Consider the following 115343-nt stretch of genomic DNA (forward strand, 5'->3'; position numbering starts at 1 on the left):
GTGCCACTGAGTGCTCCAGGTGTCCTGAGCCGTCACGTATGCCCCGACAGGGATGGTTACCCGTGGGTTGGGTGCAGGCGCGGGCCCGGGTGCGGGGATGACCTCGGAGACACGGTGATCGTCTTCAGACGCGAGGCCGATGTGGAAATCGGCGTCCAACGGGGCAGCGAGGTGCTCGGCGAAGAACGTGCCGATTGACTGCTGGCAGATACGGCGAATCACCTCGCCGAGCAGGAATCCATGAGTGAAGCGATGGTAGCCGGATGCTGAGCCTGGTTCCCAACGGGGCGATTGGCGTGCCAGCAAGGTGGTGGATTTCTCCCAATCACACAGGTCGTCAAGTGTCATCGGCTGGTCCCAGTCGGGGAGCCCGGCAGTGTGACTGAGCAGGTGCCGAATCTCGATTCGGTTCTTTCCTGCGGCGCCGAACTCGGGCCAGTACTTCGTGACTGGTGCGCACAGATCGAGTTCGTTACGGTCGGCGAGAACGAGAGCGCACAGTGCAGTCATTGTCTTTGTGGTGGACCACACGTTAGTGAGGGTGTCGCGCTGCCATGGTTTGGTGCGCTCTCGGTCGGCGCACCCACCCCAGAGATCGACGACAGGTTCGCCGTCGAGGTAGATCGCCACGGAGGCGCCGACGTCCGATCCGCTGCGCAGAGAGTCCGCGAAGGTCTCCCGCACCGCGCTGAACTGGTCGCTGCAGTTGCCGTGTATTTCCATGTCGGACGAGGTCTCCGGTCTCAGTGTTTCTCTATCGACTGGCTCAGGTGAGCGGCGATTCGGCGGATCTGGGGTGAAGTATCCGCCTTGGCTACTTTGCGTAGGAACTCGATTTCGCCGGGCAAGTCCGCACCCCCGAGGACCGGTGCGGTCAGGTCGCCGCGCAGTGGCGGCGTGCCTCCTGCCTTGATGCTTCGGGCTATGCGTAACCAACAGGCGGTCACACGGGCGTCCTCCTCGGCGGGGGGCGCGCCTTCGCGTTCCAGGCGGACCCGGACCTCGGTCAGTACCGCATGGGGGATGTGGGCACGTAGATCGAGAATCGCGTCACGAATCTCGATCACTATCCGGTAGAGGCGCAGGTCCAGCGGGCCGGAACGCTGCAGCAATGCAAGGCCGCGTTGGCGGGTCTGCGTCAAGCTGACGGCGGGCACCGCGTTGACCAAGTCGCGCCATAGCGGCCACAGTTGCCACACAATCCGCATCCGCCTGAGCGCGACGGCCACCGCAGCCCCGAGAGGTACGAAGATCGCGCTCGCTCTTGAGAAGGCATAACAACCCAGCAGAAGCGGACTGATGGGCGGAATCCATGAGTATCGAACCCCGACGTATACGGCACTGAGTAGCCAGTAGAGGCCGGCAAAGGCTGCGCCGAGCCCGAAGAGCCGCAGTCCGACGCGTAAGGAGAGATCTCGGCTCGCACGGCTATACCGCCAGCAGGCAACCACACACACCACGTTTGTGCTGAGATTGACAGCGATGAGAACTGCCCAGTATGAGGTCGATGGCGTGGGATGGGAGGCATGGGGGATCGCATGGTGCAAGTGCGGCTCGGCGGCTGCGTCTAACCAGACAAGTGGGACCATAAAGAGCCCAGCCAAACCGTACAGTGCGTAGGTGTGACAGCCGCGAACTGCGAGGAGCACGAAGTCCAGCACAGCGGCAGAGGTGAGAACGCCGAACAGGTTCCGGGCCAACGCGGTCAGATGCGTGGGCCCAGTGGCTTGGTGCAGGAGGTCGATGAACCATGGTAGATGGAGCGTGAGTGCAGCTGCGGCGCCTAAGACCGCCAGCCATAGAGGGCGTTGCTGGCTCGACCGCATAACGGCCGGAGCTCGTAGTCCCAGCGAGACCCACATGCAGGCGACGCCTGCCGTCTCCAACTCTGTCCCGAAACTGTGGAGTTGACTGACCGTCATAGCCGACTGGGTGTCTGAGTGATTCCCAAGGCCCCGCCCAGCGCCCTTTGCTCGGAGGGGAGGCGGGGAGTGGTGCAGTCGATCCGCATGGCGTTGATCAGACTCGCCGTCATCTCGGCTTCTTGTTCCTGGATTTCGGAATATTCCGTACGCGCCAGCATGTCTCGAACAAGCGCAGGATCTAGGTCGGGGAACACCAATTGAGCGGTGGCGTCATCCAGGGAGGAGTCGCTGCGGTGGCCGCAGATGATGTGAGCTAGCTCATGCGCGATGATGTGTTCCTGGTGAGGCCGTGTGGTCTTGGCTTCGAAAATGATGAAGTCGACTGTGCTCGAGGCTATCCAAAGACCGCACGGTTGTGCGGCCCGCATGGCGATCGGGGCCAAATGGAGTGGACGGCCACGCCGCTCGCTCAGCAGAGCACATAACTCGGCAATGTCGTATGACGCGGGAAGTGCCAATGCGGCCAGACGGGCTTCACAACTGCGGCGCAGGCGTGCAAGGTTGCGATGTTGACTGCGTCTCCTCATCAGCGACACCGGACACGCCTCCTCAGGGAAGGAAGACCAGGGGCTATGGGTGGAGGCGGCATGCTCTCTACCGGCACGGAGAAATCCCGTATTCGGAAACCTCGCCTTTGGCTCCGGGGACGGACTCTGCGGTACTGGTTCAGCATTCTTCCCCCCGTTTCTCTTGTTCTGATCAAGTTGTGGCCGCACAGGCGTCTGGAGCAACAAGTTGCTGCGAGATTCGTAACGTTGCTTTCTCGTGCCTGGGTACGTGGCTTGGCTGTGCTGATGGAGCTGCCGGGCCGGTTCCGTCGGCTCGGAGGAGGCGGCGAGTCAACCCCGGTCTGTGTGCCGGCTCATGGACGACCTGGTCGGCTTCGTCCGTCCGCGCGGCACGCATGCCGCAGGGGCGTGAACCACTTGCCGTGAGCGAGGCGATGGGGATGTTCGCGTTCTCGACTGCGATCCTCGTGGAGGAGCTCGTAGCCAGGCCGTCCAGCGGACCCGTGGGAGGGCCTTTCCGCTGTGCCACCGTAGGAGCTTGAGAGCGCTCTTGCGGGGCTGCCGGTGCGGCTCTGGCATCGTCATTCCTCCACGGCGGGCAGTCCCTGCAGCTTTCTCACCTGATCGAGCATGGCCGTGATCGCCTCAAGGCTGTCCCGTTGCAGGCCCACCGCTCGTAGGGCGACTCCGCGGACGCCTGCTTGGCCCAGCATCTCCAACCCCGCGAGCTGGGCGTTGACTCGTTCCGCGTGGTCGGGGTCTACGAAGTAGGCTGGTGAGACGCCGAAGAACTCCGCGAGCGCTGACAGGAGTTCCTGTGAGGGCCGTGTGCGAGAGCCGTTTCGCAGCGCTGACAGATAGCCACCGCTGACGCGTATGTGAGGGTGCCTCTCCTTGATTGCGTCGGCAACCTCGTTGTTGGTCCACCGCCTCCCCTGGGGGCGGCTCCTGGAAAACAAGCTGTCCAGGCGTGCGGCAAGCGTCGACTGCTCTGACGCCCCAGTCATGCTGCCCTCCTGCGGCTGCTGTACGTGCCCTGCCCCATGCGCCCCCGTGCTACGGACAGTCGAAGCCTACTACGGCTTCTCGTCTGGTAGTTGACGAGCCTTTGCTGGCGTGAAAGTATGCTGCGGAATCGACCACTAGACGAACTGCAACCCAAACTTCAACTGCTGGTGGACTGCCTGGTGGGGGCTGGACGGTTCTTCGGTCACTGCGTGATCCGGACCTCATGGCTCCTTTGTGCATCAAGTGCCCTGAGCGAGGTGATTGCGCTGGTTGCGTTCCATGATCCGGTAGCGGGTGTCGGGCAGCTGTCGTTCCAGTGCCCGCCGAGCCCGTGCATGTGTTCTGCGTCCTGTGGCTTTGTGTGGGCAGCCCTCTCACCCCCGCCCGACACGGATCTGGCAGACGGCGGTGATGTGCGGCGCCGAGTTCGGTGCCTGTGCCGCCGTCCTCCCAGGAGTCGTGTCTCCCGGGCCCGACTTCGCCCTGGTGACCCGTTTCGCTATCCCGCACGGCTGGCGCATCGGCCTGCGGGCCTTCGCGGGGGTCGCTCTTGGTGTGGGGGTCGACAGCACTGCGGCGATCGCGGGTGTGGGGATCGTGGTCGTCGCGCTGTCGTGGCCCTTTCGTGCGGTCTCCTGTGTCGACTCCTGCTAACTGATCTGCCTGGGTGCGCGCGGACTGCTGGTCAGGGAAGGCACGGTCACGTCGGCTCCGGCTACCACCGGCCCCTCCCGCAGCGAGGGCGTCGGATGTGCCGTCAACGCCGCTTCTTGGCAAGGGCTGTTGGCCTTCATTCTCAATCCCGCATTCATGGTCTTCCTGATGGTCCGGGTGGGCAGTTCGACTTCCGCCTTCTGCCGCCGGTGCGGGATGACTCATCTGGTGCCCAGGTGGCTGCCTTCGGCGATCATCATCAGCTTTCCGGCGGTGGCCTTGGCACCGGATTGTTCCTGGCCTTGGGCGTCGTGGCGGTGGCTGGGCAGCGGACGGCTGAGCGTCACAGCCAGACAGGTGTCAGCGTCGGTGACCACCTGGTGGGCTGCGGGGTAGCGGTAGTTCTTGGGCTGCATGGCGATCGTGTGGTCATGCGTGGGCGAGAGAGCCGCCGATGATGGGCGCGATGTCTTTGTGGGATCGGTGGCCGCCGGAGAGTGGGACGCCGTCGGCCGCCTGGGAGACCGTGGAGGACACTCGTCGCACGGCCGTGGCCAACGCGGACGGGACCGTGGCGTCCGACTGCCGAGGCCGAACAGTTGGGTGGTGCGGGAAATCCCACAACACCAGTATCAGAAGGAAAACCTTGAGGTCAGGGAACCTTCCGATGGGTTCCTGAATGGGGCTTGTGAAGGTGTGCTCGGTTTTCCTTAGCGGAGAAAATTCTGAGACCGCATCATCGACACGATCAGGTGAATAGTGGCAACCAGTGAGTTCTGTAGTGCACCGCAACGTTGACGAAGAAGAAGAGACTCGAACGGGAGAGTTCAGGTGGATCCGACGAGCGTTGACATCGTTGCTCCCTCTGTTGTCGAAATCGAGTTGTCCCGGCTGTCTTCGGGATTCTCGCCTCGAACCTCAGGTGAGGATTCGGAGCACGTCGAAACACTGTTATCGACAGAGGGAGAGCTTCCGCCCATTCTCGTTCACCGACCAACGATGCGGGTGGTTGACGGTCTGCACCGATTGAAGGCAGCGCGGCTCAGAGGCGATACGAAAATCTTGGCAAGGTTCGTCGATGGCACCGAATCGGACGCCTTCGTCCTGGCGGTCGAGGCGAACATACGGCATGGTTTGCCGCTCTCGCTCGCTGATCGCAAGCGTGCGGCCGCGCACATCGTCGGGACGCATCCACAGTGGTCCGATCGGCGGGTGGCCTCGGCGACCGGCCTCTCTGCCGGCACGGTGGCCGACCTGCGCAGGCGCGCCGGAGACAGCGGAGTCGAGGCAAGGGTCGGTCGGGACGGGCGCATCCGTCCGGCCGACGGTTCGGGGCGGAGGAGACTCGCTGCCGAACTCATCCGCAGTGATCCATGCCTTTCGCTCCGCCAGGTCGCCAAGCAGGTCGGCATCTCCCCGGAGACGGTCCGGGATGTGCGAGGCCGGCTGGAGCGTGGTGAGAGTCCGGTCCGGGACGGGAGCATGAAGTTACGGGCCGAGTCGCAGCCACTACCTCGCACGGAAACGGACTTCGGCCGCGCTGTGGGTCGAGATCGTCTCGCGATGCTGGAGCGTCTCAAGGCCGATCCGGCATTGCGGCTGAGCGAGACCGGCCGAATCCTGTTGCGAATGCTCATCATGCACTCCATCGACGGGCGGGAGTGGGAAAGGATCTTGCATCGCATCCCGCCGCATCTGTACAGCGTGGTCGCCGAGTTCGCCAGAGAGCACGCCCGGGTCTGGACTGGGTTCGCCGATCGCCTGGAGAACTGGGTGACCACTGTGGCCACAGAATGATCGCGTTCGGCGGCGTTCTGCCGCAGGCCACGCCCCCCCAACATGCGGCCAGCTCACGCGTGGGTGCCCAGCCCGTACTCGCTGCAAGTCCTGACGAACACCACGTCTCCCGGCGCGGTCAGCTCGGTGGGCCACCCTGACCGCCTCGGCCATGTCCTCGACAATGTGTAGCGCGCCCTCCGCGTTGGACGCCTCCTGTGCCGTGGCCCGTGGACCCGCTTCGCCGACTGTGATCAGCACGTTGATGCCGAATTCGCCCACCAGTCGGCTGAGTTGCTCGTGCCGGTCCCACGACGTGGGCCTGCTGCCCGTCCCGTGAGGGTGCGGTGGGAACTGGCCGGAGCTCTGCACGCGTGCAGCTCAGCGCGCATGGATTCGGGGTTTGCGTTGCAGGCGTTGGTGGTGACGAGCCGGCCCTGCTTGCCCAGGGAGGCCTCCTCGGCCCCACTGGTGTCCGGTGACCGGCAGTACAGCGCGGTCCGGGCCCTGGTGCGCTCCGCCATGCCTATGACGTACGGGTCGTCGGCGTTGAGTAGTGCACAGCGTTGAGCGCCAGAGCCTCCGCCAGTTCCCCTGGTCGACTACGCGACTGTCGCAGACCTCATCTTCGCCGGCCGGTGGGCCGGGCAGGCAAGCTGCTCGCCGGCGCGGGCGTCAGCCTGGGGCCATGCGGGCCATGAGGGCCGAACTGCTTATCGCCGACGCCGCGGGCGGCGAGGTCAGCGCTAGGGGTGTGCGTAAGGTCGGCCACCACCTGGTGATCTTCGAGGAGTCGATACGCGGGGTGCTGCAGCCGATCCTGGCCGACTGAGCACTCAGTCCGCCCCGCGGAGTTCGCGGCGCCAGAGGTCGTCGGAGATGCGTTCGACACCGGCGTTCAGGTGACGGCGGTAGGTACTCAAGGACAGGCCGAGGTGCTCGGCGGCGGCTTCCTGGGTGGGGGCGCCACGCAGGAAGGTGACGTCGAGGGCGCGGTGCGGTTTGCCCGCCCACGGATCCCGACCCAGGTTGCGGATGTTGTCTTCGAGCAGCTCGCGCAGCGCCCGGGCAGGGGTGGGCTGGCCGGCGAGCAGCCTGGTGCGGGTGAGGGGGTTGGCGGCCAGCTCCCCGTGCGTCGGCAGGTGACGCAGAGCCTGGCGGATGGCGTCTCTGAACTCCTCTTGTGACAGCACCACCAGCTCCGGCTCGTGCGGGGCCGGGGCCTCCTGCGCGCCGGTCGCCAACAGCCGGTCGAGCCAGACTTGCGCCGGCACGGCCCGCCAGTCGTGCGCGGCCAGGACATACTCAGCGTCCTTCTCCTGCGCGTGATGTCCGAGATCGTGCATGTCGTAGTACTCGTAGCAACCGCTCGAACGGTCGTCACTGCGCATGGCGATGAACGACCAGGCCAAGTGTGGCGAGCGCAGGAACCAGGCCACGGCCCGCCACTGGATCAGATTCATCATTGGCGGGAAGCCCCGGTGGCACTCGCGCACCCAGCTTCGGTAGACGGCCACGTGCTCGCCGGGCCGCAGTGGAGCGTTGGCCCGGGCAGTGGCCCAGGCCGTGGCCGCGACCGGGTCCGCCTGCGCCTGTTCCTCCGCCTCCAGGCGGAGCCAGGCGCTGGCGCCTGCCAGCTCGCCGTCCGCAGCGCACCGGTAGAGACGGAACGCCTGCGGCTGCCGGGACATCCAATGGGAGACAGCGGCGACGGTACCTGCGTCCTGCTCGGCGGCCAGGCGCAGCAGGTCCTCGGCGTCCTCGGGACGGAAGACGTCCTCGTACACCTCGCCTGCGCCGCGCCACACATGTGGCTCTGCTCTTTGGCCTTCGCCGCGGTGCAGGTAGAACAGCGAGCCGACGGCCCCGAGCGCGTCCGGGTCCTCGGCGGCACGGATCCGCTCAGTGAGGCAGGCCTTGATACACCGGTGCATGTCGGCGTAGCCCTGCGGGTCGCGCCAGCGCAGGTCGGCTTCGAGGATTTCACGGACGACGTCGTGAGGGTACAACCCGTACGGGCCCGGCTCGACGAAGGGCAGCCGCCGCAGCCAGGAGAACAGCGCCGCCGCGTCCTCGCCGGGCAGCGCCGCGCGCAACACGTCCTGCGTGGACATGTACGTGTGCGCGCAGACCTCCAGGGCATGCAGGTGCGCCGGACTGGGCACTTCACCGACGATCTGGTCGAGCAGGGTGGCCACCACATCATGGGGAGGCCTCCAGCGCGAGTCGGCGGCGCTGCCATGGACCGCCACCGCGGCGCTGATGGCGGCACCTTCCCCAGCAGTCGCCGCGGCACCGAGAGACAGGGCAAGCGGGTGCCCGCCGGCGAAGGTGATCAGCGGTTCGTGCAACTCACCTGCCACACCGCGGGAGTCCAGCAGCGCCGCGGCATCCACGCGTCCCAGCCCACCCAGCTCGACGATCCGCACCATGTCGGCCCAGCCGGGCTCTGCCTGCCACATCATGTCCGGGGGTATGCGACCAGCTATCACCACCACCGCACCGGTCGGCAGCAAGGGCAGGAACTGCTCGCGCAGCCAGCTCTCCAGGCCCTGCATCCGCTCGAAGGCGTCGATCAGCAGCACCGCGCGCTCGTCGGCGAGCACCACACCGGCCCCGGCCATGAAGGCTGCGGGAGACTCCTCGAGAATCCGCCCGTCCAGTATCAGTACGTGGCGATCCGCTTCTGCGGCCCGCTGGGCGAAGCGTCCCAGCAGCGCCGACTTGCCGACACCGCCGGGGCCATGAACGAACAGCACCCGGGCCCCGGTGCACAGCGCCTCCTCGAAGACGGCGAGCTCTTCCTTTCGTCCGACGAAGGTACGTTGCCTCGCGGCCTGGAGGCGCTCTTCCAGGCGCCCGGCATGCTGCCCCTCGTCAACGAGCTTGCAGAGCATTGCGGATCTCCTGGGTCGTTGGTGACAAGTCGGCGGCCGGTCGGTACTCGAAGTGCCACCACTCGTTGTCGTAGATGCGGTAGAGGTCGTAGCGGGCACCGTGTTCCTCGAGCCAGCGAGCACCTTCGAACGGGCGCACATCCAGCGCGGTGCCCTTGACGTGCCTGGATTCCGCCGGTGGCAGCACAAGTGTCCGGGCTGCGGCCGGCGAGCCGACGCGGCGTACCTCGTCGTCGAACAACCGCTGCTGGACGAGGGGATCGCGGTACCCCGAGGTGAGGCCGATGAGCTGCCCGTGACGCCAGAGCGCCTCAGCGCGTGCGGCGGAGAACGCCGCCCTGGCACCGTCGGCGAGCCCGGTGAGATCCTCGGCGGGAAAGCGGATCCCCAACGCCCAGCCACAGGCCAGTTCACGGGCGCGGCCGGGATCGCGGACGAACGCCACGGGGAGCAGGAGTACGGCGAGCACCACCGCAAGTACGGCGAACAGTCGGTCACGGGGCCGAGGTGGGATAACGTGTTGCTCGTTCATGTCTTCAGTCAAGAGGGCGTGATGTTGCCAGCCCGTATCTGGTTTTCCATATACCGACGATATGCACCGGCTCGTAGCATCAGACTATGCGTGTATTAGTCGTCGAAGACGAGCCCTACATGGCACAGGCCATCCGCGATGGGCTGCGCCTGGAAGCGATCGCGGCTGACATCGCCGGGGACGGTGATACCGCTCTGGAGATGCTGAGCACCAACGCTTACGACATCGCCGTCCTGGACCGGGACATCCCCGGACCCACCGGTGACGAAATCGCCAAACACATCGTCGCCTCCGGTAGCGGCATGCCGATCCTCATGCTGACCGCTGCCGACCGGCTCGACGACAAGGCCACTGGCTTCGAAATCGGCGCCGACGACTACCTCACCAAGCCCTTCGAACTTCGCGAACTCGTGCTCAGGCTCAGAGCACTCAACCGCAGGCGAGCCCACAACAGACCACCGGTGCGGGAGATCGCGGGCTTGCGTGTGGATCCGTTCCGCCGCGAGGTCTACCGCGAGGGCCGCTACATCGCGCTGACCAGGAAGCAGTTCGCTGTACTTGAGGTCCTCGTCGCTGCGGAAGGCGGTGCAGTCAGCGCGGAGGAGTTGCTGGAGCGAGCGTGGGACGAGAACGCCAATCCGTTCACCAACGCCGTGCGCATCACGGTCTCGGCCCTGCGCAAACGCCTCGGCGAGCCCTGGCTGATCACCACCGTGCCCGGGGTCGGTTACCGCATCGACGCAGGACCGGACGCCGATGACCGAGGAGCGGTGCGTGGATAGGCGTCAAGGGTTGAGCGTCCGCCTCAAGTTCACCCTCAGCTACGCCGGGTTCCTCGTGATCGCGGGCGCCTTGCTGCTCACCGCCGCCTGGGTATTCCTTCTGCGGGGCAGGTCGAACAGCCTGGACGTCCCCGATCGGTCCGACTTCCTACGCGTCTTCGACCCGAGCAATTTCGGCCCAGTCGTCTTCGTCCCGGCGGGAATCCTGGCGCTGGCGTTCCTGCTGGTGTTCGGTCTCGTGGGCGGGTGGATTCTGGCCGGCCGGATGCTCGCCCCGCTGATACGCATCACCGAGGCCACACGCAGGGTGGCGAACGGACCGCTCTCCTACCGGATTCGCCTGGCAGGCCGCCGAGACGAGTTCCGCGAACTCGCCGACTCCTTCGACACCATGCTCGCGCAGCTTGAAGCCCACGTCGCCGAACAGCAGCGATTCGCGGCCAATGCCTCTCACGAACTGCGCACCCCGCTGGCGGTCACGCAGGCGCTTCTCGACGTGGCCCACAACGATCCGAACTACGACACCTGCGAGCTTGTCGAACGCCTCCGCGTGGTCAACACCCGAGCCATCGACCTCACTGAGGCATTGCTCCTGCTCAGCCGCGCCAACCAGCAGTCCTTCACCAGGGAACCCGTCGACCTGTCCCTCCTGGCGGAAGAAGCCACTGAAACGCTCCTCCCCTTGGCGGAAAAGCAGGGCGTCACCATCGAAACCTCCGGCGACATGGGCACCACCATCGGCTCATCTGCGCTCCTGCTGCAGATGACCACGAACCTTCTGCACAACGCGATCGGCCACAACCTGCCCGAAAAGGGCGTCGTATGGGTGAATACCAGCAACCGCCCCCACACGGTTGTGCTCACTGTCGAGAACACCGGCGAGAAGCTCACCTCACAGCTGGTCTCGACCCTTACCGAGCCGTTCCAGCGCGGCACCGAACGCATACACAGCAGCCACGCGGGTGTCGGTCTCGGCCTGGCAATCGTCAAGACCATCACCCAGGCACACGGCGGAACCCTCACCCTCACCCCCCGCCCCGCTGGCGGCCTCCGCGTCACGGTGCAACTGCCCGCCGCGTCAGCGCACACACGGAGGGATGGCGATCGGGCCTGACGAACCTCCCTCTCGACCGTGGTGGAGGCGCCGTAGCTGTACCAGGCGTGTCCTCCGACCCGGCCCAGACGGTGGCGGCAACGAGATCCCCTCCACTCACTGTTCACCGACGCCCAGGCTGGATCGCAGGGAACTACCGCGGGTGGGGCCCGGACATGAGCGCGGCGGCGACCTCGTCGAGTCGCGCCCCGCGAGAGGCCTTGAGGAGCACCACATCGCCGGCGGTGATCCGGCCGCGCAGCCACTCGACGGCCGCGGCGTTGTCGGCCAGCGCCACCGCCCGCTCCCCGGCACCGTCGGCGAGCGGCCGGGCGCCGACCGCGAGCACCACGTCGGCACGGAAGGCGGCGTACTCCCCGATGGCGTGGTGCTGGGCCTCGCTGTCGTCGCCGAGTTCGAGCATCTCGCCGAGGACGGCGATGCGGCGCTTGCCCTCGATCGCCGCCAGCGTGTCCAGGGCGGCACGGGTCGAGTCGGGATCGGCGTTGAAGGAGTCGTCGAGCAGGGTTGCGCCGCCGGCGAGATCGCGTAGCTCCAAGCGCCACTTCGACAGCGCGACCGTGGGCAGCGCCGCCGCGGCCACATCGAGGGAGACGTCGGCCGCCAGCCCCGCCGCCGCGGCAGCCGACGCGTTGAGCGCCTGGTGAGTGCCCACGAGCGGCAGCGTGACCGGCGCCCAGGCGTCGGCGGTCCGCAGGGTGAAGGACGGCCGGGCGAGCCGGTCAAGGACCACGTCGAGTACGCGAACGTCGGCGCGTTCCGTCTGGCCGAACGTCAGCACCGGGCGGTCGGTGAGCGAGCGCATCGCGGCCACCCGCGGATCGTCGGCGTTCAGGACCGCGGTGCCGCCGGGCGCCAGACCCTGCACCAGCTCACCCTTGGCCTGGGCGATCGCCTCGCGCGACCCGAGATGGCTGAGGTGGGCCTGGCCGACGTTGAGGACGACACCGACGTCGGGCGCTACCAGGCCGGTGAGTTTGGAGATGTCGCCGATGCGGCGGACGCCCATCTCAAGGACGAGGAACCGGGTGGCCTCGTTGGAACGCAGCATGGTGAGCGGCATGCCGAGTTCGTTGTTGAGCGAGCCGATGGTGGCGATCGTCGGCGCGGAGCTCGACAGGACGGCCGTCAGCAGGTCCTTGGTGCTGGTCTTGCCGCGGGAGCCGGTCACTCCGACGACGGTCAGCCGGTCGCGCAGCTGTGCCACGACGTGGGCGGCGAGCGCCTGCAACGCGGCCTTGGTGTCCTCGACCACGACGGTCGGCAGCGCCGTGGGCCGGGAGCCGAGCACGGCCACCGCGCCGGCCCGGCCGGCCTGGACGGCGTAGTCGTGGCCGTCGACGTGTTCTCCGGCGAAGGCGACGAAGAGGCCGCCCGGTTCGGCTTGCCGGCCGTCGAGCACGGCCGGTGCGGTCACCGTCACGGCGCCGTCGCCCTCGACCGTCCCACCGACAACTGTGGCGATCTCACCGAGGCTGAGCGGGATCATGCCTGGACCGCGCAAGGATCGGTGAGGTGAGTCAACAACCGTCGGGTCACTGTGACGGCGATCGGGGGCGGGCTGGCGAGGTAATGGATGCAAGAGGCTGGTTCGCTGGAATTCATGCCTTCCAGCCAAGGGAGCGTGGTGTTGTCAGCGCGTATGCAGTTTTCGATACGCGGACGATATGTTGCCGACCAACACCCCGCGAGAGCACGGCCGCGGCTGGGCGGCCGTGCCGACTCGCCCGCGGGATCGACCGGACCCCCGACAGTGTGAGCACCAGGTCCGACAACAGCGCTGCTGGCCTGCGCATTCGCCTCGTCGGCATCCGCTACGTGCTGGGGACTCGCCCTTGCAGATCGAGTCGAGCATCGACCTGAGCTTGCAGTGGTCGGCAACATATCGTCGGCATATCAAAAAACGCATACGCGCTGGCAACACCAGGTCCTCTTGACTGTTAGGCATGAGTTCCAGCGGACCGACACGAGCGACGACGTGCCGCACCCGAGCGCCGGTGGCGACCTCACGGACTGTCTCGACAACGGGAATCACAGTCTATGGGTGCGATCAGGATGAGGCCCTTCTCTTCCGAGAAATAGCGCCTCGCTTCGGCGTGGTGCCAACCATCACGAAGGCAGCGGTATCTGAGGCCAATATCGACCTGGCAGTCGGGAACCGATGCATCAGCATCGGCCACAAGACGCGAGTCACGCGTGCCACGCTCAGCGCACTGAGCCGCGCCGGTGTGGAGTATCTCTCCACACGAAGCGTCGGATACAACCACATCGACGTGCGCCATGCGGAAAGCGTGGGTATCTCCGTCGGGAACGTGGCTTATTCTCCCGACAGTGTTGCCGACTACACGCTCATGCTGATGCTCATGGCCGTGCGTCACGCGAAGGCCACCATCCGTCGCACCGATGCTCATGACTACCGACTGAGTGAGATACGTGGCAAAGAGCTGCGCGACTTGACTGTCGGAGTGGTCGGCACAGGGCGTATCGGCACAGCGGTCATCGACCGGCTGCGCGGCTTCGGCTGCCACGTGTTGGCCTACGACAATCGCCCCAAGGCCTCCGCCGATTACGTGCCGATCGACGAGCTGCTTCGGCACAGCGACATCGTCACGCTCCACACCCCGCTCACCGCGGATACCCGCCATCTCATCGATCGCCGACGTATCGGGAAGATGAAACTCGGCGCGTTCATCGTCAACACGGGACGCGGGCCACTCATCGATACCGAAGCTCTTCTTTGGGCATTGGAGGGCGGCAGGCTCGGCGGCGCGGCGTTGGACGTCCTCGACGGTGAGGAAGGAATCTTCTACACCGACTGCCGGAACAAGTCCATCGGGAATCGCTCGCTGTTGCGCCTGCAGGAGCTGCCGAACGTGCTGATCAGCCCGCACACGGCGTATTACACCGACCACGCACTGAGCGACACCATCAGGAACAGTCTCATCAACTGCCTCGACTTTGAAAGCAGGAAAGCATGAACAAGCTGAGGATCGGAATCATCTTCGGGGGCTCTTCCGAAGAACACCCCGTCTCCGTCAAGTCCGCCCAAGAGGTCGCAAAGAACCTCGACGCCGACAAATACGAACCGTACTGGATCGGCATAACGGAGACCGGTGCCTGGCAGCTCTGTGACTCCCCTGGCGCAGACTGGGAGAACGCAGACGCTCGTCCGGTCATGCTGTCCCCCGACCCGAGCGTCCACGGATTGCTCGTCCTGGAACAGGAACGTTTCGAAGTGATCCGCCTGGACCTCGTGCTGCCCGTTCTGCACGGCACACTCGGCGAAGACGGTGCGATCCAGGGCCTGTTGGAACTCTCTGGCGTTCCCTATGTCGGCTGCGATATCCAGAGCTCTGCCATCTGCATGGACAAATCCCTGACCTACACCGTCGCCAAGAGCGCAGGCATCGCCACGCCGAACTTCTGGGTGGTCACGGAGAACGAGAAGGTCGACGCCGACCAGCTTCCTTACCCCGTCTTCGTGAAGCCGGCCCGTTCGGGCTCGTCTTTCGGCGTCAGCAAGGTTGCCGGCGCGGAGGACCTGCCAGGCGCGCTGGACGCCGCACGACAGTACGACTCGAAGGTCCTGATCGAAGAGGCTGTGACCGGCAGCGAGATCGGCTGCGCGATCCTGGGGGACCCCTCCGCCCTGATCGCGGGCGAGGTGGACCGTGTAGCTCTCTCGCACGGATTCTTCAGGATCCACCAGGAGGCCTCACCCGAGACCGGTTCGGACAACTCGACGTTCATCGTTCCCGCCGACATCTCCGAAGAAGCGCGTCAACTCGTCCAAGAGAGCGCCAAGAACATCTACCGCACACTCGGCTGCCAAGGGCTTGCCCGCGTGGACATGTTCCTCCAGGACGACGGCCAGGTGGTACTCAACGAAGTCAACACCTTTCCCGGCATGACCTCCTACAGCCGCTACCCCCGGATGATGGCTGCCGCGGGGATGCCGCTCTCCGACGTCCTCGATCGACTCGTGTCACTGACACTGGACCGGAAAAGGCGATGAACGGTGACTTCGTGTACCTGGACGAGCTGGTGCCCGGCATCCGCTGGGACGCCAAGTACGCCACCCGGGACAACTTCACCGGGCAGCCGGTAGACGGATACCTGGTGAATCGGATAGTCGGCACCAAAGCCTTGTGCGCAGCCCTGGGGCGAGCGCAGGAAAAAGCCGCGTCCCGTGGCTTCGGCTTGCTTGTCTGGGACGGATACCGTCCGCAACGCGCCGTCGACTGCTTCCGGCGCTGGTCAGAACAGCCGGAGGACGGTCGGACAAAGCAGCGCCACTACCCCAACATTGAGAGGTCCGAGCTTTTCGACAAGGGATATGTGGCCGCCAAGTCGGGCCACAGCCGCGGCAGTTCCGTCGACTTGACGCTCTACAACCTTGCCACCGGAGAACATGCCTGCATGGGCGGTGGACACGACCTCATGGACTCGATCTCGCATCATGGAGCAGAGGACATAGAGCCCATCGAAGCGGAAAACCGCGAGTACCTCTGCTCCATCATGGAGGACTGCGGATTTGCTCGCTACGACAGCGAGTGGTGGCACTACACGCTGGAAAGCGAGCCGTATGCAGATGTCTATTTCGACTTTCCCATCACATGACAGAAGCCTCCCTTACGTATCTCAGTGGGGAAGCCTGGACCGGAACGACGAGGTCGTCATCCAGCGTGCCGCGCCATCGGGTGTCGACGTCTTTTTGAGGCGCACCGATCCGTCGCAACTGCACGACTGGGCCTCCGACGGATACCACTCGCGCGAGGAGTACCTGTTCTGGTCCCGCAAAATCTGTGGCTTGGCCTGCCTGCAGTCCTTGCTCCATGGCTGGACGGATGTCCGACTGCCGATGCGCGAACTCCTCGCGCAGGCCCTCGACCGGGGTTGCTACGTGGTGGAACCCCAGGGCAAGGTCCAAGGGCTGATATACCGACCATTTATGACCTGGGTCAGCTCACAATTCGGCTTCACATGCCAACTGGTCGAGCGGACACCGCTTCAAGCGTCCGCCCGAACGGTGCACCCCGGGCAGGTCCTGATCGCTTCGGTGTCTCCTGAGATTCGCGACCCGAGAACCCACGAACCGCGCCGGGGAGGGCACCTCGTGCTGATTCATGCGGTCCGCGGCGGGATCGTACGGTTCCATAACCCGTCGGGCTACTCGCACAACGCGGAATCCGCGTCGCTGCCCATGCGCGTCTTCGAGCGGTTCTACGCAGGACGAGGAATCCTGGTCAGCGCGGGAGCGTGAGGCCAGGCGAACCGGCCCCGCGCGCGTCGCCACCGGCGGCCACTCGGCGGGGTGCACACAGCCCACGATGAACCTTCCCGACGCGTTGCGTCGGGAAGGAATCCTCGACGGAGACCACCGCCTTCGACGCGGTCCGCGGCCTGGACCACATGCTCAGTCCAGCCCGCGGCTTCGGCGTGAACCCATCCCGTTACCGCGTCACGGCCGTCGCCGAGGCGTGCGATCACGATCACCGAGCGGCGGGCAGTCGCCGCGTACCGCGGCAGGCAGTCGCCGCACGACGTAGAGCCCGCTCACAGGCCCCCGGGCTGCGGGCGAGAGCTCCGTCGTGTGCCCGGTGACGCTCTTGACGATCGCTCGGCCAAGGCCCACCCTCACCTGGGCGGGTCGTAGACGCGCGGCGCCCGGCTGAAACGGCTCGGCGAGCCGACGGCCAGTGCCCGCGGGCCCTTCCATCCGGATGCGGACCTTCCGGCCCGGATTCCGGTGTACCTCGCGCCGCCCGCGGCCCCAGAGACGATCGAGCAAGAATCCCGGGGCTGCTCCTTGCCCTCTGCGCCATGCGGCGGCAAGCCGACGAGGCCCAGCTCGGGAGGGTGACCGTGGCGGTCAGCCGTGCCGCGGCAGCCGCGCGGCGCAGACGCCGGCAGATGCGTCCAAGTGACAGAAGTGTTCAGTTGGACTCACTCGTGGACATCGATGCGATTCAGCACGATTGGGCTCCGCTGGCTTCGTGAGTCGTGTGAGAGGGGCACCTGCGTGGAAATGGTGTTGCGCTACCAGGGGGTGAGGAAGAGCGATGACGATCCCGATCCCTGGCAGACCACGGTCCACCCGGGGGCGGTGCGCCGCGTGCTCGCCTACTTCCGCCCGCACATCCGCACAGTGGCGCTCTTCGGTGTAGTCGCCACGATGGAGGCGCTTACCGTCGCCGCGACTCCCTTGCTGCTGAGGGAGCTGGTCGACAACGGCATCGTCAAGAACGACCGCGGGGTCGTGATCTTGATGGCATGCCTGGCCGCCGGCCTCGCCGTCCTTGGCGCGGGGTTGTCGCTGGTGTCCGCCTACATCTCCGGGCGGATCGGACAGGTGATCACCTACGACCTCCGGGTCCAGGCGCTCGACCACGTCCGGCGGCTGCCGCTCGCGTTCTTCACGCGCACCCAGACGGGGGTGCTGGTCGGTCGGCTGCACACCGAACTGATCATGGCTCAGCAGCAGTTCAGCGGCCTGCTGATGGCAGCCACCAGTGCGGTCGTGGTCGTGGTGGTGCTGGCCGAGCTGTTCTACCTGTCGTGGCTCGTCGGGCTCATCACGCTGGCGCTGGTTCCGATGTTCATCGTGCCCTGGGTCCACGTGGGGCGAGTGATACAGCGGCGCACCGGACAGCAGATGGACGAGAACACCGGCCTCGGCGGACGGCTTCAGGAGCGGTTCAACGTGCAGGGGGCGATGCTCTCCAAGCTCTTCGGCCGTCCGGACGAGGAGATGGCCGAACTCACGGATCGTGCCGACAGGATCCGCAAGATCGGTGTGAACCTGTCCGTCTGGGGCCGGATGGCCTTCGTGATGATGACGCTGATGGCCTCGCTCGCCACGGCGATCGTCTACGGGATCGGTGGCGGACTCGTACTCGACGAGGCCTTCCAGCTCGGCACGCTGATCGCCATCGCCACCCTGCTTCAGCGGCTGTTCGGGCCGATCACCCAGCTGTCCGGGATGCAGCAGGTCGCGCAGACCGTCGTGGTGAGCTTCTCCCGGGTCTTCGAACTGCTCGATCTGAAGCCGCTGATCCAGGAACGCCCCGACGCGGTCGCGCTCACGAAGAACGTGACGCCGGACGTCCAGTTCGAGAACGTGTCGTTCCGCTATCCCACCGCGGACGAGGTCTCACTGGCCTCTCTGGAGCATCTGCGGTCCGATCACGAGCGCGGGAAGGTGACGCCGGACGTCCTGCGCGACGTGAGCTTTCACGTGCGGGCCGGCACCCTCACCGCGCTCGTCGGCCCGTCCGGCGCGGGGAAGAGCACCATCACCCACCTGGTGTCCCGGCTGTACGACTCGAACTCAGGGACGGTCCGCGTCGGCGGACACGACCTGCGGGACCTCACCTTCGACTCGCTCCGCGAAACGGTAGGGGTGGTCAGCCAGGACACCTACCTCTTCCACGACACGATCCGGGAGAACCTTCTCTACGCTCGCCCGGACGCCACCGAGGACGAGCTGATCGAGGCGTGCAAAGGGGCCCAGATCTGGGATCTGATCGAGTCCCTCCCCAGTGGGCTCGACACCGTCTCGGGCGACCGCGGCTACCGCATGTCGGGCGGGGAGAAGCAACGACTGGCCATCGCCCGGCTGCTGTTGAAGGCGCCCTCGGTCGTCGTCCTTGACGAAGCCACCGCGCATCTGGACTCCGAGTCGGAGGCCGCCGTCCAGCGGGCACTCAAGACCGCCCTGCGCAGCCGTACCTCGCTGGTGATCGCCCACCGGCTGTCCACGATCCGCGAGGCCGACCAGATTCTCGTGATCGACGGCGGACGGGTCCGCGAGCGCGGGACGCACGAGGAGTTGCTGGCCGAGGGCGGCCTCTACGCCGAGCTCTATCACACGCAGTTCGTCAAGCCGGGAGACAACGGCACCGAGCCCGCCGACATCGGCACCGGGCTCGGGCCGGACATGGCACTCCGGTCGGTGCATCAGGTGGTCCGTGAAGGAGAACGATGAATTCCACAGCGCAAGCCACACCGACGGTGTTGGAGCTGTTCGCCTCGCATGTCGACCGGACGCCCGACGCGGTGGCCGTCGTAGCCGGTGACCAGGTTCTGACGTATCGGCAACTCGATGAGCGAGCGGGTCGGCTGGCCGGGCGCCTGATCACTTGGGGCGTCCGCCGCGGCGACCGCGTCGCGGTCATGATGGACCGCTCGCCCGACCTGCTCGTGGCGACGCTCGCCCTATGGAAGGCGGGGGCCGTGTACGTCCCGGTGGACGCCGCCTACCCAGCGAGGCGGGTGGCGTTCATGGTGGCGGATGCCAAGGTGTCCTTGATGGTGTGTTCGGCCGCGGCGCGCGGCGGCGTACCGGACGGGGTCGAGTCGATCGAGGTGGACGCCGCCACGGACGAAGGCGCGTGCGACGCGGCGGCGATCACGGTGCACCCGGGCGACCTGGCCTACGTGATGTACACCTCCGGCTCGACGGGCGCCCCGAAGGGGGTGGCCGTCCCGCACCGGAGCCTGGTGGAGCTGGTGGAGAGCCCCGGCTGGGCGATGGAGCCCGCCGACGCGGTCCTCATGCACGCGCCGTACGCGTTCGACGCGTCCATGTTCGAGATCTGGGTGCCGCTGGCGTGGGGCGCCCGTGTGGTGATCGCGGGGCCGGGGCCGGTGGACGCCCAGCGCCTGCGGGAGTTGGTCGCGGCCGGGTTGACGCGGGCGTATCTGACCGCCGGGAACTTCCGCGCAGTGGCGGAGGAGTCGCCGGAGTCCTTCGCGGGGCTCCGTGAGGTGCAGACCGGTGGTGACCTGGTGCCCGCGCACGCGGTGCACAGGGTGCGGGAGGCCTGCCCCCGAGCGCGGATCCGGCACCTGTACGGCCCGACCGAAGCGACTGTGTGGGCGACGTGGCACGTGCTCGAGCCAGGTGACGAGATGGGCCCGACGCTGCCGATCGGGCGGTCCCTGCCGGGCCGCAGGGCTCACGTGCTCGACGAGTCGCTGCGGCCCGTGGGCCCGGGTGTGGTCGGTGAGCTGTACCTCTCCGGTGCCGGTCTGGCGGACGGCTATCTGAACCGGCCGGGTCTGACGGCGGAGCGGTTCGTGGCGGATCCGTACGCGCCCGACAGCGCCTCCGAGGACGGTGGCGGTCGGGTGACGGGCGGACGGATGTACCGGACCGGGGACCTCGCCCAGTGGACCGCGGACGGTGAGCTGCTGTTCGCGGGCCGGGTCGACCACCAGGTGAAGATCCGCGGGTACCGGATCGAGCCCGGTGAGATCGAGGCCGCGCTGACGGCTCAGCCGGGCGTCGACGACGCCGTGCTGGTGGCGATCGACGGGCGCCCGATCGGCTATGTGGTGGCGGACAGGGACGCGGATCCCGATCTCATCCGCGAGCGTCTCGGGGCCGAACTGCCGGAGTACATGATTCCGGCCGCTGTCATCGTGCTGGACGCACTCCCCCTGACCGCCAACGGCAAGGTGGACCGAGCGGCTTTGCCCGCGCCCGAGTTCGCGGCGAACGCAACGGGCCGCGAACCGGTGACCGAGCCAGAGCGTGTTCTGTGCGATCTCTTCGCCGAGCTGCTCGGCCTGGAACGAGTCGGGGTCGACGACGGCTTGATCCAGTTGGGCGGAGACTCGATCGTCGCGATGCGCATGGCGGCACGCGCGGTCAAAGCGGGCCTGCTGCTGACACCCGCCCAGATCCTGGAGGAGCAGACGCCCGCACGCCTGGCGGCCGTCGCGCGTGCCGTATCCGCTGATCGCCCCGCCGACCAGCCGCTGATCGCCCTGACCGCGGAAGACGAGGCGGACCTGGCGACCACCCATGCGGAGGCGGAGGAGGTCTGGCCGCTGGCACCGCTTCAGGAGGGGTTGCTCTTCCAGTCGACCCTCGACGATCAGGGCCCCGGTGACCAGGGTCGCGACATCTACCAGGTGCACTGGCTCGTGGAGCTGAGCGGACCGCTGGACGTACCCCGGCTGCGGGCCACGTGGGAAGCGATTTTCGCCCGGCACCCCCAGCTTCGGCCCAGCTTCCATCGGCTCCCGTCGGGCAAGGCGGTGCAGGTCGTCCACCGGCACGTCACCTTGCCGTGGCAGGAGGTGGATCTGACGGGTGCCAGCGATGTCGACGCGGCCGTCGACGCCCTGGTCGTACGGGAACAGAAGAATCGGTTCGATCTCGCCGAGGCCCCCCTGGCCCGGCTGGTGCTGATGCGCATCGAGGAGGACCGGCACCGCCTGCTGGTCGTCATCCACCACACGCTGATCGACGGCTGGTCGGTGGCGGTCATCCTCAACGAGGCGGCCGAGGCGTACGCGGCCGGCGGGCAGCTCCCGGAACGGGCGGGCCCGGCCTCCTACCGGGACTACCTGGCCTGGCTTGACCGGCAGGACAAGGACGCGGCACGCGCGGCCTGGCGGGCGGAGCTGTCCGGTCTGGGCGAGCCGGCGCTGGTCGCGACAGCGGCCCCCGTGGCGGACTACGACCACCACGTCGTCCACCTGCCCACGGATCTCCACACCCGGCTGACGCGGCTGGCCCGCGACCACGGCCTGACGCTGAACACGGTGGTACAGGGTGCCTGGGCGATGGTTCTGGCGCGGCTTCTGCGCCGGACCGACGTGGTCTTCGGCGCCACGGTCGCCTGCCGTCCCGCGCAGCTCCCGGGTGTGGAGTCGATGCCGGGCCTCATGATGAACACGGTGCCGGTCCGGGTGCCTCTTGACGGCGGGCAATCAGCCATCGACATGCTCACCGAGGTGCAGCGCCGACAGGCGGCCCTGATCCCGCACCAGCACCTGGGGCTGCCGGAGATCCAGAAGTCGGCCGGCGCCGGCGCGACCTTCGACACGTTGCTGGTGTTCGAGAACTATCCGCGCGATTTCGCGGGCCAATTCACGTATCTGGGCACGGTCGAGGGGACCCACTATCCGCTGACTCTCGGCATCATCCCGGGAGATCACTTCCGGATCCAGCTCAGCTACTGGCGCGGGCAGATCCGGGAGAGCGTCGCGGAGTCGGCTCTCCAGTGGTTCGTCGACGCGCTCGCCGCGCTGGTCGCTGACCCGTCCGGATTGGTGGGGCGGATCAGCATGGCCGAGGGCCAGGCGCATGAACCGGCCCCGGCGTTGGTGGCGGGGGAGTCCTTGCCGGCCTTGGTCAGGCGGGTGGTGAGGGAACGGCCGAATGACGTGGCGGTGGTGGACGCCGAAGGTGAGCTGTCGTTCGAGCAGTTGTGGGACCGGGCGGTGGGATTGGCCGCGGTGCTGCGGAACCGTGGGGTCGGGCCGGAGCACCGGGTGGGCGTGGTGGTGGACCGGTCATCGTGGTGGCTGGTCGGGATACTGGGCGTGTCCTTGGCGGGCGGCGCGTTCGTTCCGGTGGACCCGGCCTATCCGGCCGAACGCGTGAAGTGGATTCTGGACGATGCCGATCCGGTGTCGGTGGTGTGCGTCGGAACGACACGGCCGGCCGTGCCCGAGGAGTTCGCGGATCGACTGGTAGTGATCGGCGAGGCCGATCCGACGGAGCGCTCGGACGCGGAATTGCCGCAGGCGGGCCCGGGCGACGCGGCGTACGTGATGTACACGTCGGGGTCGACAGGCGCTCCGAAGGGGGTCGTCGTCTCCCACGCGGGGCTCGGCAACCTCGCGGCGGCGCAGATCGATCGGTTCGGCGTGGCGCCGTCCTCACGGGTCCTGCAGTTCGCGGCGCTGGGCTTCGACGCCATGGTGTCCGAGGTGCTGATGGCGTTGCTGTCGGGGGCGACGCTCGTCATGGCGCCGACGCGGGATCTGCCGCCGCAGGTGTCGTTGACCGAGGCGCTGGAACGGTGGCAGGTCACGCACGTGACGGTTCCGCCGTCGGTGCTGGGCACGGTCGACGTCTTGCCGGACGAGTTGCAGACGGTGGTGGTGGCGGGAGAGGCCTGTCCGCCGAGCCTGGTGGACCGCTGGTCGGAGGGGCTGCGGCTGATCGACGCCTACGGGCCGGCCGAGGCCACGGTGTGCGCGGCGATGAGTTCGCCGTTGGCGGCGGGCCGGGACGTGGTCCCGATCGGGACGCCGATCGCGGGGGGCCGCTGCTATGTGCTCGACGCGTTCCTGCTGCCGTTGCCGCCGGGGATCGTCGGTGAGCTGTACGTGGCCGGAATCGGGTTGGCCCGCGGCTACCTGGGTCGCGCGGGGCTGACGGCGGAACGGTTCGTGGCTGATCCGCTCGCCCCTGGCGAGCGGATGTACCGGACAGGGGATCTGGCGTACTGGACGAGCCAGGGCGAGCTGGTGTTCGCTGGACGGGCCGACGACCAGGTCAAGGTCCGGGGGTTCCGGATCGAACCCGGTGAGATCGAGTCCGCTCTGGCCGACCACCCAGGGGTCTCCCAAGCCGCGGTGACCGTCCGCGCGGACCGACTGCTGGCCTACGTTTCACCCAGCGACATCGATCCGCACGCGGTGCGCGAGGGGCTCGCTTCCCGGCTGCCTCAGCACATGGTGCCTGCGGCGGTGATAGCGCTGGACGCGCTGCCGGTGACGGCGAACGGGAAGATCGACCGGGGCGCGCTGCCTGACCCCGACTTCGCCGCCGCGACCGCGGGACGGGAGCCGGTCACGGAGGCCGAGCGGGTGGTGTGCGGCCTCTTCGCCGAGGTGCTCGGTCTCGACCGGGTCGGTGCGGACGACAGCTTCTTCGAACTGGGCGGGGACTCGATCCTCTCGATGCAGCTGGCGTCGCGGGCGCGGCATGCCGGTTTGACGTTCACCTCGCGGGATGTCTTCGAGTGCAGGACGCCGGAGCGGCTCGCGCAGCTGACGGCCCGATCGCCGCTGCCGCACAGTGACCATGCCTCCGCGGCCGACGGTGTGGGTGGCGTCGCGTGGACGCCGGTCATGCGGATGCTGGGGGACGGGGTCGTGGGCCCGGGGTTCGCCCAGTGGGCGGTGGTGGGCGCGCCGCCGGACTTGGCGGAGGACGTGCTGGCGGCCGGTCTCGCGGCGCTGGTGGATTCCCATGACATGTTGCGAGTGCGGGCGGAGCCGGGGCGGCTGGTGGTGGGTGAGCCCGGGTCGGTGGATCCGGCCGGGTTGGTCACACGCGTGGAGGCCGCCGGACGTTCGCTGGATGAGGTCGTGGAGAACGCCGCACGGGAGGCGGTGGCGCGGCTTGACCCCGCTGCGGGTGTGGTGGTGCAGGCGGTATGGGTGGACAGGGGCCCGGACCGGCTGGGCCGGGTGGTGCTGGTGGTGCATCACCTGGCCGTCGACGGGGTGTCCTGGAGGGTCCTGCTGCCGGATCTCCAGGCCGCATGCGAGGCGGTGGCCGCCGGGCGGGACCCGGTGGTGGAACCCGCAGGGGTGTCGTTCAGGCGGTGGGCAGGCCTGCTGGAGGAGTGGGCGGTCTCCGAGGGGCGGGTCGGCGAGTTGCCGGCGTGGAAGGCCATCGTCGGCCAGGAGGATCAACCGGTCGCTGCGCCCGAGCTGACCACAGGCCGGGACGCGGTCGGTGTGGTGCGCTCGCGGTCCTGGGTCGCGCCGAAGGCGGACACGTCCGTGCTGGTGGGGCGGGCACCTGGGGTGTTCCACTGCGGGGTGCATGAGGTCCTGCTGGCCGGGCTGGCCGGTGCGGTCGCCCGGTGGCACGGCGTGGACGCGCTGTCGGTGGATGTGGAAAGCCATGGCCGTCATCCCGTCGGCGGGATGGATGTGTCCAGGACAGTGGGCTGGTTCACCAGCGTGCACCCGGTGCGGCTGGATGTGGCGGGGATCGACCTCGCCGATGTGCTCACCGGTGGTGCGGCGGCCGGGCGCCTGCTGAAGGCGGTCAAGGAGCAGGCGCGGGCGGTGCCCGGCGATGGGCTCGGCTACGGGTTGCTGCGCTATCTCAACGGTGAGACCGGACCGGTTCTCGCGGCGTTGCCGTCGCCTCAGATCGGGTTCAACTACCTGGGCCGGTTCGCTGTCGGGGACCAGAACGACGGGCGGGCGTGGCAGCTGGCCGGGGACATCGGCAGTTCGATGGACGCGAGCACGGACTTGCCGCACGCGGTGGACGCCAACGCGATCGTCCAGGACCTGCCGGACGGCCCGCAGCTGACGCTCACGCTGGAATGGCCGGACGATCTGCTCGACGAGGCCGAGATCGAACGACTGGGCCAGGAATGGCTGGACATGCTGTCCGGGCTGGCCCGCCAGGCGGCTGACCCTGCCGCGGGCGGACACACCGCGTCCGACTTCGCTCTCGTCGACCTGGAGCAGCACGAGATCGAGGCCCTCGATGCCGAACACTCGGGTGCCGGTGGCCTGGCCGAGGTGTTGCCGCTCTCCCCGTTGCAGCACGGCCTGGCCTTCCACGCCGGCTTCGTAGGCGAGGGCGTCGACGTCTACACCGCACAGGCGGTGCTGGACCTGACCGGCCCGCTGGACATGCCGCTGCTGCGGAAGTCGGTGCGCGGGCTGCTGGACCGGCACGCCAATCTCCGTGCCGGCTTCCGGCACAGCGCCGCCGGGGTCCCCTACCAGGTGATCGCCGGCACCGTGGAGGTGCCGCTGACCCAGGTGGACGTGACGGAATCAGCAGACCCGCAGGCCGAAGCGGCGATGGTGGTCGCGGCCGAACGGGCGAAGCCGTTCGAGCTCGCCCGGCCCCCGCTGCTGCGGTTCATGGTGATCGTGGTGGGGCCGGACCAGTACCAACTGGTGCTGACCTCTCATCACATCCTGCTCGACGGCTGGTCGATACACCTGCTGCTGGATGAATTGTTCAAGCTGTACGACAACGGAGCGGATCCGCTCGCGCTGGCGCCGGTGACACCGTACGGGCAGTACCTGGCCTGGTTGAGCAGAACCGATCGAGACGCTGCGAGCACCGCATGGCGCGAGGCCCTGGCCGGCTTGCCGGAGCCGACTCTGTTCGCGGCGGACCGGCCGGTGCCGGTCCAGATGTCCGAACAGATATGGGGCGCGCTGGACGAGGCGTCCTTCGAGGCTGTGGTGGCGAGGGCCCGCGAGTTCGGCGTCACGGTCAGCACACTGCTACAGGCGGTGTGGGGAGTGGTCCTCGCGGCGATAACCGGTCGCGACGACGTGGTGTTCGGGTCGGTGGTGTCCGGGCGTTCGGCCGAGCTTTCCGGGATCGAGACCATGGTCGGACTCTTCATCAACACCGTCCCGGTCCGGGTACGGATGGAGCCGCGGCACACCTTCACCGAGCTGGTGCGGCGACTGCAGAGCGAGCAGACGGCGCTGCTGGCTCATCACCACCTCGGGCTCGCCGACATCCAGCAGGCCGTCGGGCTTGGGCAGCTGTTCGACACCCTCTTCGTCTACGAGAACTACCCCAAGCCCGCTGCGACCGATGACGCGGTCGCCGGCGCGGAACCGGATCGGCTGCGTGTGCGGGGTGTGACGGATGCCGACTCCACCCACTATCCCCTGGCACTGACGGCCATCCCGGGCGACGGCCTGCAACTGCGCCTTGAACGCCAGCCGGAGCTGGTCACCGCCGCGCAGGCCGACGCCGTACTGGATCGGTTCACGCAGGTGCTCGAAGCCCTCGTCGCCGCTCCGCGGGTACCGCTGTCCGTGGTGCCGATCCTGACCGATGCCGAGCGGCGACAGCTGCGGGCGTGCAATGACACCGCGGTGGAGGTGCCGGCCCAGACGCTGCCGGAGATGTTCGCCGCGAGGGTCGCCGCCACCCCTGAGGCGACCGCGGCGGTCTTCGAGAACCAGACGCTGACCTACGCCCAGCTCGACGCCCGCGCCAACCAGTTCGCCCACTGGCTCATCGACCAGGGCGTCGGAACCGAGGACCGGGTCGCGATCATGTTGCCCCGCTGCCTGGAACTGGTGGTCGCCGTCCTCGGTGTCACCAAAGCCGGGGCCGCCTGGCTGCCCATCGACGCGAACTACCCCCAGGCGCGCATCGACTACATCCTCGCCGACGCGCGACCGGCGGTCGTGGTGGACGAGTCGGTGGTGGGTGCGGTCAGCGGATACCCCACCGATCCGGTGCGGTCGCGGGCAGTGCCCGAAAATGCGGCTTACCTCATCTACACCTCCGGCTCCACCGGAAAACCCAAGGGCGTTGTGGTCACCCACACCGGTTTGGCCAGTCTGGCCAGCAGCCTGGTCGAGCGGCTGGATCTGACCACCCGGAGCCGGGTCCTGGCCTTGGCGTCGCCGAGTTTCGACGTCTCGGTGCTGGAACTGCTCATGGCCGTCGGTGGCGGTGCGGCACTGGTGGTTCCGCCCGAGGGTGTGGTGGCCGGTGGAGAGCTGGCCGAGGTGCTGGCGAGCCGGGAGATCAGCCATGCGCTGATCCCGCCCCCCGTGCTGGCCACCGTTCCCGCATCACCCGACTGGGTACTGCCGTGCCTGGTACTGGGCGTGGCGGCGTGTCCTCCTGAACTCGTGCACCGGTGGTCGCCCGGGCGCCGGATGATCAACACCTATGGGCCGACCGAGGCCACGATCGCCATGACGATCGGCCGGGACATTCCGGACGGTGATGAGATTCCGCCGATCGGCTATCCGACCGCGAACACCCGGGCGCTCGTCCTGGATGCGTGGATGCGGTTGGTGCCACCGGGTGCGGTGGGCGAGTTGTACATAGCCGGTGTGGGTGTGGCGCGGGGGTATCTGGGCCGAGCGGGGTTGACCGCGGCTCGATTCGTAGCCGATCCGTTCGGCTCGGGTGAGCGGATGTATCGGACCGGGGACCTGGTCTGGTGGAACCCGGAAGGGGAGTTGGTCTTCGTCGGTCGCGTCGACGACCAGGTGAAGGTGCGCGGCTTCCGCATTGAGCCGGGTGAAGTCGAGGCGGCGCTGCTGGCGCAGGAGTCGGTGGGGCAGGCGGTGGCGGTGGTCCGCGCCAGTCATGCCGGCGAACGGCTGGTGGGGTACGTGACCCCTGCCGGGGAGGCCGCGGTGGACGCCGTCGCGGTGCGCGAGGGCGTGGCGGCCCGGTTGCCGGAATACATGGTGCCGGCGGCGGTGGTGGTGCTCGACGCGCTGCCCGTGACAGCGAACGGGAAGGTCGACCGCAAGGCGCTGCCGGAGCCTGACTTCAGCGGACGCGTCTCCGACAGGGAGCCGGTCACCGAGGTCGAACGGATGCTGTGTGATCTGTTCGCCGAGGTGCTCGGGCTGCCGCGGGTCGGTGCGGACGACAGCTTCTTCGAGCTGGGCGGGGATTCGCTTCTCTCGATGCAGCTAGCCGCGCGGGCCCATCGTGACGGCATGGTCTTCGGCCCGCGGGAGGTGTTCGAGCACCGGACGCCGGCGGGCATCGCGACGATCGTGGAGCTGGGCACGGATGACCCTGGTGCGGGCGCGGAGATCCCGTCCAGCGTCGACCTCCTCGACCTGGACCAGGAGGAGATCGACGCATTCGAGGCCGAGTTCGACCACCAGTGAGACCTGCCCTACTCATCTGACGAGACGCTGTGCGCGGCTCTCATCCACGTACGGGTGAGCGGCCGCGCCCGGCGGGCGCTACCACCCCGCTTCGGCGGAGGTCCGATCTCTGCGGGGTGTCGGCCACTGTCCGGCCGTTCGCGCGTTGCCGCCCACCGTCCAGGGCCCCGATCGACGGGCGGCCGGGCCCGGACCATTGCTCATACTGATCAACCGAAGGAATGGATGTGGCCGTGATGCACTCCGCGCTGGTGATCGGCACAGGTCTGATGGGTACGTCGGTGGCGCTGGCGCTGCGGGCGCGCGGCCTGACCGTGTATCTCAGGGACGTCGACTCGGCGGCTGCCCGGACGGCCGCGTCGCTGGGCGCCGGTACGGTGCAGCCGCCCACGGAAACCGTCGACCTGGCGATCGTCGCGGTGCCGCCGCCGCTCGTCGGCAAGGTGCTGGCGGACGCACAGGGGGCGCACCTGGCGCGGCACTACACGGACGTGGCGAGCGTGAAGGCGGAGATGCAGCACGACGTCATCGCGCTCGACTGCGACACCTCGTGCTACGTGGGCGGGCACCCCATGGCGGGTGCGTCGCGCAGCGGTCCGCTGAAGGCTCGGGGCGACCTCTTCGAGGGCCGCACCTGGGCGCTGACGCCGACGGCGGACACCGATACCGAAACGCTCAACACGGCACTGGAGCTGGTGACGCTGTGCGGCGCTGTTCCCGTCCTGATGGAGGCGGCGGCACACGACCGCGCGGTGGCGCTGGTGTCCCACGCGCCCCACGTGGTGGCGAGCCTGGTCGCGATGCGCCTGGAAAGCGCCGAGGAGCGTGAGGTGAGCCTGGCGGGTCCGGGGCTGCGGGACCTGACCCGGATCGCGGAAGCCGACCCCCAACTCTGGCTGGACATACTGGGCGGCAACGCCGCGGTCGTGGCGGACCTCCTGGACGAACTGGGCGCCGACCTGGGCGAGATGGTCGCCGGGCTGCGCGCCATGGCGGCGACGGACGAGGCCAAGCGCAGCAGCGGCATGAAGACGGTCGGGACCATGCTGCGCAGGGGGGTGTCGGGCCGCAGCCGCATCTCCGGTAAGCACGGGCCGCAGCCTGAGCGGTTCGAATCGGTGACCGTGATGATCGGCGACCAGCAGGGCGAACTGGCACGTCTGCTGACGGATGCGGGCCGCGCCGACGTCAACATCGAGGACATCCGCATCGAGCACGCCACCGGCCGGCAGGCAGGCCTGGTCCATGTCAGCGTCGCTCCCGGCATGTCGGCACCGCTGCGGGAAGCCCTGCGGGCCGGCGGCTGGCACGAGCGCTGAACGCCGGCCACGGCCCGATGTGTGGCTCGCCCCGCAGGCGGCCCGTGTTCCGCCGGCGCACGATCCGCTGAGCGGGTCCGCAGGGTCTCGACGCCCTCGGCCTGGTAGCAGCGGTACAAGGCGTTGTACGCCTGCCGAATGCTCCCGAAGCACCGGCGGGACACAGCCACGGTGCCGGTGACCTCTTCGACGTGGCGTATGACGGCCAGGCGTCGCTTGGCGCGCGTGTATGGGACGACTGCGATCAATCGATTGCGTCTGGTGTGACTGGACATGTTGTCTGGGATTGCCCGTCAGGCGGATGATTCTTCCGTGCGGCACGTTCCGCATTCGACGTCGACCTCCTCGACCTGGTGCAGGGCGAGTTTGAGGAATTCACGGTTTAGTTCGACGACCAACGTCAAGCCCATAGCTGATTAAGGGAGACATTGATGGCCCAGTCGCGGATCGAAGACATTTGGCCGCTGTCGCCACTACAGGCTGGGTTGCTCTTCCACGCGGTGTACGACGGAGAAGGGCCCGACGTCTACATAGGCCATTGGATCCTGGAACTGGACGGGCCAGTGGACGCGGCCAGGCTGCGCGCGGCATGGGAGGCGCTGCTGACCCGGCACGCTCCCCTTCGGGCCTGCTTCCGGCAGCGCAAATCGGGTGAGACGGTGCAGATCATCGTCAAGGAGGTGGAACTGCCGTGGCGGGAGGTCGACCTTTCCCACCTCGATGACCCCACCGAGGCCGTGCGGGAGCTGGCCGAGGAGGATCGGACGAAACGATTCGACCTCGCACAGGCGCCGTTGCTGCGGCTGACCTTGATCCGCCTCGACGACCGTACGCACCGACTGGTGATGACCTGCCATCACACGATCATGGACGGCTGGTCGTTGCCGGTCGTGGTCAACGAGCTGTCCAAGCTGTACCCGGCGGGCGGCGACCCGCTGGCCCTCCCCGCGGTGACCTCGTATCGGGACTACCTCGCGTGGCTGAGCAGGCAGGACAGGGAGAGGGCACTGGCGGCATGGGTGGCGCGGCTGCGTGGTGCCGAGGAGCCGACGCTGGTGGCGCCCGCCGACCCGGGGCGAGCCCCCGGCGTGCCGGACAGCGTCGAGGTCGAGCTGTCCGAGACCCTCACGCGCTCGCTGGACGAGCTGTCCCGTTGCCATGGGCTGACGCTGAACACCGTGGTGCAAGGCGCGTGGGCGATGGTCCTGTCACGCCTTGCGGGCCGGACGGACGTGGTGTTCGGGGCGGCGGTGTCGGCGCGCCCGCCGGACCTGCCCGGCGTCGAGGAGATGGCGGGGCTGTTCCTCAACACCGTTCCGGTACGCGTGCAACTCCGCGGCTCGACGCCGGTCATGGAGCTGCTGGCAGAATTGCAGAGGCGGCAGTCGGCGCTCATACCTGACCAGTTCGTGGGGCTGGTGGACATACAGCAGGCGGTCGGCCCCGGCGCGGTCTTCGATACTTTGATCGTCTTCGAAAAGTTCCCCAACAAGCCCGCCGAATCGGACTCCGAGGGAAATTTTGGCATCCGAATACATCAAGGCCGGGTAGCCGCCCACTATCCGCTGACGCTGGTCTGCGTCCCCGGCGCGTCGATGCTCTTCAAACTCGACTATCTGACGGAAATCTTCGACCGGGCCACAGCATTTACCATCGTCGAGCGATTGAAGGAGGTCCTGCGTCAGCTGGCGGATGCGGGCGACCTGACGGTGGCCGAAGTCGATGTGACCAGTGCGGCCGAGCGCGATGTGGTGGTCAACCAGTGGGGTGCGACAGCCGCCATGATGCCGGGCCGACCGGCCCCGGAGCTGTTCGACCGCCAGGTGGAGCGCCGCCGCGACGAGGCAGCGCTCGTCGACGGCGATCGGGCGATGTCGTACGGGGAACTGGCCGAGCACGCGGAGCGTCTCGCCGGCTATCTGCGCAGCAGGGGAGTTCAGCGCGGGGACCGAGTGGCCGTGGTGATGGGCCGGTCACCCGAGCTGATCGCGACGTTGCTCGCGGTGTGGAAGGCAGGAGCGGCGTACGTCCCCGTGGACCCCGCCTATCCGGCGGATCGCTTGAAGTTCATGCTCGCGGATGCGGAGCCGGCGGCAGTGGTGTGCGCGGAAGCGTACCGAGGTGTCGTGCTGGACGGAGGGCTCGACCCGATCGTCCTGGACGAGGTCCGGACGCGGCGAGCGGTCGCGGAGAGCACCCGTCTGTCCGTGGGCGTAGACGCTGACGACCTCGCATACGTGATGTACACGTCGGGGTCGACGGGAACACCGAAGGGCGTCGCCGTGTCGCACGGCAACGTCGCGGCGCTGGCCGGGAACCCGGGATGGGCGATCGGCCCTGATGACGCCGTGCTGATGCACGCCTCGCACGCCTTCGACATATCCCTGTTCGAGCTGTGGGTGCCGCTGCTGTCGGGCGCCAGGGTGGTGCTGGCCGGACCGGGCGCGGTGGACGGCGAGGCTCTGGCCGGATATGTGGCCGACGGTGTCACGGTCGCCCATCTGACCGCGGGGACCTTCCGGGTGGTGGCCGAGGAGCCACCGGAGTCACTCACCGGTCTGCGCGAGGTGCTGACCGGCGGGGACGCCGTGCCGTCCGCGGCGGTGGAGCGGGTGCGGCGCAGCAGTCCTGACGTGCGGGTGCGGCATCTCTACGGCCCGACGGAGGCCACGCTCTGTGCCACGTGGTGGCTGCTCGAACCCGGCGAAGCGACGGGATCAGTGCTGCCGATCGGACGACCGCTTTCGGGCCGGCGAACCTACGTCCTCGACGCGTTCCTGCGACCGGTGCCTCCGGGCGTGGTGGGCGAGCTGTACGTCGCTGGAGCCGGTGTGGCGCAGGGCTACCTCGGTCGCGCGGCCTTGACGGCGGAGCGGTTCGTCGCTGATCCGTTCGCTCCCCGCGACGCCTCCGCGGGGGACGGTGGCCAGGTGACGGGTGAGCGCATGTACCGGACGGGGGACCTGGCGTACTGGACGGACCAGGGCGCACTCGCCTTCGCCGGACGTGCCGATGACCAGGTCAAGATCCGCGGGTATCGAGTGGAGCCCGGCGAGATCGAGGTGGTCCTCGCCGGCCTGCCCGGTGTCGCCCAGGCCGTCGTGTCCGTACGCGACGAGCAGCATCTGATCGGTTACGCGGTCGCCGAAGCGGGGCACGACATCGACCCGGTGCGGCTGCGTGAGCAGCTCGCGGAGACGCTGCCCGAATTCATGGTTCCGGCCGCGGTCCTGGTGCTGGACCAACTGCCGTTGACAGTCAACGGAAAGGTGGACCGGCAGGCCCTGCCCGAACCGGACTTCGCCGCGAAGGCGGTCAGCCGGGAGCCGGAGACGGAGGCCGAGCGCATCCTGTGCGGAGTGTTCGCCGAAGTCCTCGGCCTGGAACGGGTCGGGGTCGAGGGCAGCTTCTTCGAGCTGGGCGGGGACTCGATCTCGTCCATGCAGGTGGCCGCCCGTGCACGACGCGAGGGGGTCTTCCTCACCCCGCGGCAGATATTCGAGCACCGGACCCCCGAGCGACTCGCGGCACTGGCACAAGAGGCCCTGACGACACGGACACGGGACCGCTCCGAGGCGGTCACAGGCGTGGGAGAGATCCCCTGGACGCCGGTGATGCGTGCCCTCGGGGATGCCGCGGCGCGCCCTGACTTCGTGCAGGCGAAAGTCGTCGTCACCCCGGCGGACCTGAGTCCGGACGGCCTGGTGAGTGCCCTGCAAGCGGTGCTGGACGTGCACGATCTGCTGCGGGCACGGGTGACACCTGACGGACGGCTGTTCGTGGCCGAGCGCGGCGCGGTGGACGTGGCCGACCTGGTCACGCGAGTACCGGCCGGAACTGCGGACCTCGATGAACTCGCCGAGCACGAAGCCAGGACGGCGGCCGGCACGCTGAACCCGTCGGCGGGAATCATGGTCCGGGCCGTATGGGTCGACGCCGGAAGCGACCGGCCGGGCCGGTTGGCTCTGGTGGTCCATCATCTGTCGGTCGACGCGGTCTCGTGGGGAATCCTGCTGCCGGATCTGCGGTCGGCGTACGACGCGGTGACCTCCGGCGAGCTTCCTGCCCTCGAACCTGCGACGACTTCGTATCGGCGCTGGGCGCGGCGGCTGGCCGAGCAGGCGTCGAGCGAGAGCACGATCGCTGAAGTCGACCACTGGGTCGCCGTGCTGGATGGTGCGGACGCGTCCGCCGTGCTGGACAGCGCGGATTCGCCTCTCGAAACGCAGCCCGGACAGTCACACTCGTGGTCATCGACACTGACCGGAGTCACGGCGCGCAGTCTGGTGGCCCGGCTGCCGCAGGTTTTCCACTGCGGGATCAACGAGGTCCTGCTGGCGGGCCTCGGGGGCGCGGTGGCGCGCCGACGCGGCGCCGGCGCCGGGATTCTGGTGGACGTGGAAGGCCATGGCCGCCATGCCGCCGATGGTGAGGATCTGTTGCGGACCGTGGGCTGGTTCACCAGCGTCCACCCCGTCCGGCTCGACATCTCCGATGTCGACCTTTCCGCCGCGGCCGCGGGGAACGCTGCGGCCGGGCAGCTGCTGAAGACCGTGAAGGAACAGGTCCGCGCCGTCCCCGGCGACGGCCTCGGCTACGGGCTGTTGCGCCATCTCAACCCCGATACCGGGGCCGTGCTGGCCGCGTTGCCGTCCCCGCAGATCGGCTTCAATTACTTCGGCCGGTCCAGCCTCGCCGCCGAGGTCACCCCGTGGCAGGGGTGCGAAGAGTCGCTCGGCGGCGGTCCCGAAATGTTCGCGGCCCACCCGGTGGAGTTCTCCGCGGACGTTCAGGACACACCCGCCGGACCCCGGCTGAGGCTGGCCGTCCAGGGCAGGGACCTCGACCCCGCCACGGTGGAGCGGCTCGGCGAGGCATGGCTGGAGATGCTGACCGGCTTCGCGGCGCTGGCCGAGGACCCCGACGCCGGCGGGCACACCCCGTCCGACTTCGACCTCGTCGAGCTGACGCGGCGGGACGTGGCGGAGCTGGAGGCCGCGGCACCAGGGTTGACGGACGTCTGGCCCCTGTCACCGCTCCAGGAGGGCATGCTCTTCGAGCGGGCCGTCGACGAGGACGGTGTCGACGTCTACCAGAGCCAGCGGATCCTGGACCTCGACGGACCGGTCGACGCACAACGGCTGCGTGCGGCGTGGCAACGGCTGGTCGCCCGGCACGAGTCGCTCCGGACGAGCTTCCACCAGCTCGGATCCGGCGAGACGGTGCAGGTCGTGGAGGGCGAGGTCGATGTCCCATGGCGTGAGGCCGATCTGTCGCACCTTGAGGGGGCGGCCGCGGCGGCGGAGGTCGACCGCCTGCTCAGGCGGGATCAGGCAGAGCGGTTCGACGTGACCAAGGCACCGCTGCTCCGGCTGTCGCTGATCCGTCTTGGCCAGAGTACGCACCGGCTCGTCGTGACGTCGCATCACGTCGTCCTGGACGGCTGGTCCACACCGATCGTCCTGGGCGAGATGTCGACGGGCTACGCGGGCGGGCAGGGCTCGTCGACGCCACCGTCCTACCGGGACTACCTGGCGTGGCTCCGCCGCCAGGACGAGGAGGCGTCACGAGCGGCGTGGCAGTCCGAGCTGGCCGGGTCGGACGAACCGACCAGGATGGACGCGGACGCGGACAAGTCGATGGTCATGCCGGACGGGCATGCCGAATGGCTGCTCGAGGAGGCGACGAGGGCGCTCACCGGCTTCGCACGTGGCCATGGACTGACGTTGAGCACGATCGTGCAGGGCGCGTGGGCGCTGGTGCTGGCACGCCTTGCGGGCCGGACGGACGTGGTGTTCGGGTCCGTGGTGTCGGGACGCCCCGCGGACGTTCCGGATGTCGAGCGGATGGTGGGGATGTTCATCAACACCGTCCCGGTACGCGTGCGACTCGAAGGCAGCCGGCCGGTACTCGACGTGTTGCATGACTTGCAGAGCCGCCAAGCCGCGTTGACGGAGCACCAGTACCTGGGGCTGTCGGAAATCCAGCGCCGTGCGGGAACGGGCGCGATCTTCGACACCCTCGTGATGGTCGTGAACTACCCCGACGACGCTCCTGGCCCTGAGGGCGACGGTGGTTTCGCCATCAACTCCATCCGCACCCGGACCGGTACCAGCTATCCGCTGACGATGAGCGTCTCTCCCGGGAACCGCTTGCGGATCGACGTGGCCTACCGCCCCGATCGGATTGACCGGGAAACGGCCACTGAGGTCACCAGGCAGGTCGTACGGGTCATTGAACAGATGGTGGCGGAGCCCTCGCTTCCGGTGGGTCGCCTGGCCGTGACGGACGAATCGACGCGTGCGTCGCTGGTGGAGCGCGGAAGCTCGATCGGCGAAGCGGCCGACAGGCGGTCTGTCCTTGAGCTGTTCCGCGAGCAGGCCGAAAGGACCCCGGACGCCGTGGCGGTCCTGGACGGCGGTCGCACCCTGTCGTACGCCGACCTCGACCGGCGATCGGACGGGTTGGCAGGGCACCTGGCCGGGACGGGCGTGCGGCGCGGCGACCGTGTCGGCGTGGTGATGGAACGCGGCGCGGACCTGTTCGTCGCCCTGCTCGCGGTCTGGAAGGCGGGGGCCGCGCAGGTGCCGGTGAACGTGGACCACCCCGCGGAACGGATCGCCGGGATGCTGGCCGATGCCGGCGCGCGGGTGGCGCTCTGCGTGGGAGCGACTCGCGACGCGGTGCCGGACGGGGTCGAGCCGATGGTCATGGACGCCCCGGCGATCGCGGAAGTGCCGCACGAGGCGCCGCCCCTCACGGTCGGGGCGCACGACGTGGCCTACGTGATGTACACCTCGGGATCGACCGGGGTCCCGAAGGGCGTCGCGGTGCCGCACGGAAGCGTGGCGGCGCTCGCGAGCGACCCGGGCTGGTCGCAGGGCCCGGACGACTGCGTGCTGCTGCACGCACCCCATGCGTTCGACGCGTCCTTGGTGGAGATCTGGGTGCCCCTGGTCAGCGGGGCCCGCGTGCGTGTCGCGGAACCGGGCGCGGTCGACGCGCAGCGGCTGCGCGAGGCGATCGAACAGGGCGTCACCACCGCCCACCTGACGGCCGGAAGCTTCCGCGTGGTGGCCGAGGAAGCACCGGAGTCCTTCCGCGGGCTGCGCGAGATCCTGACGGGCGGTGACGCGGTCCCCCTCGCGTCCGTCGCGCAGGTGCGCCGGGCGTGCCCGGAGGTTCGGGTCCGGCAGCTCTACGGCCCCACCGAGGCCACCCTCTGCGCCACGCGGCACCTCCTCGAACCAGGGGACGAGACGGGCGACACCTTGCCGATCGGCCGACCGCTGGCCGGACGGCGGGCTTACGTGCTCGACGCGTTCCTCCAGCCGGTGGCGCCCCACGTGACCGGCGAGCTGTACCTCGCCGGCGCCGGCCTCGCGCACGGCTATCCGGGCGCGAGCGGGCCGACCTCGGAACGGTTCGTCGCTGATCCGTTCGCCCCCCGCCACACGGCGGCGCGAAGCGCCTCCGAGCCGACGGACGGGCGGATGTACCGCACAGGCGACCTGGCGCGCTGGACGGACCAGGGTGAGCTGCTGTTCGTCGGACGGGCCGACTCCCAGGTGAAGATCCGGGGCTACCGCGTGGAGCCCGGGGAGATCGAGGCTGCCCTGGCCGACGTTCCGCGGGTCGCGCAGGCGATCGTGGTGGTGCGGGAGGACCAGCCCGGCGAGAAGCGGCTGATCGCGTATGTGACCCCGGAGGGGGATCCGGGACCGGATTCCGACACGGTCCGCGAGTATCTCGCGGCGCGGCTGCCGGAGTTCATGGTGCCCGCGGTGGTGGTGCTGGACGGCTTCCCGCTGACCCTCAACGGAAAGATCGACCGTGCGGCCCTGCCGGCCCCGGAGTACACCGCGAGAGCGGCAGGCCGCGAGCCGCGTACCGAGGCCGAGCGCGTGTTGTGCGACCTGTTCGCCGAGATACTCGGGCTGGACCGGGTCGGCGCCGACGACGGCTTCTTCGAGCTGGGCGGCGACTCGATCCTGTCGATGCGACTGGCCGCCCGCGCACGTCGCGAGGGTTTCGTCTTCGGGGCGAAGCAGGTCTTCGAGCAGAAGACGCCCGCGGGGATCGCGGCGGTCGCCGAGCGTGGCGGACCGGCGCGGGCCGACGCCGCCGACGGCGTCGGCGAGGTCCCGTGGACGCCGGTGGTGCGGGCGCTGCTCGAACGCGATGCCCGTGCGATGACCCGACGAGTACCGGCGCAGTGGGTGACCGTGGGCGCGCCCGACGACCTGTCCGTGGACGTGCTGGCGGCCGGACTGGCCGCGGTGATCGACACCCATGACATGCTGCGCGGCCGGATCGTCGAGACCGACGGGGAGCAGCCCCGGCTGGTCGTGGCCGACCGCGTAGCGGTAGCCGCGGCGACGCTGGTCGAGCGGGTCGAGGCCGGCGCCGGTGACCTGGACGAGATCGCGGAGCGCTGCGCCGAGGAGACAGCCGCCCGCCTCGACCCCGCCGCCGGCGTGATGATCAGGGCGGTGTGGGTGGACGCGGGATCCGGCCGCCTCGGACGGCTCGTGGTGGTGGCGCATCACCTCCTGGCCGACGTCGTGTCGTGGCGCGTCCTGCTGCCGGACCTGCAGACGGCCTGCGCGGCCGTGTCCGCGGGCCGGGAACCGGCGCTCGACCCGGTCGACGTCTCGTACCGGCGTTGGGCGCGCACACTCGTCGAGCAGGCGACGACCCGGACCGCGGAGCTGGAGACGTGGACGGCGATCCTCGACGGAGCGCAGTCGCTGCCAGGCGAGTTCGATCCCACGCGCGACACCATGTCGACCGCGGGACGCAGGACTTGGAGGTTGCCGCAGGACAAGGCCGGCGTGCTCGTGGCGAAGGCGACCTCGGCCTTCCACTGTGGTGTTCACGAGGTGCTGCTGGCCACCCTGGCGGGGGCGGTGGCCCGATGGCGCGGCGACACGGCCGTCGTGGTCGACGTCGAGGGCCACGGCCGCCAGCCCCTTGGTGACCTGGACCTGTCCCGGACGGTCGGCTGGTTCACCGACATACACCCGCTGCGCCTTGACGTGGCCGGGATCGACACGGCCGAAGCCGTCTCGGGTGGCGACGCGGCAGGCCTGCTCCTGAAGAGCGTCAAGGAGAACGTGCGAGGCGTGCCCGACGGCGGGCTCGGCTACGGCATGCTGCGCTACCTCAACGCCGAGACCGGCCCGGCCCTGGCGGCGCTGCCGAAGCCGGACATCGGGTTCAACTACCTCGGCCGCTTCTCTTCCCGGCCCGACGGTGCCGCGGAGCCCTGGCAGATGGTGGGGACCATCGGCGGTACGACGGACCGGGACGCGGCATTGCGGCACGTCCTGGAGATCGACGCGGTCGTCATTGACGCCCCCGACGGGCCCGCACTGGAGCTGTCCCTGACCTGGGCCGGGCGTCTGCTCGGCGAGGCCGAGGCGGAGTCGCTCGGACAGGGCTGGCTGGACATGCTGACCGGCCTCGCCGCCCACGTCGACGCCGGCGACGCCGGGGGGCACACGCCGTCCGACTTCCCGCTCACCGTGCTGACGCAGCGGGACGTGGCGGAGATCGAGGCCGCCGTACCAGGCCTGATCGACATCTGGCCGCTGTCTCCGCTCCAGGAGGGCCTGCTGTTCCACGCCGCCGACGAGCGCGGCCCGGACGTGTACGCGAGTATGCGCACCCTCGTCATCGAGGGACCGCTGGACGTCGCCCGCTTCCGCAGGTCGTGGCAGGTGCTGCTGGACCGGCACCCCGCCCTGCGGGCGAGTTTCCATCAGCTCGGGTCCAGTGCGACGGTGCAGGCGGTCGCCGGCGAGGTGGCGCTGCCCTGGCAGGAGACCGATCTGTCCCATCTGCCCGAGGACGAGGCGCTGGCGGAAGTCGACCGTCTCGCGGCACAGCTGCATGCCGAGCGGTTCGACCTGGCCCAGGCACCGCAGCTGCGGCTGCACCTGCTGCGCCTCGGTGACCGCCGGCACCGGCTCGTCTTCACGTCGCATCACATCGCGGCGGACGGATGGTCCCTGCCGCTCATCACCGGTGAGGTGCTGGCGGCGTACTACGCCGGCGGGACGGGGCGGGCGTTGCCGACCCCGACGTCGTACCGCGACTACCTCGCCTGGGCCGTTCAGCAGGACAAGACAGCCGCCCGGGAGGCGTGGCGGACCGAACTCGCGGGGCTCGACGAGGCGACCCACGTCGTGCCACCGGAGACGATCATCACGCCCGTCGAGCCCGACCGGGTCGGGTTCGCACTCGACGACGATCTGAGCCGGCGCCTGAGGGAGTTCACCCGCCACCACGGTGTGACGGCGAACACGCTCTTCCAAGGGGTCTGGGCACTGCTGCTTGCCCGGCTGACCGGTCGTGACGACGTGGTCTTCGGCGCCGCGGTGGCCGGTCGTCCGCCCGAGATCCCCGGTGTCGAGTCCGCGGTCGGCCTGTTCATGAACATGCTGCCCGTCCGGGCCCACCTGGCCGGCGCTGAACCATTCCTCGACATGCTGGCGGACCTGCAGCAACGGCAGGTCGCGCTGATACCGCACCAGCACGTCGGGCTGACCGAGATCAATCAGCACGCCGGGCCCGGCGCGGCGTTCGACACGATCGTGGTGTTCGAGAACTACCCGCCCCCGCCGCCCGTCTCCGAAGAACCCGACGCACTCGTCATGCGTCCCGCGGGAATTCCGAACGACACCGGGCACTACCCCCTGTCCATGCGCGCGTCCGTGGCGGGCCCCGTCCACGGCGAAGTCATCTTCCGCCCGGACGCGTTCGAGAGGACCCAGGTCGAGGACCTTCTCGCGTCGCTCCTCCGGGCCCTTGAGCAGGTCGTGGCCGATCCGCGAACGCCGGTGGGACGGGTCGGCCTGATCGGACCTGAGCAGCGCCGCCTGGTGGTGGACGAGTGGAACAGGACCGACAAGCCGCTTGCGCCGGAGACACTGCCGGCGCTGTTCCGCCGGCAGGCCGAGCGGACCCCGGACGCGCCGGCGGTGCAGGACGCGGCCCGGACCCTGTCGTACAGCCAGTTGCTCGGCGAGGTCGAAGCGCTGGCGCGGCTCCTCGTGGGCCTGGGCGTACGGCGTGAGGCCCGGGTGGGAGTACTGGTCGAGCGCTCGGCTGAACTGGCGGTGACCCTCATGGGGGTGACGTTCGCCGGCGGGGCGTTCGTGCCGGTCGATCCGGACTACCCCCGTGAGCGCGTCGAGTTCATGCTGGCGCACTCGGCGCCCGAGGTGCTGGTGTGCACGAGGACGACGCGAGCGGTCGTGCCCGCGGAGTTCACGGGCACGGTGCTGGTGCTGGAAGACCTGCCCGCCGCCGATCCGGGTGTGGAGCTGCCGCGCGTGGCAGCGGACGACGCGGCGTACGTGATCTACACCTCGGGGTCGACGGGGGTGCCCAAGGGCGTCCTGGTCGCCCATTCCGGACTCGTCAACCTGGGCTACGCGCACATCGAGCGGATGGCCGTGATGTCGTCCTCACGGGTCCTCCAGTTGTCCGCGATCGGGTTCGACGCCATCGTCTCCGAGCTGTACATGACTCTGCTGGCCGGCGCGACCCTGGTCCTGCCGGACGCGACGAGCATGCCGCCCCGGGTGACACTGGGCGACGCGATCCGCAAGGCGGGCATCACTCACCTGACCGTGTCGCCGAGCGTGCTGGCGAGCGAGGACGATCTGCCGGACACCCTCCGGACAGTGCTGACGGGCGGCGAGGCACTGCCGGCCGCGCTGGTGGACCGCTGGTCGCCCGGCCGTCGGGTGATCCAGGCCTACGGGCCGACCGAGACGACCATCTGCTCGACGATGAGCGCCCCGCTGGCTCCAGGACACGACGCGGTCCCGCTCGGCGGCCCGATCCACAACGTGCGGCACTACGTGCTCGACGCCTTCCTCCAGCCGGTACCGCCGGGGGTGGTCGGCGAGCTGTACATCACGGGCGTCGGACTGGCTCGTGGATACCTCGGACGCCCCGGCCTGACCGCGGAGCGGTTCGTCGCGAGTCCGTTCGCCCCCGGTGAGCGGATGTACCGCTCCGGCGACCGGTTCCGCTGGACCCCGGAGGGGCAGCTGCTCTTCGCGGGCCGGGTCGACGCGCAGGTCAAGGTGCGCGGATACCGGGTCGAGCCGGCGGAGATCGAGGCCGTGCTCGCGGAGCATCCAGGCGTCGGCCAGGTGGCGATCGCGGTCCGCAGGGACGGCCCCGGCGACAAGCAGCTGGTGGCGTATGTCGTGCCGTCGGCCGACGCCTCCGGCGAGAACGGCACGCTGACCTCCGCGCTGCGCGAGCTGGCGGCCGAACGCCTGCCCGAGTACATGATGCCCGCGGCGTTCGTGTCGCTGGAGCACATGCCACTCACCCCGAACGGCAAACTCGACCACCGGGCGCTCCAGACCCTCGACTTCGTGGGCATGTCATCGAAGCGGGACCCGCGTACGGCGATGGAGGCGAGGCTGTGCGCACTGTTCGCGGAGGTACTCGGCCTTGAGCGGGTCGGTGCCGAGGACAGCTTCTTCGAACTCGGCGGTGACTCGATCATCTCGATGCAGCTCTCGGCCCGCGCCCGCAGGCAAGGGCTGGAACTGACCCCGTGGCAGGTGTTCGAGGAAAGGACGCCGGAACGACTGGCGTTGCTCGTCACGGAACTCCCCGCCGACGGCGATGCCACCGCGGCACCGGAGTCGTCGGAGGGCCCCCTCGTCGCTCTCTCATCCGACCAGATGGATCAACTCGAGGCCGGACTGGCCGGCGAACAAGCGCTGTAAGGAGCAAGATTGTGACCGTTGACGGCACTCGTCCAAAGCCCCGTTCCAGCGTGGAGGACGTCTGGCCCCTTTCGCCGCTGCAGGAAGGGATGCTGTATCACACCGCACTTGACCACGACGGTCCTGACACCTACACCGTGCAGACCGTGTACGGCATCGACGGCCCGCTGGACGCTGCCCGGCTGAGGGCGTCGTGGCAGGCCGTCGTGGACCGGCACGCCGCGCTGCGAGCCTGTTTCCGCTATGTCAGCGGCGCACAGATGGTGCAGGTCATCGCACGGGACGCCGAGATCCCCTGGCGCGAGACGGATCTTTCCGGGCTGCCGCACGACATCGCCGACAGCGAGGTGGACCGCCTTGCCGCCGACGAGGTGTCCCAGCGGCTGCACATCGAGACGGCGCCGCTGATGAAACTGCACCTGATCCGGCTCGGCCCGGAGCGCCACCGGCTCGTGCACACCCTTCACCACGTGCTGGTGGACGGCTGGTCGATGCCCGTCATCCACCGCGAACTGGCCGCGATCTACGCGGCGAACGGGGACGCGTCCGCACTCCCGCCCACCGTGCCCTACCGGGACTACCTCGCCTGGCTGGGCCGACAGGACAAGGAGGCGGCCAAGGCGGCCTGGCGGGAGGAGTTCGCAGGCCTCGACACGCCCACCACGGTCGCCCCGGCCGACCCCACCCGCGTGCCGGACATCGACACGGCGATGATCGAGCTGTCCCCGCAACTGACAGAAGAGCTGGCCGGGCTGGCACGCGGACACGGCCTCACCCTGAACAGCATCGTGCAAGGCGCGTGGGCCGTCGTGCTGGCGCAACTGGCCGGCCGTACCGACGTGGTGTTCGGCGCCACCGCCTCCGGGCGCCCCGGCGACCTCGCCGGTGTGGAGTCGATGGTCGGCCAGCTGCTCAACACCCTGCCGGTGCGGGTCCGGCTCGACGGCGGGCGGCGGGCCATCGAGTTGTTTGCCGAGCTGCAGCGCGACCAGTCGGCACTCATGGCCCACCACCACATCGGCCTGCAAGACGTGCAGGCCGTCGCCGGACCCGGAGCGGTCTTCGACACGCTCATCATCTACGAGAACTTCCCTCGCAAGGGACTCGGCCAGGTGCCCGACGAGGGTCTGACCCTGCGCCCGCTGAAGCGAGGGCGCAACTCCTCGCACTACCCGTTCACCCTGATCACAGGACCCGGCGAGCGGATGCCGCTCATCCTCGACTACGACCGGGGCCTGTTCGACCGCGCGGTCGCCGAATCGGTCGTGGGCGCGCTGGCCCGCGTGCTGGAACGGCTGGCCGCCGAGCCCGATGTGCTCGTCGGCCGTCTGCCACTGCTGAGCGAGACCGAGCGCGCCCTGGTGGTGGACGAATGGAACGCGACCGCGGGCCCGGTGCCCGGCGAATCCGTGGTCGAGATGTTCGCGCGGCGAGTGGCCGCGGCCCCGGACGCGGTGGCGCTCACCGACGCGGGCGGCGCGGATCTGAGCTACGCCGAGGTCGACCGGGCTTCGAACCGGCTGGCCCGCTACCTCGCCGGTCATGGCATCGGCCGCGGCGACCGGATCGGCGTGGCCATGGACAGGTCACCGGACCTGCTGATCGCGTTCCTGGCGATCTGGAAGACAGGCGCGGCGTACGTCCCGGTGGACATCGAGTACCCGGCCGAGCGGATCGCGTTCATTCTCGACGACTCCGCCGTCTCCACCGTCCTGTGCACAGAGTCGACCAGCGGAGTCGTGCCGGAAGGCGCGATCGTCCTCGACGCGCCCGGGACACGGGCAGCCGTCGACGGCTGTGCCGCCACGGCGCCGCAGACCCGGCCGAGCGCCGACGACCTGGCGTACGTGATGTACACCTCCGGATCCACCGGCCTCCCCAAGGGCGTGGGCATCCCCCACGGGGCCGTGGCCGGCCTGGCCGGAGACGAGGGCTGGCAGATCGGTCCGGACGACGGCGTGCTGATGCACGCGACGCACGTCTTCGACCCCTCGCTCTACGCGATGTGGGTGCCGCTCGCCATGGGCGGCCGCGTCCTGCTCACCGAGCCGGGAGTGCTGGACGCGGCCGGGGTACGCCGAGCCGTCGAACGCGGCGCGACCGCCGTCCACCTCACCGCCGGCAGCTTCCGCGCCCTGGCGGAGACGTCCCCGGAGTGCTTCGCGGGTCTGGTCGAAATCGGGACCGGCGGGGACGTGGTCCCCGCCCAGTCGGTGCAGAACCTGCGGCGGGCCCAGCCCGGCCTGCGGGTGCGGAACACCTACGGGCCGACCGAGACCACCCTGTGCGCGACGTGGAAGCCGATCGAGCCCGGCGAGGAACTCGGGTCGGAGCTGCCGATCGGCCGCCCCATGACCAACCGCAAGATCTACGTCCTCGATGCCTTCCTGCGCCCGGTCGCGCCGGGAGTAACCGGCGAGCTGTACATCGCCGGCACCGGGCTGGCCCGCGGATACCTCACCAGCGCGGGCCTGACCGCCGAGCGGTTCGTGGCGTGCCCCTTCCTCGCCGGGGAACCGATGTACCGCACCGGCGACCTGGCGCGCTGGAACCAGCACGGCGAGGTGGTGTTCCTCGGCCGCGCCGACGACCAGGTGAAGATCCGCGGCTACCGGGTGGAGCTGGGCGAGGTGGAGGCCGTCCTCGCGGCCCAGCCCGGGGTGGTCGAGGCCGTCGTCGTGGCGCGGGAGGACCAGCCGGGCGAGAAGCGCCTGGTGGGCTACTTCGTCTCCGACGGCAGCGATGCGGGGGCAGCACAGATCCGGCGGCACATGGCCCAGGTCCTGCCCGCGTACATGGTGCCGATGGCGGTCGTCGCCCTGCCCGGCCTGCCGGTCACCGCCCACGGCAAGGTGGACCGCCGGGCCCTGCCCGCCCCGGACCTCGCGGGACACGCCGCGGAGAAGGCGCCGGAGAGCGAGACCGAGAAGGTGCTGTGCGCCCTGTTCTCCGAGATCCTCGGCGTCGACCACGTGGGGGGCGACGACACCTTCCACGACCTCGGCGGGAGTTCGGCGCTCGCCATGCGGCTCATCGCGCGGATCCGTGAGGAACTCGGCGCGGATCTGCCCATCCGGCAGCTGTTCTCCTCGCCGACACCCGCGGGCCTGGCGAGGATGCTCGCCGCGAAGTCACGCCCCGCGCTGGAAGCCGCCCAGCGGCCGGACCGGGTGCCGCTCACCACCCGACAGCTGCGCGCCTGGCTGCTGGCCGACCCCGGGAAGGACACGGCCGGCCTGCACACGTCGGTCACACTGCGCCTGCGCGGCCGGCTGGACGTGCCCGCGCTCGCGGCGGCGCTCGGCGACGTCGCGGCCCGGCACGAGATCTTCCGTACGACCTTCCCCGGCGACGCACAGAGCGTCCACCAGCACATTCAAGACGGTCTTACGGTCGAGCTGACTCCCGTCCCGGCCACCGAAGAAGACCTTCCCGGGCTGCTCGCCGAGCGGCGCGAGTCGGCGTTCGACCTCACCAAGGACGTGCCGTGGCGATGTGAGCTGTTCGCACTCGCGGAGCGGGAACACGTGCTGCACCTGCGGGTGCACCGGATTCTCGCCGACGACGACTCGCTGGACGTGTTCTTCCGCGACCTGGCGGCCGCATACAGGGCGCGGCGCGAGGGGCGGGTCCCGGAGCGCGCGCCCCTGGCTGTGCAGTTCGCCGACTACGCGATCTGGGAGCAGCGACTGCTCGCGGACGAGAACGAGCCGGGCAGCCTGCCCCACGAGCAGGTCGCCTTCTGGCGGGACAACCTGGCCGGCATCGACGGGGAGACGGTGCTGCCGTTCGACCGCCCGCGGCCGGCCGTCGCGTCGCGCCGGGCCGGTACGGTCGAGCTGCGCCTTGACGCGAGCCCGTACGCCCGGTTGATGGACGCGGCGGAGTCGGCCGGCGCGGACGCCTTCCAGGTGGTGCACGCCGCGCTCGCCATGCTGCTGACGAAACTGGGCGCGGGCCACGACCTGGTGATCGGCACGACGCTGCCCCGTGACGAGGACCTCATCGACCTCGAGCCGATGATCGGGCCGTTCACCCGGCCGGTCGCCCTGCGCACGGAAGTCTCGGGCGACCCGACCTTCCTCGAAGTCGTCACCCGCGCGCAGGAAGCGCTCCGGGCCGCGCAGGAGCACCTGGACGTGCCCTTCGAGCGGCTCGCCGAACTCCTCGACCTGCCCGCCTCGCTCTCCCGCCACCCCGTGTTCCAGGTGGGACTCGAGGTGCTGGAAGAAGGGCTCGGCACCTGGGACGCGAGGGAACTGCCGGGCCTGCGCACCGATGTCGAACCCGGCGGGGCCGAGGCCATGGAGCTGGATCTCGCGTTCAAGCTCACCGAGCGCCTCGACGACGAGGAGTGCATCGAAGGCCTCCTCCGCTACGCCACCGACCTGTTCGAGCGGGACACGGCCGAGTCGGTGGCCCGGCGCCTTGTCCGCGTCCTGGAACAGGTGGCGGAGGATCCCCGGCGGCGGATCAGCGACCTGGACATCTGCCTGGACGACGTCGAACGCGGCCGTCCGGTCATCGCACCGGCGCGGTGGTCGGGGGCCGCGCCCCCGGCGCTCGCCGACCTGGCCGAGGACGGCCCGCTCGGCGCGCTCCTGCTCGACGACCAGCTGAGCCCGGTCGCGCCGGGGGCCGTGGGCGATCTGTACGTCACCGGGCCGACGGTGGACGCGGGCAAGGACGGTCGGTCCACCCTGCCCTGCCCGTTCGGAACTCCGGGACATCAGATGCTGCGCACGGGTCTGCTCGCCCGGAAGACCTCCTCCAAAACCCTGGTCGTCCTGGGCGAGCGGCGGCGCTCGACCCGTTCGGTGAAGACGGGTGACTACGAGGTCCTGCTGCCGCTGCAAGCCGCCGGTGACCGCCCGCCCCTGTTCTGCCTCCACGCGAGCGGCGGCCTGAGCTGGAACTATCAGCCGTTGCTGCGGCACCTTCCGGTGAATCAGCCGGTCTACGGAGTGCAGGCACGCGGCTTGGCGCGTACCGAACCCCTGCCCGACAGCGTCGAGGAGATGGCGGCCGATTACCTGACACACATCCGGGCTGTGCAGCCGACCGGGCCGTACCACCTCCTCGGCTGGTCGCTCGGCGGGCGGATCGCACAGGCGATGGCCGCGCTGCTCGAGGCGGAAGGGGAGGAGGTCGGCCTGCTGGCCCTGCTCGACGCCTATCCCGTCTACATGGGACGGAACGCGACCGGCACGGTCAGCGAAGAAGCCATGCGCGACGAGGAGGCCGTGCAAAAGCGCAAGGAGCAGGACCTGGAACTTGCGGGTGGACTGGTCCAGGGGCCCGGCGTCAGGGAGCGCCTCGAGGCGGTGATGCGCAACCTGTGGGAGGTCGGGCCGCGGCACACCGCCTCGCCCTTCGCCGGCGACATCTTGCTCTTCGTCGCCACGGAGGAGCGGCCGGCGCATCTGCCCGTAACGGAGGCCATAGCGAGCTGGAGGGACTTCACCAGCGGAAGCATCGAGCCCCACGAGATCCCGTCCAACCACTACGACTTGGTGCAACCCGCGGCGCTGGCCCAGATTGGAGCCATCGTCTCCGAGAAGCTCCGTTCTCGACACAAGAGCGAAAGGACACAACGATGAGCAACCCGTTCGACGACGACGAGGGTTCCTTCTTCGTGCTGGTCAACCACGAGGGCCAGCACTCCCTCTGGCCGACCTTCGCGGAAGTGCCTGCCGGCTGGTCCCGTGTCCACGGTGAGGCCCCCCGTCAGGAGTGCCTCGATTACGTCGAGGAGAACTGGAAGGACCTCAGGCCGAAGAGCCTCATCCAGGAAGCCGGCGCCTGAGTGAAAGGTGTCCAACCGCTCAATGCGGACGGTTGGACGGGCTTGACGCCCGTCCAGCCGGCTCGTGACAACCATTCCGCGTCCGAGGGCGGGACGAGGCGAAAGGACCTGTGCAGTGCTCGAGGAGAACAACGTTGTCCGGGGCACGTTCGAAGAGATCAACGTTGACCTGGGCTTGGACATACACCGACGGGACCGGTTCGATCCGGTGCCAGAGCTACGCGCCTTGATGGCCGAGGGCCCCATGGCCGTACTGGGCGTCGAGGACGCCCCCGAAGGGCGGACCGCGTGGCTTGCCGCCGGGTACGACGAGATCCGGCAGGTTCTCGGCTCGGAAAAATTCAGCTCCAAACTGCTCTACCACGGCACCGCGGCCGGTTTCATCTTCCCCGGCTTCCTCACTCAGTACGATCCACCGGAGCACACGCGTCTGCGCCGGATGGTGACAGGCCCCTTCGCCATCCGGCGGATACAGGGGTTCCAGCCGCAGGTCGAGAAGATCGTCGAGGCCACTCTCGACGACATCGAGTCCACCGGTGGCCCCGTGGACTTCGTCCCGCGTTTCGGGTGGCCCATCGCGACGACGGTGACCTGCGACTTCGTCGGCATTTCACGTGATGACCAGGCGGAGCTGTCCCGTGCCCTGCACGCCAGCCGGGCCGAACGGTCGGGTAAGCGGCGCCTGGCGGCGGGAAACAAGTTCTGGGCGTACATGAACCAGGTCGTGACGCGTACCCGCCGCGATCCCGGTGACGACCTGTTCGGCGTCGTGGTGCGCGAGCACGGCGACGAGATCACCGACGCGGAGCTGATCGGGGTGGCCGCGTTCGTCATGGGCGCGGGCGGGGACCAGGTGGCGCGCTTCCTCGCGGCGGCCGCGTGGCTGATGGTCGAGGAGCCCGAGCAGTTCGCCGTGCTGCGGGACAGGCCGGAGACCGTGCCGGACTGGCTGGACGAGGTGGTCCGCTACATCACCAGCGACGAGAAGACCACTCCGCGCATCGCGTTGGAGGACGTGCGCATCAGCGGTTGTCCCATCAAGGCAGGCGACACCGTCACGCCCTCGTTCCTTGCCGCGAACCGCCGGAACTTCCCAGGCCCGGACGACCGGTTCGACATCACCCGGGACAAGCCCGCGCATGTCGCGTTCGGACACGGCATCCACCACTGCCTTGGCCGGTCGCTGGCCGAGATGGTGTTCCGGGTGGCGATCCCGGCTCTGGCGCATCGCTTTCCGACGCTGCGGCTCGCCGAACCGGATCGCGAGATCAAGTTGGGGCAGCCGCCGCTCAACGTGGAAGCCCTGTGGCTCGACTGGTAGCGCCGGATCGCAGGAGGAGAACCGATGGCAGGGAAGGAGCTTCCCGTTGACTGGTGACGACGAGCGCCCCGTCCACATTCGCAGACAGGGCCTCGATCCGGCGGACGAACTGCTCGCCGCGGGACCGCTGACGAGGGTCACTGCGGGATCCGGAGCGGACGCCGAGACCCGCTGGATGGCGACCACGCACGCTGTCGTCCGACAGGTGATGGGCGATCACAAGAGGTTCAGCACACGGCGCCGCTGGGACCGGCGGGACGAGGTCGGTGGGGAGGGCATCTTCCGGCCGCGCGAGCTGGTCGGCAACCTGATGGACTACGACCCGCCGGAGCACACCCGGATGCGGCAGAAGCTGACTCCCGGCTTCACGCTGCGCAAGATGCAGCGTCTACAGCCCTCCATCGAACAGATCGTGACCGAGCGCCTCGATGCCATGGAGCAGGCGGGGTCCCCCGCGGATCTGATCGAGTTCGTCGCCGAGGAGGTGCCCGGGGCCGTGCTGTGCGAGCTCATCGGCGTGCCCAAGGACGACCGGGTGATGTTCCTGCGGCTGTGTCACGCTCATCTCGACGCCTCGCGAAGCCAGAAGAGGCGGGCGGCGGCCGGCGAGGCGTTCTCCCGCTACCTGTTGGCGATGATCGCCAGGGAACGGAAGGATCCGGGCGAGGGGTTGATCGGAGCGGTCGTCGCCGAACACGGCGACGCGGCCACGGACGAGGAGCTGAGGGGCTTCTGCGTCCAGGTGATGCTGGCAGGCGACGACAACATCTCCGGAATGATCGGCCTTGGAGTGCTGGCGCTGCTGCGCCACCCCGAGCAGATCGCAGCGTTCCGAGGCGACGAACGGTCGGCGCGACGGGCGGTCGACGAGCTGATCCGCTACCTGACGGTCACTTACTCCCCGACGCCCCGCATCGCCATGGAGGACGTCATCATCGGGGACCAGGTGATCAAGAAGGGGGAGAGCGTCATCTGCTCGCTTCCGGCGGCCAACCGTGACCCCGACCTGACACCGGATCCGGACCGTCTCGATGTCACGCGCGAGCCCGCCCCGCACGTCGCGTTCGGGCACGGCGTCCACCATTGTCTGGGAGCTGCTCTGGCCCGCCTCGAATTGCAGACGGTCTATACCGCTCTGTGGCGGCGATTTCCCGGGCTGCGGCTCGCGGATCCCGCCCAGGAGAACATGTTTCGCTTGACCACCCCCGCGTATGGACTGACGGAGCTGATGGTCGCCTGGTGACCGCCCGCGGCAGCCGCATTTGTCCACGTGAGGCGCTGGACGTCCCGCTCGATTATAGATGAAACTGAGGCGGCAGCGTGGGCGGGGTGAACTCGCCGGGAATCCCGGTCAGTGAAGGAGATCCCACTCGGCATGAGTCCAGATATCGATGAGGTCGCGCCACTCTTACGAGAGCCCGCGAACTTCAAGATGCGAACGCATTGTGATCCACATGCAGACAATTTCGATCTCAGAGCGCATGGCCCGCTTTTCCGTATTGTCGGTGAGGCGTCCGAGCAGTTGGGCAGAGAATATGTGTGGCAGGCCTTCGGGTACGACGTCGTGCGCAGGATACTGGGCGATCACGAGAATTTCACGACCCGACCCCGGTTCATCCAGGGCGAAACAGCGGAACGCATAGAGCCCCAGTTCGTCGGACAGATATCGACGTACGATCCGCCCGAGCACACGCGCCTGCGGAAGATGCTGACACCGGAGTTCACGGTCCGACGTATCCGCAAGATGGAGCCCAACATACAAGGCCTCATCGACGATCGGCTCGAGATGATGGAAGCCGCGGGACCACCCGCGGACGTCCAGCGGGACTTCGCCGATCCGATCGGCGCGGGCGTTCTGTGCGAGCTGCTCGGCATCCCGCGCGATGACCGGCACGAGTTCGTCCGGCGGCTCAGGCGGAACGTCGATCTGAGTCGCGGGCTCAAGGCGAGGGCCGCCGACAGCGCGGCGTTCAACCGGTACCTGGACAACCTGATCACCCGGCAGCGGAAGGAGCCCGGCGACGGGCTCCTCGGCATGGTCGTGCAAGCGCACGGGGACAACATCACGGACGAGGAGTTGAAGGGCCTGTGCATGGCGCTGATCCTCGGTGGTGTCGAGACCGTCGCGGGAATGATCGGATTCGGGGTCGTCGCGCTCCTGGACAATCCCGGCCAGATACCGTTGCTTTTCGCGGGCCGCGAGAAGGCCGATCGCTTGGTCACCGAACTGGTGCGTTATCTGTCGCCCGTGCAGGGGCCGAATCCCCGCCTGGCCCTCAAGGACGTGGTCATCGACGGGCAGTTGATCAAGGCCGGGGATTATGTGCTGTGTTCGGTTCTCATGGCCAATCGGGACGAGGCGCTGACGCCGAATCCCAACGCCGTCGACGCGGGCCGTGAACCGGTCTCGGACGTCGGATTCGGACACGGCATCCATTACTGCGTAGGCGCGGCGTTGGCAAGGGCGATGCTGCGAATTTCCTATCAGAGCCTCTGGCGACGGTTCCCGGAGCTGCGCCTTGCAGTGCCCATCGGGGAAGTGAAGTATCGAAACGCTTTCGTCGACTGTCCGGATCAGGTGCCCGTGACTTGGTAGCGGTCGAGGGCAGCGAGCGAGGGTGGCGATCGAGCGGCGCACGCTCATGGAACTAGCCGTAATAAATTGGCCCGCAACAGAGGGAATGGTGGCGAGATGTCGGTCGACGAATTCGATGTAGTGGTGGCTGGTGGTGGGCCGGGCGGTTCGACCGTGGCCACACTCGTGGCTATGCAGGGTCATCGGGTGCTGCTCCTCGAGAAGGAGAACTTTCCCCGGTACCAGATCGGCGAGTCGTTGTTGCCTGCCACGGTGCACGGCGTGTGCCGGCTGCTCGGCGTCACGGACGAACTGGCCGGTGCCGGGTTCCCGATGAAGCGCGGTGGCACGTTCCGCTGGGGTGCTCGCCCGGAGCCGTGGACGTTCCACTTCGGCATCTCCGCCCGGATGGCCGGCTCGACGTCATACGCCTATCAGGTCGAGCGGGCGCGATTCGACGAGATCTTGTTGAACAACGCCAAACGCAAGGGTGTCGTCGTACGGGAGGGGTGCGCGGTCACCGATGTGACGGAAGACGGCGACCGTGTCACCGGTCTGCGCTACACCGACCCCGATGGCAGTGAGCGTGCGGTGTCGGCGCGCTTCGTGGTGGACGCGTCGGGCAACAAGAGCCGGCTGTACGGCAACGTCGGCGGCACGCGGAACTATTCGGAGTTCTTCCGCAGCCTGGCGCTGTTCGGCTACTTCGAGGGCGGTAAGCGGCTGCCCGAGCCGGCCTCGGGCAACATCCTGAGCGTGGCCTTCGACAGCGGCTGGTTCTGGTACATCCCGCTGAGTGACACGCTGACCAGCGTTGGCGCGGTCGTGCGCAGGGAGGACGCCGAGAAGGTCCAAGGAGATCGGGAGAAGGCCCTCAACGCCTTGATCGCCGAGTGCCCGATGATTTCGGACTACCTGTCGGACGCGACCCGGGTAACGACCGGAAAATACGGGGAACTGCGGATCCGCAAGGACTACTCCTACCAGCAGACGAACTTCTGGCGGCCAGGGATGGTCCTGGTCGGCGACGCAGCCTGCTTCGTGGACCCGGTGTTCTCTTCCGGCGTGCATCTGGCGACCTACAGCGCGCTGCTCGCTGCCCGGTCGATCAACAGCGTCCTCGCGGGCGAGCTGGACGAGAAGACGGTACTGACCGAGTTCGAGGCGCGGTATCGCCGCGAGTACCAGGTGTTCTACGAGTTTCTCATGTCGTTCTACCAGATGAACGTGAACGAGGACTCGTACTTCTGGCAGGCCAAGAAGGTCACGAACAGCCGGAGCGCCACCGACAGTGAGTCGTTCGTGGAGCTGATCGGTGGGGTGTCGTCCGGTGAGACGGCACTGACGGCGGCGGACAGGATAGCTGAGCGCAGCGCTGAGTTCGCCGCGGCCGTGGATCAGATGGCAGGCGGCGACCAGGAAGACATGGTGCCGATGTTCAAGTCACAGGTGGTCAGGCAGGCGATGCAGGAGGCCGGCCAGGTGCAGATGAAGGCGCTGCTCGGCGAGGACGCCGAGCCCGAGCTGCCGCTCTTCCCCGGCGGCCTCGTGTCCTCACCCGATGGCATGAAATGGCAGCCCTACCAGCAGGCGTGAGGGCTCCGCACTTCCTCGATTCGCCGACGGCCGACCGCGGCGTTCGTCGATCGCGCGTTGAGCAGAGCTGATCCGATCGGTATTCGTCGTTACGTGAGAGAGTGGGTTCACGATGGGCAATTGGAAGATTCTGGCCCTTGAGTTCGATCAGCTCGGGCGGGACCTCCGGCCTGACGAAGAAATCGCGGAAGGTATTGCCCAACAATCTCCGCTCTGGCTGAGGATCTCGAACCTCTTCCAGCGCCACCTGTCGGTGCTGCGGCACCTGCCGCCTGGGCAGTTGATTCTTTGGAAGCTGGAGCACTGGGGGGACAGCACTCCGTTCGATCGGATCCCGATGTCCCCCGACGCGCACCCGGCAACTTATACCAAGGAGCTGCTGAACCTTGGGCATCTGGTGCATCCGTATACGTTCACGCAACGGAATCGGGAGCTGCTTCATCATGACATTCCATTGCTTCGCGAGCTGGATTTCAGCATCGTCCCGATAGCCCAGAAAGTACCTGTCGAAGGTGCCTCGCACGAAGCCCTGCGGGTCAGCTTGAATCTTGATGCAGGCGACACGCTGCTGGGTGCCGGAGGAATGCTGCATCCGGCGAAGGGCATCGACGAGATCGCTGTGTGGTTCCTCCGCAACATCCAGGATCCGAAAACCCATCTCCTGTGCTGTGTCATACCGGACGAGCCTGGTGTGACGGAGGAACTCGTCCGCCGCCGCTGGGAACAGGCGGCCGGCGTGGACTCGTCCCACCGGATTCATGTGCACATGGGCGCGTATCGCCAGTGGGAGTGGATGTGCTCCTTCTATCGGGCAGTCGACGTCATGCTGGTGAACTCGGTCAGCGACTCGTGGGGGCGCATGCTTTCGGAAGCCGTCGGACTCGGCGTGCCGACGCTGGCTCGACGAGCCGAGTGCGCTACGAACGACATCTTTCCTGGTCTTGTCCTCGTGTCTGACTTCGAGAGTCTCTCGCGCGAGGAATTCCGAGCCCTTGCCGACACTGCGCGCGAGCGTGCTCCAGGACTTGCCCGCTACGCCAACACGCACTACGCGGCGCCTGTGGTGGAGAAGCAGTATCTGGAAATGCTGCGCGCGTGGACGCCGGCGGATCGGCTGGCCGACTTCGACCAGCTGGCACAGCAGCCGCATTCGCGTCGCCTCGTCCGAGAAATGATCGACCGCTGAACTGTACGAAGTGATGGTTCCACTGCCGCACCGGGCTGCCCGGCCGCGGTGACCGCGACGTCGTCAACAACCCACTCGTCCCCGAGATGGATGCCTACCAGGAGGTCGGCCGTATGAGTAATCAGCTGGAGCATGGACCGGTCCGGACCACGCGCGCGGACGCTTTGCTGGCCTCTGTAGGGGAGAGAGGCGTTCTGCGCAGTTTCTACGACGAGGACCTAGGGGTCGACCTGATGCTGGAGGCGGACGGCGCCTCGGAGGTACGGGAGATGGCCGCCCACATTCCTCCTGCGTCCGGGTCGGTGCTGGAACTCGCTGCCGGAACGGGTCGGCTGACATTCCCTTTCCTGAAGCTCGGCTTCGAGGTCACCGCACTTGAGCTGTCGACCACGATGATCGCCACACTCCGGAAGGAGTTGGCAGCCGCGCCGGCGGACCTTCGGGACCGGTGCACTGTGGTGCAGGGAGACATGGGCGCCTTCACGCTGGGTAAGCGCTTTGGTGCCGTGGTCATCAGCTACGGCTCGATCAGCCTCCTGGACGACACCCAAAGGCCTGGCTTGTACGCGTCGGTTCGTGCGCACCTCGAGCCCGGAGGGAAATTCCTGGTCAGCATGGCCGATAACGGCATGTGGAAGTCGCAGGAGCGCCAGCAAGAGCTGTCGGGCCGAAGCGGCCGACGGTATGTGTTGCACGCACGGCGGTCACCGGCAGAGAAGATCCAGGACATCACGATCTACCCTGCCGATGACACGTTGGACCCCTTCGTCATCTGCACGAGCCGCTTGAGGCTCCTCGACGCGGATCAGGTGGTACAGGAACTCGAAGAGGCCGGATTCGACGTGGTGGCGCCGACTTCGTTCAGGTCCGACGAGGAGCGTGGCGGCCCTGGCGCGCTGCTACTGGAGGCGTCACTGCGGAGCGATTCCGCATGACTCGCTGAGCCTGGCTCAGGGGAGGCGCGCGGTGATGAGCGCGGCGAGCCGGGAGACGGCCTCCTCGATGAGTTCCGGCGTGAGCAGGCTGATTGAGAGCCGGAGTTGGTTGAACCCGCCCTTGCCGCCGTAGAAGTGGTGCATCGGGGTGAACAGGACGCCGTAGTCGCCGGCGGCGTGCTTCAGCAGCTCGTCGTCGACGACGAAGGGCACGGTGACCGTGACGAAGAACCCGCCCTTCGGCGAGTTCCAGCTGACCCCGGGGCAGCCGCCGAGCCTGCGGGAGAGCTGGCCCAGCGTGTGCTGGAGGTTGCGTTGGTAGATGGCGATTTCCCTGGCGTTGGCCTTGAGCAGACTGAAGTCGTTGAGCAGGAGCTTCCCGGCGATCACCGCTTGCGCGATGGGCGAGGTGTTCACCGTGAGCATGCCCTTGAGCTTCGAGAGCTGATCGGCGAGCAGACCGCCCCCGGTCACGTGCTGATCCGCCACGACGTAGCCGACCCGGGCGCCGGGCATGCCGGTCTTGGCGAAGGAGCCGATGTAGACCACGGCCCCCGACCGGTCGAGCGCCTTCAGCGTGGGCAAGCGCTCGGATCCGTAGACCCCGTACGCGTTGTCCTCCAGGAGCAGGATGCCGCTCGCCTCGGCGACCTCGAGGAGCCGGCGCCGGGCGGGCACGTCCATGCTGGTGCCCGTGGGGTTGGCGAAGTCAGGCGTCACGTAGCAGGCCCGGACTCGCTTGCCCTGCTCTTCGGCATGTTGGAGCTGGAGGACGAGGTCCTGGGGGTCGATGCCGTTCTCGGTGGACCGGACCGGCCAGACCGGGGTGTCGGTCAGCAGCGCGGCCCCGGTCAGGCCGACGTAGGTGGGGGCGGGGGCAAGCAGCACGTCCCGCTCGTCAGCCCGTAGCGCGCGGAAGACCAGGAACATGGCCTCCTGCGCGCCCACGGTGACCACCACGGACTCGGGGTCGGCGCCGATGTCCTCGTCCTCGGCGAGGTGGCGGGCGATGAGATCGGTGATGACGCCCTTCGTGGTGCCGTACTGGAAGAGCGTGCGGGTGACCTCAGCCTCGTCCAGCCCCCGGTCGTTCCGGAGGTGGTCGCAGTAGGCGTCGATGTACTCGTGGATGAGGCGGATGTCGAAGAACTCTTCGTACGGGCGGCCCGCCGCCATGGAAATGGCCACGGGATATTCGCCGATCAGCTCATTCAGCAAGTTCATCGACGAGATGGCCGGATCGGCGAGCGAGCTGTGCAGAGTTTCCATGCTCAAGCGAGTAGAAAGACCGTATGAATCCATGAATGCAAGGGTTTTCCATACCCGGTCGAGATGTCAAGCGCCGGCCGTGGACGCGAATTGATGGCGATTTTCGCTGATGTGTGCCGAGCGTGCCGGAAGTGGTGGATGTCTATGGCTGCTCTTTCAGATGCTCGATATCCGAAGGTACGGTCGCACGCATGCCACAGCATCTGGCGATGACACAACCGTTGCGGGAAACGAGAAATCCGCCGCGCAGTGGACGTGCGGCGAGCGGGGGAGGACCGGCATGTTGATGACAACGGAGAACGGGATTCGGTTGTCATACCACGACCAAGGCGACGCTTCGCCCGTCCTGTTATTGACCGGCACCGGGGCGCCGAGTTCAGTGTGGAACCTGCACCAGGTGCCCGCGTTCCGCGCTGCCGGGTTTCGCGTGATCACCATGGACAACCGCGGGATTCCGCCCAGCGACGCCGGCACGGACGGGTTCACCATCGAGGACCTCGTCGCGGACGTGGCCGCCCTGATCGAGCACCTGGGCGCGGCGCCGTGCCGCGTGGTCGGCACCTCGATGGGCTCGTACATCGCGCAGGAGCTGGCGCTTGCCCGCCCCGAGCTGCTGGACACGGTCGTGCTGATGGCGGCCTGCGGCAGGAGCAGTCTCGTCCAGCGGGTGCTGGCGGAGGCCGAGGCGGAACTGATCGAACGAGTCACCGAGCTGCCGCGGGGGTACCTCGCCGCCGTTCGAGCCCTGCTCAACCTGGGGCCCGCGACGCTCACCGACGACGACCTCACCGCCGACTGGCTCGACCTGCTCGAGGCGTCAGGCATGGAGGGACCGGGAGTCCGCGCTCAGCTGCTCCTGAGCGCGTTGCCCGACCGCCTCCAGGCCTACCGCGGGATCCAGGTCCCCTGCCACGTCGTCTCGTTCGAGCGGGACCTCGTGGCGCCGCCGGCGGCCGGACGGGAACTGGCCGCCGCGATTCCCGGCGCAACGCACCGCACGATTCCCGGGTGCGGGCACTTCGGTTACCTGGAGAACCCGGAAGCGGTGAACCGCGAGCTGATCCGGCTCCTCCGCACCGAGTCCCGCGCGCGATGGGAGAAGACCGCATGACACCCCTTGAGTCAGCCCGCGCCAGTCACCCGGGTCGTGCCAGGCACCCCGTCGACACGAGCGCGGATGCCCGTGGAGCCGCGGAGGGACAAGCATGACCGGCGTGAACCAGCTGCCGTCCACGGCGCCCGCGCTGTTCGAGGCAACCGCCGCGGCGATGCCGGACCGGCCGGCGGCTGCGATGGGTGACACCACACTGACCTACGCCGAGCTGAACGGGGAGGCCAACCGGCTCGCGCGCCGGCTCGTCGAGCACGGCGTCGGCCCGGAACGGCTGGTGGCCACGGTGATGCCGCGGTCGATCGAGTTCGTCATCGCGGTCCTGGCCGTGCTCAAGGCCGGTGCCGCGTACGTGCCCGTCAACCCCGACTATCCGGAGGAACGCAGGCGGCAGATGCTGGACGACGCGTCAGTGCATTGCGTGTTGTCCCTGCCGGGGCAGGATGTGGCCGGCGCTCCCGCGGTCTTGCGCGTGGAACGGGAGCCGTCCCGGAGCGAGCCGAACCTGGACGACCACGACCGGCTCAGCCCCTTGCTCCCCGACCACCCCGCGTACGTCATCTACACCTCGGGCTCGACCGGACGACCGAAAGGCGTGCTGGTCACGCACCGCGGGATCCCGAACCTGGCCGCCGATTACGTGCGCCGCCAGCGGCAACTGCCGGACAGCAGGTTGTTGGCGTTCGCGTCACCCAGCTTCGACGCCTCCGTCGCCGAGTTCTGGCCGATCTGGCTGGCCGGCGGCTGTCTGGTGCTGGCTCCCGCGTCGGACCTGGTCCCGGGCGAGCCGCTCGCCCGGCTCGTGCGTGACCAGGGCATCACCCACATCACCCTGCCACCGACCGCGCTGACGCCGCTGGAGGAGGCCGGCGGCTTACCCGCAGGGCTGACCCTCCTGGTCGCGGGTGAGGCGTGCCCGGCACCGGTCGCGAAACGCTGGGCCACCGACCGCGTGATGATCAACGCGTACGGCCCGACCGAGGCCACCGTCGCGGTGACCGCGAGCGAGCCGCTGACCGGTGAGGGAACGCCGCCGATCGGCAGGCCGATCACCGGCGTCCGTACGTACGTTCTGGATGACCGGATGAGGGTCGTCCCGGACGGGGACGTGGGTGAGCTGTACATGACCGGCCCCGGCCTCGCCCGCGGATACCTGCACCGACCGGCGGCGACCGCGCAGCGGTTCCTGCCGGACCCGTTCGGCGGTCCGGGCGCCCGCATGTACCGCACCGGCGACCGGGTGCGGGCGCGATCGGACGGCCAGCTCGTCTTCGTCGGCCGCGCCGACGACCAGCTGAAGGTCCGTGGTCACCGGATCGAGCCGGGCGAGGTCGAGGCTGCCCTGTTCGACGTGGACGGGGTGGCCCAGGCGGTGGTGATCGAGCACGAGAACAGGCTGGTCGCGTATGTGGTCGCCACGGCGGGCGCGCCGGTGGCCGTCGAACACCTCCTGGCCCGGCTGCGCCGGCGGTTGCCCTCCTACCTGGTACCCGACGTGGTCGTCGACCTGCCGCGGCTGCCGACGTCGCCGAACGGCAAGGTCGACCGAGCCGCCCTGCCCGAGCCCGAGAGCGCCCCACGCGCCACAGCGGGGCGAGCGCCGAACACGCCCACGGAGACCCTCCTGGCCACGTTGTTCGCCGAAGTGCTCGGCGTCAGCAGCGTCGGCGTCGAGGACAGCTTCTTCGAGGTCGGCGGCCACTCGCTGCTCGCGACTCGGCTGGTGGCCCGCATCCGCGAGAGCTTCAACGTGCGGCTGCGAGTGCAGGCCTTCTTCAACGCGCCGACCGTGGCACAACTCGCCAAGGTGCTCGACGGCGCACCGACGTGACCTGGAGACCATCCATGCGGATGACGAAAGCCGCCGAAGAGGTTGATCTCGGCAACCCCGATCTGTACACGACGCTCGACCGGCACACCCGCTGGCGCGCGCTCGCGGCGGACGACGCGATGGTGTGGAGCGAACCGGGCAGTTCGCCGGGCGGGTTCTGGTCCGTGTTCTCGCACCGGGCATGTGCCGCGGTCCTCGCGCCCACCGCGCCGTTCACCTCCGAGTACGGAATGATGATCGGGTTCGACCGTGACCATCCGGACACCTCGGGCGGCCGGATGATGGTCGTCTCCGAACAGCAGCAGCACCGCAGGCTGCGCAGGCTGGTAGGACCGCTGCTCTCCAGAGCGGCTGCGCAGGGGCTCGCGGAGCGAGTGCGGACCGAGGTGGACAGCGTGCTCGACCAGGCGCTCGACGGCGGGGTGTGCGACGTGGCCCCGGCGATCGGCTCACGCGTCCCCGCCGCGGTCGTGTGCGACATCCTCGGCGTACCGGCCGAGGACCAGGACTTGCTCATCGAGCTGACCAATCACGCGTTCGGTGGTGCGGACGAATGGTTCGACGGGATGACGCCGCGTCAGGCACACACCGAGATCCTCGTCTACTTCCACGAGTTGATCGCCGGACGCCGCGAGCGCCCCGGCGCCGACCTCGTCAGCACGCTGGTGGCAGATGACAGCCTCACCACCGACGACGCTCTGCTCAACTGCGACAACGTACTGATCGGGGGCAACGAGACCACCCGGCACGCGATCACCGGTGCGGTGCACGCGCTCGCCACGGTGCCCGGCCTGCTGACCGACCTGCGCGACGGGGGCGCGGACGTCGACACCGTCGTGGAGGAGGTGTTGCGCTGGACCTCGCCGGCGATGCACGTGCTCCGGGTGACGACCGGCGAGGTCACGGTCAACGGCCATCACCTGCTGCCCGGCACGCCGGTGGTCGCGTGGCTGCCCGCCGCGAACAGGGATCCCGCCGTGTTCGACGACCCCGACGCGTTCCGCCCCGGGCGAAGGCCCAATCGGCACATCACGTTCGGCCACGGGGTGCACCACTGCCTCGGTTCCGCACTCGCCCGGATCGAGCTGTCGGTCGTGTTGCGCGTGCTGGCCGAGCGGGTGTCACGGGTGGAACTGGTGCGGGAGCCCACCTGGTTGCGCGCGATCGCCGTGCAGGGGTACCGGGAACTCCCGGTGCGATTCACGGGGCGTTGAGCGGGGGGGGTCCGCCGGATCGTTCCGTGCGAAGCGAAGTGCGTTCCGGGACCGCGCGCCGTCGGCGCGCCGACGTCAAACGGACACCGTTGAAGCGAATGTAACTCGCAGTCATGCTGTGAATGGGCAGCTATCCGTTCCATTTCATGGAGGAAGTCTTGAGCGCTGTGCAGAATTTCGAGATCGACTACGTGGAAATGTATTGCGGGAATCTCGAGGAGGCCGCTCTCGGTTGGGTGGACAAATATGATTTCGCCGTCACCGGTACGAGCCGCTCCGCGGATCACCGGAGCGTCACGCTGTGCCAGGGGTCGATAAAGCTGGTCCTCACCGAACCGACGTCGGATCGTCATCCGGCGACGATCTACCTCCAGGCGCACGGCGACGGTGTGGCCGATATCGCGCTGCGTACTCCGGACGCGGCCGCCGCTTTCGAGGCTGCCGTGCAGGGCGGGGCCGTCGCTGTGCGAGAGCCGGCGCGGCTCAACGAAGCGGAGCCGGACGGACCGGCCGTCACGGCCGCCATCGTCGCCTATGGCGATATGGTCCACACCCTGGTCCAGAGTGATGACACCACTGCCTCGCCGCACGCGAACGGCCATCGCGGGGGAGACGTGGACCTGCTCGGAATCGATCACTTCGCGGTCTGCCTGGGCGAGGGTGACCTCGGCCCCACCGTGGAGTTCTACGAGCGGGCACTGGGGTTCCGGCAGATCTTCGAGGAACACATCGTGGTCGGTGATCAGGCGATGAACTCCATCGTCGTGCAGAGTGCGTCGGGAGCGGTCACCCTCACGTTGATCGAGCCTGATGGGAGTGCCGACCCGGGCCAGATCGACGACTTCCTCAAGGAGCACCACGGGGCTGGTGTTCAGCACATCGCATTCACCAGCGACGACGCGGTCCGCTCGGTCCGGGCGCTGTCCCAGCGCGGGGTGGAGTTCCTGAAGACGCCGGCTGCCTACTACGACATGCTCGGTGAGCGGATCGCGCTGGAGACGCACAAACTGGACGATCTGCGGGCTACGAACGTGCTCGCCGACGAGGATCACGGCGGCCAGATGTTCCAGATCTTCACTGCTTCCATTCATCCGCGGCGGACGCTCTTCTTCGAGATCATCGAGAGGCAGGGGGCGGAGACCTTTGGCAGCGCCAACATCAAGGCCCTGTACGAAGCCGTGGAACTGGGACGGACCGGCCAGAGCGAGCCTGGTGCCGTCCGCCGATGACATACGTTCGCCTCGCCGATTTCGAACGTGCCGCCCGGGATGCCCTCCCCGGCCAGGTCTGGGACTTCCTCGCCGGGGGAAGCGGCACCGAGGCCTCTCTGGTGGCCAACCGCACCGCACTCCAGCGGACCTTCGTGGTGCCCCGGGTGCTGCGTGACCTGACCGAGAGCGGCACCCGGGCCGACGTCCTCGGCAAGCGTGCCGCATTGCCGATGGGGGTCGCGCCGATCGCGTACCAGCGGCTGTTCCATCCCGATGGCGAGCTGGCGGCGGCTCGCGCGGCCCGGGACGCCGGAGTGCCGTACACCATCTGCACCATGAGCAGCGTCCCGCTGGAGGAGATCGCTGCCGTCGGTGGTCGGCCGTGGTTCCAGTTGTACTGGCTGCGGGACCAGAAAAGGTCTCTGGAGTTGGTACGCAGGGCGGAGGACTCAGGCTGTGAGGCGATCGTGTTCACCGTCGATGTGCCGTGGATGGGGCGGCGGTTGCGTGATATGCGCAACGGCTTCGCGCTGCCGGAGTGGGTGACGGCTGCCAACTTCGAAGCATCCGCGGCCGCGCACCGCCGAGCCCGAGGGGTCTCGGCCGTGGCCGACCACACCGCACGCGAGTTCGCGCCGGCCAACTGGGACTCTGTGGCGGCGGTGTGCGCGCGCACGAATCTGCCGGTGGTGCTCAAAGGGATTCTCGCTGTCGAGGACGCACGCCGTGCCGTCGAGGCGGGTGTCAGCGGCATCGTGGTGTCCAATCACGGGGGCCGTCAGTTGGACGGTGCCGTGCCCGGAGTCGAGGTACTGGGCGAGATCGCCGCCGCGATCGGCGGCGGCTGTCAGGTGCTGATGGACGGGGGAATCCGGAGTGGCGGAGACATCCTCAAGGCCATCGCCCTTGGCGCGTCGGCCGTGCTGGTCGGACGCCCCGTCATGTGGGGGCTGGCCACGGCGGGTCAGGACGGCGTTCGACAGGTGCTCGAACTGCTCGCCGCCGAACTCCGGGACGCGATGGGCCTGGCGGGCTGCGAGTCGGTGGACGCGGCCGGCCGGCTGAGCACGAGGGGGCCCCGGTATGTCTGATGCTCCGCGAGAGGTGCTGGCGTCCGGCATCTGATGCCTCGGGAATGCCCGCCCCCGCCAACACGAGGCGGCCAAGCCGCGTTCACAGTGTCCATTTGAACCTGCGAAAGGTGAGATTGATGACCGCGTCACAGATAAGGCCAGTACGCCGTAGCAAGCTCAGGACATGGGGCTGGATGTATCGATGACTATCAGTATTGCTCCGGCTGCGGATCTTTCCGCTCTCACCGGACTCACCGAGATCACCAGGCTCGCAGGGGTCGGGACCGCGGTGTCCGACACCTCGTACTCTCAATCCGAGCTGCTCGAAATCCTCGACATCGAGGATCCGAGAATCCGATCGGTCTTCCTCAACAGCGCGATTGATCGGCGCTTTCTCACGCTTCCGCCGGAGGGCCCTGGCGGAGTGCGCGTACCCGAACCCCAGGGTGATCTGCTGGACAAACACAAGAAGATCGCTGTCGAAATGGGGTGCAGTGCGCTTGAGGCTTGCCTGAAGTCGGCGGGATCGAGTCTTCAGGACCTGCGTCACCTGTGCTGCGTCACCTCGACCGGCTATCTGACTCCCGGCCTGAGCGCACTGATCATCCGTGAACTCGGTATAGACCCGCACTGCAGCCGTTCGGACATCGTGGGCATGGGATGCAACGCGGGTCTGAACGCGCTCAACGTGGTCGCGGGCTGGTCCGCGGCACACCCGGGTGAACTCGGTGTCGTCCTGTGCAGCGAGGCGTGCTCCGCCGCGTATGCCCTGGACGGCACGATGCGGACCGCGGTGGTCAACAGTCTGTTCGGCGAAGGAGCCGCCGCCCTCGCCGTCACCTCCGGTGACGCGAGGGTGCCCGGCCCACGCGTGCTGAAGTTCGCGAGCTACATCATCACCGACGCGATCGACGCGATGCGCTACGAATGGGACCGGGCACAGGACCGGTTCAGCTTCTTCCTCGACCCGCAGATTCCCTACGTGGTCGGCGCGCACGCTGAGATCGTCGTCGACCGCCTGCTGTCCGGAACGGGGCTGCGCCGCAGCGACATCAGCCAGTGGCTGGTGCACTCCGGCGGCAAGAAGGTGATCGACGCCGTCGTGGTCAACCTCGGCCTGAGTCGGCACGACGCTCGGCACACCACCGGTGTGCTTCGCGACTACGGCAATCTCTCCAGCGGCTCCTTCATCTTCTCCTACGAGCGACTCGCCGAAGAGGACGTCGCTCGGCCCGGTGACTACGGCGTGCTGATGACCATGGGGCCCGGCTCCTCGATCGAGACGGCGCTGATCCAATGGTGATGCGCGGGGAAACGGATGGCGAACTGATGCTGCGTCTGGACGGCACTCGGCCGTTGTCGGCCCAGTCCATCGAGGAGATGGGCGATCTCTGCGACCGCGCCGAGGACCATCGGGAATCCGGCCCGGTCACGATCCACGTCACGGGTGTCCCACCAGCCGGTTGGGCGACGGAGCTGACAGTCGGCGTGGTCTCCAAATGGGAACGGGTGGTGCGCCGGTTCGAACGGCTCGGCCGGCTCACGGTCGCGGTGGCGTCAGGCGACTGCGCCGGAACGGCGCTGGATGTCCTCCTCGCCGCCGACGTCCGGATCGCAGCCCCTGACACCCGGTTGCTGCCCTCCTGGGCAGGCGGTGCCACCTGGCCGGGGATGACCGTGCACCGGCTCACCCAGCAGGCCGGCTCGGCAGGCATCCGGCGGGCCGTGCTGCTCGGGGCTCCGATCGAGGCGGACCGCGCGCTCGCGCTCAACCTGGTCGACGAGGTGACCGACGATCCGGCGACGACGCTGGCTGCCCTGGCCGAGGCGGCCGGTGCCGTGGACGGCACGGAGACGGCGATTCGCAGGCAGCTGATTTTCGAAGCCGGCTCGACCACCTTCGAGGACGCGCTCGGCAGGCACCTCGCTGCCTGCGACCGCACCCTGCGCCGAACGGGACCGTCCGCATGACGATCGCGCACACCCTTCCGAGCGGTCTCGCCGCCGCCGGGGAGACGCTGCACAAGGCGGCCGGGCGGGTCGACGACCTGCTCGCCGCCCTGCCCGAGCCCACTCGACGGACCCCCGGCCAGCGGGCCGAGGCCGCCGCCGCCCAGGACGAGGTGCGCCGACTGCGCGAGCGGTTCCTGGCCGAGCACGTAGAGGAGGTCTACGCCCGGCTCACCGACGGCCGCGACTTGCGGATCGAAGCCCTGGTCACGGAGGCCGCCGAGGTCTTCCCCGGCCTGGTCCCGACAGCGGCACAGCTCGCGGACGAGCGGTCGCGGGTCCAGGCGGACAAGGAAGGCCGAGAGATCGACCAGGGCATCTTCCTGCGAGCGGTGCTCGGCTCGCCCGTCACGGGCCCGCACCTGGTCGACACGATGCTCCGACCGACCGCGCGGGCGCTCGCACTGCTCCCGGAGTTCCAGCGGACCGGCCTCCTGGAGACCGAGGCCGTCCGCCTTGAGCGGCGCGACGGCGTCGCCCACCTGACGATGTGCCGCGACGACCGCCTCAACGCCGAGGACGAGCAGCAGGTCGAGGACATGGAGACCGCGGTCGACCTGGCGCTCCTTGACGAGGGCGTCAAGGTCGGGTTCGTGCGCGGCGGCGAGATGAGCCATCCGCGCTACCGAGGCAGGCGCGTGTTCAGTGCCGGAATCAATCTCAAGTACCTGTCGTCGGGCGACATCCCGCTCGTCGGGTTCCTGCTCCGCCGCGAACTCGGCTACATCAACAAGATCGTTCGCGGGCTCCGCCTGGACGACGGCGATTGGCGGCCGCCGTACGCGGCCAAGCCGTGGGCGGCCGCCGTCGACGCGTTCGCGATCGGCGGCGGCGCCCAGCTGCTGCTCGTCTTCGACCACGTGCTGGCCGCGTCCGACGCCTTCCTCAGCCTGCCCGCGGCCAAGGAGGGCATCATCCCGGGTGTCGCGAACTTCCGCCTCACCCGGTCGCTCGGCCCGCGCGCTGCCCGGCAGGTGATCCTCGGTGGCCGACGGCTGTGGGCGAGCGAGCCGGACGCCCGCCTGATCGTCGATGAGGTCGCCGAACCTGCCGACCTGGACGCTGCCATCGAGCGGACCTTGGAACGGCTGGGCGGGGAAGCGGTGCTCGCCAACCGCCGGATGCTGAATCTGTCCGACGAGCCGCCCGAGGAGTTCCGCCGCTACATGGCAGAGTTCGCGCTCCAGCAGGCGCTGCGGCTGTACGGCGCCGATGTCATCGACAAGGTGGGCGGGTTCGCCGCGAGGCGGACATGACTGGATCCGTCATCCGGTACGTCAGGCCGGTAGCCGGTAGCCGGTAGCCGGTAGCCGGTAGCCGGTAACCGGTATGCCAAGAAGGTCCGTGTCGCCCGTGTCACCCTTGACCGGCCCGAGGCGCTGAACGCCCTCGACCGGCCCCGCACGTCGGCCTCGGCGAGATCTGGAGCAGCGCCGAGGCCAACCCGGACGTGCGGGTAGCGGTGCCGACCGGTGCGGGCGAGCGGGCCTTCTCGGTGACGTGGACATCAAGGAGCGGGCCGCCCTGAGACGGCGGAGACCCAACGGTGCTGCCTCCGCTCCCTGTTGCACGTGCGGCAGCCGCCCAGGCCGCGCACAGCGGCCCTCGACCTGATGTGGCGTGCGACCAGGGCAGACGCCGATCCCTCGCTGTTCTCTGTCCGGTCCGTCACTGACGACAGCCTTTGGCATCCGACTCAGGGGGACTCCATTCCCATGCAGGACCACATGTCCTTGGCCGTGCGCGACAGCAACCTCGAACTGGCGCTCGACGTGCTTCCCGCACTGGCGGTCATCTTGCTCGCGGCGGCCGTGATCGGCAGGCTCGCGGTCGTGCTCGGACAGCCGCGGGTGCTCGGCGAAATCGTGGCCGGCATCCTGCTGGGCCCGACCCTGTTCGGCTGGCTGGCGCCCGACCTCCAGGCGGATGTCTTCCCGGCGGAGGCACGGTCGGTGCTGTACGTCCTGAGCACCATCGGGCTGACCCTCTACATGTTCCTCGTCGGCGCCGGTCTCGACCACGGCCGGCAGGAGTCCGATCGCAAGCACCACCCGGCGGTCCTTGCCGTCTCGGGGTTCCTGCCCTCCCTCGTCCTCGGCGGTCTCGTCGGCCTGCTGATGTGGGACGACGTCTCGCGCGAGGACGTCAGCCGGTGGGAGTTCGCCCTCTTCGTAGGCGGTGCGCTGTCCCTCACAGCGCTCCCCATGCTGGCCCGCATGCTGTACGAGCGGGGTCTGCAGAACTCCCGCCTGGGGCGGCTGTCCTTGGTCGCCGCCTCGATCGACGACGCGGCGGCCTGGTGCTTCCTGGCCACGCTGACGGCTGTGCACACCGGCTCCGGGGCCGCCGACGCTCTGCCCATGATCGGCTACAGCATTCTGTTCACCGTCGTGATGCTGCTCGGGGTGTCCCGGCTGCTGCGGCCGCTGGCGCGGCACGTCGGCCGACAGGGCACGCTGAGTCCCGGCGTGATGTACGTCGTCGTCATCGTCCCGATCGTCTGCGGATACCTCACCGACCTGATCGGGATCTACTCGGTCTTCGGCGGTTTCATCGCCGGCCTGGCCATGCCCCGCGACCCGCAGTTCCGCCAAGCGCTGCACAGCCGGATGATGGACACCGTCTCCACGCTGCTGCTGCCCATCTTCTTCGCCCTGTCCGGCCTCACCACCGACCTGCGGAGCCTCTCGGCCGCCACCCTGCTGTTCGGCGTCGCCGCGCTGCTGGCGGGATTCGCGGGCAAGTACCTCGGCAGCGCCCTGGCCATGAAGAAACTCCGCTTCAGCTGGCGCGAGGCCTTCGCGGTGGGAGGGCTGATGAACGCCCGCGGCATGATGATCATCGTCTTCATCAACATCGGCTTGGCGCAGGGCCTGATCACCAAGCCGGTGTTCTCTGTTCTCGTCATGGTCGCCGTCATCACGAGCGCTGCGGTCCTGCCACTGTACCGCCGGGCGCTCCCGCGACACCTGGAGTTGCACCTCGGCAGCGAAGCGCCCCCTCCGGCGCCGGCACCACGCCCCCTGACGACAACCGACGTGCACTGATGTGCGCGTACCCGCCGGAGGCACGTGGCCGGGGCGGCTTCGGCCGGCCAATGAGGCGGCGCGGATCGACCGAATTCCGCTCCCCGCCGTGGAGCCACCGGCCGGGGGCGGCCGGAACCAGCTCCTGAGCCGCCGGGTGGTGACATATCGTCGGCATATTGAGAATCGCATACACCCCGGCAACACCCCACTACATTGACTGATGACATGTCCTTCAACCTCCCCAGCGAAGCAATGCGACCTACAGCCGTGAAACCGGTGGTCATGCCGATCACCGCCGCCGAGCACATGGCCTTCGTACGGGCCCAGAGGTCGGTCAGCTTTCTGCAGACCCCGGCATGGGGCGGCGTCAAGACCGAGTGGCGCAGCGAGTCCCTCGGCTGGTTCGAGGGGCGGCGTCTGGTCGGTGCTGGGCTCGTCCTGCACCGCCCCGTGCCGAGGCTCGACCGCTTCACGCTGGCGTATCTGCCCGAGGGCCCGGTCATCGACTGGAGCGGCGACATCGGTGCTTGGCTCGATCCACTGGCGGCCCACCTCAAGGCCCACGGCGCGTTCGCGATCCGGCTCGGCCCGCCGGTGCGCACACACACCTGGAGCGCAGCCCAGGTCAAGGAGGGCATCGCCGACCCGGGCAGCAAACGGCTCACCGAAATCTCCGGCCACTGGACCGACCCGGTCGGTGCCCGCGTGGCCAGCAGGCTCCGGGGCGCCGGCTGGCTGCCGCAGAGCCCGGAGGACGGGTTCGGGGTCGGGCACCCACAGTTCAAGTACGAGATCCCGCTGGTAGGCAGGACCGAGGACGAACTGCTCAGGGGCATGAACCAGCAGTGGCGCCGCAACATCAAGAAGTCGGCCAAGGAGGGAGTCGAGGTCACGGTCGGCGACAGGGGTCCGGAGGACCTCAAGGCATTCCACGACCTCTACGTCCACACCGCCGAGCGCGACCGCTTCACACCCCGGCCGCTGCGCTACTTCGAGACCATGTTCGCGGCGCTGAGTGCCGAGGACCCCGAGCGGATCAAGCTCTACCTGGCCCGCCACCAGGGCGACTTGGCCGCCGCCACGGTCCTGGTCCGCGTCGGCGCCCACGCTGTGTATGCCTATGGCGCCTCCTCCACCGCGAAGCGCGAGGTGCGTGCCTCCAACGCCTGCCAGTGGGCGATGATCCGCGACTCGCTCGCTGCCGGCTGCGACGTCTACGACCTGCGTGGCATCACCCCCACCCTCGACGCCGACGACCCGCACGTCGGCCTTGTCCAGTTCAAAGTCGGCACCGGCGGTCAGGCGACGCGGTACGTCGGCGAGTGGGACCTGCCGCTGCGGCCGATGGTCTACCGGGCCTTCGACCTCTATATGAGGCGGCGCGGCCGCTGAACCACACAGCCGCGGCTTCGTCGGGACGCGCCCGAGGGGAGCCTCGACCTGTCACATCGCCTGCGGCAAGGCGGCCGCGTATCCACCGGACCCGCCGCCGCCCGCTCTCCCGCGCTGTCGCCGCCGGGTTCGAGCATTTCGCCGAGGACGGTGATGCGGCGCCCGATTGCCTGGTGTACGCCCAGGAGCGGCAGCCCGAGGTGAGCCGAGATGGCGGGGGTCCGCCACACCGGCACCATCACACTCATCGGTGACGAGCCAGGGCACCGACGATCACGACTCGATCGGGCGTGGCGGTTACGACGACTCCCCGACCTGGATCGCTGCCCCAGGGCACATCATGGCCGACTCGCGTACGGCGTCGTGGAGTTCGGAGGGCGGAGTGTCATCGAGGAGTGCGACCGTGCCGTCCTCGTCCCGCTGGTCGAAGACCTCGGGGGCGAGCATCACGCACTGCCCCGAGGCAACACAGCTGGGAACGTCGACCTTAACGCGCATCGTGGTCCTTACCTGTTTCTCTGCGTGGGGTCCGTCACCACATGATGGCGGACTTCGTCGCAGGGCGTTGGAGCACAGCGGCACTACTCCGCCACAGCCGGGGCGGGTCGAGGCGCGCAGCTTCCCGGTCTCGTCGTCGTTGGAGGTCAGGTGCGCCATGGCTGCTCCTGCGCTCGGCTGCAGAGCCGGTGCTAGCGCAGCGGGCCCGCGCGGCGGCACCCGTTCGGCAGACTCCACGGGTGTGAGGGCGGGGGAGGACGCGGTGAAGGTGCCCCTCGCCTCCCGCAGCTGCGTGTGCTCGACCCGTGTGTGCTCGGTCCTTGTGCGCTCGACTCGTGTGCGCTCGCGTCCGACGGTTAGCGCGGCCTTTCGGTCCGCGCTGAATCGGCCCTCGTCGTCCCGGCCGCCGCGAGGTCTTCTCAACGAGGTCCTGGCGGGGTGACGCTGGTGCCGTCCTTGCCGCAGGGGGAAGGAGACATGCCGGTGTCCAGCCCAACGGTCATGGTCCCGGGGCTGCAGGATCCCGAGGAGATCCCGCAGCCCGCCGAACTTCAGCTGCCCTCGCCAGGCGGCCACCAGGACGACGACCAGTCGCCGCCCGCCGATCCCGGGACCGGCGACCAAGCGTGAGCACGTCCACAGCCGCCGTCGACTTCCCGGTGCTGCGCGCCGACTGTGCACAGCTCTTGGACCAGCAGGGCTACTTCGCCGGCGCCGCGTGGCTGCGCATGCTGTTCCAGGCCGTGCCGCGCGAGGCCTTCGTACCGGATGGCGTGTGGTTGGAGGAGACTGATGCGCGGCAGCGCTGGGCCTTCCTCGACCGGGGCCAGGACGCTCGGGGGTGGGCGAGCGCGGTCTACGCCCCGCACCGGCCGCTGATCACCCAGCTCGACGACGGCCGCATCCCGCCCACCGGCCCCGCGGCGGGCGACTTCACCTCCTCGGTGTCCGCGCCGTCCGTGGCCATGCGGATGCTGCGCGAACTCAACCCCCCACCCGGGCTGCGAGGTCCTGGAGATCGGCACCGGCAGCGGCTACAACACGGCCCTGCTCGCCGCCTGCTGCGGCCCCGCCCATGTCACCTCGGTGGGGATCGCCCCCCAGCTCGCCGACCGGGCCCGGGCGCGCCTGGCCCAGGCTGGATGCCACCCGGCCGTGGTGGCCGGGGACGGCGAAGGGGGCGATCCGCCCGGCGCGCCCTACGACGCGATCATCTCCACCGCCTGCGTCTACCGCATCCCGCCCGCCTGGCTCCAACAGCTGCGCCCCCAGGGCCTGCTCATCACGCCGCTTTCCACCCCCTTCGGCACCGACGCGCTGCTGAAACTGACCGCGGACGGTCGCGGGGGAGGGGCCGGGCGGCTGGTCTGCGCCCTGCGGTTCATGCGCGTGCGCGGACAGCGCCGCCCCCAGCCCTGGAGCACCTACGGCTGGCCGAGCCTGCCCGGCATCGCCGCCGACGGCGAACGGCAGACGATCGCCCTGGCCCCCAGCTGAGTACTCGCGCGCTACTTCCCGCCTGTCACGTAGCCCAGGGTGAACCCACTGCCTGACTGCGCGACCGTGATCTCTACGGAGTTGTGGATGCTCTCCGAAGGTCTGAGGGTTTTGCCCTGTGTCGGGTACTCCCGTCTCATCCACCTGCGGACCGCCGAAGACCACGAGTCGACCTCGAGCCGGTGCGGACGCTGCAGCCATGGCGAGCGCGGCGCTCGGAGTTCCTCCAGGCAATGCCCGCCGTCGAACCAATGCTTCTGGTCCCGTGCGATGCTGCCCCTTTCGAGGCTGGTGCTGACCTTTTGCTGACACTCTTTTTGCTGACCCTCTTAGGGTTGAAATGGCTCTGAACTGCGAAAATCTTCCTGTAGTTGGGTGTGTGGTGGTACTTCATCGGCCGCACCCAGGCCGACATCGAACAGGCCCGCACCGACTGGATGACGGGCACGCGCTTCGGCGAGGTGAAGGGCTACGACGGCGCACCGCTCCCGGCCCCGGAGCTGCCGCCGGTGGCGTTGAAGCCGCGAGGTCGCGTGCGCTGACCTGCGAGAATGTGGGTGCTCGGCGGCTCGGGGTGGGGGGTGAGGGCACCCGGCAGGGCGGATGCCCTCACCCCTGAGGAAGCGGCCTCCCTTCGCCCGCCGGTGGCCTCGGCGGCGTCGCGCATGACTCCAGCGTCGACGGGCGCCGGACATCGTGGCCGCCATCGCCACGCGACTGCCCGACCACGTGCAGGCGGTCGCCTTCCGCCCGGAGACCGGCCAGTTGGACCTGTGCCCTGCCTCCCCGGCCTACGCCCCCCAACTGCGGCTGATCGCCGCCTGCATCGTCGCTGCGGCCAACGAAGTGGTCGGTACTGATGCGGTGTGCGCCGTGCGGGTCCTGCGCGTCGGCGCCGCGGCCGCGCCCCGGACCGCACCGGGGGCCCGGCCCCGCCACGGGATGCCCCGCAGGTGCCGGTGAGGACCCGCGAGATGGGTTCGCCGGGTTTCCACCGGGCGCTCGCCGCGCACCAGGCCGTGGCGCCTCCGAGCAGTGTTGGCCCCTCGGTGGAGGTAGTGGTGGAACGGTCTGTGAGCGGCTGAAATCTGTGTGTCATGAAGGGAGATGGGTGGGCAGGATGCCCGTGGCGCCGAGCTGATCGGTGTCGTGAGGCTGAGGTGAGGAAGGCAGGGAAGGCCGTGGAGATCAGTGTTGCGGGCGGCGGGCGGGCTGCATCAGAAGGCGTACGGGGAGGCGGTGCCGCGCTGGGGAACGCGGCGGGGGCGTCGGCCCGGCAGAGGCGGCGGGTCCGGGGGCGGCTGCTGACCGGGCTCGCCCTGGTGGTGACTGCTGTGGTCGCGCCGGTGGCCCTGGCCGTGCCCGCCTCGGCGGCTCCGACCGAGACCTGTACCAAAGTCGGCCAACTGATTACCGACGACAGCGATCCCGCTGTCTTCTACGAGTGCGACGCCTTGCTTCAGCCCGAGCGGTTTGAGTGCCCTGAGGGTCTGGTCTTCAACATCCACACCTACCAGTGCGACTGGCCCGACAACGTCGGCTCGCGCCGCACCTGAGCGGTCCCGGGGGCTCCTGCCCCAGCGCGTCGGCTCGAATCACCGCAGGTATGGAGGAGGAAGTTCGTGTCCATGGGGAAGTCCGAGAGCGCCAAGGCGCACGTGTATGTCGGCACGATCGGTGACACCGGCCACGGGAAGACGACGCTCACGGCCGCACTTGCCGCGGTGCTGGCCAAGACGTACGGCGGGGAAGTGCGCGCCGTCGACGAGGCCGGCAGCGCCCCGCAGGAGCCCACCCGCGGGATCACCCTCAACACCAGCTACGTCGAATACAACACCCCGGTACGGCACTACTTACACATCGACTTCCCCGACCACGCCCACTACGCCCAGAACATGCTCACCGGCGTGGACCACCTGGACGCCGCGATCCTGGTCGTCTCCGCGGCCGACGGCCCGATGTCCCAGGCCCGCGAGCAGATCCGGCTCGCCCACCTCGTCGGCGTACGCGCCCTTGTGGTCTTCCTGAACAAGTGCGACCTGGCCGAGGACGAGAAGCGGCTCGAGCGGGCCGAGACGGCAGTCCGTGACCTGCTCCACGAGTTCGGCTTCCCGGCTGAGGACACCCCCGTGGTCCGCGGCTCCGCGCTCAAGGCGCTGGAGGGGGACGTGGAGGCGGAGGCGAAGGTCATCGAACTGGCGCAGGCGCTCGATACTCACATTCCCGACCCCGGGCGTGCGGTCGACGGGCCGTTCCTGCTGCCCATCGAGGACGTCTTTGCCGTGCCCGGGCGCGGCACCGTGGTCACCGGCCGGTGTGAGCGCGGCACCATCAAGGCCGGTGACGAGGTCGAGCTCGTCGGTTTCAGGGATGCCCGCAAGAGCACCTGCGCGGGCGTCGAGGCCTCCCGCAGGCACCGCGACGAGGGCCGGGCCGGTGAGAACATCGGTGTGCTCCTGCGCGCCATCACACGTGAGGAGATCGACCGCGGCCAAGTCCTCGCCACGCCCGGCACGGTCACCGCGCACACCAGGTTCGAGGCCGAGGTCTACGTCCTGAGCCAGGACGAGGGCGGGCGGACCACTCCCTTCTCCACGGACTACCGCCCCCAGTTCTACTTCCGCACCACCGACGTCACCGGCGCCATCGAACTGCCCGACGGCGTCGAGACGGTCCTGCCCGGTGAGACCGTCCAGATGACCGTCACCCTGGTCCACCCCATCGCGATGGAGGATGGCCTGCGCTTCACGATGCGCGAGGGAGGCAGGACGATCGGCTCCGGGATCGTGGCCAGGACTCTCGCCTGACGCAGGCGGGCAGCGAGAGCGGGCGGGGGCCCTGCCGGCCGGGCGCCCACCCGCCACTGCCGGTGCGAATCCGGTCCACGGCCAGGGCCGTGTGGACACCACCACTCCGACCCCGGCCGCGCGGCCGGGATGCCTGGCTGAGCAGGTCAGGGGAGGGTGATGCCGGGGGCGCCGTCGATGGTGGTGATGTCGCCGGTGAGGGTTCCGTCGTTGCCCAGACCCGCGTCGCCGCCGGGGCGTCCCGGGCCGCCGTTGCCGCCCCGGACCGTGCCTGCGGGCAGGGCGGGGCCGGTGACGAGGAGGTGGTCGTCGTTGCCGTCGCCTCCGTGGCCGCCTTCCGAGCCCTGGTGTCCGGCCCTGCCGCCGTTGCCGCCGCGGATGTCCACGGTTCCGGCGACCTCGGTGGTTCCGTCGTTGCCATGGCCTCCGTCGCCGCCTTCACCGGCGGCGGTGGCGTGCCCGCCGGGGCCGCCGGTGAGCACTGCCCGGTTGCCCGGGTGGCCGAGCAGGTGGATGTCGCTGTTGTTGCCGTCGCCGCCCGCGCCCCCGTCGGCGTCCGGGTTGTTGGGCACCGTTCCGTTGCCGCCGCGGCCGCCGGTGGCGGTCACGGTGCCCTGGGCGGTGATGGTGCCGTCGTTGCCGTGACCGCCGACGCCGCCGTCCCCCACACGGAGCCCGCCGTGGCCGCCATTGCCGCCGGTGACGGTGATGGTGTCGATGCCGCCTCCGCCGAGGATGGTCCGGTTGTTGCCGTCCCCACCGTTTCCGCCGTCGTCGCGCACGGCGCCGTCGTCGCCTCGGCCGCCGGTGACGGAGATGATGTCATTGCCGGGGCCGCCGTCGATGGTTCCGTCGTTGCCTATCTGCCCGTTGGCACCCAAAGTGCCCGAGGGAGACTCCCCCCGCACGGTGATGGTGTCATCGCCCGCGCCGGCGTCGATGGAAGTACCGAGGACGACGCCTTCCCAACAGAGGATCCTGTCGTCGCCGCTGGTACCGGAGATCACCGGCCCCGACACCTCCACGGAGTTGACGGTGCAGGTGATCGACGCAGCCGACGCCTGGCCCGGCAGAGCGATCACCATGGCACATCCCGCCACCAGAGCAGAGGCGGCCGAGAGCGTGGCTCGCCACGAAACAGAGCGGACGGACAGACGGTGCACGGACATGCGAATCCTCCCCAAGACGGCAACCCAGCAGGCAGGAGCACCAAGAGAACCCGCCCGCGCGACCGAGTTCACCCCAGTCACGCGATCATCCCTGCCCCCGCGAGCACCCGACTAAGGCCTGTCCGATAGGTCTGCTCCCTTCGATGCCGGGTGGTGAATCAACCGGGCTGCCGGGACGCGAACTGGAGCGTGGCCTCGCGGGCTTTCTCCCGGAAGGCCGGTGAAGCCTTGCGGCGGCTTCCTGACCACAAGGTCGCGTTCCTTCGGCAGCCGCTGCTCGGCTTTAGCGCTCATGGGCTCGCTCCATGCGGCTTGACCTTGGACGAGGTCACCGTACGACTCGTGCTCCCTGCCGGGACGCCTGGACCGCGAGGTAGTCCGAACATCGCCCCTGGCTCCAAGACTGGAAACCCATCGGACAGGCCCTGGTCCAGGGACGTCCCGGCCGCAGCGGCCCTGACCGCCCGTCGCCTCACGGGCCCTTGGCGGAGATGATCAATCCTCTGGAGACCACACCTTCCGGCGGCCGCGTGGTGGCCGCGGCGTCTTCGCACTCATCCCCCAGGCCGGCTACCGCCACCGCGCCGGACCGCGCCACGGCCACGCTCGAAGGACGCTCCCCACCAGCTGGCGGTTTCGCCTGGGACGCCGGGCGGCGTGAGGCCTACGCCAACGACCAGGGCTCCCCGGACACGCTGATCGCGGTGTCGGCCGCCTCCAACCGGTCCAAGGCCGACAAGGACCCGGCCGAGTGGATGCCCTCCGACGGCTCGTACCACTGCACGTACACCGCGACCTGGGTGGCCACCAAGCCGTGCTGGAGCCTGGCCGCGGGCGATCGCGAAGGCTCAGCGCGAGTTCATGGCGATGGTGGAGCCGGGCGAGCTGGACGCGGACCCGGCCCGGCGCGGCATCCGTGCTCGCCCTCGCCGCGCTCGCGGGTCCCGGCCCGGTGCCGCGCCGGTAGAAGTCGCGCGGCGAGCGCGGCGGGCTCACCCAGCTGGGCGGCCGCCGTCCGCCACGCGCGGGTCACCGTGGTCCGGGCACGCACCGTCCGTACGGCACGCTGGGCACGTACCTGCCCCTGGTGCTTCGCGCCGCCAGGTCCCAGGTCCTGAAGGCTCGTTGAGGTCGTGTTTCCTGATGGTCGCTCACCTCGTCGACGGCGTGCGGTCGTTCGGTGTCGAGCTCGGCGTGCCAGCGGTCGGGTTCGCCGCGGCCTGGTCGTAGGAGAGGCCGACGTCGTCCGCGAACATCGCCAGGGTTTCGCGGACCCCGGGCCCCTCTCCGGCGTCCGCTTGGGAACTGCCGTGCCGTGCGGCGGCGTCGGCTCTCCCTGTCGGTGGCGGGCCCCGTTTCCAGGTGGCCCGCCCTCACCGATGCTCGCGGTCCGGTCCGGGCTCGACTGTCGTCCCTCGTAGCCGTGGAGCGTCTCTCCCTGTCATAAGTCTACAGCTGTATACGTACGTGCCGGACACCTCGCAGCACCACGGAGCGGGGCCCCGCAAGCGGGCCTCTGAGAGGGAACACGAGATGAACCTCAACCTCACCGGCAAGCGCGCGCTCGTCACAGGTTCGAGCGCGGGTCTTGGCATGGAGACCGCGAAGCTGCTGGCGGCCGAAGGGGCCGCCGTCGTGGTCCACGGCCGGGACGAGGACCGGACGGAGAAGGTCGCGCGGCAGATCCAAGAGACCGGCGGGACGGCCGTCGCCGTGGTCGGTGACCTCGCTGACGACCGCGCCGCCGCCGACGTGGCCCGCGCCGCCACCGCGGACGGGCCCGTCGACGTCCTCGTCAACAACGCCGGTTTCTACCGCCACTTGTCCTGGGCCGAAGCCACCCCCGAGGAGTGGCGCGACACCTACAACGTCAACGTCGTCTCGGGCGTCCGGATGATCCAGCACCTGGTCCCCGCCATGCGTGAACGCGGCTGGGGACGTGTCGTCACCATCGGCGGCGGGCTCGCCTCACAGCCGATGAACACCCACCCCCAGTACAACGCCACCCTGGCCGCGCGGCACAACCTCGCCGTCTCCCTCGCCCGCGAACTCAAGGGCACCGGCGTCACGTCCAACGTCGTCTCTCCCGGAGCGATCCTCGTCGAGGCCACCAGGGACCTCGTCACCGGCATCGGGCCCGCCCGCGGCTGGGGCCGGACCTGGGACGAGATCCAGCCCAACGCCGTCCAGGCCCTCATCCCCAACGACCAGGAACGCTTCGGCGAACCCGAGGAGGTCGCCGCAGCCGTCGCCTACCTCTGCAGCGACTACGCCCAGTACATCAGCGGAGCCACGATCCGCGTCGACGGCGGACTCGTCCGCTCCGCCTTCTGAGCACGCACCCCGCCACTCCGCCTGCCGACGACGGACGGCTAGCCGTCGGCGCCGTCGGGGCCGGGCCCGGACACCGATGTGCCGTCCGCCTCCTGGACCACCGGTTCGAGCATGCCGGTGAGGAGGGCCGTGAGGCGGTCGTCCTCATCGGCCGTGACGAGCGCGGTGGTACCGACAACGCTGCGCAGCAGCCACGTTCCGGCGACCAGCGCCAGGGCGAGCTGTGCGCGTACCTCGGCGTCCGAGCCGTCGAGCAGCGCTGCCAGCCTGGCGCCCACGTTGTCCTCCACGCCCTGCCGGACGATGCCCGCCGCCTCCGGATCCGGCGCCGAACGCAACAACAGCAGGAACGGATCGAGTTGCTCCGCGCCGGAGGCGGTGCGCTCGGTGAGCGTGTGGGCGATCGCGCCCGCCAAGCCGGTGCGTTCGTCGCCGACGACGGTCGGAGGTGCGAAGGAACGAGCGACGGCCTGAGCGAACAGGCCCTCCTTCGAGCCGAAGTAGCGGTTGATCATCATCGCCGTCACACCCGCCCGCTCGGCGATCCGGCGCACCCCGGCCCCGGCGTACCCGTGCTCGGTGAACTCCACGACCGCGGCGGCGAGGATCGCCTCGCGCGTCGCGGCGGCGTCACGCCTACGGGCGGGAGGTGCGGTGCTCATGGTCAGGAGCATACGGGGCGCCCACGCACGGCCCGCGACGGTGGCGCTGCTCGGGCGTGCGGCGCCGCGCCGCGATGTCCAGGGCCCGCTCGACGCACTCGGCCGCGCCCTCAGCGACGGCCGCGATGCGCCGCTCCTCCCACTCCGGCAGCGCCGTGAACGGGCCCGCGGCGCGCGTGACCCGGGCGAGGAGCCACAGCGCGGCGTACGGCGCCGTCCTGCACCCGGTGTACCGCCACCGCCGCAGGTCGAGGGCGTCCGCACGCGCGAGCTGGTCGCGACGGGCCCGGTCTGCGGCCGGCCACGAGCGCGGTGCGTACGCCCTCGGCGAGCGCTGCACGACGGCTGCGGTCTGGTCGGCGCAGCCCACGAGGGCGTCCTCGACGGCGCGCATGGTGTCGAGGACGGCGAGGCGGACGGGGGCGGGGTGTTCACCGGCCTGGTCGGGGCCGCGTTCCAGGGTGCGGAGGTGGGCGGCCTGGTGGCGCGCGTACTCCAGCTCCAGCCGTTCGGGATCGAGTTGGTCGAGGCGGGCGAGGTGGCCGCGGGAGCCGACGTCGAGCGTCGCGGCGGTCGCGGGGGCGCCGACGGCTTCGTCGAGGTCGGCCCACCGCAGGGCGATGGTGCGGAGGTGGGTGACGGTCGTGGTCATCGTCGGTGCTCCTGTGGTGCGCGGGACGGTGCGGGGACTGGCCTGGTGGGCGCGGTGGCCGGGCGCTCCATCGCGGCGGTGTGCGGCGCCGGTGTGTCCGTCGGCGGTGAGACGTCCGCCGACTTCCGCGGCGGTGCTGCGGCGGCTCATGGACGGTGCCTCCTGCGCGCGGGCCCGTACGGGGATGGCCAGGCGGGTCGGTCCGGGCGGCGGCGGGCCCGGAACGCCCGGCCCGCTCGGCCCAGGGCTGAGCGGACGGCCTTCGCGGAGGCGGCCATGACCGCGGTCATGGCGTCGTGGACTGTGCGGATCCGTTCTGCCACGGCACGGGCGAGCGCTGGCTTCCCGTGGAACCCGGAGTTCGTGCTGCTGTGGAGGGGCCGCCATTGGCCGTCGTCGTCCAGGAACTCGATGCGGATGGGTTTCACGGCTGCTCCTTGGCCGGGGCAGTGGGCCGAGTGAGGGTGTCGTCGGCCTGGCGGCCCGTGTGCCCGGCGATCGGGCCGCACTGCTCGGTGCCGAGCGCGTTGGGGGTGTTGCTCCCCGCATCACACGGCGTACCGGCGAGGGCGACACGGATGCGTTGCCGCCAGCCGAGGGCGCCTGGGTTGCGGAGGGCGGCCCGAACGCGCTCGATCACGGCGCGCTGCTCGGTGTGGGACTCGATGAGGAGGGCGCGCTGCCGGACGAGTTCCGCGTTCTCGGCGAGCAGCTCGTCGACGCGGGCGAGGGCCGCTGTGTACCTGCGGGCGCTCTCCTCGTGGAGGTTCTCCAGGTGCTGCACGCGGGTGCGCGTGCTGAGGAGTCCGCCGTGCGGGAGGACGACGTCGAGGACGGCTGTGGTGAGGGCGTCGCGGACGTGCTCGTGCTCGTCGATGCGGTGGTGCTCGGGGTGCTCGTGGAAGATCGAGCCGATGGCTGCCTCGAGTTGAGGGCGGAGCCGGGGCCCAGGTTCCGGGGCTCGGAGCGTGGTCGTGAGGTCGGCGGCCAGGGCGCGGGCGAGCGGGCCGGGTGCCTCGCCCCAGACGTCGCGGAGCGTCCCCACGCGGGCGACGGCGTCCTCGGCGGCGATGAGGCGCTCGCGCAGCCTGTCGAGGGCGTCGTCGGTGAGGTCGTCGAGGCGGATGCGCTCGGTCATGCGGCCTGGTCCTTCTTCGTGCAGTGCGTGGTGTCGTGTTCGGCGCCGCGGGATTCCCATGACCGAAGGCAGCAGGCGGTGTTGAGGTCGGCCCAGCCGCGGTCGGTGTCGGTGGCATGGGCGCGGCCGGGGGCGCAGGCGACGCCGTGGTCGCTGCTGTCGGCCAGGGGCCGGAGGAGGCGGCAGGGGGTGAGCGGGGGCGGCGGCGCGGGCCGCGCGGCGAGGCGTTCGCGCTGTGCGTCGACGCGGCCTCGGCGGTCGGCGACGGCCTCGCAGCGGGCGCACCAGGCGAGGGCCAGGGCTCCGCCCGTCGTGCCCAACGCGGCGGGCCAGTACGGGCTGGTGGCGGCGGCCGCGGTCATGCCGAGGAGGGCGCAGGCGCCGGCGCGGAAGGCGAGGGCGTGATGGCGGTGGGGCATGTGGGGGGCCTCGTCAGTGTGGGGGGCGCCGGGCTGAACCAGGCGGTGGGGGGGTGTTGCCAGGCGGGCCTGGCGTGTGGCGTCGGGTGGCTCCTGGAGGCTCTGGTGAGGGTGCTTCCCACGCGTGGCCGGTCTGTTCCACGGCTCGCTCGGCGCCCCTGCCGCCGGGAGGACTGGGGGTTTCGCTCTGTGGGGGGCGTGAGCGGTGGCGAGATGTGCGGCAGCGTCGACGTGGCCCGCCTCGCGCTGCGGACACCATGGGGGGATCTGCTTGCGGTGGGGTGCGTTCGGACGGGGCTTCGCCTGGGCATGGGGCATTGCGCAGGAGGGATATCCGTGGCGGTACCTGGGTGGATTCGCGGGGGCATGAGTGACACGACGATGAAGGTTGACTCCGCGACCGGGGATCGGTTCGCAGCGATCGCTGCGGCGGGTGGGGGGAGCGTGCGTGCCTACCTGGCGCGGCTGGCCCTCGAGGGGGAGAACCAGCTCGAGCTGAACCGGGCCGCGCCGGTGCTCCGCGAGGTCACTGGGAAGCCTGGCATCACCGAGGCGTTCGATGCGGCGTTCCCCGAGGACGCGCCGACCTCCCGGGACTCCGCGGGGCGGACGCCGGGTACAGGCAGGTGGTGCTGCGCGTGCTGGACGCGGCCGCCTCCGTCACCCTGTCGGGGGCGGACCCCGACGGGTGTTTGCGCGCGGTCGACCTCCAAGACCAGCGGATGTCCAAGACCTGCAGATGCCCAGGACCAGCAGACGTCCAAGACCAGCGGACGGGCACCCGACGGCACGACGCTGTGCCCTTACGACGCACTAACCCTGGTGGGCGTGTCCGGCGGTGGGAGTGCTCACGACGATGCCGGGCTCCTCGCTGTAGCGGCACAGAAGTGCCCGGAGGAGGTGGGGAGGGTCATGTAGCGCGCGGCCCCGGCAGCGCGGCTCGGTCCCGGCGGCTTCGGGTGGAGTTCCAGACGAACACGAGGCACTCCGTCTTCCCGCCGCTCTTTCCGGCGTCGGTCCAGACCGGAGGGAGGTCCCGAACGGACGGCCGGATCGCGTACCTCCCCTCGTTGTTGAGGACGACCTTGTAGATGGGCGCGGGTCCGGTTGCGGTCGGCACAGTGGGCTCCTGTCGTGAGCGTATGGGCATCAGATGCGGGGAGGCCGAACCGGACGGCCAAGGAACCGACCATCGCGGACTCCTGGACTCCTCACCCGCGCCAGCCGCCGTGCTGCCCTGGGTGATTGTCCCTGCCGGGCGGGTTGCTGCCTCGGCCTCCGGCCGCTCCTCGCTGACGGCGGTTTGCGGTAGGGGCGCGGCTCCCTCTCAGCGGCATGCAAAACGCTTCCCCCGAGGGCCTCTTGACGGCTTGACGATTGATGCTTGAATGTTTTGATCTTTCCTAGATCCAGGCCTGAGCGGCTGCGGCCGAAAGTCCCTCCCCTGGGGACCTTGGTCCCTAATCACCGCGTACGGGTGTGTGCCCTCCGGTACGCAAGCCCTCTGCGGCGCCGTGTCGGGCATCGGGGCCCGGCCGGCCGGGAGAGGAACGGGTGTGTGCTCAGGCTGCGAGGGAGACGCTGGCCCCCGCCCCGGTCTCCCTTCGCCCGCGCGGTCGTTGGCCTGTTCCGCGAGCTCGCCACGATCGGCAAGGCGGCCGCCCTGACGCACTGCGGGGCAGCCCTCATGCTGCTGTTCCTGATTCTGCTGGAGCTGGTCGTCGCCCTCGTCGGCCCGAATGACGAGCGCTGCCCAGAACGCTCTCGTACTCGACGAAGTCCCTTCAGGCCTTGAGGAACTGACTAGCCGTCATGTGTGAGGCCAGCTCATGTACACGTTCCGCTGAATCAACGAGGGTCACCCTCCCTTACGATCTCGCCGGGTCGCACTCCGGCGTGCCGCAGGGTGCGCATCAGTGGGGAGTCGGGACGGAGGGCCCGGCAGGCGGTTGCGGCGCCGATGAAGCGGGCTGCGCGGGCGTCGTCGGGCAGCTGGAAGGCGCCGTCGGGCAGGCCCGAGCCGGTGTCGTCGCCACCCTCGGGCGGTTCGGTGACGGTGGCGGGGATGTCGGCGATCGCCCAGCGCCAGAACCCGGACCCGGTGGGGGCGTCGGGGTCGTAGACGGTCACGGCGTAGCCCCTGGCGCCTTTCCGGGGCGCCGCTCCAGGACAGTTGCCCCGCGACGCCGACACCGGGGCCGAGGCGCTGGCCCGACACCTCACCCAGACCGCGGCCGGACTGACCGGCCACCCTCACCACGAACCCGCGAAGGACCGCGAAGGACGCCTGACGCGCCTCGGGCGTAGAGCTTGTTGACGTACGGGGCCCGGGGCCGGTGGCGTCATGCTCTCCCAGGGCACGCCGCCCGCGAGAGACGTGAGGTCCATCAAGAGCCCGAGGGTGCCTCCCCGTAGGTGGCCACCCACTCGCGGGGGCCGCGCAGGATGCGTACCTGGGGGTCGGTGAGCTTCACGGCCGCGCCTTCGCGGCCTGGGCGCGGGCCTGTTCCTTGAGCGCGACGCGGGCTGCGGGGGTGCCGTACGGGGTCTGCCAGTAGGGGTGGGCTGCGATCAGGCGGGACAGCTGCAGCAGTCGGCGCCGGTGCGCGGCCGCGCCGCTCGTCGGCACGTCGGCCAGGTGCTGGTAGGTGACGTACCAGGCTTCCTGGGCCTTCAGGAGGTCAGTGGGAAAGGGGTGCCGGTCCATGGATACGATTAGATCGCATGTTCGAATGTGGATGCAAAGGCTGCGCCGGGCTCACCGACCACACCTGTGGTGGCTGTATCTGTTCAGCGAGCACGGGGGGATGTCCCGGGTGTGATCCACTCGGCCGCCCACGTGGCCGACGCGAAGGCGGCCACCGCCCGCCCCTGGACCTCGACGAACGCCACCCCCTGCGCTGCGCCGTCCTCCAGGCGCGCGCAGGATCTCGGCGGCGTCGGGGACCGGCGCGGCCGGGGACGTCAGGGCCATGGGGCGGTGATCGTCTGCCGGGCCGGCGCGGTCGGCCCGGGCGCCGGGAAGCGCGCCCTGCGTCCAGCCCGCGCGGCGGAGCCTGGACGCCTTCCCGCGAGGCGTAGACGCCGTGCCCGCGCTCAGGGAAGCGGAGGAAGGCGACGCGACCGGCGGGCGGGGTGAGGTCACGCGGGGGTGTGGAGCGGTGGGTGCTCGAGCACGCGGGGCTTGTACTCGACGAGCTGGATGCGGCCGTCGAAGGTGCGGTGCTCGGTCATCTCCAGGGCGACGTCCGGGTAGCCGTCGTAGATGCGTTCTTCGCCCGTGGCCCCGGTGATCACCGGGAACATCACGACCCGGAAGCGGTCGACGAGTCCGGCCCGCAGCAGGGACCGGCACAGGCTGAGGCTGCCGATCGTGCTGAGGAGCCCCGAGCCGCCCGACTTCATGGCGCGGACCGCCTCGACGGCGTCGCCGCGCACGAGCGTGGAGTTGGCCCACGTCAGCGGCTCCTCGATGGAGGAGGAGAACACCACCTTGGACGCTTGCGTGAGCTCGTCCACGGACGCCTCTTCCTCGGGCCTGAACTCGTCCTGGCCGCTGGGGACCTCGCCCGCGGCGAAGCCCGACATCAGGCGGTAGGTGTTCGCTCCCATCAGATAGGTGACCTCGGGCTGCTTCCCGAGCCATGCGAGGTACTCCGGGCCCTCCAGGCCCCAGAACCCGGGCCATCCCTCTCCCGATGCGTGACCGTCGAGGGAAGTGATGAAGTCGACGAGAAGCTCCGACATGGCAGTGTCCTTTCCTGAGGTGTCACGAGCTTGGACCGGCCGGAAGCCGCAAACTCATCGGCCACGCGCTGTGGAGTTCGGGAAGTCGCCGAAAACGGCAGCAGCGGGCCGAGCCGCTTGGTCCATCGCCCCGGGCCGGCCTTCGGAGGGCGTGCGGGTGCCCTTTCCGCGCGCGGAGAGGGCAAGGGCGGCTCGCCTCCGCGTACGGATGGTGCCAGGGCCGAGTCCGTACGACCCGGACGAGGCCCGTGTCGCCGGATACCCGGCGGGCTGGGCGAAGCGCCTCCTCCAGCGCGGCCTGAGCGGCGAGATCGTCTTCGACTCCTGCCGGCCGAGACCGGGCGGTTCGGCACCGGCGCTGCCTACCGCTGCCGAGGAGCTGTTCGTCGCCGACTCCGCGGCTGTCCTCGTGCAGCTGGACTTCGACAAGGGGAGCCGGGCAGCGGGCATACGCTGGCTGCTCGATCACCCCGCATGCGCGGCGATCACGGCCGCGCAGGAGCGTGATGTACGTCGCCAGACACACCGCCTCGCCGAGGGCGGGGCGCTACCCGCGCTGCCGGGCGGAGTGGATGCAGTTGCTGAGTGGGCCCGGCAGCGGCCCGTCGAAGGCATCGAAGGATACGTATTCCAGTTCTGGCCATGGCACAGGACCGCGGAGCCGGGAGCGCGAGCCATGTTTTTCCCGTTGCGCTTCCAGTCCGAGAAGTCGTCGTACGCGCAGTATGTTTCTTCTCCCCGCACGTAGGGGTGGCAGAGCGATGAACCCTGGCCAGAGGGAGCCGTCTTCGAGACCTTTCTGAAACGGTCAAGGAGGTGACGGGGCGATGAAAGGTTGACCCTCTCGCTGTATCGGAATTTCCGTGTGGACCTTGGATTGGGAATTCGCCTAGGCTCCGATGGTGACGGGACGTCTTCGATCAGGGGCCCGTCAGTTGATCCGGAAGAAGGGTTAAATCGGGTGCAGCTCAACCGGAGGATCGCAATTTCTTGTGTCGCTGCCATAGGGGCAGTCAGTATTTCGCTGAGCATGCCGTCAGCCAATGCGCAGATCCACACGCCCGATGGCGCCGTGCCAGCTACGAAGGCGAAGACTGAGCCGTGCAAGGGGAAGCAGCCCAGCAGCAAAATTGCTTACACGTTCCATCGCGGGCCCTCCAAGGTCCCGCTGCGCTGTGGAAACAGCAAGTGGGGGTTCCGGCACATAGCCGCCCACGGCAGGTGGAGCAAGTCTTTCAAGAGCAAGATAAGCAGTACGCTCTGGAACGGCTACGAGGTAGGCCCTGGCGTCGTCCTTCGATACAAGCCCGGTGTGGGTTGCACCACGAAGCCAAGGAAAAACTTCAAGGTGGTATACAATAATGGCCCCCTTGGAGGGAAGCCGGGCGGAATCACTCCGCAGGGGATCATCACGGCTTCTGTGCACTACACGGCAAGCGTCGCTAAGGGGCCATGCTAGAAGGGTTGCCTATGGCCACTTCTGAACAAGTGGAAGAAATGCTGGGCAGGGAGATCCTGGGAATTCAGCAGGAATATCCTGGCTCCGCCATCGAAGTTCTGGAACTGCGGGTGCGTGACGTATGCCCGCGCCTTTCGGTGCAACTCAAGATTCGGGCCCAAGGGGAACTGTGGGAAGTGTCCTTTGAATACAAGGGGCCTGAAGCGAGCCTGGTCAGTGGCGACCTCGACCCTGATCGCGTGGAGTACCTCGGGTTCTTGATGCGCACTCATCTTTTTGAGTGGTGGGACACGAAGGACACTGAGAAGGCGTCCGAACGAATGGGTAAGAGGCTCAACTGAGTGACGGGCGCGTTCCCTTGGGGCCCGCGCCGCCGCGCGGACCCCAAGGGTCTCGACGCCGAACACGACCATGCCCCTACGACCAGACCGGCTGCGGGGGCACGGTCGCCGCTCACTCCGGCCGCCTGTGCTGCCGCCGGTCGTACTCCGCCCAGTCCTCCGGCGGATACGTCGCCTGCGGCGCCGCCAACGCCACATCGACCTGGATCCCGAGGTCCTCCTCGAAGGCCCACCCCGTCAAGTTCGCGGAGCCTCCCGGGACACGCACGACGTCCTCGCCCGGCGGACGCGCCCGCCGACTCCGGCCGTGCAGGCTTGACACGCCCCGGAACACACAAGAAGCTAACACCGTTAGATTTTCTAACGGTGTTAGGGGTTCGTGGTGGGGAAGCGGCAAGAGGTACGTCAGCGGACGTTCGCCGAGATCCTGGAGGCGGCGGGTCGGATGGCCGAGGCCGAGGGGTGGCAGGCGGTGACCGTCCGACGGATCGCTGCCGAGATCGGCTACAGCGCGCCGGTGATCTACCAGCACTTTCCGAGCAAGGACGCCGTACTGCGCACGCTCCTTGAGCGGGTCAACGGCGAGCTGGCGCAGCGAATGCGGACCGCGGTGGCCGGTGAACCGGCGTCACGGGGCCCGCACTTGGCGGCGGCCGCCTACCTGGAGTTCGCCCGGTCGCGGCCCGGCCTGTACCAGCTCATGTCGGGCGCACCCGGCACGGACGTCGATGCCTCCACCCGCCGCACCGCCGCCGACGACGTGATCGCCTTCACCCGGCAGCTGATCGAAGCCTGGGCGGCCGAGACCGCAGCCGATCTTCCCAGCGTCGAGGACGCCTGCGACCTGCTGTGGGGCACGCTGCACGGCCTCGCGAGCATCGGGTTGATCGAGGACGTCGGCTTCGACCGCGCCCTGCGCCTGGCCGACCAGGCGGTGACGGCGCTGCTTGGCCATTGGTCGTCTTCGACCGCGCACCCCGAGGGCCGCCCGCAGACCGGCGAGGGAGAGAAATGATCTATCACCACAACCGCTTCACCTTCAAGACGACCGCCACCGCCCCACAGCGCGAGGAGGCCCTCGCCAGCCTGCGCAACCAGGGCGAGTCGATCGACGCGGTCGTACGGTACGTCGTCGGCAGGGACATCGGCGGCGAGTTCGAGTACGGCGCCGTCTTCGTCCTGGAGGGCCTCGACGGCTACTGGGAGTACCTGATGGCACCCTCACACGCCCACACCGACCGGATCGGCCTGCCGCTGCTGGAGTCCTTCGTCTCCTACGACACCACCGACAGCGACGACCCCGACATCGCCCACAAGATCGCCGACCTGCACGCGCGACGCTACGCCGGTGACCCGGCCCTCACCAAGCTGGTGGCCGACCTCCCCTCCTACACCGGCAGCAGCGCGCCGACCCCCACCAGCCGTACCAGTCCTCCCCGCCCTACCAGTGCAGACCGACCCGCCGTCGGACCGAAGGCCGTCCACGACTCCGACTGACACAGCGGACGGCCCGGGCCAGGGGCGCGACTGCCGGTGACAGTCACGGCCCATCGCGTCCCCGATGCGCGACGGCGGATGTGACCCCTCATGGTTGCGCGTCGACCACCTCGGCGTCGGCGGAGAGCCGCAGCCACCGCGAATCGACGTCAGCATGGGCCTCGTCGAACGCGTGATGCTCGCGGGTGTACAGCCGGACCGCCAGCCCGTCGGGGTCACGGAACACCAGAACCCAACCGATGATCCCTCGCAGCTCGCCGGAGTTCTCGACACCGAGAGCGTCGAGGTGTCCGACCCATGCCCGCAGGTCGGCCCGTGTCGGGACCGCGTACGTGACCGGATCGTGACCGCTGATGGCTTTCGCGGTACGGGGCGCGTATCTGAGCTCCAGAAGACCCAGCTTCGGTACGTAGAGGACGTAGGCGTAGAGCACGCCCGCGGATGACCTGTGGTCGAACTGCGCTTGCCGTTCCGCGCCGAAGACCCGTGCGTACCATCGCAGGCTCTCGCCGAGGTCGGACACGGGCACCTTGTAGTGGTGGACTCCGTCGAGCCGGGGCCGGTTCATCGCGTTCCCTTCCTGCCAGGGACCTCGCCGATACCGGGGGGGCACCGCCCTCGACGCCGGGCCGGATGTCAGCGGCGTGGCTCGATCTTCAGGTCACCACTGTTCGGCCTGCGGCCCCTGTGCCGTCACGCCCGGGTTCCGGAGTGGACGCTGTCGCCGCGCGTGGGTGCGGCCTCCGGCGAGCGGCGGCCGCACCCACGCGGGTGGATCAGTAGCGGGTCCACACCTGGGTCGCGGCACCCGTGCAGACCGTCTGGCGCACCTCGCGGCGGCTGCCGGAGGGCGCCGCGCCGTCGTCGAGGCACAGGCCGCTCGCGACGTTCTTGATGGTGACCTTGTTGTTGCCCAGTTCGATGAACTCCCAGCGCTGTCCGGAGACGTTGTCGCAGGGACGCTGGAGGACGTTGGTTCCGGGCGTGGTGCTGAACACCTGCATGCACTTGTTGGAGTGGGCGGCTCTCATCAGGGACGTGGGGTTGTCCACCTCGAAGTTCAGCGAGAACCGCTGGTGGGCCTTGCCGTTACAGCTGAACTGCTGGAGGACGGTGTTGTCCGCCGACGAACCGGCCTGCACGTCGAGGCACTTGCCGGTGCCCGCGTTCTGGAACGAGTACTGGCCGGAGACCCCGGCGTGGGCCGGGCCCGCGAGCACGGCGGTCGCCGCGAGGGCGGCGCTCGCGGCGATCCCGGCACGGACGGTGAACGAGCTGCTGAGCTTCATGCGAGGTCATCTCCCTGACATCAGGTGCGGATGCTGGCCCGGGGGCATCCGGCACCGCGCTGCGGGCCGGGGAGCTTCCCCGTTCGCGGCCGAGTCTCGCGGTGGTCCCACGCGCTCCTCAAAGCCCTTCGAGGCGCATCGAAACCAGACATCGAAACCAGACATCGAGACGGCCGCGAGCAGCCTGGGAGCGGGCCCGGAGGGTTACTTCTTCCAGCCCACCGTCTCCGGCAGCGGGCTGTAGAACATGGTCGCGCCCACGTTCGCCAGGTCCTTCTTGACGCTGTACGTCGACGGGCCGCTGAACAGCGGGAGCAGGGCGTAGTTCCGGAGGGCCTTCCGCTCGACCTTGTTCGCGGCGGCTCCCTGTTCGTCCAGGCCAGGGACGTCCGCCGTGGCGCGGATCTCCTTGTCCAGGGCCGGGGATCCGGCCCCGGTGAGGTTGGACTCGCGGTCCGAGCAGTAGAGCTCGCACAGGGAGCGAGCCCCGAACGGGTCCATGGAGCGGTTGCCCGAGACGATCAGGTCGAACTTCCGCTCGTTGACGACGCCGGCGAAGTCCGATTCGGCGGCCTTCTTGATGACGAGGCGTACGCCGACCGGCTTCAGCATCGCGGTGAGGGCGCCGGCGGTGGCCTTGCCCAGCGCCTCGTCGCCCAGGAGCGTGTAGCCGAGCTCGAGCTTCTTGCCGCCCTTCTCCCGGACCCCGTCGCTGCCGGGCTTCCAGCCCGCCGCGTCGAGTTCCTTCTTCGCCTGGTCGGGGCTGTGCTTGAGGACGGCCGAGACGTTGTCCTCGTAGCCCTTCTGGAAGCTGTAGAACAAGACCGAGCCGGGCAGCGGTTCCTTGTAGTCCAGGCCCTGGAACTGGATCTTCGCGATCTGAGCGCGGTCGACGCTCTCCTGGATCGCCTTGCGCACCGTCTTGTCCCCGAGGACCGACGACTTGGTGTTGAAGCGGAGCGAGTACACGAACGGGCTGCCGCCGCTGCGGATCTCGGTGCCCTTGAGCCCCTTCAGCTGCTTCAGGCTCTCGGCGTCGCTCGCGGAGACGTAGTCGAGCTGACCGTTCTTGAAGGCGTTGACCGCCGCGGCCGACTCCAGGTTCACGTAGGTGCGCTTGTCGAGCTTGCCCTTCTTGCCCCACCACTTCGCGTTGCGGACGAAGGTGACGTTGCCCGAGTGGGTGTCCCACTTGCCGACGGTGTACGGGCCCGCGCCCCACTCGGGGTGCGCCTTCTTCACGTACGCCTTGTTGAAGTTGTCGACCTTCGCCGCCTTCGGGTGGAGGAACGTGGAGAAGAGGGCCGGCCAGGAGGCGTAGACGCCCTTGAAGGCGATGACGGCCTGCTTGTCGTCCTTGCCGCGCGTGACCTTGGTGATCTGTTCGTAGCCCTCCGTCGTCGCGGCCGCGTAGGCCTTGTCGGAACCGTTGTTGGCCTTCCACGTGGCCTTGATGGCGGTCCAGTCGATCGGTGTGCCGTCGTTGAAGGTGGCCTTCTTGTTGATGGTGAGTGTGACCCTCTGGTCGCCGCCCTTGACGGACACCTTCACATCGCTGAAGTAGTCCGGGTTGTACTGCACGTCACCGGTCGGCGAGAACGTGATCGCGTTCGCGTTGTACCAGCTCCACACCCGGGTCGCCGCCAGCGTGGAATTGACGTTGAAGGGGTTGCCCTGGTCGTCGAACGTGCCCGCCGTCGTATAGGTCCCGCCGTCCCTGAGCTTGTCGTACGCCGTCGGGTTGTAGTCGGCGGCACCCGAGGCGGCGGAGGGGGTGTTCCTCGCGTCCGAGTCGGCGGCGCCGTCACCGGCCGAGGACTGGCACGCGGTGGCGGTGACCGAGAGGGCGGCTATCAGGGCGAGGGGCAGGGCCAGTTTGGCACGCATGGGGGTGGTTCCTTGAGGTGGAGGTGTGACGTGGAGGTGGGACGTGGAGTGAAGGTGGGGCGTCGGCCCGTCAGAGGGCCGAAGAGGGGGCGCCTTACGCGGCGTGGCAGGCGTACGCGTGGCCCGGCTGCCCCGGCACCGGCCGGGCGGCGGGCCGCTCCGTGCGGCAGCGCTCCTGGACGTCGTCGCCTGCGAGGCGGTACACGGGGCAGCGGTCGATGAACGCACAGCCGCGCGGCAGGTCCGTCGCGCTCGGCTGCTCGCCCCTCAGGACGATCCGTTCGCGGGTGCGTTCGCGCTGCGGGTCGGGAACGGGGGCCGCCGAGAGGAGCGCCCGGGTGTAGGGGTGCTTGGGGTCGGCGAAGAGGGTCTCCGTATCGCCGGTCTCGACGATGTGGCCCAGGTACATGACCGCGATGCGGTCGCAGACGTAGCGGACCACGGCGAGGTCGTGCGCGACCATGAGGTAGGCGAGTCCCAGCTCGCGCTTGAGCCGGTTCAGCAGGTTGATGACACCCGCCTGTACCGATACGTCGAGGGCGGAGAGCGGCTCGTCGAGGGCGAGCAGCTTCGGGTCCGTGGCCAGGGCGCGGGCGATGCCGACGCGCTGGCGCTGGCCTCCCGACAGCGCGGCCGGGAAGCGGTCGCCCACCGAGGTGTCGAGGCCGACGAGCGCCAGCAGTTCGTGGACGCGGGAGCGGATCGCGGCGCGGTCGCGGCCGACGGCCCGCAGGGGTTCGGCGAGCAGCTGGTAGACGGGCAGGCGCGGGTCAAGGGCGCCCAGCGGATCCTGCATGACGATCTGCACGTCGTGCCGCAGGGTGCGCCCGCGCCCGCCGGAACCGGCTGGTGTGCCGCGCCCGCCGGACTCGGCTGGTGTGCCGCGCCCGCCGGAACCGGCCGGAGGGCCGTGGGCGCCGGAATCGGCCGGAGTGCGGTGGGCGCTGGTGTCGGCCGAGGTACCGGCACGGGTGCCGTGGGCGCTGGTAGCGGCACGGGTGCCCGCCGTCGCCCCGACCTCCCTCCCCGCGATCTCGATGCGGCCGCCCTCCGGCCGTCTGAGCCGCAGGATCTCCATCAGCGTGGTCGTCTTGCCGCTGCCCGACTCCCCGACCAGGCCCAGCGTTTCGCCGGTACGCAGCTCGAAACTGACCTGGTTGACCGCGTGCAGCGTGCCCACCCGGCGTTTGACGAACGCGCCCTTGGTGACGGGAAAGGTCTTGACGAGGTCCTCGACGCGCAGCACCACGTCGCCGCTCCCGTCGCCGCTCCCTGCGGCGCGCCCGGTGTCCACCGGCTGGTCCACGGAGCCGGCACCCCCGGTGGGGTCCAGCGTGCCCCCGGCTATCTCTGCCGCGCGCAGACAGGCCACGTCCCCGTGCCCCGTGACGGGGCGCAGCTCCGGCTCCTCGGAGCCGCACGCGTCGAGCGCGACCGCGCACCGGCTCGCGAAGGGGCAGCCGTCCGGCAGGCCCGACAGGACGGGTGGCTCTCCGCCGATCGGGACCAAGGGCCGGCGGACCCCGCTGTCGACGGTCGGCACCGCGGCCAGGAGCCGTGCGGTGTAGGGCATCGTCGGCCGGCGGAACAGCGCGTGCACGTCCGTCTTCTCCACGAGGCGGCCCGCGTACATGACGGCGACGTCGTCCGCGTGACCGGCCACGACGCCGAGGTCATGGGTGATCAGGACGAGTCCGGCGCCGGTCTCCCGCTGCGCGAGGCGCAGGACGTCGAGGATCTGCGCCTGCACGGTGACGTCGAGCGCGGTGGTGGGTTCGTCGGCCACGAGCACGCTCGGCCGGTTGGCGATCGCCAGGGCGATGACCACGCGCTGGCGCATGCCGCCGGAGAACTCGTGGGGGAAGGCCGCGGCCCGCCCGCGGGGGTCGGGAATGCCGACGAGGTCGAGCAGCTCCACGGCCTGCTCCCAGGCCGCCTTCTTGGACAGGTCCTGGTGGACCCGCAGCGCGTCGGAGAGCAGCCTGCCCACGGAGAAGATGGGGGTGAGCGCGGACAGGGGGTCCTGGAAGACCATGCCGATGGAGTTGCCCCGCACCCGTGACAGCGCCCGGTCGTCGAGGCCGATCAGGTCCTGACCGCCGAGCAGGACCTGGCCGCGCAGGTCGGCGGTGGGCGGCAGCAGGCCCATGATGCCCATCGCGGTGGCCGACTTGCCCGAGCCGGACTCGCCGACGATGCCGAGGGTCCGGCCCGGCAGCAGATCGAAGCTGACGCCGCGCACCGCTTCGACGCGCCCGGCCTCGGAGGGGAAGGAGACCCGCAGGTCCCGTACGGAGAGCACGGGGGTGGCGCCGGTGGCGGAGACCCCGTCGCGCAGGGGGGTGGTGAGGGTCATCGTCGGCCTCCCGCCGCACCGGTCACGGACGTGGGGTCGAGGGCGTCGCGAAGGCCGTCGCCGATGAAGGTCATCGAGACGGTGAGCAGGACGACGAGGCCCGCGGGAAAGGCGAAGAGCCAGGGGGCGCTGGTGAGGGTGGCCGCCCCGTCGGCGAGCATCGTGCCGAGGGAGACGTCCGGGGTCTGGACGCCGAAGCCGAGGAACGACAGCGCGGTCTCGCTGAGCACGGTCGACACGACGCCGAGCGTCAGATTGACGATGAGCAGGGAGCCGAGGTTGGGGATGATGTGGCGCAGGATGACGCGCGGCGCACTCACGCCCATGAACTCCGCCGCCGTCACGTAGTCCCGTTCGCGCAGCGAGGTCGAGACGGACCAGATGACCCGGGCGGTGGACATCCAGCCGAAGACGGTGAGCACGACGATGAGGACGCGCCAGTCACCGGCCAGCCGGTGGGACACCAGGGCGAGGATGAGGAACGAGGGGACGATCAGCAGGAAGTGGATGGCGCCGAGCGTCAGCCGCTCCACCCGGCCGCCGAAGTACGCGGCGCTCGCACCGATGACCGCGGCGACGGCGATCGTCAGGACGGACACGCTCACGGCGATCACCAGTGAGCGCCGCAGTCCGTGCACCGCGCAGGCGTAGATGTCGTTGCCGCCCTGGTTGGTGCCGAACCAGTGCAGGTCGCTCGGCGGCTGGGTGAGGGCGGTGAAGTCGGCGTCCGTGTGGGCGTAGGACGTGAACAGGTCGCCGAAGGCGCTGAACAGCACGAGCAGCGCGAAGATCACGACGCCGGCGACGGCGAGGCGGTTGCGCAGGAAGCGCCGCAGATAGAGCCGGCCGCGGCCGAGGTCGCCGCGCGGCTCGGCGATGGTGGTGTCGGTTGCTGTCGCCATGTCAGTTCACCCGGACCCTGGGGTCGAGGAAGACCGTGGCGATGTCCGCGAGGATCGCGCCGACCGCGGTCAGCACCGCGGCGAACGCGGCCGTCGCGACGGTGCCGTGTACGTCGTTCTTGCTGAGGGTCTCGATGAGGTAGCGGCCCATGCCGTTCCAGCCGAAGACCGTCTCGGTGATGACGGCTCCGGTGAAGACGGCGGGCACGCTGAACGCCACGGAGGCCGCCGTCGGGATCAGCGAGGCCCGCAGCGCGTGCCTGCGGACGGCCTGGGCGCGGGTGAGGCCGGTGGCCTGGGCCGTGCGCACGAAGTCGGCGTTGATCGTGTCGAGCAGCAGCGAACGCTGCGTCAGGTGGTGGCCCACGTAGCCCATCAGCGTCAGGGTGAGCGTCGGCAGGATCAGATGCAGGAGGCGGTCACCGATCGTCGGCAGCAGTCCCTCGACGTCGGGTGAGCTCTCCCCGGCGACGTAGAGGAAGTCGAGCCCCGCGTGCTGGTTGAGCCAGATGGCGACGAAGACGACGGCGAGTGCGGCCACGGACGTCGGGACGTTGAACACCGCGATGGACAGGGCCTGCGAGATCCGGTCGGCCGCACCGTACTGGCGGGCGGCGGTGTAGACGGCCAGCGCGACGCCGATCACGACGGACAGGACGGTCGCGGTGATGACCAACTCGGCGCTGACGAGGGCGCGGTAGCCCACCTCGCCGTTGACGGATACGCCGGTGGGTGACGTGCCCCAGTCGAAGTCGAGGACCACCGAGGTGAGCCAGTTCCACCACCGCTGCACCAGCGGCGTTCCGGGGTCGAGGTTGTACGGGGCGAGGGCCCGGGAGAGCTGGCCCTCGCTGGGGGCGGGGCGGACGTCCTTGTAGTTCGATCGCGGGTCGAGGAACCAACTGGCCAGGAAGTACGTGGCGTTGGTCGCGACCACGATCATCAAGAGCCAGCCGCCCGCCTTGCGCATCACATAGCGCACGGTGCGGACCGCCCCCTCACCACACGCGTGGGACGCGCCGGGACGGCGCCGGGGAGACAGGTCGAGTACATGTGCGGTGGAGCTTTCTCTGGGCGTGCAGGTGACGTGCCACCAAAGGGGGCGGATGTCAGCTTGATGCGCCGTGGGCGGGCTCCGCCAGGTTTTGGCGGGTTTCGCCATGAGGCCGCAATGCTGCCGTACGGAATGCAATGTCGCTGTAGCAAAACGATCACGCGTAAGACGCGAGGCGCACTGAAGGAAAGCCGCAGGGATTCCGCTGCGGCCGGAGTCCGCGCTGACATGCGGCTCGGGGTGATAAAGGAATTCCCGACGGGGTGATCGGGGGACCCTCTCGCCCCTCCATCGGCTGGTGGATTGGGCGGCTTATGATGAGCGCCGGAGGTAGTTCGCCATGCGCATGGAACAGTTGGAGTACCTGGCAGCAGTCACACGGCTGGGTTCTTTACGCCGTGCCGCGGAGGAACTGCACTTGTCGCAGCCGGCGCTGAGCGAGACACTCCGCAACCTGGAGCGGGAATTGGGAGTGGAGCTCCTGGAACGCAGGCGTTCCGGGGCGAGGATCAGCGACGAAGGGCGCGAACTGCTGCCGCACATCACCGAAGTGCTCCACGCGGTCGACCGGCTGCGCCAGGCGGCCGACAGCCAGCACCAGGTCAGCCGCAGACTGCGCCTTGGCACGGTCAGCGCGGCCACGGCCACGCTCCTCGCGCCGGCCATCCGTGAGTTCGGCGCCACCCATCCCTCGACCCAGGTGGAAGTGATCGCGGATCGGCAGGACGGCATCCAGCAACACCTCACGGAGGGCAGTTTCGACCTCGGGGTGATCAGCTACCTCCGGGACGACGACCCGCCACCCGGCCTGCACACCACCGAGCTGCTGCGCGGACGCCCGGTCGTCTGCGTCCGCCGGGACAGCCCGCTGGCGGCGCTCAACGCGGTCACCGTCGCCGACCTCCTGGCCCAGCCGTTGATCGTGATGCGGTCCGGCTACGCCATGCACCGCTACGTCCACCGGCTCCTCGGGGGCAGCGCCCCCTCCCTGTCGTACGCGACCGACGGCGCCGAGATGTGCAAGCTGATGGTGGCCGAGGGACTCGGAGCCACCGTGCTGCCCGACTACAGCGTGCTTGGCGACCCGCTGGAACGCGGCGGCACGATCACGTGCCGTCCGCTGGCGGACGACTCCACCGAGCTCCGCGTCATGATCCACCGACGCCGCGCACGCTCGGTGCCCACGGCGGAACGAGACCTGCACGCCATCCTCGTCCGTCGCGCCGCGGAACAGCGCGGGAGCCGACCCGTCGGTTGAGCCGCGGGGGAATGCGCGACCGGCTCTTCGGGCGCTCGCCTCCCATCGCCGCCCCATGTCTGCCGATTCGGGACCAAGGTCCTCGGAAGGAGGGACGTACGGCGACAGTTGAGCACGCTGGATTCGGGCAGGAGCGGATTGGTTAACGTTCAAGAGCCATGGCGCCAAAGGGCTCTGGGAGCGCTATGGGGCGGCACTGGGAGGTTGTTATGCCTTTACGGGAACCCGAAGCCAGCGAGAAACAGCCGGAATTCGGGAGAGGAAACCGCCCGGAGGAGAGGACCGGGGAAACCGGAAAGACTGCCGGTGCGGGTGACGAGGCCCCGGCGAACGGCGAGTTCGTCGTGCGGAAGTACCACGAAACGATCCCGATGGACCTCCTCTTCCGGGACGCCGAACCGGCGAAGAGGCCACCGCCGAGGCCCAGGCACGCCGGGGCCCCCGCACCGGCCGACACCGCCAGGACCCGGAGGCGCGTGCCTCCTCCCCGGCTCGACAAGGACCTCTTCGAGCGGCGCGGGTTCGCTTGCTCCGGGTGGTGGGCGGTGCTCGTCGCGCTCCTCGCGGTGGCCGGGGCGGCCGTGCTGGTCTGGTCCGGCGGGCTCGTGCCCGTACGGCTGACCGAGCTGCTGCGGCTGCCCGAGCGGTCCCCGGACGGGCTCGGCGTCTGGCAGTGGGGCGCCGTCGGCGGCTGCGGAGTCGTCGCGCTGTGCGCCCTCGGCGGGCTCACCCGGGGCCGGGTCGGCTCCGCCCGGGTGCTGTCGCTGTTCGGCCGCTACCGGGGCACTGTCCGGCGCACCGGCCTGGTGTGGGTCAGCCCGCTGGTGCCGCGCCGCCGCGTGGATGTACGGCTGCGGCACTGGCGCAGCGAACCGATGGCGGCGGTCGACGCGCGGGGGGTGGAGCTGCGGGTCGTGGTGTTCGTGGTGTGGCGGGTCACGGACACCGCGCGGGCGCTGTTCGCCGTCGACGACCACGTGGCGTACCTGCGCGAGCAGGTCGAGGCGGTGACCGCGCGGGTCGTCTCGCAGCTGCCCGCCGATGCGTTCGGCGACCTCGGCGACGACACCGACGCGTGGGGCGGGCTCCACGACGCCGCCGAGACCCTGCGGGACGCCGAGGCGGTCGGTGAGTCGCTCAGCCGGATCCTGGCGGCCGAGTGCCGGGCGGTCGGCATCGAGGTGTTCTCCGCACGGCCGACGCGGATCGAGTACGCGCCCGAGATCGCGGCCGCCATGCGGCGCCGGCAGATCGCCGCGATCGACGCCCAGCACCGCGACAGCGTGATCACGTCGGTGCTCGACGCCGTCGACGACACCGTCAGCCGACTCACCCGGCGGGGCCTGGTCGCGCTCGACGACTACGAACGCAAGGCCCTGGTCAAGGACTTGACGGTGGCCTTCTACACGGCGCGCGGCAACGCCGTGGACCCTCACTGAAAGGAATCCTCCGTGCGGACACCCGAATTCACCGAGGAGACGCCCGTCGACTGCGCCTGCGCGGCCTGCGCGGCCGGCGGGGAAACGTCCTCGCTCACGCGCGCCGACCAGCGCTGCACCGTGCGCGGAGCCGTCGTGGCCGCCGTCGGCGCGGCCGTCCTGGCCGGCGCCGCCACCGGCACCGCATCGGCCGAGCCCGCCCCGAGCCACGCGGGCCGGGACGGCTCCAGGTACTGGTACAAGGACGCCACGGGCTGGTGGCGCTGGACGTCCCACTACGACACGTACGCCAAGCACGTCGCGAACTCCACCAGCCCCGGTAACACCCCTAAGACAGCGGGGAGTTCACGGTCCGGCCGGACCTCCTCCTCCTTCTCCGAGCCCACGTTCCGCGGCCGCGCGGGCTGGGACGCCGCCGACCGCGTGTACTGGTACCAGCGCGACGGCGGCTGGTGGTGGACCAGCCACAAGAGCAAGTACCAGCGGTACGCGGGCACCTCGGGCGGCGCTCCCTCCGGCGCTTCCCCCGGCTCCGGCACCCCCCGTCGGCACGGCACCGAGGCCGCCATCGGCTTCGCCGTGTCCCACCTCGGCGACCCCTACGTCTGGGGCGGCAACGGCCCGCACGGCTGGGACTGCTCCGGCCTGGTGATGGCCGCCTACCGCGCCGCCGGGATCTCCCTGCCCCGGGTGGCCGACGCCCAGTACCGCGCCACCACCCCGGTCTCGCGCGGCGACCTGCGCCGTGGCGACCTCGTGTTCTGGAGCAGCGACGGCAGCTCGACCGGCATCCACCACGTGGCCGTCTACCTGGGCGACGGCCGGTACCTGGAGGCCCCGCGCCCCGGCAAACAGGTCCGGATCTCGTCCTTCGACCGGTACCACCCGACCATGTACGGCCGGGTGCGTTAGGCCGTCTCCCGCGGATCGTCTGACCGCGGGGTGACGGGGGGAGCGGGCCGGCCCCGCCCCGGGCGGAGTTCCACACCGGGGCGAGGCCTCGGCTCTGCCAGCCGTCGCGGACCACGTAGCGGATCTTGAGGCCACGAGCAGCCCGTGGCAGGCTCATGCCGCATGATCGATGAGTTCGCGAAGGACAACCTGCACGGGAGACTGCGGCGGGACCGCGAGGCGCTGCTGTGGAAGCTCGACGGCTTGTCCGAATACGACGTCCGCCGGCCTTTGACGGCGACCGGGACCAACCTCCTCGGCCTGGTCAAACACGTGGCCAGCGTCGAGGCCCGGTACTTCGGCGAGGTCTTCGGGCGCCCTTCCCCGGAAGCGCTGGTGCCGTGGCAGGAGCACGACGGCAGCGATCAGTGGGCGGCCGAGGACGAGACCCGCGAACAGATCACCGGGTTCTACCGGCGCGCGTGGGCACACTCAGACGCGACGATCGACGCGCTTCCCCTTGACGCCCCCGGCCATGTGCCGTGGTGGTCGGAGCCCTGCCCCAACACGAACCTGTTCGCCGTCATGGTCCATGTCCTCGGCGAGACCAACCGGCACGCCGGGCACGCCGACATCCTGCGCGAGGGCCTCGACGGCCGGACCGGGATGCGCCCCGAACACGAGACGCGGATCGATGAGGAAGCCCGTGCGGCCCACTACGCGAAGGTCGAGCGGGCCGCCAGGTCGGCCGCGCCCGGCAGGGCTGCGAGGGCGCCTCATGTGACCTGATGTATCGGGGGCGTATCAAGAAACGCGTACGCCCCCGCAACAGGCCCGCGTCTTCAGTGGAGCCCTGAGGGTGGCCCCCATCAGGCAAGGCCGGACGATCCGGCCGGGGCTGTTGCGGCCGTCCGTTGGGACAGGGGCCCCACGACGAGCGCGATCGCGAAGAGGAGCAGGCATGGCTGAGGGCGGGACATGGGACCGGCGTGCGCTGTTACGGGGAGCCGCCGTCCTGACCGGTGCCGCCGCGGCCGCGCCGCTGCTGGACCGGGCGGCCACGGCGCTGGCAGGCGGCGGTGACGCCGACGCGCTGTTCAAGGCCGGGAGGTTCGAGCAGGCCGGTCGCGCGTACGAAGAGATCCTGGGAGCAGACCCGGAGAACCTGCACGCGGCCCGCCGTCGCGGCTATGTCGCGCTGCTGGCCAACCGGTTCCCCGACGCCGAGAAGTACCTCAAGGCGGCCGTCCGGTTGGCGCCCGACGACAAGGACGCCCACCTCTTCCTGGCCGACTGCTACCTCCGGCAGGACGAACTCGCCCTGTCCGCACCCCACTGGAAAGCGGGCGGCGAAGAGGCCTACGCCACGTGGTTCGCGGCGATCCGCGGCGAGCCGTATCAGGTCCACGGCGACACCGCGCGGCTGACCTGGAAGCAGATGGACCCGAACCCGCTGGTGGAGGCCTCGGTCAACGGTGGACCGCCGAAGCCCTTCGCGTTCTACACCGGTGCCTCGAATCTGAGTCTGACCTCGACGGTGGCCAAGGAGGCCGGGCTGAGCCCCCTCGCCAGCCAGAAGATCGACTTCGAGGGCCGTTCCCTCTGGGCGCACTACGGAGTACTGGATTCCTTCCGGCTGGGCGACATCGAACTGCGGAACGTCCCCGTGGGCTGGTCGGCGACGGAGTCGGGCGGTGACGTCGACCCCCACACCGACGGGGGCGCCGGCATGATCGGCACATGGGTCTTCGCCCACCTGCTGACCACCTTCGACTACGCGGGCCGCCAGCTGATCCTGCGCCGTCGCACCCCCGAAGCGGCCAGGAAGGCACGCGCCGCCGCCGCGCGAGCGGGCGCCGAGCCCCAGCCGCTGTGGCTGGCCGAGCAGTATCTGCACACCCGGGGCGGCGTCGCAGGCGCCGACGGCTCCCGCGCGGGCGTGGTGGGCGTGAACTTCGGCGGAAGCGGGGGCGAGAGCGCCGCGGTCGTGTTCGGGGACACGGCCGAGCAGTTGAAGATCCGCGCCGACTACGAGCGCCCGATCGGGACGTTCGCCCACAGCCACCCGGCCGTGACCTACCCCTGCTACCCGAGGGAGGTCCGCCTGGGCGACGCCACCGCCGAGGACATCTACTGCGAGACGCACCCCCAGGCCGCGCTCGCCCCCTATGGGTTCGACGTGCGAGCGGCTTTCTTCCACAGCTTCCACAAGCCGTACCGCATGACCCTCGACTTCACGGACATGAAGCTCTACGTCGTGCGGGGCAAGGCCACTTGACCATGGCGGCCGTACGGGTCCGGGGCGCCGTCCTCGCCATCACGCGTCGGCTGAAGTCAGTTGGAAATATGGACGGGCTGGCGTAGGTTGCCCTGGGGGACATTGACCACACGCGTGCGTCGGCTCCGGTCCACTCGGCCGGGCGGCGTCGCCTACTCAACGGGAGGCCTGATGCTCTTCATGGTGTCGACTTTGGTGGTACTCGCGGCAGCGATCGGGGCGTGCCTCGTCGTCCTCCGGCGTCGAGGGGGCTCCGGAGAACCCGGTGCGCTGGAGCGCGGGGCCCAGAGCCAGGGACTCGCGGGGGCGCTCGGCACGTCGAACGCCACGCGTCAGAACTCGGCCACTCCCTGAGTCCGACCGCCACCCGCACCGTCACACCGGCGACGGCCGAGCCCCACCACCTCGCGTAGGTCACCCGTAGGAACGTGCGCCATGGGCACACCTCTAGGTGAAGGATCACTGGGAGAGGGAGGGCCACGCATGACAGAGCAGACGACCGGCCTACGCACCGGACGGCCGGTGTACGGGTGCATGGGGCTCGGCGGTACCTGGGACGGCGTGCCGTACACCGCCGCGGACATCGCGCACGCCGAAGCCGCCGTCGAGGCCGCGCTCGACGCCGGCATGACGGTGTTCGACCACGCCGACATCTACCGGCGCGGCAAGGCCGAGGCGGTCTTCGGCGAGTTGCTCGACAGGGCGTCCGGGCTGCGGGAACGCATCGTCCTGCAGACCAAGTGCGGCATCCGGCAGGCGGACGGCCGGCACCCCGGCATGTACGACCTGCGGAGCGCGCACATCCTCCGGAGCGTCGAGGAGAGCCTCACCCGGCTGCGCACCGACGTGATCGACGTCCTGCTGCTGCACCGGCCCGATCCGCTGGCCGACCCGCAGGACATCGCGAAGGCCTTCGCCTCCCTGCACGGACAGGGCCTGGTACGTCACTTCGGCGTGTCGAACATGAGCGCCGCGCAGATCACCCACCTCCAGAGCCACCTCGATGTCCCGCTGGTCGCCAACCAGTTGGAGATGAGCCTGGGCAGCCGGGACTGGGTCGAGGCGGGCGTCCTCGTGAACACCCCGGCCGCGGCCGGGAACGGCTTCCCGCACGGGACCGTCGAGTACTGCCAGGCCCGCGAGATCCAGCTCCAGGCCTGGGGCGCCCTCGCCCAGGGCCGCTACACCGGCGGCAGTGACTCACCCACCGCGCAGCTCGTCTCCGACCTGGCCGCACGCAAACGGACGACACCGGAGACGATCCTGTTGTGGTGGCTGCAACGCCACCCGGCCCGCATCGCCCCGGTCATCGGCACCAGCCGACCCGAACGCATCCGCGCCTGCCGCGACGCCGTCAGCCGCGAGCCCGAACTCACCCACGAGGAGTGGTACGACCTGTGGGTCACCGCCCGTGGCGGCCCCTTGCCCTGAGCCTGAAGCTGGACGCTCGCCCGCCGCCCGGCCGGGGAGCGGCTTCGTGAACTGCTAATTCTTCGGGGCTTCTTCGCGGCGCCCGGGGAAGGCGGGACCGCGGCCCGCCGCGGGGAGGCGCCGCGCCACCAAGGCGATGGCCTCTTCTGCTGTGGCCGTCGGTCCCGCCTGTCCGTGTTCGGAGGGGGCCGAGGGCCTCCCTCGTCCCGGACGACAGGTTTCGGACCCATCGGGTGGCCTGCCGCACCACGTCGGCGGCACGAATCCTCAACCGGCCCGCCCCCGCCGACCGCGTCGGCCCCCTGGAACCGGCAGGACTGCCCCGGCTCCGCCCCAACTCACCAACGTGGCTTGATTTGTTCGGTCTTCTGTGTGACCACAGAAATACATGGACGCTTCATTGATTGAAAGGCGTCCCATCGGGCACAGTTGTCTAGACCACATCGCCGTCATCTGAGATGGGAATCCGCATGCCCACAAGAGACCGGCTCCACCGAATCCTGCTGCCCGCAGGGATCGCCCTCATCGTCGGCGCCACGATCGGCGCCACCCCCTCCACCGGCGCGACGGCCGGGACGAAGGCCAGCACCCCCGAGGCGTACGACCTCGTCATCCGGGGCGGCCACGTCATCGATCCGAAGAGCAACCTCGATGCCGTGCGCGACGTCGCCGTGAAGGACGGCAAGATCGCCAAGGTGGCCGCGAACATAGACGCCTCGGCCGCGAAGCAGACCGTCGACGCGGGCGGCAACTTCGTCACGCCGGGCCTGATCGACCTGCACGCCCACCTCTTCAACGGTCCGGAGGACGCGTACGCCAACGGCAAGAACGGCGTCGCCCCCGACGGGTTCACCTTCCGCTCCGGCGTCACCACCGCGGTGGACGCGGGATCCGCCGGCGCCTCCAACTTCGACCTCTTCAAGAAGAACACCATCGACCGGTCCAAGACCCGTGTGCTCGCCTTCCTGAACATCGTCGGCAAGGGCATGGCGGGCAACCCCGCCGAGCAGGACCTCAGCGACATGAAGCCCGGTCCGGCCGCCGAGAAGGCCCGCCAGTACCCGGGGACCATCGTCGGCATCAAGACGGCGCACTACGAGGGACCGGAGTGGACGCCCGTCGACAACTCCATCCAGGCGGGCAAGGACGCAGGCGTCCCGGTCCTCGTCGACTTCGGTGAGCCCCGCCCCGAGCGCCCCCTGAAGACGCTGCTCACCGAGAAGCTGCGCCCGGGCGACATCTACTCGCACGCCTACTCCGGAAACCGCGGCGAGCTGGGCCCGGACGGCAAGCTCAACCCGGCGATGCAGCAGGGCCGCGACCGCGGCGTCCTCTACGACGTCGGCCACGGCGGCGGCAGCTTCGGCTGGCGGGTCGCGGTCCCGGCGCTGAAGGAGGGGTTCACCCCCGACGCCATCTCCACCGACCTGCACATCACCAGCATGAACTCGGGCATGAAGGACATGACCAACGTGATGTCCAAGTTCCTCGCCCTCAACATGCCGCTGAAGGACGTCATCAGCGCTTCGACGTGGAAGCCCGCCCAGTCGATCAAGCGCCCCGACCTGGGGAACCTCTCGGTGGGCGCGCCCGCCGACATCGCGGTGTTCGCCCGCGAGCAGGGCAACTTCGGGTACGTGGACAGCTTCGGCTTCCGCGTGGACGGCACCCAGAAGCTGTCCACGGAGCTCACCGTCCGCGGCGGCCAGGTGGTCTGGGACCTCAACGGCAAGACCGCGAAGAAGTGGACGCCGAGCGCGAAGCCGGCGGACGGGCCGATCGGCCACTGAGCGGCTTCCGTTCCGCACCGCCGCCCGGCGCCGGACACCGCCCCGACGGGGTGTTCGGCACCGGGGGAGCGGGGGCGCCGCGCCGAGGTCCTTACCAGGGCTTCGGCGTCGGCGTCACCGCGTTTACGAGCCAACGTGTGACACCCTTCCCCGCACCTGGTGCCGCATTGACCCCACAGCGCCATCGCGCTGAGAAGCTTGTGGTCCTCCGCGCTCACGGCGGCGCTGCCCGCAGCAGCCTCGGCCGAGTCCGTGGCCGGACCGGCGCCACCGCGGCCGACCCGGTCGAGGGCCCGTCCGGGGCGGCGACCCTCGTCCAGCTCGGCGACAACGGCAGCAAGGTCGTCTACCCGGACGTACCTTCCGCTGAGAGCCCGGCCCGGCCCGGCCTCCTGCGCTCCCGCTCGGGAGGCCCGGCCGGGTGCCACGTGCTAGCGTTGAGCGTTTGCAGCGTCGCTGTGTCGGAGCTCCGCTCGGTGCCCCGTGCCGGTGGCCGCGTCCCCGCCGCGCCTTCCTCGGTACGGTCCCTTCGGAGGAAGGCTCTCAGTGAGCGCATCAGCACGTACCGACGCCCGGCAGCAGGACGAGGCACCGGAGGCCCCCGCGGCGGCCTCCTTCGCGGAGCTGGGGCTGCCCGCCGCGGTGCTGCGGGTGCTCGACGAGCACGGTGTGACGGTGCCCTTCCCCGTCCAGGCGGCCACCCTGCCGAACGCGCTCGCGGGACGGGACGTCCTGGGCCGGGGCCGCACGGGGTCCGGCAAGACGCTCGCCTTCGGCCTGGGGATGCTCGCCCGCACGGCCGGGCGGCGCGCGCAGCCCAAGGAGCCGCTGGCCCTCGTCCTGGTGCCCACCAGGGAGCTGGCGCAGCAGGTCGGTGAGGCGCTCGCCCCGTACGCCGAGGCGCTGCGGCTGCGGCTCGCGACCGTGGTGGGCGGCGTGTCCATCGGGCGGCAGGCCGCCGCGCTGCGGGACGGCGCCGAGATCGTCGTCGCCACCCCCGGTCGGCTGCACGACCTCATCGCGCGCAAGGGCTGCCGCCTCGGGCGGGTGCGCATCGCGGTCCTGGACGAGGCCGACCAGATGTGTGACATGGGGTTCCTGCCCCAGGTCACCGAGATCCTGGACCAGGTGCGTCCCGACGGGCAGCGGATGCTGTTCTCCGCCACCCTCGACCGCGACGTCGACCAGCTGGTGCAGAGCTACCTGCGCGACCCCGCCGTCCACTCCGTGGACCCCCCGTCCGGCGCGGTCCCCACGATCGAGCACCACGTCCTCGTCGTCCACGGCCCCGACCGGTACGCCGTGACCACGGAGATCGCCGCCCGGGACGGCCGCGTCCTGCTGTTCCTCGACACCAAGCACGGCGTCGACCAGCTCACCCGGCATCTGCGGGCCAACGGCGTGGCCGCCGCCGCCCTGCACAGCGGGAAGGCGCAGCCGCAGCGCACCCGGACCCTGGCCCAGTTCAAGAACGGGGAGGTCACCGCGCTGGTGGCGACGAACGTCGCCGCCCGCGGCCTGCACGTCGACGACCTCGACCTCGTGGTCAACGTCGACCCGGCCACCGACCCCAAGGACTATCTGCACCGCGCGGGCCGCACGGCCCGGGCCGGCCGCTCCGGCACCGTCGTGACGCTCGTCCTGTCGGGGCAGCGCCGCGAGACGAACCAGGTCATGACGGACGCCGACGTCACCCCCAAGGTCACCAAGGTGCGCTCCGGCGAGGCGGAGCTGAGCCGGATCACCGGCGCCCGGGCCCCCTCCGGCAAGCCCCTCGACGCCGGGTCCGCGGCCTCGCGCCCCAAGAACCACAACGCCCCCTTCCGCGGCCTGGGCAGCACCAAGGACGCGAAGGGCGGCTCGGGCTCCGGCACCAGGGCGTCCCGCAAGACCAGCGAGGCCCGCAAGCTCGCGGAGGCCCGCCAGGCGGCCCGGGTGCGGCGCGGCGGCTGAGCCCGGCTTCCCGGACCGCCCGGCGGCGCCTCCTCCCGGCCGCGCGGGGCGGGGGCGTACCGCCGGCGGAAACAGTCGAAGCGACGACCACGAGGGTTGTGCACAAGTCTGTCGGCCGTTACCCGGGGCGTGCAGAATCGGCCGCATGACGATCACCGCGGGCGCGCCGCCCACGCACCACACGCCCGCAGGACTCGCCCGGGGCTTCCTGACGGGCGGTGTGATCGGGGCGTCGCTCACCGCCTTCATCAGCGGGTGCGTCGTCGAGAAGGTGACGCTGGTCGTCACGGGACTGGCGCTGCCCGCGGTCTACGGTCTGGTCTTCTCCCTCCTCACCCTGCCGCGCCGCGCCCGTGAGGCCGCCGTCGCACCGCGCACGGCGCTCGCGATGATCGAGAGCCTGGAGGCCGTAGGGGGCGAGACCAGCGACGTACCGGTGCGGTTCGACCTGACCGTCGCACCGGACGACGCGCCTGCCTACCGCGTCGAGATCCGGCAGGACGTCAACCTCGTCGAGCTGTCCGACTACCGGCCCCGCGGCGTCGTGGTGGTCGCCTACCCGCCGGACAGGCCGTGGAAGGCGCGGATCGTGAAACGGCCCACGCCGGAGTGGGAGGAGCGGGCGGCCACGGAGCTCTTGGACTCGGCGCCCGGCCCCGCCATGAAGAGCGAGGCCCCGGAGGGACTCGCCGGCGGTCTCCTCACGCTCCTCGGCCTGCTGCTCGGCACGGCCGCCGTGCTCCTGCTGTTCCGCGCCGACCTGTTCGGCTCCGACGGGAACGGAGCGTCGCGGGGGCCGTCCGTCTCCTCCTCGTCGTCGACGACCACCGTGACGTCGGCGACCGGTACGGTCACCCTCGGCCCCGGGCAGTCGATGCTCGACCGGGGCGAACTGCGCAGGTCCGTCGAGTCGTTGACGCGGGGCGAGGGGCGGCGCCGAGCGCTCACCGTCGTCGTGCAGGACCGCATGCTGACGGTCGCGTTCTCTCCCACCGGTGTGAAGGGCGCCGGGTTCGACCCGCGTTCCCTGCCCTACGATCGTGTGCCCGCGCTGGTCGAGAAGGCCCGGGCCACCCTCGGCGCCGACTCGCCGCGGAGCTGGCAGCTGACCGCCGACGGCGTCAGCGGCTCGCTCACCCTCAGGGTCGTGGTGACCGGTGAGGGGGGCACGGGGACGCTGGAGGCGGACGGGCGGGGCAAAGTGCTGCGGCGCGGCGGCAGTTGACCGGGTCGGCGGGAGGAGGGGCGCATGGGGTGGGACGAGTTCCTGGTGCTGTGGTGTGCGGTGTGGGGCGCGGCGGCGGTGGTCGGGTACGGCATGTCCCTGGCCGGGGTGACCAAGGCGCAGCGGACGGTCCGGCTCACGGGGCGGATCGAGCGGGTGCGCGAGCCCCGTCACGGCGGGTCCCGGGTGGGCGGGATATCGGTGGTGGTCTCGTACCGCGATCCGGCCTCCGGGCAGGAGGTGACGGTGACGAACGACGGTGAGCGCGGCGAGGTGATCACCGCGGCGTGGGAGGGCCGGGAGGTCGGGGTCAGCCACCCGCGGGGCAGACCGCACGCCTACCGGTTCTCCACGGACCCCGAGCAGGCCAGTAGGGGGCTCGGCGGGCCGAATTGCGCGCTCTTCCTCGTCTACGCCGGGCTGGTGGCCCTCGCGGCGGTCGACTGGGGGTGGCCGTGGGCGTTGATCGGCTCCGGTGGGCCGTTGGCGGTCTACGCGGCCGTCCACCTGCCCGGGACGGTACGTGCCAAGCGCGACCGCATCGGCAGGCTGGCCGCGATGGAGGCCGCGCGGGGGCGGATCGTCGCGGTCCTGAAGGACGTCACCGTCGACCAGGACGACGGCCACACCTCGACCACCATCACCCCGGTCGTCTCGTTCACCACCCGCGAGGGTACGGCCGTCACCGCCCACTGCACGGCACACCTGCCTGACCCCGCCCGCGCCTACGGCCGTGACGTCACCGTCCACCACACGCCCGCCGATCCGTCCGACTTCACGCTGGACCGGGCGGCCGAGCAGCGCTCGCAGAACCTGGACGTGGTGGTCACCGCCCTGGCGATCGTGGTGCTCGCGGCGACGGCTGTGGTGGGAGCGGCACTGCTCTGAGGCCCGGCCGTCCGGGGCGCGGCCCCACGAGCAAGGTCTCGGATCCGTCGTGGCCCGGCGCCTTCCCGGGCCGTCGCGCCGGTCACAGACCGAGGATGCTGAGTGTTCCGGGCCGGTGGTCGGTGTCCTCGTCGGTCTCGGCCTCCGTGGTGGCCGCTTCCGTCGTGACGAGGCTGATGACGGTGCCGCTCTCCTCGAACAGGACCTTGCGGTCGGCCAGTTCGGCCAGCCGTGCCCGCACCTGGTCGATCGGGATGCCCAGGTCGGACGCGAGCTTGGCGGGGCGGGCGGGGGACGTGAGCCGTCGCAGCATCGCCTCGGTCCCGGGTTCGACCGGGATCCACCGGCGCGTGCCGAACCGGGTGTCGAGCACGCCGGGGTCTCCGGTGCCGTCGGCCGTGAGCACCAGGCGGGGCGGGGTGTCCCGCTGCCAGGCGGCGTGCCAGGCGTCGGTCAGCTCGCGCAGCTTCGTGATCCACTCGATGGACTGGAGCTGATACGGCGCCAGGTTCTCGTCGACGAAGAAGTAGGCGAGGTCGTGGAGCTGCTCGTCCGGCACCACGGGATAGGCGAGCCGGTAGAACTCCAGGGGTTGCAGGGCGAGTTCGTACTCGTCCCGCTTGGTGAAGTACGGGCTGTACCGGTCGAAGCGGACCAGGAAGGTCCCGTCGGGCGGCGGCAGGTGGACCAGGTTCGGCAGGTCCGTCGCGTACTTCCGGTAGACGTCCTCCTCCTCGCCGGGGAAGCCGATGAGCAGGTTCCACACCGGAGCGATGTCGTACCGCAGGCACTTCTGGAGGAACTGGAGGTTGAGGAACGACGTGGTGCCCTTGGCCATGAGCTTCAGGGTCGAGGTCGCGAGGGCCTCGATGCCGGGCTGCACCTCGCGCACCCCGGCCTGCGCCATGGTGCGGAAATCGCGGTCCGAGATGGGCACCTTGACCTCGTAGAAGAGGCGCGCTCCGGGCGGTGTCTTGAGGTGCGGGAAGACGTCACGCAGGTAGTTGCGCGGCATGATGTTGTCGGTGCCGTGAAACGCGGTGCACCAGGGGTGGTATTCGAAGAGCCAGTGGAGCTGCGCCAGCGCCTTCTCGGGGGCCATGGCGCGATATCCCATGCCCAAGCCGTTGAGCCCGCAGAACGTGCAGTGCGAGCGCTCTCCCCACCAGCAGCCGCGTGACGTCTCGAAGTAGAGCGTGGGTTCGTCCGCGCCGCCGCTCGCGCGCAGGGCTTCCTGCGAATCCTTGAACTTGTCGACGAAGCTCTGGTACTCCGGCTGTACGTAGTCGTCGATGTCGCAGTCCCGGCCGATGGCGCGACGGAATCGGTCGACGCTCACATTGTGCCTGGTCATCACTCCGGGGATGGCCTCGGCCCGTTCGGGCTCGCCGTCGAGCAGGCGCCGGACGAACTCGGGAAAGGTGTGCAGGGCGGGCCCGGAGAAAATGAAGTCGAGGGCGGGGATCCGCTCGGCGAGGACCGCGCCCATGGGGGCTTCGCAGTTGGCTCCGCCCATGATCGTGGTGACCTCGGGATTCCGCTGCTTGATCAGCTGCGCAAGGGCGATGCTGGGGATGCTCTGGGAGAACATGGAGGTGAACCCGACGATGTCGGCCGTCGCGAGGCCGTAGTCGTCGATGACGCCTTCGCAGAAGTCGCCCAGGCGGTTTCGTATGCGCAGCAGATGGGACCGGAAATCGCCCGACCGTTCATCGGCGAAGTAGCGCTGGAAGTAGTCGGACGTGTTGTCGTCGGAGTCCGGGAAGGCCAGGTTGCGAAAGAGCCACTCGCCGATTCCGGTGGTCAGGTTGCCGTATTCGTTGGCGAGCCGGTTGTATTCACCGGCGCCGAACGAGAGCGCGAAGTCGATGTTGACGTAGCAGATGTCGGTCCGCACCGAATCGCCGAACTCGCGCTCGGTGTGCGCGGCGAGCTGACTCAACGCCACCGATGGGCGGTACCAGTCGGCGAACGGCATGTTGACCAGGGCGATCCGCATGGTGCTCTCCTTCTCCGTGCTGGGTCGGAGCGTCCTGCCGGGCGCTCGGGCCGTCACGCCCGTGTCGCGGGGCGCCTCGCCGAAGACCGCTCCCTCCGGACGGAGGCGCGGCGATTCGATCGGGGGCGACGGGCGACAGGGGAAGGGCGAACGACGCGGCCGGATCATGGGACAGCAGGTGGCCATGCGAGGCTCGCAGATGCCCTATCCGGGTGCAAGGAGTGCGCAGGGATGGGCGGGGAATGCCTGGCTGACGCGTTCTCGCGGTATGCCTTCGCCCTGCCGCGCGCCGTAATCCGGTCTTTTGGCGCGGAGGGAATCGACGGGCCGGAAACTGGGGCGCGGGTCAGTGTTCGCGGGGTGCGATCACGGTGCCCGTCCGCTCGTCCCGTACGAGGATTGCCTCTACCGGACAACTCTCGCTCGCTTCGAGTACGAGATCGTTCTGCGCGACGCGGGGGTGGGTCGGCTGTGCGCGGTTGTCGACCAGCTGGAAATAGTCGGGTGCGATGCCCTCGCACATGCCGGAACCCATGCAGAGGGAGGTGTCGACTTTTACGCACCATGATTCCTTGCGCGGTGCTGTCATGTGGGCCCTCCTCCGGTTCGTGGCACCCTGTGCCGCCGGTGCCGTGGGAGCTGTTTCACCGTCATGACGGCCTTACCCGGGCATCGTCCGCATTACGTGAATGCCAGCATGACGAGCCGTCCAGCATAGAGATGTCCTGGTGCCAGGACATTAATCGGAACGTGGTGGGGAGTTCGGCCCAGGTACGGCGCTTGACCTCATAGTGCCGAGGTTGGACAGTGGGATGCCTGAGGGCCGGGCCACCGGATGAACGGCTGCCGCCCTTATCGACTCCGGAAGGCTTCGGCTGCCGGAGATTTTCTTTGCGGACGGCCCCGGACAGGGGTGCCTTTTCGGTTCGGCGAGACCGCGTTCGGCCGTGCCTCGATATGACTCATTCTCTGGTGCGTTTCCTGTGGTGGGGTGATGGACGTGCGAGAACCGGTGGGCCTGGAGCGGTCGCCGAGCAGGGCCGTCGAGCCGACCGCACCCGACCTGGACGTGACGGCCCCGGCCCTGGTCGACCGCTGGGCCGCACACACCCCCGAGGCCGTGGCCGTGGCGTGCGGTGACGTCCGCCTGACCTACCGGGACCTCGTCGACCGGGCGGGCCGGCTCGCGCGGGCGCTGGCCGGGCGCGGCGTGGGGCCGGAGTCGGTCGTGGCCGTGGTGCTGCCCGCGTCGGCCGACCTGATGGTGGTCCTGCTGGGCGTGCTGAAGGCCGGTGCCGCGTACCTGCCGATCGACCCGGACTATCCCGCTGAGCGCGTCGCGTTCATGCTCGGCGACGCGCGGCCGGTCCTGGTGGTGACCACGGAACAAGCGTCGGCCCGGCTGCCGCGAACCTGCCCCCGTGTGACGCTCGACGGCCTCGATGACGTGGCCGACCTCCATGACCACGACGACGACGCGGCCGGCCTCGCCGACCCGGCCGCCGCGGACCAGGCCGACCCCGCCTCGTCCGCGAATCCCTCTTGCGGGGCGGCGGTCTGCCACCCCGATCAACTCGTCTACGTCATCTACACGTCCGGGTCGAGCGGTGTGCCCAAGGGAGTCGCCGTCACCCACCGGGCCCTGGTGGCCTTCGCGAGCGACCGCGTCTGGCGCACGGGCACCCAGGAACGCGTGCTCCTGCACTTGCCCTTGGCCTTTGACGCCTCGGTGTATCCCTTGTGGGTGCCGCTGCTCAACGGAGGCCGGCTCGTGGTCAGTACCGCGCGGGAGCTGACGCCTGCCACGCTGGCGGCGATGGTGGCCGACCACGGAGTCACCGCGGCCATGGTGATCAGCTCGGTGTTCAACCTGCTGGTCGAGGAGGACGCGCGCTGCCTCGCGGGCCTCCGTGAGGTGGTCATCGGCGGGGAGCGCGTCTCGCCGCCCTTCGTCCGGCGTGCCCGGGCCGCCTGCCCGGACACCGTCTTCGCGAACCTGTACGGACCGACCGAGACGACGGTGTTCGCCACCGCCCACGTGGTGGCGCCCGCGGCGCGCTCGGGCACACCGGTGGATACGGGCATATCGGCTAAAGCGGGCATACGGTCTGAAGTGGGCGCGTCGGCCGATGCGGAGTCCGCCGTCGAGATCACCGGGGACCTCCCCGTCGAGATCACCGGGGACCTCCCCGTCGAGATCGCCGGGGAGGTCCCCGTCGGGCACCCCTTCGAGCGCATGCGTGCCCTGGTGCTCGACGAGCGGCTGCGGCCGACACCTCCGGGGACGCCCGGCGAGATCTACCTCGCGGGCGTCCAACTGGCGCGCGGCTACCTGAACCGGGCCGGGCTCACCGCCGAGCGGTTCGTCGCCTGCCCGTACGGGCCCGCCGGGGCACGCATGTACCGCACGGGCGACCTGGGGTTCAGCACGCCGGACGGCACGCTGGTCTGCCAAGGCCGGGCCGACGACCAGGTGAAGGTGCGGGGCTTCCGCATCGAGCTGGGCGAGATCGAGACGACCCTCCTCGCCCACCCGGCGGTGGCACACGCGGCGGCGGCCGTCCACGGCGACGACGGCCTGGGCAAGCACCTGGTGGGTTACGTGGTGCCCGCCGACGAGCCGACCGCGCCGGGCGGTGCCGAGGCGGAGCGGCTCAGGGAGTTCCTCGCGCGGCGCCTTCCGGGATACATGGTGCCCTCGGTGTTCGTGACCCTGGACCGGCTGCCGCTCACCCCGAACGGAAAGCTGGACCGGGCCGCCCTGCCCGCACCGGAGTTCGGCACCGGCGCCTATCGCGCGCCCGACACCGCGCACGCGCAGGTCGTCGCGGAGGTGTTCGCCGAGGTGCTCGGTCTGGAGCGGGTGGGCGCCGACGACGACTTCGTCGCCCTGGGCGGCGACAGCATCCAGTCGATCCAGGTGGCGGCCCGCGCCCGCGCCCGGGGCCTCACGCTCGACGTACGGGAGATCCTCCAGCGGCGCACGGTCACCACCCTGGCGACGGCGGCGCACACCGCCGGGCGCGGCGAGGCCGACAGGAAGCTGGAGGAGCTCGAAGGCGGCGGAGTGGGGTGGATGCCGCTGCTGCCCGCGGCACGGTGGATCAAGGACAGGGGCGCCGGGTTCGAGCGGCTGGCGCAGGCCGTCGTCCTGGAACTTCCCGAGGGAATCGACCGGGACGGTCTCGTCGCCACGGTGGCCGCCGTCGTCGACCGGCACGACCTGCTGCGGGCCCGCCTCGTACCGGACGGAGTGGTCGTCGAGCCGCCGGGCCGGATGGACGTCGGCCGCCTGGTCCGGCGGGTCGCGTGCGACGGGCGCTGGGACGAGGAGAGCTGGCACCCCCTGCTCGCGTCCCGGCTCGACGCGGCAGCGGGCGAGATGGACCCCGCCCGGGGCCTGCTGGCCGCCTGCGTGTGGTTCGACCCCCCGGCGGGGCCGGGCCGCCTGCTGATGGTGGTGCACCACCTGGCCGCCGACGGGGTGACCTGGCGGATCCTGATGCCGGACTTCGCCGCGGCCTGGAAGCGGATACGGGCGGGGGAGCGGCCCGCGCTGCCGCCGGTGGCCACCTCGGCGCGACGCTGGGCGCACGCGCTGGCGGACGCCGCGTACGCCGACGCGCGCGTGGCCGAACTGCCCTACTGGCGCTCCGTCCTGGAGGGGCCGGACCCGGAGTTGGGAGCGCGGCGCCTCGACCCGGCCGTCGACACCACGGACACCGTGCGGCAGGTGCGGGTCTCGCTGCCGCCCCACGTCACGCGGACGCTGCTGACCGCCGTGCCCTCGGCCTTCCACGGCAACGTCCAGGACGGCCTGCTGACCGGGCTCGCCCTGGCCCTCGCGCACTGGCGCCGACGACGCGGCACGGACGAGCGGTCCCTGCTGCTCCGCCTCGAAGGCCACGGGCGGGAGGAGGAGATCGCACCGGGCGCGGACCTGTCCCGCACCGCGGGCTGGCTCTCCAGCGTCTTCCCCGTCCGCCTCGACCTGGACGGGACCGACGTGGCGGAGGCCTTCGCCGGGGGGCCGGCCGCGGGCACGGCCCTCAAGCTGGTCAAGGAGCAGTCGCGAGCCGTCCCGGGCAAGGGCATGGGGTACGGGCTGCTGCGCTACCTGAACGGCCGGACCGCCCCGGCGCTCGCTCCCTACCCGCTCGGCCAGGTCGGGTTCAACTACCTGGGCCGCTTCTCCGCCGCCGACCTCCCCGACGAGCTGCGCGGCCTCGGCTGGACCCGCA

General features: G+C 69.6%; 78 protein-coding genes and 5 pseudogenes (2 of these 83 only partly in view). 54 read left to right on the top strand and 29 right to left on the bottom strand.

The genetic code is table 11. From position 1 onward, the window contains the following. The 4 genes from C9F11_RS35065 to C9F11_RS35080 form a co-directional block, all read right to left on the bottom strand. Positions 1–723 carry the 5' portion of a serine hydrolase domain-containing protein gene (locus C9F11_RS35065; protein ID WP_138963315.1) on the bottom strand. The gene continues 420 nt to the left of window position 1, outside the view, so only the first 723 of its 1143 coding nucleotides appear in the window; it begins with the start codon at positions 721–723; its stop codon lies beyond the left edge, outside the window. 20 nt (positions 724–743) lie between these two features. Then, positions 744–1922, bottom strand: a complete 1179-nt coding sequence (locus C9F11_RS49990; protein WP_346347406.1) for an MAB_1171c family putative transporter — start codon at positions 1920–1922, stop codon at positions 744–746. Further along, positions 1919–2461 carry a hypothetical protein gene (locus C9F11_RS35075; protein WP_138963319.1) on the bottom strand — a complete coding sequence of 181 codons (543 nt, stop codon included), beginning with the start codon at positions 2459–2461 and terminating at the stop codon, positions 1919–1921. The genes C9F11_RS49990 and C9F11_RS35075 overlap by 4 nt, the downstream gene beginning before the upstream one ends. A 554-nt stretch (positions 2462–3015) precedes the next feature. Continuing rightward, positions 3016–3441 (bottom strand): helix-turn-helix transcriptional regulator, encoded by a 426-nt coding sequence (locus C9F11_RS35080; RefSeq protein ID WP_138963321.1) that lies wholly within the window; start codon positions 3439–3441, stop codon positions 3016–3018. Positions 3442–3901: 460 nt separating this feature from the next. On the opposite strand from C9F11_RS35080, the gene C9F11_RS35085 reads away from it, so the two are divergent. Then, entirely contained in the window at positions 3902–4096 is a 195-nt protein-coding gene (locus C9F11_RS35085) for a LysE family transporter (RefSeq protein ID WP_138963323.1), read from the top strand. Positions 4097–4317: 221 nt separating this feature from the next. On the opposite strand, the gene C9F11_RS35090 is transcribed toward C9F11_RS35085, so the two are convergent. Next, on the bottom strand, positions 4318–4512 hold the full coding sequence (locus C9F11_RS35090; RefSeq protein ID WP_138963325.1) for a hypothetical protein: 195 nt from the start codon (positions 4510–4512) through the stop codon (positions 4318–4320). A 415-nt stretch (positions 4513–4927) separates the two neighbouring features. Here C9F11_RS35090 and C9F11_RS35095 point away from each other — a divergent pair, with 415 nt between their 5' ends. Next, the gene (locus C9F11_RS35095) at positions 4928–5893 is read left to right on the top strand and encodes a ParB N-terminal domain-containing protein (protein ID WP_138963327.1); all 966 of its coding nucleotides are present in this window, start codon (positions 4928–4930) and stop codon (positions 5891–5893) included. Positions 5894–6560: 667 nt separating this feature from the next. Beyond that, positions 6561–6704 (top strand): hypothetical protein, encoded by a 144-nt coding sequence (locus tag C9F11_RS47635; protein WP_171075929.1) that lies wholly within the window; start codon positions 6561–6563, stop codon positions 6702–6704. Positions 6705–6708: 4 nt separating this feature from the next. On the opposite strand, the gene C9F11_RS35100 is transcribed toward C9F11_RS47635, so the two are convergent. Continuing rightward, positions 6709–8769 carry an ATP-binding protein gene (locus tag C9F11_RS35100; protein ID WP_138963329.1) on the bottom strand — a complete coding sequence of 687 codons (2061 nt, stop codon included), beginning with the start codon at positions 8767–8769 and terminating at the stop codon, positions 6709–6711. Then, entirely contained in the window at positions 8750–9301 is a 552-nt protein-coding gene (vanY-N, locus tag C9F11_RS35105) for a D,D-peptidase/D,D-carboxypeptidase VanY-N (RefSeq protein ID WP_138963331.1), read from the bottom strand. The genes C9F11_RS35100 and vanY-N overlap by 20 nt, the downstream gene beginning before the upstream one ends. An 86-nt stretch (positions 9302–9387) precedes the next feature. Here vanY-N and C9F11_RS35110 point away from each other — a divergent pair, with 86 nt between their 5' ends. Together C9F11_RS35110 and C9F11_RS35115 are read left to right on the top strand one after the other, a co-directional pair. After that, positions 9388–10083: a response regulator transcription factor gene (locus C9F11_RS35110; protein WP_138963333.1), complete on the top strand. Its 696-nt coding sequence runs from the start codon at positions 9388–9390 to the stop codon at positions 10081–10083. Further along, positions 10058–11197, top strand: coding sequence for a HAMP domain-containing sensor histidine kinase (locus tag C9F11_RS35115; protein ID WP_275940278.1), 1140 nt, complete (start codon positions 10058–10060; stop codon positions 11195–11197). The genes C9F11_RS35110 and C9F11_RS35115 overlap by 26 nt, the downstream gene beginning before the upstream one ends. Before the next feature lie 133 nt (positions 11198–11330). Here the strand turns inward: C9F11_RS35115 and murF are convergent, their stop codons facing one another. Next, positions 11331–12686 carry a UDP-N-acetylmuramoyl-tripeptide--D-alanyl-D-alanine ligase gene (gene murF, locus C9F11_RS35120; RefSeq protein ID WP_138963335.1) on the bottom strand — a complete coding sequence of 452 codons (1356 nt, stop codon included), beginning with the start codon at positions 12684–12686 and terminating at the stop codon, positions 11331–11333. A gap of 508 nt (positions 12687–13194) precedes the next feature. On the opposite strand from murF, the gene vanH reads away from it, so the two are divergent. From vanH to mpaM, 16 genes are all read left to right on the top strand, one after another. Next, complete coding sequence (vanH, locus tag C9F11_RS35125; protein ID WP_249402008.1) at positions 13195–14175, top strand: D-lactate dehydrogenase VanH; 981 nt, start codon at positions 13195–13197, stop codon at positions 14173–14175. Continuing rightward, complete coding sequence (gene vanA / locus C9F11_RS35130) at positions 14172–15212, top strand: D-alanine--(R)-lactate ligase (RefSeq protein ID WP_138963340.1); 1041 nt, start codon at positions 14172–14174, stop codon at positions 15210–15212. Before vanH ends, vanA begins: the two co-directional genes overlap by 4 nt. Continuing rightward, on the top strand, positions 15209–15817 hold the full coding sequence (gene vanX / locus C9F11_RS35135; RefSeq protein ID WP_138963342.1) for a D-Ala-D-Ala dipeptidase VanX: 609 nt from the start codon (positions 15209–15211) through the stop codon (positions 15815–15817). Before vanA ends, vanX begins: the two co-directional genes overlap by 4 nt. After that, positions 15783–16460: a hypothetical protein gene (locus C9F11_RS35140; protein ID WP_138963344.1), complete on the top strand. Its 678-nt coding sequence runs from the start codon at positions 15783–15785 to the stop codon at positions 16458–16460. Before vanX ends, C9F11_RS35140 begins: the two co-directional genes overlap by 35 nt. A gap of 660 nt (positions 16461–17120) precedes the next feature. After that, positions 17121–19184, top strand: coding sequence for an ABC transporter ATP-binding protein (locus C9F11_RS35145; protein ID WP_249402009.1), 2064 nt, complete (start codon positions 17121–17123; stop codon positions 19182–19184). Then, complete coding sequence (locus tag C9F11_RS35150) at positions 19181–28603, top strand: non-ribosomal peptide synthetase (RefSeq protein WP_138963346.1); 9423 nt, start codon at positions 19181–19183, stop codon at positions 28601–28603. Before C9F11_RS35145 ends, C9F11_RS35150 begins: the two co-directional genes overlap by 4 nt. A gap of 227 nt (positions 28604–28830) precedes the next feature. Further along, positions 28831–29922: a prephenate dehydrogenase gene (locus C9F11_RS35155; protein WP_269078106.1), complete on the top strand. Its 1092-nt coding sequence runs from the start codon at positions 28831–28833 to the stop codon at positions 29920–29922. A 431-nt stretch (positions 29923–30353) separates the two neighbouring features. Next, entirely contained in the window at positions 30354–42683 is a 12330-nt protein-coding gene (locus C9F11_RS35165; RefSeq protein WP_138963347.1) for a non-ribosomal peptide synthetase, read from the top strand. Positions 42684–42733: 50 nt separating this feature from the next. Next, the gene (locus C9F11_RS35170) at positions 42734–48283 is read left to right on the top strand and encodes a non-ribosomal peptide synthetase (protein ID WP_269078107.1); all 5550 of its coding nucleotides are present in this window, start codon (positions 42734–42736) and stop codon (positions 48281–48283) included. Beyond that, positions 48280–48489: an MbtH family protein gene (locus tag C9F11_RS35175; protein WP_138963351.1), complete on the top strand. Its 210-nt coding sequence runs from the start codon at positions 48280–48282 to the stop codon at positions 48487–48489. The genes C9F11_RS35170 and C9F11_RS35175 overlap by 4 nt, the downstream gene beginning before the upstream one ends. A gap of 115 nt (positions 48490–48604) precedes the next feature. Continuing rightward, positions 48605–49810, top strand: a complete 1206-nt coding sequence (locus C9F11_RS48970) for a cytochrome P450 (protein ID WP_249402011.1) — start codon at positions 48605–48607, stop codon at positions 49808–49810. Between the two features lie 46 nt (positions 49811–49856). After that, a complete protein-coding gene (locus tag C9F11_RS35185; protein WP_138963353.1) occupies positions 49857–51053 on the top strand; it encodes a cytochrome P450 in 1197 nt (398 codons plus the stop codon). Positions 51054–51185: 132 nt separating this feature from the next. Next, entirely contained in the window at positions 51186–52406 is a 1221-nt protein-coding gene (locus tag C9F11_RS35190) for a cytochrome P450 (RefSeq protein ID WP_138963355.1), read from the top strand. A gap of 96 nt (positions 52407–52502) precedes the next feature. Then, the gene (locus C9F11_RS35195; protein ID WP_138963357.1) at positions 52503–53981 is read left to right on the top strand and encodes a tryptophan 7-halogenase; all 1479 of its coding nucleotides are present in this window, start codon (positions 52503–52505) and stop codon (positions 53979–53981) included. A 112-nt stretch (positions 53982–54093) separates the two neighbouring features. Continuing rightward, positions 54094–55167: a glycosyltransferase gene (locus tag C9F11_RS35200; protein ID WP_138963359.1), complete on the top strand. Its 1074-nt coding sequence runs from the start codon at positions 54094–54096 to the stop codon at positions 55165–55167. Positions 55168–55280: 113 nt separating this feature from the next. Further along, entirely contained in the window at positions 55281–56102 is an 822-nt protein-coding gene (gene mpaM, locus C9F11_RS35205) for a daptide-type RiPP biosynthesis methyltransferase (RefSeq protein WP_138963361.1), read from the top strand. Between the two features lie 15 nt (positions 56103–56117). Here mpaM and C9F11_RS35210 read toward each other — a convergent pair whose 3' ends face one another. After that, the gene (locus C9F11_RS35210) at positions 56118–57371 is read right to left on the bottom strand and encodes a PLP-dependent aminotransferase family protein (protein ID WP_249402012.1); all 1254 of its coding nucleotides are present in this window, start codon (positions 57369–57371) and stop codon (positions 56118–56120) included. A 286-nt stretch (positions 57372–57657) separates the two neighbouring features. Here C9F11_RS35210 and C9F11_RS35215 point away from each other — a divergent pair, with 286 nt between their 5' ends. The 10 genes from C9F11_RS35215 to C9F11_RS35265 all read left to right on the top strand — a co-directional run bounded on the left by C9F11_RS35215 (position 57658) and on the right by C9F11_RS35265 (position 70242). Continuing rightward, positions 57658–58482, top strand: coding sequence for an alpha/beta hydrolase (locus C9F11_RS35215; protein ID WP_346347461.1), 825 nt, complete (start codon positions 57658–57660; stop codon positions 58480–58482). 94 nt (positions 58483–58576) lie between these two features. Beyond that, on the top strand, positions 58577–60313 hold the full coding sequence (locus C9F11_RS35220; protein ID WP_138963365.1) for a non-ribosomal peptide synthetase: 1737 nt from the start codon (positions 58577–58579) through the stop codon (positions 60311–60313). A gap of 14 nt (positions 60314–60327) precedes the next feature. After that, positions 60328–61527 carry a cytochrome P450 gene (locus C9F11_RS35225; protein ID WP_138963367.1) on the top strand — a complete coding sequence of 400 codons (1200 nt, stop codon included), beginning with the start codon at positions 60328–60330 and terminating at the stop codon, positions 61525–61527. A 122-nt stretch (positions 61528–61649) separates the two neighbouring features. Continuing rightward, the gene (gene hppD / locus C9F11_RS35230) at positions 61650–62756 is read left to right on the top strand and encodes a 4-hydroxyphenylpyruvate dioxygenase (RefSeq protein ID WP_249402013.1); all 1107 of its coding nucleotides are present in this window, start codon (positions 61650–61652) and stop codon (positions 62754–62756) included. Then, the gene (locus C9F11_RS35235) at positions 62753–63829 is read left to right on the top strand and encodes an alpha-hydroxy acid oxidase (protein WP_138963369.1); all 1077 of its coding nucleotides are present in this window, start codon (positions 62753–62755) and stop codon (positions 63827–63829) included. The genes hppD and C9F11_RS35235 overlap by 4 nt, the downstream gene beginning before the upstream one ends. Positions 63830–63995: 166 nt before the next feature. Continuing rightward, positions 63996–65114 (top strand): 3,5-dihydroxyphenylacetyl-CoA synthase DpgA, encoded by a 1119-nt coding sequence (dpgA, locus tag C9F11_RS35240; RefSeq protein ID WP_249402014.1) that lies wholly within the window; start codon positions 63996–63998, stop codon positions 65112–65114. Then, a complete protein-coding gene (gene dpgB / locus C9F11_RS35245; RefSeq protein WP_138963372.1) occupies positions 65108–65782 on the top strand; it encodes an enoyl-CoA-hydratase DpgB in 675 nt (224 codons plus the stop codon). Before dpgA ends, dpgB begins: the two co-directional genes overlap by 7 nt. Further along, entirely contained in the window at positions 65779–67077 is a 1299-nt protein-coding gene (gene dpgC, locus C9F11_RS35250; protein WP_138963374.1) for a (3,5-dihydroxyphenyl)acetyl-CoA 1,2-dioxygenase DpgC, read from the top strand. Before dpgB ends, dpgC begins: the two co-directional genes overlap by 4 nt. Positions 67078–67536: 459 nt before the next feature. Then, positions 67537–68868 (top strand): cation:proton antiporter, encoded by a 1332-nt coding sequence (locus C9F11_RS35260; RefSeq protein ID WP_171075930.1) that lies wholly within the window; start codon positions 67537–67539, stop codon positions 68866–68868. Between the two features lie 264 nt (positions 68869–69132). Continuing rightward, positions 69133–70242, top strand: a complete 1110-nt coding sequence (locus C9F11_RS35265; RefSeq protein WP_346347407.1) for a peptidoglycan bridge formation glycyltransferase FemA/FemB family protein — start codon at positions 69133–69135, stop codon at positions 70240–70242. Positions 70243–70539: 297 nt separating this feature from the next. Here C9F11_RS35265 and C9F11_RS35270 read toward each other — a convergent pair whose 3' ends face one another. After that, positions 70540–70740, bottom strand: coding sequence for a ferredoxin (locus C9F11_RS35270; protein ID WP_138963379.1), 201 nt, complete (start codon positions 70738–70740; stop codon positions 70540–70542). A gap of 483 nt (positions 70741–71223) precedes the next feature. Here C9F11_RS35270 and C9F11_RS47640 point away from each other — a divergent pair, with 483 nt between their 5' ends. After that, positions 71224–71370 carry a hypothetical protein gene (locus C9F11_RS47640; RefSeq protein ID WP_171075931.1) on the top strand — a complete coding sequence of 49 codons (147 nt, stop codon included), beginning with the start codon at positions 71224–71226 and terminating at the stop codon, positions 71368–71370. A gap of 226 nt (positions 71371–71596) precedes the next feature. On the opposite strand, the gene C9F11_RS49720 is transcribed toward C9F11_RS47640, so the two are convergent. Continuing rightward, positions 71597–71728, bottom strand: a complete 132-nt coding sequence (locus tag C9F11_RS49720; protein WP_269078108.1) for a hypothetical protein — start codon at positions 71726–71728, stop codon at positions 71597–71599. A gap of 20 nt (positions 71729–71748) precedes the next feature. Between C9F11_RS49720 and C9F11_RS35275 the strand changes: the two are divergent. The 5 genes and pseudogenes from C9F11_RS35275 to tuf all read left to right on the top strand — a co-directional run. Beyond that, positions 71749–72237: pseudogene (locus tag C9F11_RS35275) on the top strand (methyltransferase domain-containing protein); the annotation flags it as partial. Between the two features lie 377 nt (positions 72238–72614). Further along, a pseudogene (locus C9F11_RS35280) lies at positions 72615–72779 on the top strand (pirin family protein); the annotation flags it as partial. A gap of 154 nt (positions 72780–72933) precedes the next feature. Further along, a complete protein-coding gene (locus C9F11_RS35285; protein ID WP_138963383.1) occupies positions 72934–73200 on the top strand; it encodes a hypothetical protein in 267 nt (88 codons plus the stop codon). Between the two features lie 218 nt (positions 73201–73418). Continuing rightward, complete coding sequence (locus C9F11_RS35290) at positions 73419–73793, top strand: carbohydrate-binding module family 14 protein (RefSeq protein ID WP_138963385.1); 375 nt, start codon at positions 73419–73421, stop codon at positions 73791–73793. 66 nt (positions 73794–73859) lie between these two features. Beyond that, entirely contained in the window at positions 73860–75044 is a 1185-nt protein-coding gene (gene tuf / locus C9F11_RS35295; RefSeq protein ID WP_249402015.1) for an elongation factor Tu, read from the top strand. Positions 75045–75190: 146 nt separating this feature from the next. Here the strand turns inward: tuf and C9F11_RS35300 are convergent, their stop codons facing one another. Next, positions 75191–76129, bottom strand: a complete 939-nt coding sequence (locus tag C9F11_RS35300; RefSeq protein WP_138963387.1) for a hypothetical protein — start codon at positions 76127–76129, stop codon at positions 75191–75193. Positions 76130–76842: 713 nt separating this feature from the next. Here C9F11_RS35300 and C9F11_RS48975 point away from each other — a divergent pair. Together C9F11_RS48975 and C9F11_RS35315 are read left to right on the top strand one after the other, a co-directional pair. Beyond that, a pseudogene (locus tag C9F11_RS48975) lies at positions 76843–77058 on the top strand (HNH endonuclease); the annotation flags it as partial. 688 nt (positions 77059–77746) lie between these two features. Further along, complete coding sequence (locus C9F11_RS35315; protein ID WP_138963389.1) at positions 77747–78547, top strand: SDR family NAD(P)-dependent oxidoreductase; 801 nt, start codon at positions 77747–77749, stop codon at positions 78545–78547. A 38-nt stretch (positions 78548–78585) separates the two neighbouring features. Here the strand turns inward: C9F11_RS35315 and C9F11_RS35320 are convergent, their stop codons facing one another. From C9F11_RS35320 to C9F11_RS35360, 8 genes and pseudogenes are all read right to left on the bottom strand, one after another. Then, on the bottom strand, positions 78586–79209 hold the full coding sequence (locus C9F11_RS35320) for a TetR/AcrR family transcriptional regulator (protein ID WP_249402016.1): 624 nt from the start codon (positions 79207–79209) through the stop codon (positions 78586–78588). Further along, complete coding sequence (locus tag C9F11_RS35325; RefSeq protein ID WP_138963393.1) at positions 79184–80011, bottom strand: hypothetical protein; 828 nt, start codon at positions 80009–80011, stop codon at positions 79184–79186. Before C9F11_RS35325 ends, C9F11_RS35320 begins: the two co-directional genes overlap by 26 nt. Positions 80012–80285: 274 nt before the next feature. Further along, positions 80286–80999: a hypothetical protein gene (locus C9F11_RS35330; RefSeq protein WP_138963395.1), complete on the bottom strand. Its 714-nt coding sequence runs from the start codon at positions 80997–80999 to the stop codon at positions 80286–80288. Next, complete coding sequence (locus C9F11_RS35335) at positions 80996–81418, bottom strand: hypothetical protein (RefSeq protein WP_138963397.1); 423 nt, start codon at positions 81416–81418, stop codon at positions 80996–80998. Before C9F11_RS35335 ends, C9F11_RS35330 begins: the two co-directional genes overlap by 4 nt. A gap of 910 nt (positions 81419–82328) precedes the next feature. Then, positions 82329–82538, bottom strand: coding sequence for an MbtH family NRPS accessory protein (locus tag C9F11_RS35345; RefSeq protein WP_171075933.1), 210 nt, complete (start codon positions 82536–82538; stop codon positions 82329–82331). A gap of 830 nt (positions 82539–83368) precedes the next feature. Further along, a pseudogene (locus C9F11_RS48980) lies at positions 83369–83594 on the bottom strand (YbhB/YbcL family Raf kinase inhibitor-like protein); the annotation flags it as partial. A gap of 294 nt (positions 83595–83888) precedes the next feature. After that, positions 83889–84125 (bottom strand): hypothetical protein, encoded by a 237-nt coding sequence (locus tag C9F11_RS35355; RefSeq protein ID WP_138963401.1) that lies wholly within the window; start codon positions 84123–84125, stop codon positions 83889–83891. 434 nt (positions 84126–84559) lie between these two features. Beyond that, on the bottom strand, positions 84560–85165 hold the full coding sequence (locus C9F11_RS35360) for a dihydrofolate reductase family protein (protein WP_138963404.1): 606 nt from the start codon (positions 85163–85165) through the stop codon (positions 84560–84562). Between the two features lie 208 nt (positions 85166–85373). Between C9F11_RS35360 and C9F11_RS35365 the strand changes: the two genes are divergently transcribed. Together C9F11_RS35365 and C9F11_RS35370 are read left to right on the top strand one after the other, a co-directional pair. Further along, a complete protein-coding gene (locus tag C9F11_RS35365) occupies positions 85374–85913 on the top strand; it encodes a hypothetical protein (protein WP_171075934.1) in 540 nt (179 codons plus the stop codon). 722 nt (positions 85914–86635) lie between these two features. After that, entirely contained in the window at positions 86636–86965 is a 330-nt protein-coding gene (locus C9F11_RS35370; RefSeq protein ID WP_138963408.1) for a hypothetical protein, read from the top strand. 112 nt (positions 86966–87077) lie between these two features. On the opposite strand, the gene C9F11_RS49725 is transcribed toward C9F11_RS35370, so the two are convergent. Then, complete coding sequence (locus C9F11_RS49725) at positions 87078–87206, bottom strand: hypothetical protein (protein WP_269078109.1); 129 nt, start codon at positions 87204–87206, stop codon at positions 87078–87080. A gap of 141 nt (positions 87207–87347) precedes the next feature. Between C9F11_RS49725 and C9F11_RS35375 the strand changes: the two genes are divergently transcribed. Continuing rightward, the gene (locus C9F11_RS35375) at positions 87348–87980 is read left to right on the top strand and encodes a TetR/AcrR family transcriptional regulator (RefSeq protein ID WP_138963410.1); all 633 of its coding nucleotides are present in this window, start codon (positions 87348–87350) and stop codon (positions 87978–87980) included. After that, positions 87977–88462, top strand: coding sequence for a Dabb family protein (locus C9F11_RS35380; protein WP_138963412.1), 486 nt, complete (start codon positions 87977–87979; stop codon positions 88460–88462). Before C9F11_RS35375 ends, C9F11_RS35380 begins: the two co-directional genes overlap by 4 nt. A gap of 88 nt (positions 88463–88550) precedes the next feature. On the opposite strand, the gene C9F11_RS35385 is transcribed toward C9F11_RS35380, so the two are convergent. The 6 genes from C9F11_RS35385 to C9F11_RS35410 all read right to left on the bottom strand — a co-directional run bounded on the left by C9F11_RS35385 (position 88551) and on the right by C9F11_RS35410 (position 95866). Further along, a complete protein-coding gene (locus tag C9F11_RS35385) occupies positions 88551–89030 on the bottom strand; it encodes a VOC family protein (RefSeq protein WP_138963414.1) in 480 nt (159 codons plus the stop codon). Between the two features lie 208 nt (positions 89031–89238). Then, positions 89239–89751, bottom strand: coding sequence for an RICIN domain-containing protein (locus C9F11_RS35390; RefSeq protein WP_138963416.1), 513 nt, complete (start codon positions 89749–89751; stop codon positions 89239–89241). A 204-nt stretch (positions 89752–89955) separates the two neighbouring features. Next, entirely contained in the window at positions 89956–91638 is a 1683-nt protein-coding gene (locus C9F11_RS35395; RefSeq protein WP_171075935.1) for an ABC transporter family substrate-binding protein, read from the bottom strand. Positions 91639–91732: 94 nt separating this feature from the next. Continuing rightward, a complete protein-coding gene (locus tag C9F11_RS49870) occupies positions 91733–93994 on the bottom strand; it encodes an ABC transporter ATP-binding protein (protein WP_138963418.1) in 2262 nt (753 codons plus the stop codon). Further along, complete coding sequence (locus C9F11_RS35405; RefSeq protein ID WP_138963420.1) at positions 93991–94896, bottom strand: ABC transporter permease; 906 nt, start codon at positions 94894–94896, stop codon at positions 93991–93993. Before C9F11_RS35405 ends, C9F11_RS49870 begins: the two co-directional genes overlap by 4 nt. Position 94897: 1 nt before the next feature. Continuing rightward, a complete protein-coding gene (locus tag C9F11_RS35410) occupies positions 94898–95866 on the bottom strand; it encodes an ABC transporter permease (RefSeq protein WP_138967412.1) in 969 nt (322 codons plus the stop codon). 424 nt (positions 95867–96290) lie between these two features. Here C9F11_RS35410 and C9F11_RS35420 point away from each other — a divergent pair, with 424 nt between their 5' ends. The 10 genes and pseudogenes from C9F11_RS35420 to C9F11_RS35470 all read left to right on the top strand — a co-directional run bounded on the left by C9F11_RS35420 (position 96291) and on the right by C9F11_RS35470 (position 109103). Continuing rightward, positions 96291–97208 carry a LysR family transcriptional regulator gene (locus tag C9F11_RS35420; RefSeq protein WP_171075936.1) on the top strand — a complete coding sequence of 306 codons (918 nt, stop codon included), beginning with the start codon at positions 96291–96293 and terminating at the stop codon, positions 97206–97208. A 503-nt stretch (positions 97209–97711) separates the two neighbouring features. Further along, positions 97712–98647 (top strand): annotated as a pseudogene (locus C9F11_RS35425) (SPFH domain-containing protein); the annotation flags it as partial. Between the two features lie 12 nt (positions 98648–98659). Next, positions 98660–99559 carry an NlpC/P60 family protein gene (locus C9F11_RS35430; RefSeq protein ID WP_138963426.1) on the top strand — a complete coding sequence of 300 codons (900 nt, stop codon included), beginning with the start codon at positions 98660–98662 and terminating at the stop codon, positions 99557–99559. 162 nt (positions 99560–99721) lie between these two features. After that, positions 99722–100327 (top strand): DinB family protein, encoded by a 606-nt coding sequence (locus tag C9F11_RS35435; protein WP_138963428.1) that lies wholly within the window; start codon positions 99722–99724, stop codon positions 100325–100327. 172 nt (positions 100328–100499) lie between these two features. After that, a complete protein-coding gene (locus tag C9F11_RS35440) occupies positions 100500–101816 on the top strand; it encodes a tetratricopeptide repeat protein (RefSeq protein WP_138963430.1) in 1317 nt (438 codons plus the stop codon). Positions 101817–102299: 483 nt separating this feature from the next. Further along, entirely contained in the window at positions 102300–103247 is a 948-nt protein-coding gene (locus C9F11_RS35450) for an aldo/keto reductase (RefSeq protein WP_249402018.1), read from the top strand. A 470-nt stretch (positions 103248–103717) separates the two neighbouring features. After that, the gene (locus C9F11_RS35455; protein ID WP_138963434.1) at positions 103718–105037 is read left to right on the top strand and encodes an amidohydrolase/deacetylase family metallohydrolase; all 1320 of its coding nucleotides are present in this window, start codon (positions 103718–103720) and stop codon (positions 105035–105037) included. Between the two features lie 546 nt (positions 105038–105583). Next, on the top strand, positions 105584–106990 hold the full coding sequence (locus C9F11_RS35460) for a DEAD/DEAH box helicase (protein WP_138963436.1): 1407 nt from the start codon (positions 105584–105586) through the stop codon (positions 106988–106990). A 145-nt stretch (positions 106991–107135) separates the two neighbouring features. Beyond that, a complete protein-coding gene (locus tag C9F11_RS35465; RefSeq protein WP_138963438.1) occupies positions 107136–108215 on the top strand; it encodes a hypothetical protein in 1080 nt (359 codons plus the stop codon). A 24-nt stretch (positions 108216–108239) separates the two neighbouring features. Beyond that, entirely contained in the window at positions 108240–109103 is an 864-nt protein-coding gene (locus C9F11_RS35470; protein ID WP_138963440.1) for a DUF3592 domain-containing protein, read from the top strand. 82 nt (positions 109104–109185) lie between these two features. On the opposite strand, the gene C9F11_RS35475 is transcribed toward C9F11_RS35470, so the two are convergent. After that, positions 109186–111102, bottom strand: a complete 1917-nt coding sequence (locus tag C9F11_RS35475; RefSeq protein ID WP_171075938.1) for a RiPP maturation radical SAM C-methyltransferase — start codon at positions 111100–111102, stop codon at positions 109186–109188. 346 nt (positions 111103–111448) lie between these two features. After that, a complete protein-coding gene (locus C9F11_RS35480) occupies positions 111449–111691 on the bottom strand; it encodes a ferredoxin (RefSeq protein ID WP_138963444.1) in 243 nt (80 codons plus the stop codon). Positions 111692–112096: 405 nt separating this feature from the next. On the opposite strand from C9F11_RS35480, the gene C9F11_RS35485 reads away from it, so the two are divergent. Next, positions 112097–115343, top strand: partial view of an AMP-binding protein gene (locus C9F11_RS35485; RefSeq protein WP_138963446.1) — the 5' portion only. The gene runs 3179 nt beyond the window's last position; 3247 of the gene's 6426 nt are visible here — the first part of the coding sequence; its start codon is at positions 112097–112099; its stop codon lies beyond the right edge, outside the window.

It is taken from the genome of Streptomyces sp. YIM 121038, assembly GCF_006088715.1.
In the GTDB taxonomy this organism is placed as follows: domain Bacteria; phylum Actinomycetota; class Actinomycetes; order Streptomycetales; family Streptomycetaceae; genus Streptomyces.

What these genes read in the sequence shown, in the direction of transcription:
- C9F11_RS35465 (WP_138963438.1), top strand. Translation starts at nt 107,136, where the DNA reads ATGACGATCACCGCGGGCGCGCCGCCCACGCACCACACGCCCGCAGGA.
- mpaM (WP_138963361.1), top strand. Translation starts at nt 55,281, where the DNA reads ATGAGTAATCAGCTGGAGCATGGACCGGTCCGGACCACGCGCGCGGAC.
- C9F11_RS35385 (WP_138963414.1), bottom strand. Translation starts at nt 89,030, where the DNA reads ATGAACCGGCCCCGGCTCGACGGAGTCCACCACTACAAGGTGCCCGTG.
- C9F11_RS35365 (WP_171075934.1), top strand. Translation starts at nt 85,374, where the DNA reads ATGGTGCCAGGGCCGAGTCCGTACGACCCGGACGAGGCCCGTGTCGCC.
- C9F11_RS35405 (WP_138963420.1), bottom strand. Translation starts at nt 94,896, where the DNA reads ATGGCGACAGCAACCGACACCACCATCGCCGAGCCGCGCGGCGACCTC.
- C9F11_RS35200 (WP_138963359.1), top strand. Translation starts at nt 54,094, where the DNA reads ATGGGCAATTGGAAGATTCTGGCCCTTGAGTTCGATCAGCTCGGGCGG.
- C9F11_RS35380 (WP_138963412.1), top strand. Translation starts at nt 87,977, where the DNA reads ATGATCTATCACCACAACCGCTTCACCTTCAAGACGACCGCCACCGCC.
- C9F11_RS35270 (WP_138963379.1), bottom strand. Translation starts at nt 70,740, where the DNA reads ATGCGCGTTAAGGTCGACGTTCCCAGCTGTGTTGCCTCGGGGCAGTGC.
- C9F11_RS35220 (WP_138963365.1), top strand. Translation starts at nt 58,577, where the DNA reads ATGACCGGCGTGAACCAGCTGCCGTCCACGGCGCCCGCGCTGTTCGAG.
- C9F11_RS35440 (WP_138963430.1), top strand. Translation starts at nt 100,500, where the DNA reads ATGGCTGAGGGCGGGACATGGGACCGGCGTGCGCTGTTACGGGGAGCC.
- C9F11_RS35390 (WP_138963416.1), bottom strand. Translation starts at nt 89,751, where the DNA reads ATGAAGCTCAGCAGCTCGTTCACCGTCCGTGCCGGGATCGCCGCGAGC.
- C9F11_RS35260 (WP_171075930.1), top strand. Translation starts at nt 67,537, where the DNA reads ATGCAGGACCACATGTCCTTGGCCGTGCGCGACAGCAACCTCGAACTG.
- C9F11_RS35450 (WP_249402018.1), top strand. Translation starts at nt 102,300, where the DNA reads ATGACAGAGCAGACGACCGGCCTACGCACCGGACGGCCGGTGTACGGG.
- C9F11_RS35355 (WP_138963401.1), bottom strand. Translation starts at nt 84,125, where the DNA reads ATGGACCGGCACCCCTTTCCCACTGACCTCCTGAAGGCCCAGGAAGCC.
- C9F11_RS49990 (WP_346347406.1), bottom strand. Translation starts at nt 1,922, where the DNA reads ATGACGGTCAGTCAACTCCACAGTTTCGGGACAGAGTTGGAGACGGCA.
- C9F11_RS35110 (WP_138963333.1), top strand. Translation starts at nt 9,388, where the DNA reads ATGCGTGTATTAGTCGTCGAAGACGAGCCCTACATGGCACAGGCCATC.
- dpgC (WP_138963374.1), top strand. Translation starts at nt 65,779, where the DNA reads ATGACGATCGCGCACACCCTTCCGAGCGGTCTCGCCGCCGCCGGGGAG.
- C9F11_RS35165 (WP_138963347.1), top strand. Translation starts at nt 30,354, where the DNA reads ATGGCCCAGTCGCGGATCGAAGACATTTGGCCGCTGTCGCCACTACAG.
- C9F11_RS35370 (WP_138963408.1), top strand. Translation starts at nt 86,636, where the DNA reads ATGGCCACTTCTGAACAAGTGGAAGAAATGCTGGGCAGGGAGATCCTG.
- C9F11_RS35195 (WP_138963357.1), top strand. Translation starts at nt 52,503, where the DNA reads ATGTCGGTCGACGAATTCGATGTAGTGGTGGCTGGTGGTGGGCCGGGC.
- vanX (WP_138963342.1), top strand. Translation starts at nt 15,209, where the DNA reads ATGAACGGTGACTTCGTGTACCTGGACGAGCTGGTGCCCGGCATCCGC.
- C9F11_RS35325 (WP_138963393.1), bottom strand. Translation starts at nt 80,011, where the DNA reads ATGAGCCGCCGCAGCACCGCCGCGGAAGTCGGCGGACGTCTCACCGCC.
- C9F11_RS35315 (WP_138963389.1), top strand. Translation starts at nt 77,747, where the DNA reads ATGAACCTCAACCTCACCGGCAAGCGCGCGCTCGTCACAGGTTCGAGC.
- C9F11_RS35215 (WP_346347461.1), top strand. Translation starts at nt 57,658, where the DNA reads ATGACAACGGAGAACGGGATTCGGTTGTCATACCACGACCAAGGCGAC.
- C9F11_RS35360 (WP_138963404.1), bottom strand. Translation starts at nt 85,165, where the DNA reads ATGTCGGAGCTTCTCGTCGACTTCATCACTTCCCTCGACGGTCACGCA.
- C9F11_RS35115 (WP_275940278.1), top strand. Translation starts at nt 10,058, where the DNA reads ATGACCGAGGAGCGGTGCGTGGATAGGCGTCAAGGGTTGAGCGTCCGC.
- C9F11_RS35330 (WP_138963395.1), bottom strand. Translation starts at nt 80,999, where the DNA reads ATGACCGAGCGCATCCGCCTCGACGACCTCACCGACGACGCCCTCGAC.
- C9F11_RS35265 (WP_346347407.1), top strand. Translation starts at nt 69,133, where the DNA reads ATGCCGATCACCGCCGCCGAGCACATGGCCTTCGTACGGGCCCAGAGG.
- C9F11_RS35410 (WP_138967412.1), bottom strand. Translation starts at nt 95,866, where the DNA reads ATGCGCAAGGCGGGCGGCTGGCTCTTGATGATCGTGGTCGCGACCAAC.
- C9F11_RS35225 (WP_138963367.1), top strand. Translation starts at nt 60,328, where the DNA reads ATGCGGATGACGAAAGCCGCCGAAGAGGTTGATCTCGGCAACCCCGAT.
- C9F11_RS35210 (WP_249402012.1), bottom strand. Translation starts at nt 57,371, where the DNA reads ATGGAAACTCTGCACAGCTCGCTCGCCGATCCGGCCATCTCGTCGATG.
- C9F11_RS35475 (WP_171075938.1), bottom strand. Translation starts at nt 111,102, where the DNA reads ATGCGGATCGCCCTGGTCAACATGCCGTTCGCCGACTGGTACCGCCCA.
- vanY-N (WP_138963331.1), bottom strand. Translation starts at nt 9,301, where the DNA reads ATGAACGAGCAACACGTTATCCCACCTCGGCCCCGTGACCGACTGTTC.
- C9F11_RS35435 (WP_138963428.1), top strand. Translation starts at nt 99,722, where the DNA reads ATGATCGATGAGTTCGCGAAGGACAACCTGCACGGGAGACTGCGGCGG.
- C9F11_RS35335 (WP_138963397.1), bottom strand. Translation starts at nt 81,418, where the DNA reads ATGCCCCACCGCCATCACGCCCTCGCCTTCCGCGCCGGCGCCTGCGCC.
- C9F11_RS35175 (WP_138963351.1), top strand. Translation starts at nt 48,280, where the DNA reads ATGAGCAACCCGTTCGACGACGACGAGGGTTCCTTCTTCGTGCTGGTC.
- C9F11_RS35300 (WP_138963387.1), bottom strand. Translation starts at nt 76,129, where the DNA reads ATGGTGATCGCTCTGCCGGGCCAGGCGTCGGCTGCGTCGATCACCTGC.
- C9F11_RS35320 (WP_249402016.1), bottom strand. Translation starts at nt 79,209, where the DNA reads ATGAGCACCGCACCTCCCGCCCGTAGGCGTGACGCCGCCGCGACGCGC.
- C9F11_RS35080 (WP_138963321.1), bottom strand. Translation starts at nt 3,441, where the DNA reads ATGACTGGGGCGTCAGAGCAGTCGACGCTTGCCGCACGCCTGGACAGC.
- hppD (WP_249402013.1), top strand. Translation starts at nt 61,650, where the DNA reads ATGGGCAGCTATCCGTTCCATTTCATGGAGGAAGTCTTGAGCGCTGTG.
- C9F11_RS35140 (WP_138963344.1), top strand. Translation starts at nt 15,783, where the DNA reads ATGCAGATGTCTATTTCGACTTTCCCATCACATGACAGAAGCCTCCCT.
- dpgB (WP_138963372.1), top strand. Translation starts at nt 65,108, where the DNA reads ATGGTGATGCGCGGGGAAACGGATGGCGAACTGATGCTGCGTCTGGAC.
- C9F11_RS35455 (WP_138963434.1), top strand. Translation starts at nt 103,718, where the DNA reads ATGCCCACAAGAGACCGGCTCCACCGAATCCTGCTGCCCGCAGGGATC.
- C9F11_RS35150 (WP_138963346.1), top strand. Translation starts at nt 19,181, where the DNA reads ATGAATTCCACAGCGCAAGCCACACCGACGGTGTTGGAGCTGTTCGCC.
- murF (WP_138963335.1), bottom strand. Translation starts at nt 12,686, where the DNA reads ATGATCCCGCTCAGCCTCGGTGAGATCGCCACAGTTGTCGGTGGGACG.
- C9F11_RS35470 (WP_138963440.1), top strand. Translation starts at nt 108,240, where the DNA reads ATGGGGTGGGACGAGTTCCTGGTGCTGTGGTGTGCGGTGTGGGGCGCG.
- C9F11_RS49870 (WP_138963418.1), bottom strand. Translation starts at nt 93,994, where the DNA reads ATGACCCTCACCACCCCCCTGCGCGACGGGGTCTCCGCCACCGGCGCC.
- C9F11_RS35420 (WP_171075936.1), top strand. Translation starts at nt 96,291, where the DNA reads ATGCGCATGGAACAGTTGGAGTACCTGGCAGCAGTCACACGGCTGGGT.
- C9F11_RS35235 (WP_138963369.1), top strand. Translation starts at nt 62,753, where the DNA reads ATGACATACGTTCGCCTCGCCGATTTCGAACGTGCCGCCCGGGATGCC.
- dpgA (WP_249402014.1), top strand. Translation starts at nt 63,996, where the DNA reads ATGGGGCTGGATGTATCGATGACTATCAGTATTGCTCCGGCTGCGGAT.
- C9F11_RS35480 (WP_138963444.1), bottom strand. Translation starts at nt 111,691, where the DNA reads ATGACAGCACCGCGCAAGGAATCATGGTGCGTAAAAGTCGACACCTCC.
- vanA (WP_138963340.1), top strand. Translation starts at nt 14,172, where the DNA reads ATGAACAAGCTGAGGATCGGAATCATCTTCGGGGGCTCTTCCGAAGAA.
- C9F11_RS35090 (WP_138963325.1), bottom strand. Translation starts at nt 4,512, where the DNA reads ATGCAGCCCAAGAACTACCGCTACCCCGCAGCCCACCAGGTGGTCACC.
- C9F11_RS35190 (WP_138963355.1), top strand. Translation starts at nt 51,186, where the DNA reads ATGAGTCCAGATATCGATGAGGTCGCGCCACTCTTACGAGAGCCCGCG.
- C9F11_RS35395 (WP_171075935.1), bottom strand. Translation starts at nt 91,638, where the DNA reads ATGCGTGCCAAACTGGCCCTGCCCCTCGCCCTGATAGCCGCCCTCTCG.
- C9F11_RS35100 (WP_138963329.1), bottom strand. Translation starts at nt 8,769, where the DNA reads ATGCTCTGCAAGCTCGTTGACGAGGGGCAGCATGCCGGGCGCCTGGAA.
- C9F11_RS47635 (WP_171075929.1), top strand. Translation starts at nt 6,561, where the DNA reads ATGCGGGCCATGAGGGCCGAACTGCTTATCGCCGACGCCGCGGGCGGC.